89 protein-coding genes, 2 tRNA genes and 1 pseudogene are annotated in these 113,731 nt (G+C 71.2%); 45 read left to right on the top strand and 47 right to left on the bottom strand.

The genetic code is table 11. The annotated features are described in order from the left end of the window. Positions 1 to 23 precede the first annotated feature (23 nt). On the bottom strand, positions 24 to 1,199 hold the full coding sequence (locus ACZ6QO_RS28035; RefSeq protein WP_465854752.1) for a tetratricopeptide repeat protein: 1,176 nt from the start codon (positions 1,197 to 1,199) through the stop codon (positions 24 to 26). A 418-nt stretch (positions 1,200 to 1,617) separates the two neighbouring features. Between ACZ6QO_RS28035 and ACZ6QO_RS28030 the strand changes: the two genes are divergently transcribed. From ACZ6QO_RS28030 to ACZ6QO_RS28020, 3 genes are all read left to right on the top strand, one after another. Beyond that, positions 1,618 to 3,159, top strand: a complete 1,542-nt coding sequence (locus ACZ6QO_RS28030; protein ID WP_465854750.1) for an MFS transporter — start codon at positions 1,618 to 1,620, stop codon at positions 3,157 to 3,159. A 174-nt stretch (positions 3,160 to 3,333) separates the two neighbouring features. Next, the gene (locus tag ACZ6QO_RS28025) at positions 3,334 to 4,221 is read left to right on the top strand and encodes a DoxX family protein (RefSeq protein ID WP_465854748.1); all 888 of its coding nucleotides are present in this window, start codon (positions 3,334 to 3,336) and stop codon (positions 4,219 to 4,221) included. Between the two features lie 84 nt (positions 4,222 to 4,305). Next, a complete protein-coding gene (locus ACZ6QO_RS28020; protein WP_465854746.1) occupies positions 4,306 to 5,475 on the top strand; it encodes a low temperature requirement protein A in 1,170 nt (389 codons plus the stop codon). A 42-nt stretch (positions 5,476 to 5,517) separates the two neighbouring features. Here ACZ6QO_RS28020 and ACZ6QO_RS28015 read toward each other — a convergent pair whose 3' ends face one another. The 3 genes from ACZ6QO_RS28015 to ACZ6QO_RS28005 form a co-directional block, all read right to left on the bottom strand. Beyond that, positions 5,518 to 6,525, bottom strand: coding sequence for a LacI family DNA-binding transcriptional regulator (locus tag ACZ6QO_RS28015; RefSeq protein ID WP_465854744.1), 1,008 nt, complete (start codon positions 6,523 to 6,525; stop codon positions 5,518 to 5,520). Further along, positions 6,522 to 9,356 (bottom strand): glycoside hydrolase family 3 protein, encoded by a 2,835-nt coding sequence (locus ACZ6QO_RS28010; RefSeq protein WP_465854742.1) that lies wholly within the window; start codon positions 9,354 to 9,356, stop codon positions 6,522 to 6,524. The genes ACZ6QO_RS28015 and ACZ6QO_RS28010 overlap by 4 nt, the downstream gene beginning before the upstream one ends. 290 nt (positions 9,357 to 9,646) lie before the next feature. Then, a complete protein-coding gene (locus tag ACZ6QO_RS28005; RefSeq protein ID WP_465854741.1) occupies positions 9,647 to 10,858 on the bottom strand; it encodes an ROK family protein in 1,212 nt (403 codons plus the stop codon). A 328-nt stretch (positions 10,859 to 11,186) separates the two neighbouring features. Here ACZ6QO_RS28005 and ACZ6QO_RS28000 point away from each other — a divergent pair, with 328 nt between their 5' ends. From ACZ6QO_RS28000 to ACZ6QO_RS27985, 4 genes are all read left to right on the top strand, one after another. Further along, positions 11,187 to 12,893, top strand: coding sequence for an extracellular solute-binding protein (locus ACZ6QO_RS28000; RefSeq protein WP_465854739.1), 1,707 nt, complete (start codon positions 11,187 to 11,189; stop codon positions 12,891 to 12,893). A 150-nt stretch (positions 12,894 to 13,043) separates the two neighbouring features. Beyond that, positions 13,044 to 13,994, top strand: coding sequence for an ABC transporter permease (locus ACZ6QO_RS27995; protein WP_465854833.1), 951 nt, complete (start codon positions 13,044 to 13,046; stop codon positions 13,992 to 13,994). Beyond that, complete coding sequence (locus ACZ6QO_RS27990) at positions 13,991 to 14,896, top strand: carbohydrate ABC transporter permease (protein ID WP_465854737.1); 906 nt, start codon at positions 13,991 to 13,993, stop codon at positions 14,894 to 14,896. Before ACZ6QO_RS27995 ends, ACZ6QO_RS27990 begins: the two co-directional genes overlap by 4 nt. 10 nt (positions 14,897 to 14,906) lie before the next feature. Next, complete coding sequence (locus ACZ6QO_RS27985; protein WP_465854735.1) at positions 14,907 to 16,535, top strand: alkaline phosphatase family protein; 1,629 nt, start codon at positions 14,907 to 14,909, stop codon at positions 16,533 to 16,535. Between the two features lie 75 nt (positions 16,536 to 16,610). Here ACZ6QO_RS27985 and ACZ6QO_RS27980 read toward each other — a convergent pair whose 3' ends face one another. After that, positions 16,611 to 16,862 carry a hypothetical protein gene (locus ACZ6QO_RS27980; RefSeq protein ID WP_465854733.1) on the bottom strand — a complete coding sequence of 84 codons (252 nt, stop codon included), beginning with the start codon at positions 16,860 to 16,862 and terminating at the stop codon, positions 16,611 to 16,613. Positions 16,863 to 17,173: 311 nt separating this feature from the next. Between ACZ6QO_RS27980 and ACZ6QO_RS27975 the strand changes: the two genes are divergently transcribed. Then, positions 17,174 to 19,213: a serine/threonine protein kinase gene (locus ACZ6QO_RS27975; protein WP_465854731.1), complete on the top strand. Its 2,040-nt coding sequence runs from the start codon at positions 17,174 to 17,176 to the stop codon at positions 19,211 to 19,213. Positions 19,214 to 19,217: 4 nt separating this feature from the next. Continuing rightward, positions 19,218 to 21,329: a serine/threonine protein kinase gene (locus ACZ6QO_RS27970; protein WP_465854729.1), complete on the top strand. Its 2,112-nt coding sequence runs from the start codon at positions 19,218 to 19,220 to the stop codon at positions 21,327 to 21,329. A 66-nt stretch (positions 21,330 to 21,395) separates the two neighbouring features. Here ACZ6QO_RS27970 and ACZ6QO_RS27965 read toward each other — a convergent pair whose 3' ends face one another. Beyond that, positions 21,396 to 21,596 carry a DUF397 domain-containing protein gene (locus tag ACZ6QO_RS27965; protein ID WP_465854727.1) on the bottom strand — a complete coding sequence of 67 codons (201 nt, stop codon included), beginning with the start codon at positions 21,594 to 21,596 and terminating at the stop codon, positions 21,396 to 21,398. After that, a complete protein-coding gene (locus ACZ6QO_RS27960; RefSeq protein WP_465854725.1) occupies positions 21,587 to 22,417 on the bottom strand; it encodes a helix-turn-helix domain-containing protein in 831 nt (276 codons plus the stop codon). Before ACZ6QO_RS27960 ends, ACZ6QO_RS27965 begins: the two co-directional genes overlap by 10 nt. 236 nt (positions 22,418 to 22,653) lie before the next feature. Here ACZ6QO_RS27960 and ACZ6QO_RS27955 point away from each other — a divergent pair, with 236 nt between their 5' ends. The 4 genes and pseudogenes from ACZ6QO_RS27955 to ACZ6QO_RS27940 all read left to right on the top strand — a co-directional run bounded on the left by ACZ6QO_RS27955 (position 22,654) and on the right by ACZ6QO_RS27940 (position 23,883). After that, positions 22,654 to 23,109, top strand: coding sequence for an ATP-binding protein (locus tag ACZ6QO_RS27955; RefSeq protein ID WP_465854723.1), 456 nt, complete (start codon positions 22,654 to 22,656; stop codon positions 23,107 to 23,109). Positions 23,110 to 23,242: 133 nt separating this feature from the next. Further along, a pseudogene (locus ACZ6QO_RS27950) lies at positions 23,243 to 23,323 on the top strand (hypothetical protein); the annotation flags it as partial. 139 nt (positions 23,324 to 23,462) lie between these two features. Beyond that, complete coding sequence (locus ACZ6QO_RS27945; protein ID WP_465854845.1) at positions 23,463 to 23,648, top strand: hypothetical protein; 186 nt, start codon at positions 23,463 to 23,465, stop codon at positions 23,646 to 23,648. A 19-nt stretch (positions 23,649 to 23,667) separates the two neighbouring features. Next, complete coding sequence (locus tag ACZ6QO_RS27940) at positions 23,668 to 23,883, top strand: PIN domain-containing protein (RefSeq protein ID WP_465854831.1); 216 nt, start codon at positions 23,668 to 23,670, stop codon at positions 23,881 to 23,883. Positions 23,884 to 23,929: 46 nt separating this feature from the next. On the opposite strand, the gene ACZ6QO_RS27935 is transcribed toward ACZ6QO_RS27940, so the two are convergent. After that, complete coding sequence (locus tag ACZ6QO_RS27935; protein WP_465854721.1) at positions 23,930 to 24,373, bottom strand: MarR family winged helix-turn-helix transcriptional regulator; 444 nt, start codon at positions 24,371 to 24,373, stop codon at positions 23,930 to 23,932. A gap of 117 nt (positions 24,374 to 24,490) precedes the next feature. Between ACZ6QO_RS27935 and ACZ6QO_RS27930 the strand changes: the two genes are divergently transcribed. The 3 genes from ACZ6QO_RS27930 to ACZ6QO_RS27920 all read left to right on the top strand — a co-directional run bounded on the left by ACZ6QO_RS27930 (position 24,491) and on the right by ACZ6QO_RS27920 (position 26,426). Further along, on the top strand, positions 24,491 to 25,336 hold the full coding sequence (locus tag ACZ6QO_RS27930) for an NAD-dependent epimerase/dehydratase family protein (protein ID WP_465854719.1): 846 nt from the start codon (positions 24,491 to 24,493) through the stop codon (positions 25,334 to 25,336). A gap of 414 nt (positions 25,337 to 25,750) precedes the next feature. After that, a complete protein-coding gene (locus ACZ6QO_RS27925; RefSeq protein ID WP_465854717.1) occupies positions 25,751 to 26,050 on the top strand; it encodes a nucleotidyltransferase family protein in 300 nt (99 codons plus the stop codon). After that, the gene (locus ACZ6QO_RS27920; RefSeq protein WP_465854716.1) at positions 26,040 to 26,426 is read left to right on the top strand and encodes a HepT-like ribonuclease domain-containing protein; all 387 of its coding nucleotides are present in this window, start codon (positions 26,040 to 26,042) and stop codon (positions 26,424 to 26,426) included. The genes ACZ6QO_RS27925 and ACZ6QO_RS27920 overlap by 11 nt, the downstream gene beginning before the upstream one ends. Positions 26,427 to 26,676: 250 nt before the next feature. Here the strand turns inward: ACZ6QO_RS27920 and ACZ6QO_RS27915 are convergent, their stop codons facing one another. The 4 genes from ACZ6QO_RS27915 to ACZ6QO_RS27900 all read right to left on the bottom strand — a co-directional run bounded on the left by ACZ6QO_RS27915 (position 26,677) and on the right by ACZ6QO_RS27900 (position 29,386). Next, the gene (locus ACZ6QO_RS27915; protein ID WP_465854714.1) at positions 26,677 to 27,540 is read right to left on the bottom strand and encodes an alpha/beta hydrolase; all 864 of its coding nucleotides are present in this window, start codon (positions 27,538 to 27,540) and stop codon (positions 26,677 to 26,679) included. Between the two features lie 260 nt (positions 27,541 to 27,800). Then, complete coding sequence (locus ACZ6QO_RS27910; RefSeq protein ID WP_465854712.1) at positions 27,801 to 28,253, bottom strand: iron chaperone; 453 nt, start codon at positions 28,251 to 28,253, stop codon at positions 27,801 to 27,803. 80 nt (positions 28,254 to 28,333) lie between these two features. Next, positions 28,334 to 28,945 carry a VOC family protein gene (locus ACZ6QO_RS27905; RefSeq protein WP_465854710.1) on the bottom strand — a complete coding sequence of 204 codons (612 nt, stop codon included), beginning with the start codon at positions 28,943 to 28,945 and terminating at the stop codon, positions 28,334 to 28,336. A gap of 84 nt (positions 28,946 to 29,029) precedes the next feature. After that, complete coding sequence (locus ACZ6QO_RS27900; protein WP_465854708.1) at positions 29,030 to 29,386, bottom strand: VOC family protein; 357 nt, start codon at positions 29,384 to 29,386, stop codon at positions 29,030 to 29,032. A 180-nt stretch (positions 29,387 to 29,566) separates the two neighbouring features. Between ACZ6QO_RS27900 and ACZ6QO_RS27895 the strand changes: the two genes are divergently transcribed. Continuing rightward, a complete protein-coding gene (locus ACZ6QO_RS27895) occupies positions 29,567 to 32,353 on the top strand; it encodes an ATP-binding protein (RefSeq protein WP_465854707.1) in 2,787 nt (928 codons plus the stop codon). A gap of 390 nt (positions 32,354 to 32,743) precedes the next feature. Beyond that, complete coding sequence (locus ACZ6QO_RS27890; RefSeq protein ID WP_465854705.1) at positions 32,744 to 33,448, top strand: hypothetical protein; 705 nt, start codon at positions 32,744 to 32,746, stop codon at positions 33,446 to 33,448. On the opposite strand, the gene ACZ6QO_RS27885 is transcribed toward ACZ6QO_RS27890, so the two are convergent. The 7 genes from ACZ6QO_RS27885 to ACZ6QO_RS27855 all read right to left on the bottom strand — a co-directional run bounded on the left by ACZ6QO_RS27885 (position 33,435) and on the right by ACZ6QO_RS27855 (position 44,355). Further along, the gene (locus tag ACZ6QO_RS27885) at positions 33,435 to 34,580 is read right to left on the bottom strand and encodes a hypothetical protein (RefSeq protein WP_465854703.1); all 1,146 of its coding nucleotides are present in this window, start codon (positions 34,578 to 34,580) and stop codon (positions 33,435 to 33,437) included. The genes ACZ6QO_RS27890 and ACZ6QO_RS27885 overlap by 14 nt on opposite strands. Before the next feature lie 67 nt (positions 34,581 to 34,647). Continuing rightward, complete coding sequence (locus ACZ6QO_RS27880) at positions 34,648 to 35,115, bottom strand: hypothetical protein (protein ID WP_465854702.1); 468 nt, start codon at positions 35,113 to 35,115, stop codon at positions 34,648 to 34,650. A gap of 652 nt (positions 35,116 to 35,767) precedes the next feature. Then, complete coding sequence (locus tag ACZ6QO_RS27875; protein WP_465854700.1) at positions 35,768 to 38,728, bottom strand: glycoside hydrolase family 3 C-terminal domain-containing protein; 2,961 nt, start codon at positions 38,726 to 38,728, stop codon at positions 35,768 to 35,770. 61 nt (positions 38,729 to 38,789) lie between these two features. Further along, positions 38,790 to 39,680: a carbohydrate ABC transporter permease gene (locus ACZ6QO_RS27870; protein WP_465854698.1), complete on the bottom strand. Its 891-nt coding sequence runs from the start codon at positions 39,678 to 39,680 to the stop codon at positions 38,790 to 38,792. Further along, positions 39,677 to 40,618 (bottom strand): carbohydrate ABC transporter permease, encoded by a 942-nt coding sequence (locus ACZ6QO_RS27865; RefSeq protein WP_465854696.1) that lies wholly within the window; start codon positions 40,616 to 40,618, stop codon positions 39,677 to 39,679. The genes ACZ6QO_RS27870 and ACZ6QO_RS27865 overlap by 4 nt, the downstream gene beginning before the upstream one ends. Before the next feature lie 116 nt (positions 40,619 to 40,734). Next, positions 40,735 to 42,048 carry an ABC transporter substrate-binding protein gene (locus ACZ6QO_RS27860; protein WP_465854694.1) on the bottom strand — a complete coding sequence of 438 codons (1,314 nt, stop codon included), beginning with the start codon at positions 42,046 to 42,048 and terminating at the stop codon, positions 40,735 to 40,737. An 18-nt stretch (positions 42,049 to 42,066) separates the two neighbouring features. Next, entirely contained in the window at positions 42,067 to 44,355 is a 2,289-nt protein-coding gene (locus ACZ6QO_RS27855) for a TIM-barrel domain-containing protein (RefSeq protein WP_465854692.1), read from the bottom strand. A gap of 193 nt (positions 44,356 to 44,548) precedes the next feature. Here ACZ6QO_RS27855 and ACZ6QO_RS27850 point away from each other — a divergent pair, with 193 nt between their 5' ends. The 7 genes from ACZ6QO_RS27850 (at position 44,549) to ACZ6QO_RS27820 (ending at position 53,649) form a co-directional block, all read left to right on the top strand. Continuing rightward, a complete protein-coding gene (locus tag ACZ6QO_RS27850; protein ID WP_465854690.1) occupies positions 44,549 to 46,516 on the top strand; it encodes a beta-galactosidase in 1,968 nt (655 codons plus the stop codon). A gap of 389 nt (positions 46,517 to 46,905) precedes the next feature. Next, a complete protein-coding gene (locus ACZ6QO_RS27845) occupies positions 46,906 to 47,061 on the top strand; it encodes a hypothetical protein (protein ID WP_465854688.1) in 156 nt (51 codons plus the stop codon). Between the two features lie 158 nt (positions 47,062 to 47,219). After that, on the top strand, positions 47,220 to 49,193 hold the full coding sequence (locus ACZ6QO_RS27840; protein ID WP_465854687.1) for a B12-binding domain-containing radical SAM protein: 1,974 nt from the start codon (positions 47,220 to 47,222) through the stop codon (positions 49,191 to 49,193). Positions 49,194 to 49,253: 60 nt separating this feature from the next. Beyond that, positions 49,254 to 49,448: a hypothetical protein gene (locus ACZ6QO_RS27835; RefSeq protein WP_465854685.1), complete on the top strand. Its 195-nt coding sequence runs from the start codon at positions 49,254 to 49,256 to the stop codon at positions 49,446 to 49,448. Between the two features lie 182 nt (positions 49,449 to 49,630). Then, on the top strand, positions 49,631 to 51,070 hold the full coding sequence (locus ACZ6QO_RS27830) for a hypothetical protein (RefSeq protein ID WP_465854683.1): 1,440 nt from the start codon (positions 49,631 to 49,633) through the stop codon (positions 51,068 to 51,070). 13 nt (positions 51,071 to 51,083) lie between these two features. Beyond that, positions 51,084 to 53,363 (top strand): hypothetical protein, encoded by a 2,280-nt coding sequence (locus tag ACZ6QO_RS27825; protein WP_465854681.1) that lies wholly within the window; start codon positions 51,084 to 51,086, stop codon positions 53,361 to 53,363. Positions 53,364 to 53,376: 13 nt separating this feature from the next. Beyond that, positions 53,377 to 53,649, top strand: coding sequence for an ester cyclase (locus ACZ6QO_RS27820; protein WP_465854680.1), 273 nt, complete (start codon positions 53,377 to 53,379; stop codon positions 53,647 to 53,649). Positions 53,650 to 53,670: 21 nt separating this feature from the next. Here ACZ6QO_RS27820 and ACZ6QO_RS27815 read toward each other — a convergent pair whose 3' ends face one another. Continuing rightward, a complete protein-coding gene (locus ACZ6QO_RS27815) occupies positions 53,671 to 54,480 on the bottom strand; it encodes an MBL fold metallo-hydrolase (RefSeq protein ID WP_465854678.1) in 810 nt (269 codons plus the stop codon). 221 nt (positions 54,481 to 54,701) lie between these two features. Beyond that, positions 54,702 to 55,220: a winged helix-turn-helix transcriptional regulator gene (locus ACZ6QO_RS27810; RefSeq protein WP_465854676.1), complete on the bottom strand. Its 519-nt coding sequence runs from the start codon at positions 55,218 to 55,220 to the stop codon at positions 54,702 to 54,704. A 77-nt stretch (positions 55,221 to 55,297) separates the two neighbouring features. Between ACZ6QO_RS27810 and ACZ6QO_RS27805 the strand changes: the two genes are divergently transcribed. After that, positions 55,298 to 56,662, top strand: coding sequence for an MFS transporter (locus ACZ6QO_RS27805; RefSeq protein ID WP_465854674.1), 1,365 nt, complete (start codon positions 55,298 to 55,300; stop codon positions 56,660 to 56,662). A gap of 131 nt (positions 56,663 to 56,793) precedes the next feature. Here the strand turns inward: ACZ6QO_RS27805 and ACZ6QO_RS27800 are convergent, their stop codons facing one another. Next, positions 56,794 to 57,267, bottom strand: coding sequence for an Lrp/AsnC family transcriptional regulator (locus ACZ6QO_RS27800; protein WP_465854672.1), 474 nt, complete (start codon positions 57,265 to 57,267; stop codon positions 56,794 to 56,796). A 107-nt stretch (positions 57,268 to 57,374) separates the two neighbouring features. Between ACZ6QO_RS27800 and ACZ6QO_RS27795 the strand changes: the two genes are divergently transcribed. The 4 genes from ACZ6QO_RS27795 to ACZ6QO_RS27780 all read left to right on the top strand — a co-directional run bounded on the left by ACZ6QO_RS27795 (position 57,375) and on the right by ACZ6QO_RS27780 (position 61,974). After that, positions 57,375 to 58,634 carry an amino acid permease gene (locus tag ACZ6QO_RS27795; protein ID WP_465854670.1) on the top strand — a complete coding sequence of 420 codons (1,260 nt, stop codon included), beginning with the start codon at positions 57,375 to 57,377 and terminating at the stop codon, positions 58,632 to 58,634. A gap of 115 nt (positions 58,635 to 58,749) precedes the next feature. Then, positions 58,750 to 59,445, top strand: a complete 696-nt coding sequence (locus ACZ6QO_RS27790; RefSeq protein ID WP_465854668.1) for a TetR/AcrR family transcriptional regulator — start codon at positions 58,750 to 58,752, stop codon at positions 59,443 to 59,445. Beyond that, positions 59,438 to 60,361 (top strand): ABC transporter ATP-binding protein, encoded by a 924-nt coding sequence (locus ACZ6QO_RS27785; protein ID WP_465854666.1) that lies wholly within the window; start codon positions 59,438 to 59,440, stop codon positions 60,359 to 60,361. Before ACZ6QO_RS27790 ends, ACZ6QO_RS27785 begins: the two co-directional genes overlap by 8 nt. Further along, positions 60,358 to 61,974 (top strand): ABC transporter permease, encoded by a 1,617-nt coding sequence (locus ACZ6QO_RS27780; RefSeq protein ID WP_465854664.1) that lies wholly within the window; start codon positions 60,358 to 60,360, stop codon positions 61,972 to 61,974. Before ACZ6QO_RS27785 ends, ACZ6QO_RS27780 begins: the two co-directional genes overlap by 4 nt. 109 nt (positions 61,975 to 62,083) lie before the next feature. Here the strand turns inward: ACZ6QO_RS27780 and ACZ6QO_RS27775 are convergent, their stop codons facing one another. From ACZ6QO_RS27775 to nrdR, 3 genes are all read right to left on the bottom strand, one after another. Beyond that, positions 62,084 to 63,025, bottom strand: coding sequence for a diacylglycerol/lipid kinase family protein (locus ACZ6QO_RS27775; protein WP_465854662.1), 942 nt, complete (start codon positions 63,023 to 63,025; stop codon positions 62,084 to 62,086). Between the two features lie 137 nt (positions 63,026 to 63,162). Beyond that, positions 63,163 to 66,063: a vitamin B12-dependent ribonucleotide reductase gene (locus ACZ6QO_RS27770; RefSeq protein WP_465854660.1), complete on the bottom strand. Its 2,901-nt coding sequence runs from the start codon at positions 66,061 to 66,063 to the stop codon at positions 63,163 to 63,165. Positions 66,064 to 66,218: 155 nt separating this feature from the next. After that, complete coding sequence (gene nrdR / locus ACZ6QO_RS27765; RefSeq protein ID WP_465854658.1) at positions 66,219 to 66,680, bottom strand: transcriptional regulator NrdR; 462 nt, start codon at positions 66,678 to 66,680, stop codon at positions 66,219 to 66,221. 575 nt (positions 66,681 to 67,255) lie between these two features. Here nrdR and lexA point away from each other — a divergent pair. After that, the gene (lexA, locus tag ACZ6QO_RS27760; protein WP_465854656.1) at positions 67,256 to 68,035 is read left to right on the top strand and encodes a transcriptional repressor LexA; all 780 of its coding nucleotides are present in this window, start codon (positions 67,256 to 67,258) and stop codon (positions 68,033 to 68,035) included. A gap of 165 nt (positions 68,036 to 68,200) precedes the next feature. On the opposite strand, the gene leuS is transcribed toward lexA, so the two are convergent. Next, the gene (gene leuS / locus ACZ6QO_RS27755; protein ID WP_465854654.1) at positions 68,201 to 70,666 is read right to left on the bottom strand and encodes a leucine--tRNA ligase; all 2,466 of its coding nucleotides are present in this window, start codon (positions 70,664 to 70,666) and stop codon (positions 68,201 to 68,203) included. Positions 70,667 to 71,188: 522 nt separating this feature from the next. Here leuS and ACZ6QO_RS27750 point away from each other — a divergent pair. Continuing rightward, the gene (locus ACZ6QO_RS27750) at positions 71,189 to 72,841 is read left to right on the top strand and encodes a hypothetical protein (RefSeq protein WP_465854653.1); all 1,653 of its coding nucleotides are present in this window, start codon (positions 71,189 to 71,191) and stop codon (positions 72,839 to 72,841) included. Between the two features lie 63 nt (positions 72,842 to 72,904). Here ACZ6QO_RS27750 and ACZ6QO_RS27745 read toward each other — a convergent pair whose 3' ends face one another. Together ACZ6QO_RS27745 and ACZ6QO_RS27740 are read right to left on the bottom strand one after the other, a co-directional pair. After that, the gene (locus ACZ6QO_RS27745; protein ID WP_465854651.1) at positions 72,905 to 74,185 is read right to left on the bottom strand and encodes a cytochrome P450; all 1,281 of its coding nucleotides are present in this window, start codon (positions 74,183 to 74,185) and stop codon (positions 72,905 to 72,907) included. A 143-nt stretch (positions 74,186 to 74,328) separates the two neighbouring features. Continuing rightward, a complete protein-coding gene (locus ACZ6QO_RS27740; protein WP_465854649.1) occupies positions 74,329 to 75,873 on the bottom strand; it encodes a GMC family oxidoreductase in 1,545 nt (514 codons plus the stop codon). A 182-nt stretch (positions 75,874 to 76,055) separates the two neighbouring features. On the opposite strand from ACZ6QO_RS27740, the gene ACZ6QO_RS27735 reads away from it, so the two are divergent. Both ACZ6QO_RS27735 and ACZ6QO_RS27730 read left to right on the top strand, forming a co-directional pair. Then, the gene (locus tag ACZ6QO_RS27735) at positions 76,056 to 77,609 is read left to right on the top strand and encodes a long-chain-fatty-acid--CoA ligase (protein ID WP_465854647.1); all 1,554 of its coding nucleotides are present in this window, start codon (positions 76,056 to 76,058) and stop codon (positions 77,607 to 77,609) included. Between the two features lie 101 nt (positions 77,610 to 77,710). Next, on the top strand, positions 77,711 to 79,021 hold the full coding sequence (locus ACZ6QO_RS27730) for a M14 family zinc carboxypeptidase (protein ID WP_465854645.1): 1,311 nt from the start codon (positions 77,711 to 77,713) through the stop codon (positions 79,019 to 79,021). 222 nt (positions 79,022 to 79,243) lie between these two features. Here the strand turns inward: ACZ6QO_RS27730 and ACZ6QO_RS27725 are convergent, their stop codons facing one another. Continuing rightward, complete coding sequence (locus ACZ6QO_RS27725; RefSeq protein ID WP_465854643.1) at positions 79,244 to 80,503, bottom strand: class I SAM-dependent methyltransferase; 1,260 nt, start codon at positions 80,501 to 80,503, stop codon at positions 79,244 to 79,246. 13 nt (positions 80,504 to 80,516) lie between these two features. Further along, positions 80,517 to 81,866: an FAD-binding oxidoreductase gene (locus ACZ6QO_RS27720; RefSeq protein ID WP_465854641.1), complete on the bottom strand. Its 1,350-nt coding sequence runs from the start codon at positions 81,864 to 81,866 to the stop codon at positions 80,517 to 80,519. Between the two features lie 278 nt (positions 81,867 to 82,144). Here ACZ6QO_RS27720 and ACZ6QO_RS27715 point away from each other — a divergent pair, with 278 nt between their 5' ends. Next, on the top strand, positions 82,145 to 83,383 hold the full coding sequence (locus ACZ6QO_RS27715) for a CaiB/BaiF CoA transferase family protein (protein WP_465854639.1): 1,239 nt from the start codon (positions 82,145 to 82,147) through the stop codon (positions 83,381 to 83,383). Between the two features lie 108 nt (positions 83,384 to 83,491). On the opposite strand, the gene ACZ6QO_RS27710 is transcribed toward ACZ6QO_RS27715, so the two are convergent. Continuing rightward, on the bottom strand, positions 83,492 to 83,992 hold the full coding sequence (locus ACZ6QO_RS27710) for a GyrI-like domain-containing protein (RefSeq protein WP_465854637.1): 501 nt from the start codon (positions 83,990 to 83,992) through the stop codon (positions 83,492 to 83,494). Between the two features lie 193 nt (positions 83,993 to 84,185). On the opposite strand from ACZ6QO_RS27710, the gene ACZ6QO_RS27705 reads away from it, so the two are divergent. The 5 genes from ACZ6QO_RS27705 to ACZ6QO_RS27685 all read left to right on the top strand — a co-directional run bounded on the left by ACZ6QO_RS27705 (position 84,186) and on the right by ACZ6QO_RS27685 (position 91,270). Then, complete coding sequence (locus ACZ6QO_RS27705; protein WP_465854635.1) at positions 84,186 to 85,625, top strand: GuaB1 family IMP dehydrogenase-related protein; 1,440 nt, start codon at positions 84,186 to 84,188, stop codon at positions 85,623 to 85,625. 258 nt (positions 85,626 to 85,883) lie between these two features. Then, positions 85,884 to 87,269 (top strand): YflT domain-containing protein, encoded by a 1,386-nt coding sequence (locus ACZ6QO_RS27700; RefSeq protein ID WP_465854634.1) that lies wholly within the window; start codon positions 85,884 to 85,886, stop codon positions 87,267 to 87,269. Between the two features lie 194 nt (positions 87,270 to 87,463). Then, a complete protein-coding gene (locus ACZ6QO_RS27695; protein ID WP_465854632.1) occupies positions 87,464 to 87,838 on the top strand; it encodes an FKBP-type peptidyl-prolyl cis-trans isomerase in 375 nt (124 codons plus the stop codon). 447 nt (positions 87,839 to 88,285) lie between these two features. Further along, the gene (locus tag ACZ6QO_RS27690; RefSeq protein ID WP_465854630.1) at positions 88,286 to 89,821 is read left to right on the top strand and encodes an ATP-dependent DNA ligase; all 1,536 of its coding nucleotides are present in this window, start codon (positions 88,286 to 88,288) and stop codon (positions 89,819 to 89,821) included. Between the two features lie 723 nt (positions 89,822 to 90,544). Further along, positions 90,545 to 91,270 carry a septal ring lytic transglycosylase RlpA family protein gene (locus tag ACZ6QO_RS27685; RefSeq protein ID WP_465854628.1) on the top strand — a complete coding sequence of 242 codons (726 nt, stop codon included), beginning with the start codon at positions 90,545 to 90,547 and terminating at the stop codon, positions 91,268 to 91,270. A gap of 406 nt (positions 91,271 to 91,676) precedes the next feature. Here ACZ6QO_RS27685 and ACZ6QO_RS27680 read toward each other — a convergent pair whose 3' ends face one another. Further along, positions 91,677 to 92,285: a magnetosome magnetite crystal formation protein family gene (locus tag ACZ6QO_RS27680; protein ID WP_465854626.1), complete on the bottom strand. Its 609-nt coding sequence runs from the start codon at positions 92,283 to 92,285 to the stop codon at positions 91,677 to 91,679. 145 nt (positions 92,286 to 92,430) lie between these two features. Between ACZ6QO_RS27680 and ACZ6QO_RS27675 the strand changes: the two genes are divergently transcribed. Next, on the top strand, positions 92,431 to 92,775 hold the full coding sequence (locus ACZ6QO_RS27675; RefSeq protein WP_465854624.1) for a hypothetical protein: 345 nt from the start codon (positions 92,431 to 92,433) through the stop codon (positions 92,773 to 92,775). A 561-nt stretch (positions 92,776 to 93,336) separates the two neighbouring features. Here the strand turns inward: ACZ6QO_RS27675 and ACZ6QO_RS27670 are convergent. From ACZ6QO_RS27670 to ACZ6QO_RS27645, 6 genes are all read right to left on the bottom strand, one after another. Further along, complete coding sequence (locus tag ACZ6QO_RS27670) at positions 93,337 to 94,419, bottom strand: DUF4192 domain-containing protein (protein ID WP_465854622.1); 1,083 nt, start codon at positions 94,417 to 94,419, stop codon at positions 93,337 to 93,339. Positions 94,420 to 94,674: 255 nt separating this feature from the next. Further along, on the bottom strand, positions 94,675 to 95,463 hold the full coding sequence (locus ACZ6QO_RS27665) for an EI24 domain-containing protein (protein WP_465854621.1): 789 nt from the start codon (positions 95,461 to 95,463) through the stop codon (positions 94,675 to 94,677). A 52-nt stretch (positions 95,464 to 95,515) separates the two neighbouring features. Next, on the bottom strand, positions 95,516 to 96,133 hold the full coding sequence (locus ACZ6QO_RS27660) for a Maf family protein (protein WP_465854619.1): 618 nt from the start codon (positions 96,131 to 96,133) through the stop codon (positions 95,516 to 95,518). Between the two features lie 237 nt (positions 96,134 to 96,370). Further along, positions 96,371 to 97,498, bottom strand: a complete 1,128-nt coding sequence (locus tag ACZ6QO_RS27655) for a hypothetical protein (RefSeq protein WP_465854617.1) — start codon at positions 97,496 to 97,498, stop codon at positions 96,371 to 96,373. 189 nt (positions 97,499 to 97,687) lie between these two features. Beyond that, positions 97,688 to 98,413: a peptidyl-tRNA hydrolase gene (locus ACZ6QO_RS27650; RefSeq protein WP_465854616.1), complete on the bottom strand. Its 726-nt coding sequence runs from the start codon at positions 98,411 to 98,413 to the stop codon at positions 97,688 to 97,690. Positions 98,414 to 98,585: 172 nt separating this feature from the next. Then, a complete protein-coding gene (locus tag ACZ6QO_RS27645; RefSeq protein ID WP_465854614.1) occupies positions 98,586 to 99,989 on the bottom strand; it encodes an MFS transporter in 1,404 nt (467 codons plus the stop codon). Positions 99,990 to 100,060: 71 nt separating this feature from the next. On the opposite strand from ACZ6QO_RS27645, the gene ACZ6QO_RS27640 reads away from it, so the two are divergent. Both ACZ6QO_RS27640 and ACZ6QO_RS27635 read left to right on the top strand, forming a co-directional pair. Then, positions 100,061 to 101,056: a GlxA family transcriptional regulator gene (locus ACZ6QO_RS27640; protein ID WP_465854612.1), complete on the top strand. Its 996-nt coding sequence runs from the start codon at positions 100,061 to 100,063 to the stop codon at positions 101,054 to 101,056. A gap of 94 nt (positions 101,057 to 101,150) precedes the next feature. Further along, entirely contained in the window at positions 101,151 to 103,031 is a 1,881-nt protein-coding gene (locus tag ACZ6QO_RS27635) for a propionyl-CoA synthetase (RefSeq protein ID WP_465854610.1), read from the top strand. A gap of 472 nt (positions 103,032 to 103,503) precedes the next feature. On the opposite strand, the gene ACZ6QO_RS27630 is transcribed toward ACZ6QO_RS27635, so the two are convergent. Next, positions 103,504 to 103,579 (bottom strand) — tRNA-Ala (locus ACZ6QO_RS27630). Positions 103,580 to 103,897: 318 nt separating this feature from the next. Here ACZ6QO_RS27630 and ACZ6QO_RS27625 point away from each other — a divergent pair. Both ACZ6QO_RS27625 and ACZ6QO_RS27620 read left to right on the top strand, forming a co-directional pair. Further along, complete coding sequence (locus ACZ6QO_RS27625) at positions 103,898 to 104,599, top strand: tRNA-dependent cyclodipeptide synthase (RefSeq protein ID WP_465854609.1); 702 nt, start codon at positions 103,898 to 103,900, stop codon at positions 104,597 to 104,599. A gap of 39 nt (positions 104,600 to 104,638) precedes the next feature. Next, positions 104,639 to 105,187 (top strand): EF-hand domain-containing protein, encoded by a 549-nt coding sequence (locus ACZ6QO_RS27620; protein ID WP_465854608.1) that lies wholly within the window; start codon positions 104,639 to 104,641, stop codon positions 105,185 to 105,187. 37 nt (positions 105,188 to 105,224) lie between these two features. Here the strand turns inward: ACZ6QO_RS27620 and ACZ6QO_RS27615 are convergent, their stop codons facing one another. The 8 genes from ACZ6QO_RS27615 to ACZ6QO_RS27580 all read right to left on the bottom strand — a co-directional run bounded on the left by ACZ6QO_RS27615 (position 105,225) and on the right by ACZ6QO_RS27580 (position 113,536). Continuing rightward, complete coding sequence (locus ACZ6QO_RS27615; protein ID WP_465854606.1) at positions 105,225 to 106,724, bottom strand: vWA domain-containing protein; 1,500 nt, start codon at positions 106,722 to 106,724, stop codon at positions 105,225 to 105,227. A 194-nt stretch (positions 106,725 to 106,918) separates the two neighbouring features. Further along, on the bottom strand, positions 106,919 to 107,572 hold the full coding sequence (locus tag ACZ6QO_RS27610) for a class I SAM-dependent DNA methyltransferase (protein WP_465854604.1): 654 nt from the start codon (positions 107,570 to 107,572) through the stop codon (positions 106,919 to 106,921). 415 nt (positions 107,573 to 107,987) lie between these two features. Then, positions 107,988 to 108,809 (bottom strand): GNAT family N-acetyltransferase, encoded by an 822-nt coding sequence (locus ACZ6QO_RS27605; RefSeq protein WP_465854603.1) that lies wholly within the window; start codon positions 108,807 to 108,809, stop codon positions 107,988 to 107,990. Positions 108,810 to 108,879: 70 nt separating this feature from the next. Continuing rightward, complete coding sequence (locus ACZ6QO_RS27600) at positions 108,880 to 109,509, bottom strand: UTRA domain-containing protein (RefSeq protein ID WP_465854601.1); 630 nt, start codon at positions 109,507 to 109,509, stop codon at positions 108,880 to 108,882. Between the two features lie 74 nt (positions 109,510 to 109,583). Next, positions 109,584 to 109,656 (bottom strand) — tRNA-Ala (locus ACZ6QO_RS27595). 190 nt (positions 109,657 to 109,846) lie between these two features. Further along, on the bottom strand, positions 109,847 to 110,860 hold the full coding sequence (gene yjfF, locus ACZ6QO_RS27590; protein WP_465854599.1) for a galactofuranose ABC transporter, permease protein YjfF: 1,014 nt from the start codon (positions 110,858 to 110,860) through the stop codon (positions 109,847 to 109,849). Between the two features lie 91 nt (positions 110,861 to 110,951). Beyond that, positions 110,952 to 112,025 carry an ABC transporter permease gene (locus ACZ6QO_RS27585; protein ID WP_465854597.1) on the bottom strand — a complete coding sequence of 358 codons (1,074 nt, stop codon included), beginning with the start codon at positions 112,023 to 112,025 and terminating at the stop codon, positions 110,952 to 110,954. Continuing rightward, a complete protein-coding gene (locus ACZ6QO_RS27580) occupies positions 112,022 to 113,536 on the bottom strand; it encodes a sugar ABC transporter ATP-binding protein (protein ID WP_465854595.1) in 1,515 nt (504 codons plus the stop codon). Before ACZ6QO_RS27580 ends, ACZ6QO_RS27585 begins: the two co-directional genes overlap by 4 nt. Positions 113,537 to 113,731: the final 195 nt, after the last annotated feature.

Here is a 113,731-nt window from a genome sequence, read left to right as displayed (position 1 = left end):
CGGGGGGAGGGGGGGGGGGGGGGTTAGGAGGCGGCCTTCCCCCCCCACCCCCCCCCCCCCCCCCCCACCCACCCCCCCCCCCCCCCCCCCCCTTCCCCTCCCCCCCCCCCCCCCCCCCCCCCCCCGCCCCCCACCGCGGTGAACTCGGCCAGCGCCCGGACGGGCCTGCCCTGCCAGGTCTCGGCGAACGCCCGCAGGCTGGTCACCGCCACGCCGTTGAACAGCACGAGACCGAACAGCCCGGCCCAGAAGCCGCCGACAACGTCGTCCCAGCGGATCGGGCCGGACGCGCCGGCCACCGCGACCAGCGGGACGACCTCGTCCGCGAGCGTCCAGGCCGGCAGTGTGAGCAGCGCGGCCGCGTACGCCGCGACCGCCAGGAGCGTGACCGACACGGCCACGCAGAGCCAGAGGTCCCTGGCCAGCATCCCCGGCACGTACCGCCAGACCGTCACCTCGCGCGCCCGCCGCACCGTGACGGCGGCCACCAGGACGAGCGCCGCGGCGCCGCCGGCGCGCGCCGGGTCGCGCAGGTCGTACCAGAAGGCGAGGACGGCGACGGCCGCGAGGCAGAGCGCCAGGAGCAGGCGCACCTGCCGGGACCACACCTCCAGGGCGCGGCGGGCGCGGCCGGTCTCCCGGGGGTCGGCGGGCCACGCCGGGTCGTGATGGTCACGGAGCTTGCCCCACCGCAGATACGCCAGCCCGAGGTTGACCCGCGCGCCGGGGTGCTCCTCCTCTCTGCGCAGCGCGGCCCGGTACGCCGCGGCGGCCTGCCGATGGTCGCCGCGCAGCAGGGCGAGGTCGCCGATCAGGACGTGCGGGTCGGGCTGCTCGGGGGCGAAGCGCACGGCACGCTGCGCCTCGTTCCACGCGCCGCGCCAGCCTCCCGGGATCCTGCGCAGCGCCGAGCCGAGACGTAGCCGTGCGGCCCAGGAGCCGGGTGCGAGCCGGACGGCGTCCTGAGCCGCTACGACCGCCTCGGAGTCGCGGCCGAGGCGTTCTTGGGCGAGACTCACCAGCCGATGGCCCCACTCGCCCTCAGGGTCGCGCGCGACCGCCTCCCCGGCGGCCTCCAGCGCTCCCTCGGGCAGGTCGCGCGCCAGCCGGGCTACGGCGACGACGCACCAGGCGCGTGGATCGGAGCGATCTCGCGGGGAGGGCACCGGTGCGGGATCTGACTCGCTGGCGTTCCCCACGCCGTCATGGTCCGTTGCGGATCACTGATTGCCTAGATGCCGGACATATACCTATAGCTCTCTAGAGAGGTCGGCGTCGCCCCACCTTGATCACCCACCCCAGCGGCCCCGCCCTTCGCCGACACAGCCCATCGCGCCCCCGCGGCCGTCCGCCATGCGGCGCCTTCCCCCGCCCCCATCGAGCCGGGCCGGCGACCATGCGCCTTCGCCTCCGCCGCCGTCGGCGGCCGGGGGCCGGGGCCGGCGGCCGCTGGAGGCCGGAAGAAGCGGCGCGGCGGGTCGCGGCCTTTGTCACAACTTGCTGAACAATCAACCGACATGGCCTAAGCTGCCACGCATGTTCTGCGGGCTGAATCCGTTCGGCTAGCCGATGACCGTTCTGGGCACCCGGCCGGGGAGTCGTGCCAGGGGCACGACCATGGACCATCCGGCGAACCGGTGGTCGGTGCTCGCATTGCTCTGTTCCAGCCTGCTGCTGATCGCCGTGGACGCCACGGTGCTGCACATCGCCGTCCCGGCCCTGACCGCCGCCCTGGAGCCCTCCGCGGTCGAACTGCTGTGGATCATCGACGTGTACTCGCTGGTCGTCGCCCCGCTGCTGGTGACCTTCGGCACGCTCGGCGACAGGTACGGCAAGCGCCGGTTCGTGCTGGCGGGCTACGTCGTCTTCGGCGTGGCCTCGCTGTCGGCGGCCTTCTCGACCGGCCCGCTCGCCCTGATCTTCTCGCGCGCGCTGCTCGGCGTGGGCGGCGCCATGATCATGCCGGCCACTCTGTCGATCATCCGCCAGGTGTTCACCGACCGCCGCGAGCGCTCCATCGCGCTCGGCGTCTGGAGCGCGGTCGCCGCGGGCGGCGCCGCCGTCGGGCCGCTGGTCGGCGGCGTCCTGGTCGAGCACTTCTGGTGGGGCGCGGTCTTCCTGATCAACGTCCCCCTGCTCGTCGTGGCGCTGCCGCTGGCCGTCCGCCTGCTGCCCCGGTCGCACGGCGACCCCGGCCACCGCTGGGACGTGCCGAGCGCCGCGCTGTCCACGCTGGGCATCCTGTTCCTGGCCTTCGGGCTGAAGGAGGCCGGTCACGGCGGGACGGTCGGACCGGGCCCGGCGGCGTCGATCATGCTGGCCGGTCTCGGCCTGCTGGTGTGGTTCGCCGTCCGTCAGCGCCGTCTCGCCCGGCCGTTCCTCGACATCGGGCTGTTCGCCCAGCGCGGCTTCGGCGTCGGCGTGCTCTGCGTGCTGCTGTCGGTCTTCGCGCTGGTCGGGCTGGAGCTGATGCTGGCGCAGTACCTCCAGCTCGTGCTCGGCGACAGTCCCCTGCGCGCGGGCGCGCGCATGCTGCCCCTCATGATCGCCGCCATCGCGGGCGGCCTGAGCGCCGCCCACCTGCTGCGGCGTTTCGGGCTGCGGGCGACGATGACGGGCGGCCTGGCGCTGGCGGGGCTGTCGCTGGCGCCGACCCTCGCCTGGGCGACCGAGCAGCATCCCGTGATGCTCTGCGTGTGCTTCGCCGGCATCGGGTTCGGCGTGCAGGTGGCGCTGCTGGCCGCCTCCGACACGATCATGGCCTCCGCTCCCGAGTCGCGCGCCGGCGGCGCCGCGGCCATCGAAGAGACGGCCTACGAGCTCGGCGCCGGCCTCGGGGTGGCCGTGCTCGGCACCGTCACCACGATCGTGTACGCCCCCGCGCTGGCGGCCGTGCCGGGGGTCGCGCCGGTGGCCATGGGGCAGGCCAGGGAGTCGCTGGCCGCGGCGGCCCACGTCGCCCGGGAGGTCGGCGGCCCCGCCGGCGCCTCCTTGATGGAGGGGGCCCGCGCCGCCTTCGTCACGGCCCTGCACTCCACGGTGCTGGTGAGCGTCACCTTGCTCGCCATCACCGCGATCACCGCCGCCGTCCTGCTCCCCCGCCGGTCCGGACCCGTCGCGAGAGCTCCGGGCCCGGACCGCGAACGCATCTCCCTCTGACCAGGCCCCTCTATTCAGGCACCGCTGATCAGGCCCCTCTGATCAGCCCCGTCTCAGTCCCGTCCGATCAGACAGGGCCGCACTCCCGCCGGTCGCCCTGCCTGGGGCGCATGGCGCGGGCGATACAGGGCAATTGTCTGTGCAATGCGGACCGACCCCAGGAGAATGGCTACCGTGAGACGAACCTTCCAGGATCTCGCCGCGCTGGCCGCCCGGCTCGGCGTCGGCGGCATCTTCTTCGCCAACGGCTGGCACAAGCTCGAATTCGGGCTGACCGCCACGAGCGAGCAGTTCGCCAAGATGGACGCCCCGGGTCCGGGCGTGTGGGCCGCCGCCACCATGCTCATCGAGCTCATCGGAGGGGCCCTGCTGGTCGCGGGCCTGGCCGTCCCAGCCTGCGGCCTCATACTCTTCGCCGAGGCGCTGGCCGTGTTCGCGCTGGTCAGCGGGGATACCGGCCTGCCGCTGACCGGTGGGGACATCAACCTCATCGTCGCGCTCGGCTCGGCGTCGGTGCTCCTCGCCGTCGTGGGCGCGGGACGCCTGTCCGTCGACCACCTGGTCGTGATCCGCCGGCGCGAGGCCGAGGCCGCCGACGAGATGGCCGCCGACGCCGAGGCCGACGACGTCATCGCCTCCTGGCGCGACACCTCGCGCCCCACCACGGGCGACGCCCCCGCCCGCCCTTCCTCCGGCACGGGCGCCGGGACGCGCGGCCCCGGCTCCGCGGGCGGCGGCGACCGGGACTCCGGCCGCGCGGGCGCCGACGACCGCGGCTCAGGCCGCGCCGGGGGCGGACGGGACTCCGGGCCCGCGGTAGGCGATGCCGGCGCGGTCAAGGACGCCGCCGCCAAGGGCCCGGTGACCTTCCCTGAGAAGCGCGCCGGCTCCGGCGACACGGCGGAGGTCACCGCGCCGCGCAAGGCGCGGCCCCGCCGGCCCGCCAAGTCCTCCGCCGAGCCCGAGGACGCCGTTCCCGGCTCCGACGGCCCCTCCGGCCCCACCCGGGGCGACCGCCTCGTCGCCGGCGGCCGGAAGACCACCCCGTCCGACAACGACTAGGCAGGTTGTGAGGGTCGGCAGGAAAGTGATCAGCTAGCGGCGAACCGGGCGTCTGGGGAGGGGTTCGCCGGTGAAGATGGACACATGCGTCTGCCCGGCTGGTTCGCCGAACGCGTCGAGCCCACCTCCCCTGAGCAAGAGCTGCGCGTCTCGACGCTCGAGCTCTTCTTCGACCTCGTCTTCGTCTTCACGGTCACGCAGCTCACCATCCTGCTCGTCGGCGGTTTCGCCGAGCCGGCGCCCGGCGCCGCGCAGGGCGGTCCCTTCGAGGGCGCGCTGCGCGTGCTGCTCGTCTTCGGCGTCATCTGGTGGATGTACTCCGGGTACGCCTGGCTGACCAACACCGTGCCGCCCTCGCGCCCCGCCCGGCGCGTCCTCATCCTGTTCGGCATGGCCGGGTTCCTGATCATGGCACTGGCCATCCCGCGGGCCTTCGACGGCGGCGGTTGGGCCTTCGCGCTGGGCTACCTGATCATCGTGCTGGTCCACACGGGCCTCTACCTGCAGGCGACCTCCTCGTTCGTGCGCGTGGTGCCGTTCAACCTCGCGGCGACCGCGCTGCTGTTCGCGGCGGGCTTCGCCGAGGGCGTGCTGGTCTACCTCCTGTGGGTGGCGGCGATGGCGCTGCTGTGGGGCAGCCCGTACTTCATCGGGCAGAAGGGCTTCCCCCTGCATCCGGCGCACATCGTCGAGCGTCACGGCCTGCTGGTGATCGTGGCGCTCGGGGAGTCGGTGGTGGCCATCGGCATCGGCGCGCACGGCGAGGTGGGCCCCTCCCTGCTGGTGGCGGCCACCTTGGGGCTCGCCCTGGCCGCCTGCCTGTGGTGGACCTACTTCGGGGCCGATGACGAGGTGGCGGCGGAGCGCACACTGGCGGGCGCAGACCCGGTGCGCCGCACCCGGCTCATCCTGGGCGCCTACTTCTACGCCCACATCCCGATGCTGCTCGGCATCGTCGGCGTCGCGGCGGGCGTGAAGAACGCGATCGGCCACCCGCTCGACCACCTGCACGCCGGCCCGGCGATCGCCCTGGCCGCCGGCGTGACGCTCTATCTGGGGGGCGACGCCATGTACCGCCGGGTGCTGGGCCTGCCCGCGCGGCGGCCGCGCACGGTGGCGGCCGCCGTCGCCCTGGTGACCGTCCCGCTCGGCATGTGGTCGTCTCTCGCCCAGCTCGCCGCCCTGGTGGTGCTGCTGGCCGGCGTCCTGGCCGCCGAGCACTCCGCCGCCGCGCGTGAGGCCGCCGCCGGCTGACCGAGGGCGAGGGTCATGCCCTGGGGGTCACGCCCGGCGGGATCAGGCCTTCGTGGTGCTCTGCCGGATGGTCAGGCGGGGCGGGAGGAGGGTGGAGTCGGGGACGGCGCCGCCCTCCAGCTTGGCCATCAGCAGGGTGACCGCCTGGTGGCCGACGTCGGCCGCCGGGATGAGCACCGAGGTGAGCGGCGGGCTGGCCCGTTCTGCGACGTCGTCGGGGCAGATGGCGACGACCGAGACCTCCTCGGGCACGCGCCGGCCGAGCACCCGCAGCGCGCCGAGGACGTGGCCGACCGCCGCCTCGTTGTGCACCATGATGCCCGACAGCCCCGGATGCCCGTCCAGCAGGGCCTTCACGGTCGCGCACACCTCGTCGAAGCCCTCTTCGCACGGCCAGGCGCTCGTCGTCATGCCGTGCGCCTGCCCGGCCTCGACGAAACCCTCCATGGTGCGCTCGGCGTAGCCGGTGCCGCGCTTGTAGACGACGTTCGGGGCCCCGAGCAGCGCGATCTCGCGATGGCCGAGGGAGGCCAGGTGGTCGGCGCAGATGGCGCCCGCGCGCGCGAAGTCGAGGTCCACGCAGGTCAGCCCGGAGGCGTCGGCCGGGAAGCCGATGAGCACGCTCGGCTCCTCAAGCTCGCGCAGCAGCGGCACCCGGGGGTCGTGGATCTCGACGTCCATCAGCACCAGGCCGTCCACCAGGGCGCTGGCGGCGACGCGCCGCAGCCCGTCGGGCCCCTCGTCGGCGGTCATGAGCAGCACGTCGTGGTCGAACTGCCGGGCCGTGGTCACCACCGAGGTGGCGAACTGCATCAGGACGGGCAGGTGCATGCCGGCGCGCAGCGGCAGCACCAGGGCGATCACGTTGGACCGTTTGCTGGCCAGCGCCCGCGCCCCGGCGTTCGGGTGGTAGCCGAGCGCGCGGACGCTGCGCATGACGCGCTGGCTGGTCGTCGCCGAGATCGCGCGTTTGCCGCTGAGCACGTACGAGACGGTGCTGACGGCGACGCCGGCGTGCTTGGCGACGTCCGCGATGGTGACCGTTCTCAACGAGCGCTCCCCGTGGTTCGCCGCGTGAAGCGAAGCTCGCTCACCGTGACCCCCTCGTTCTCGAAGACGACGTACAGATCATGCACCCCGGCCGCCCCTGCAAGGGGACAGGTGACGGTGGCCAGGTCGTACCTGTCGCGCGACGGCGCCACCGACACCGCGCCGATGACCTCGCCGTACAGCGGGTCGTCCAGCCGCAGCGTCAGCACGCCGCCCTCGCTGCTCGCGACCGCCAGCAGGCAGTCCGCCGCGCCGCCGCCGAAGTCGACCTCCCGGAAGGCGATCCACCCGCCGGGGTCGGTCCCCCGTACCGCGTCGCCGCGGGAGCGCGCGGCGTCGCACAGTACGACTCCGTCGTACTCGTCATTGTCGGCCGCGTCCAGAGGGCGGGCGTACGGGTCACGGGCGGGGATCCGCTCGCCGGCCACGGTGAAGTGGGCACAGAGCCGGATGTCGCCGGCGGACGCGCCCACCTGCACCTTGTGCGGGGCGTCCTCGACGACGAACCGTCCGCGTGTGACGTCCCAGAAGGCGAGGTCGGCGACGTCGACCGCCATGGTGACGGTGCGGCTCTCCCCGGGTGCGAGCCGCACGCGCTCGAAGCCGCGCAGCTGGCGCAGCGGCTGCTTGACGCGGGAGCGCCGCTGGTGGGTGTAGAGCTGCACGACCTCGGTGCCGGGCCGCAGGCCGATGTTGGTCACCGTGACCCGCACCTGCAGCACGTCGTCCGGCTCCAGCGCGGCCGAGGAGAGCCGCAGGTCGGAGTAGGCGAACCTGGTGTAGCTGCGGCCGTGGCCGAACGGGTACAGCGGCGTGCCCCGGTAGTACAGGTACGTCGAGTCGGTGGCGATGATGTCGTAGTCGAACAGGTCGGGCAGTTCGCAGGCCGAGCGGTACCACGTCTGGGTGAGCCTGCCTCCCGGGTCCTCGTCGCCGAACAGCACGTCGGCGAGCGCGTTGCCGTACTCCTGGCCGCCGTGGGCCGACCACAGGATCGCGGGCACGTTCTCCTCGGCCCAGGTGACCGCGAACGGGTAGCCGCTGCTGATGACCAGCACCGTGCGGGGGTTGGCGGCGCGCACGGCGCGCAGCAGGGCCTCCTGCGCGGGCGGCAGGCCAAGGTCGGCGCGGTCCTCGGTCTCCCTGCCGTTGACCAGCGGGTGGTCGCCGAGCACGACGACGGCGACGTCGGCGGTGGCCGCCAGTTCGGCGGCGGCCTGGGCGCCGCTCTCGACCAGTTCCAGGGTGAGGACGGCGGCGGCGTCGGGGTCGTCGGTGAGCCGCAGCACGCCGTCCGGCGACAGCCCGACATGGCGGCCGGTGGAGATGTGGCGCAGGGCCAGGGTGCCGCGGGGCCGCTCGTCCAGCCGGAACGTCTCGCGCACCTCCCAGCCGTTCGGACCCGGCTGGTCGTTGACGAGGACGCCGTCGTCGTCCACCGAGACGTACCTGTCGTTGGCGCAGGCCCGCAGCGCGTACGCCCCGCCGCCCCAGTCGAACAGGTCGAACCAGCCGGCCCGCGCCTCGCCGGCCGCCGAGACGGTCAGCGGGCCGCCCGCGAAGTGCTCCACCGCCGTGACGTGGCCGCCGGCGGCGTTCAGCGCCACCCGGTCGACGCCCTCGGCGTACGCGGTGACGCACCGTTCTGCGAGGCCGGCGCGGGCGGTGACGGCGTAGGGCAGCGTGCCGCTGTACCAGTCCTCCATGAGCGTGTCGGCGAGCGGGCCGATCACCGCGACGCGCCCGGGGGCGCGCAGGGGCAGCACACCGTCGTTCTTGAGCAGGACGATCGACTGCGTGGCGGCCCGCCTGGCGAGGACCTGGTGCTCCGGGCTGTTGACGACCTCTTCGGTGATGCCGTCGTAGGGGGTGGCCGGGTCGAACTCGCCGAGCCGGAACCTGACGGCCAGCGCGCGCCGGGCGGCGGCGTCGACGTCGTCCTCGCCGAGCAGCCCGCGTTCCAGCGCCTCGGTGATGTGCCGCAGGGTGGCGGCGGGCCGGTCGTCGTCCTGGGTGAAGCTGTCGGTGCCCGCCTTGATCGCCGCCGCGTACGCCTCCGGCAGGTCGGCGTAGTAGGCCTGGACGCCGGTGAGGTTGGCCGGGGCGTGGGCGTCGCTGACCACCAGCAGGTCGTCCGGCGTCCAGGTGCGCACCTCGCCGATCAGCGGGCTGAGCATCGCGGGCCGGCCGTTGACCAGGTTGTAGGAGGGCATCACCGAGACGGCGGCGCCGGCCTCGATGGCGGGGCGGAAGGCGCGGAGCTCGTACTCGCGCAGCACCCGGGGCGGCAGGTTGCTGGAGCTGGCGCACCGGTCGGTCTCGTTGTTGTAGGCCAGGAAGTGCTTGAGCGTGGGAGCGGTCCTGAGCGTCGGGTGGTCGCCCCGCAGGCCGCGGGCGTAGGCCGTGCCCATCACGCCGGTCAGCCACGGGTCCTCCGAGTAGCCCTCCTCGTTGCGCCCCCACCGGGGGTCGCGCAGCGGGTTGACCACGGGCGCCCAGACGTTGAGGCCAGCGCCGGCCGGGTCCTTGTGATGCAGCGCCACCACCTCGTCGCCGGTGGCGGCGCCCACGCGGCGCACGAGGTCGGGGTCCCAGGTGCTGGCCAGGCCGACGGCCTGCGGGAAGACGGTCGCCGGGCCGAGCCAGGCGAGCCCGTGCAGCGCCTCGGTGCCGGTGCGGAAGGCGCCGAGACCGAGCCGGGGCACGGCCGCCTGGTACTGGTGCAGCAGGCCGATCTTCTCCTCCAGCGTGAGCCTGCCGAGGAGGTCGGCGACGCGCGCCTCCAGCGGCAGGGCGAGATCGCGGAAGGTGCCTGACACCGGTGCGTTCATCTGGGGGACCGTCCTTCGCTCACCGAGGTGCGTTTCGAAGCGCTTCGACGCCGAGCGTCTCTGGTGGTCGAAGCGCTTCGACATGATCGAAGTGAGCGGGAGTTTCGAAGCGCTTCGACGGTGTATACGAAGATTTCAACAGTGTTACATCCGGGGTTCTCCTGAAGAGTGCCGCTTTACGGCCTTCGGGTCAAGAGCCCTTTACTGACTTCCGCTGCACACCACCGCAAACCACCGCAAATGTCCGCAAGCCGGGTGCAACTGGTGCAGGCGTGCCGACACCGGCGCGGTCAGATCTGGGCGGGGAGGCGTCCGGAGTCGATGGAGTCGAGCAGGCGGGCGGCCGCGCCCAGCGCCGCCGCCCCGTGGCCGAGGGTGGAGGCGACCAGGGCGGTGCCGCCGGCGTCCGGGGCGAAGCTGCGGCGGGCGAACTCCTCGCGCGCGGCGGGCAGCACCCACGGCGCGAGGGCGATGTAGTACCCGCCGAGGACGACCACGTCGGGGTTGAGCACGTTGGCGATGATCGCCACGCCCTTGCCGAGCTCGCCGCCGATGGTGGCGAGCAGGTCGAGGATGCCGGGATCGTCGCGGCGGGCCAGCCGCACGACCTCCTCGATCTCGGGCTCCAGCTCGGCGGGCGCGGCGTCGGGAGCGGTGCGCTGGAGCACGGCCGCCATCCCCGCGACCGCCTCCAGGCAGCCCCTGCGGCCGCAGCGGCACTCGGCGCCCGACGGGTCGATCTGGATGTGGCCGATCTCCCCCGCGAAGCCCTGGCCGCCCCGGCGCGGCCGGCCGTCCATGATGACGCCCGCGCCGACGCCGGCCGCACCGGTCAGGTAGACCAGGTTGGCCGCGCCGCCGTGCGGGCCGAAGCGGTGCTCGGCGAGCGCGGCGAGGTTGGCGTCGTTGTCGACCAGCACGGGGAAGCCGGGGTCGCGCAGGGCCTTGGCCAGGTCGCCGGACAGGTCGACATCGCGCCAGCCCAGGTTGGGCGCGATGCGCACCGAGCCGTTCAGGTCGACCAGGCCCGGCACCGCCACGGTCAGGCCGAGCACCTGGCGGGCCTCCTTGCCCATGCGGCCGAGCACCCGCCGGGCGAGCGCGGCGACCGCCGCGACGGCCTGGTTGGGGGTGGCGGCGGCCCCGGGGAACGACCGGCGCCACGACAGCAGCTCGGTGCCCGCCAGGTCGACGGCGACGGCGGTCAGGTAGTCGACGTTCACCTCGATGCCGATGGCGGCGTAGGGGGAGCCGTCCAGCACGAGCATGGTCGCCGGCCTGCCGACGCGGTTCTCGGTGAGGCCGGTCTCGCGCAGCAGCCGCCGGTCGATGAGGTCGGCGACCAGGCTCGACACCGTGGCCTTGTTGAGCCCGGTGGAGGCGGCGATGTCGGCCCGGGAGCAGGGCGCGTTCTCCCGCACGAACCGCAGCACGACCGCGAGGTTGGTGGCCCTGACATCGGCGAAGTCCGCCGGTTGAGGCCCGGTGTGCGTGTTGATCAAAATCAGCCCCGTTCCCGCTGAGCCCCGGTGGGCCCATCATGCCGCATCGTCGAGCCGCCGGTCATACCTCGCCCTTGTGCTTCTCGCCGCACGCCCCGCCGCGCCGGTTCCGCCGATCCGTGACCGGCGTCGCGGGCCGCCGCGCGGACGGAGCCTTGTGGCCTCCGTGAGCCTGGACTAATTTGTTTGGTCATCAGCCGAACTAACTCTACCCCGGAGCCCGCCACTCCCGACACCCTTGACCGGCCGCACACCTGGCACGACCGAAGGAGCCCGCGATGACACCCCCCGCACCAACCGCCGCCCGTCCCTGCGAAGGGAGCACCCGGTGACACCTCCCCACGATGGCCCGGCCACCGGAGCCGACCCCAGCCGCCGGGGCTTCCTCGGCCTGGTCGGCCTCGGCGCCGCCTCGCTCGCCGGCGGCGGCCTGCTGGCCGGCTGCTCGACCCCTTCGGGGCGCAGGCCGGGCGGCGGCGGCGCCACCGCCGCCGCGGCCGACAAGCTGAAGACCCTCACCCCGTCCTACGTGCCGTTCCAGGGCGTGCAGCCGGACATCCCCGGCACCCGCTCGACGCTCCCCGGCGTGCCCGACATCGGCGGCGGCTTCCTGAACTACCCGGCCGGCCTGGCCGACGCGGTGCCCGGCACGGCCGGCAAGGGCGGCAGCTACAAGGCCATGACGCCGCTGTGGGGCCCTCCCCCGCCCGGCCTGTCGGAGAACGCCTACTTCCAGGCGTGCAACGCCGACATCGGCGCGACCGTCGAGTTCCAGATCGCCGACGGCAACACCTACGCCGACAAGGCGACCGCCCGGCTCGCCGCGGGCGACATCCCCGAGCTGATGGTCGTCCCCCAGTGGGAGATCGAGAAGATGGCCGACTTCAACGTGGCCGTCGACAAGGCGTTCGAGGACCTCACCCCCTACCTGCAGGGCGACAAGGTCAAGGCCTACCCGATGCTGGCCAACCTGCCCACCGCGGCGTGGGCCTTCTCGGTGTTCAACGGCAAGCTGATGGGCGTGCCGTTCCCGACCGAGCCGTTCCCCCTCGCCCTGCTGTACCGCAAGGACATCTTCGACCGGCACTCCGACTGGGCCCTGCCCAAGAGCGCCGACGAGCTGTTCGACCTGGGCAAGACCATCACCGACGCCAGGGCCAAGCGCTGGGCGTTCGGCGACGTCCACGAGATGGTGTGGCCCATCTTCAGGGTGCCGCAGGAGTGGCGGTACGAGGGCGGCAAGCTGATCTACAAGTACGAGACGCCCGAGTTCGAGGCGAGCCTCGCCTTCATGCGCAAGATGTTCGACGCCGAGCTCATCCACCCGACCCTCGCCAGCAGGGGCGCCAACGAGAAGGACCTGTTCGCCTCCGGCCAGATCGTCATCTACCGCGACGGCCTCGGCGCCTGGAAGGAACTGCTGGCGCAGCACCGGGGCAAGAACCCCGACTTCGCCATCGGCGCGGTGCCGGCGTTCTCCCACGACGGCGGCAGGCCGATCCTGTACCACAACAACCCCGCGGGGATCTTCACCTTCGTCAGGAAGGGCCTGGGCAAGGACAGGATCGCCGAGCTGCTGTCCATCCTGAACTGGTGCTCCGCGCCGTTCGGCAGCAAGGAGTACGAGCTGGCCACCTACGGCGTGGAGGGCAAGCACTACACCAGGGACGCCAAGGGCGTGCCGCAGCTCAACGACCTCGGGCGCAAGGAGGCCCAGCCGTCCTACGTCTTCCTCGGCGGACGGCCGATCGTCGCCGACTTCGTGGCCTATCCCGACGCGGTGCGGGCCAGCGTCGAATGGCAGAACCAGTCGTTCCAGTACATCGAGAAGACCCCGCTCGACGGCATCCGCCACCAGCGGCCGTCCCGCATGGCGGGCCTGCAGCTCCCCACCGAGGACAAGTTCACCGACATCATGCGCGGGCGGCGGCCGGTGAGCGACGTCAAGCAGATCGTCGCCGAGTGGCGGCGCGACGGCGGGGACGAGGCGCGCGAGTTCTACATGAAGGTCCTGCGGGACAACGGCCGTGCGTAGCCCTCGCGCACGCGGCCCGCGGCATGGCGCCCCACGGCGGCCAGAGTGCTGAGGAAGGCCACAAGGACCGGCCCGGCGGGTGACCTGACCTCACCCGCCGAGACCGGCATCACTAACAATGTCCGCAAAACCACCTTCAAGGCAAGCGGGATCAGCAGGAAAGCAGGCAAGTCCAGCGGAAATCCGGCCAGAAGACCCGTGCTGAGCCGGCTGCGGCGCGACTGGCCGCTGCTGCTGATGACGTTTCCCGCGGCGGGACTGCTGCTGCTGTTCCACTACGTGCCGCTGCTCGGGAACGTCATCGCCTTCCAGGACTACTCGCCCTACGTGGGCATCAAGGACAGCCCGTTCATCGGCCTGAGCAACTTCCAGTGGCTGCTGCAGGACGAGAGCTTCTGGGACGCGACGCTGAACACGTTGAGCATCACGACGTTCCAGCTGGTCTTCTACTTCCCCGTGCCGATCGCGCTGGCCATCCTGCTCGACAGCGTCGTGCGGCCCCGCCTGCGGCTGATCATCCAGAGCATCGTCTACATGCCGCACTTCTTCTCGTGGGTGCTGGTCGTGACGCTGTTCCAGCAGATGCTCGGCGGGGCCGGGCTGGTCTCGCAGATCCTGCGCGACCACGGCCACCAGGGCGTCGACCTGATGACCAATCCCGACACCTTCCTGGTGCTGGTCACCGCGCAGGCCGTCTGGAAGGACGCGGGGTGGGGCACGATCATCTTCCTCGCGGCGCTGGCGGCCATCGACCAGAACCTGTACGAGGCGGCGGCGGTGGACGGCGCGAGCCGCTGGAAGCGCGTCTGGCACATCACGCTGCCCGGCCTGCGCCCGGTGGTCATCCTGCTGCTCATCCTGCGGCTGGGCGACGCGCTCAACGTCGGGTTCGAGCAGTTCTTCCTCCAGCGCGACGCGGTGGGCAGGGACGCGGCCGAGGTGCTGGACACCTTCGTTTACTGGCGCACGCTCACCACCGGCGAATGGAGCTACGGAGCGGCGGCGGGGCTGGTCAAGGGCCTGGTCGGGCTGCTGCTCATCCTCGTGGCCAACAAGGTGGCCCACCGTTTCGGCGAGCAGGGGATCTACAAACGATCATGACGACGACCACTTCGCGCCCGGCCTGGGACGAGCCGCCCAGCCTCGCCGGACGTCTGACGAAGAACCTCGCGCTCACGCTGATCGCCGCCGCCGTCGTGTTCCCGGTCTACATGGTGGTGCTCACCAGCCTGTCCACCCAGGAGACGGTGACCAGGGCCGGCGGCCTGGTCTCCGTCCCCGGCGAGCTCTCACTGGCCGCCTACCGGGAGCTGTTCGCCGGCGGGGTGGTGACGCGGGCCGTGGTGATCAGCCTGGCGGTCACCGGCGTCGGCACGGCGATCAGCCTGACCGTGACCGTGCTCGCCGCGTACGGGCTGTCGCGCCCCGGCTCGCTGCTCCACCGGCCGCTGCTGTTCATGATCTTGCTGACGTTCCTGTTCGGGCCGGGGCTCATCCCGAACTATCTGCTGGTCAGTTCGCTCGGGCTCATCGACAGCTACTGGTCGCTGATCCTGCCGTCGGCGGTCACCGCGTTCAACCTGGTGGTCATGCGGGCGTTCTTCATGAACATCCCCGGCGAGATGACCGACAGCGCGCGGGTCGACGGCGCCGGCGAGTTCCGCATCCTGTGGCGCATCGTGCTGCCGGTCTCCAAGGGCGTCGTCGCGGTGATCGGCCTGTTCTACGCGGTCGGCTACTGGAACTCGTTCTTCAACGCCGTCCTGTACCTGAACGACAACGCCAAGTGGCCGCTCCAGGTGGTCCTGCGGCAGTACGTCCTGCAGGGCCAGTCGCTGGTGGTCGGCCAGACCAGCGACACCATCACCGGCCAGCCCCTGCCGCCCAGCCTGGCCATCCAGATGTCGATCGTGACGGTCGCGCTCGTCCCGGTGCTGTTCATTTACCCGTTCGTCCAACGCCACTTCACCAAGGGAGTCATCATCGGCGCGGTCAAGGGGTGATGATGGGCGGATGCGAGCGAGAAGCAGATCGGTGACGGCCCTCGGCGCGTGCGCACTGCTGGCGGCGGTGTCGCTGCCGGCCTGCGCGGACGTGGCCGGCGGCGGCCACGCGGGCGCCGCGCCGCACGTGATCGGCGGTCACCGCCACCTGGTGGTCATCTACGAGGAGAACCACAGCTTCGACAACCTCTACGGCGGCTGGGGCCCGGTGGGCGGCCGGCGGGTCGAGGGCCTCGACGCGGCCGGGGCCCGGGCACGGCAGGTCGCGCAGGACGGCACCCCCTACCGCTGCCTGGCCCAGAACGACGTCAACCTGACCGCCCCGCCGCTGGCGGCCACCTGCCGGGACGCCGCGCACGGCGTCCCGGCGGGCCACTTCGCCAACCGGCCGTTCACCATCGACGACTACATCCGCCCCGGCGACAGGACATGCCCGGCTCCGGGCGTCTCCGCCCCCGACGGCGTGCCGGAGGGCGGCCCGGGGGCCGAGCCCGGCGGCTGCACGCGCGACCTGGTCCACCGCTTCTACCAGGAGCAGTACCAGATCCACGGCGGCAGGCAGGACCGCTACGTGACCGGCAGCGACGCCGTCGGCCTCACCATGGGCGTCTACGACACCCGGCGGCTGCCGATCTGGAAGTACCTGCACTCGGCCGGCGCGCCCAAGTACGTGGTCGCCGACCACTTCTTCCAGGGCGCGTTCGGCGGCTCGTTCCTCAACCACCAGTGGCTGATCGCGGGCCGCGCGCCCGTCGACACCAGCGCGGGGCCCGGCGGCGCGAACCAGGCGCTGCACTCGGTGATCGACGCCGAGGGGTTCCCCAACGCCGGCTACCCGCTGTACAGGCCGAAGACGGCGGTCAAGGACGCTCAGCTCACCCAGGCGTGCGGGCCGTCGGCCAACCCCGCGTTCGCCTGCGGCGACTACGCGGTCAACACCATCCAGCCGGCCGTCGCGCCGCACGGCGACGGAGCGCGGCTGCCGCTCATCGACGACGCGAAGTATCCCAACATCGGCGACCGGCTGACCGCCAAGGGGGTGAGCTGGGCCTGGTACTCCGGCGGCTGGGACGCCGCCGAGGCGGGGCGCCCCGGCCCGCTGTTCCAGTACCACCACCAGCCGTTCAACTACTTCGCCGCGTACGCTCCCGGAAAGCCGGGGCGCGCGCACCTGAAGGACGAGACCGCGTTCCTGGCCGCGGCCAGGAACGGGACGCTCCCCACCGTCAGCTTCGTCAAGCCGTACGGCGCCGAGAACGAGCACCCTGGCTACGCCAGCGAACCGGACGGCAGCGACCATCTGGTCGACCTGCTCAAGACCGTCCTGAGCGGACCGCAGGCCAAGGACACGCTGGTGGTGGTCACCTACGACGAGAACGGCGGCCAGTGGGACCACCTGCCGCCGCCCGGCGAGGGCAGCGCCACGCGTGGCGCGTTCGACCGGTTCGGGCCGGGCACCCGCATCCCCGCGCTGGTCATCGGCCGGTCGCTGCGGCGCTCCGGCGTGGACCACACGGTCTACGACACCACCTCGATCCTGGCCACCATCGAACGGGGGCTGAGGCTCGCGCCGGTGGGCGTCCGGGACGCCAAGGCCAACGACCTGAGCGGAGCCCTCCGCGTGGCGGGCTCCCTCTGACGTGCGCTGACGGGCCCGCCGTCGCCGGAGGCGGGCCCGAGGGCGGCCGCGGGCGGCCGTCACCGGGTCACCGGGTCACCGGGAGGAGGCGGCTCCGATGTGGTCGACCAGGTCCGAGACGCCCTTCTCCCGCGCGCAGTGGGCGCAGCAGTACCAATGGCCGCTCGCCTCGACGCCGTGACCGATGATGCGGCAGCCGCAGTGCTCGCACATCGGCGCCATGCCTTGGATCGCGCACTCGAAGCAGTCATAGGTGTGCACACCGCCCATGGCGTGCACCTCGAAGCTCATCTCATAATCATTACCGCATACTTCGCATCTAGCCATGATCTTCCTTTCGAGTCGGCTTTATCCCGAAGTACCCAGAAAGTGCGACGAAGTCCGCAAAGCCGGTTGTTTCGGTACGCACCCTTGAAGAGTCCTGGGAGAGCCGGACACCCGCATAGATCATCGTCCGGGACGGTCGTCCGGCTCGCGTCTTCCGTCACCACAGCGCACATTCCGGCGCATCCCACTGGCCGCTCAAGCGTGAGAGGCTGTCGAAAGCCCGGCAAAAGCGATGAGAACCTCCCGGCCGTCGCTTGCCGTACGCATAATTGACGATCTACCGACGGACTTTTCCTAAGGAGAATCCCGACATGCCGGAGGCTTCGCCCCTCCTCACGGATGATCCAAGCGAGTTAGGCGGCTACCACATCGTCGGCCGGCTCGGCGAAGGGAGTAAGAGCACGGTCTACCTCGCGAAACGAGCGGGCGAGGAGCACGTCGCGGTCAAACTGCTGCACGACGACCTCACCGGCGCCGATCGGTTCCTCGCCAAGGTCGAGGAGTTGCGGCAGGTCTCGGCCTTCTGCACCGCGCAGGTCATCGAGACCGGCATGGCCGGCGACCGCCCGTACGTCGTCAGCGAGTACATCGACGGGCCCACCCTCAAGCAGGCCGTCGAGGACGACGGCCCGCTGCGCGGCCCGGCGCTGCACCGGCTCGCCATCGGCACGATGACCGCGCTCGTCGCCATCCACCAGGCCGGCATCGCCCACCGCGAGCTCAACCCGCGCAGCGTCCTGCTCGGCCCGGACGGGCCCAGAGTGATCGACTTCGGCATCGCCGAGGCCCTGGACGCCGGGGTGTCCAGCACCACGCGCTCGGTCGGCAGCCCGGCGTACCTCACGCCCGAGCAGCTCGACGGCGCCCCCGTCGGCCCCGCGTCCGACATGTTCGCCTGGGGCGCGACCATGCTCTTCGCCGCGTCCGGTCGCGACCCGTTCGACGCCGGCAGCATGTCGGCCACGATCAACAGGATCCTGCGCGACGAGCCCGACCTGAGCGTCCTGGAAGGCGATCTGCTCAGCCTGGTCGGCGAGTGCCTGTCCAAGGACCCCTCGCGCCGGCCCGCGGCCGGGGAGGCCCTGCTCCGCCTGGTCGGACACTCGCAGATCCTGGCCACCGCCGACGCCGGCCCCGCGGCCCCCGCCGCGCAGGACGCGGCCCCCTGGGCGCCCGGCGACCTGCGCGCGGCCCCGCCGCCCGACCCGGCGTCCCGCGTGACGCTGCCGCCGCCGGGACGGACCGGCCGCCGCGGCCGGACGGCGCTGCTCGTGGCCGGCGCCCTCGCCATCGCGCTCGCCTCCGGGGGCGCGGTGTACCTGCTGACGCCCAAGACCACGACGGTGGCTGCGCCCGTGGCCCAGCCGACCCCGACGCCCGTGCCCGCCCCGTCGGCCTCGATCATCGAGGCCTCCCCCAGCCCGCCGCCGCCGGCCACCAAGAAGATCGTCCTTCCCGACCTGAAGACCGCGCTGCACGAGAACCCGGCGGACCCCTTCCAGCTCAACGCCTATTTCCTCCAGGACATCAAGGGCAAGCGGCTGCGGAGCTACGTCCGCGACCCCGGCACCGACACCTTCCGCAAGATCGCCGAGAACGCCGACTTCGGCGACCCGGCCCTGTCACCGGACGGCAAGTGGACGGCGCTCAACCCGTGGCTGAAGTTCGCGGCGTCCAGCTACGACTACATCGTCTTCCAGAACCGCACGACCGGTGAGAAGTTCTCCATCGACACGCTCAAACAGCCACTGCGCGGGCTGTCGGGCGTCTGGAGCAGAGACAGCAAGCGCTTCCTGCTGACCTTCTACGACTTCGACCTGAAGAAGAAGACCCAGTACCCCGCCGGGTTCGTGGTGGTGGACGTCGCCGCCCGCAAGGCCACCATCGTCAAGACCGACGACCAGCGGGACGGGTACGGCAACTTCGACTGGAGCCCCGACGGCGCCTACGTCGTCGGCGCGTACGAGAAGGAGAAGCCGAGATTCGGCCTGCGCTTCCGCGACCTGAACGGCAACGTCGTGCGCACGCTGCCGTGGGTGGGCCAGATCCCCGGTCCGGGCATCTTCTCCCCCTCCGGCGCCTCCTTCTACACCTACTGCCCGTCCGTCAAGGGGCCCGCCACCATCTGCGTGTGGAACCTCGCCTCCGGCAACCGCACGGCCACCATCCCGGCGTGGGACGACCTCTCCGTGCACGGCTGGTGGGACGAGCACCACCTGGTCGTCTACGACCAGCGCAAGGACGACAAGAAGTACGTCGTCCTCGATTTCCACGGGAAGGTGAAGCGGACGCTGGTCGATGTCCCGAAGAAGGACACCAAGCTGGGTTCCTTCCGGTTCGGGTGGAAGTAGGACCGTGACCTTCACCGCTCCCCTGCGCCCCGGCGACCCGTCGCGCGTGGGCGACTACGAGCTCACCGGCCGCATCGGTGAAGGCGGCCAGGGCTCGGTCTTCCTCGGCACGGCCCCCTCCGGCGAACGGGTCGCCGTCAAGATGCTGCGCCACGGCCTGGCGGGCTCGACCGGAGAGGTGTCCGCGCCGGAACGGTTCCAGCGCGAGACCGAGATCCTGCGGCGGGTCGCGCCGTTCTGCACGGCCCAGGTCGTCGAGAGCGGCACCGCGGACGGCCGGCCGTACATCGTCAGCGAGTACATCGACGGTCCCACCCTCCAGCAGGTCGTCGACGGCGAAGGGCCGCTGCGCGACACCCGGCTGCGGCGGCTCGCCGTCGGCACCATGACCGCGCTCGCCGCCATCCACCGCGCCGGAGTGGTGCACCGCGACTTCAAGCCGAGCAACGTGCTGCTCGGGCGGGACGGCCCTCGGGTGATCGACTTCGGCATCGCGCGGGCGCTGGACACCTCCGCCACCGGCTCGGGCGTCGTCGGCACGCCACCGTACATGGCCCCCGAGCAGTTGGAGGACGCCTCGGTGGAGCCGCCGGCCGACCTGTTCGCCTGGGGCTCGACGATGGTGTTCGCCGCGACCGGGCGGCCGCCGTTCGGCATGGACTCCCTCCCGGCGGTCGTCAACCGCATCCTGCACCGCGAACCCGACCTCGGCGACCTCCATGGCGACCTGCGGGAGCTGATCGCCGACTGCCTGTCCAAGGACCCGGCGCGGCGTCCCACCGCCAGGGGCGCGCTGATGCGCCTGCTCGGCGCGCGGGAACGGCCCGCGGGCACCGACCTGCTCTCCGCCGGCTCGGCCGTCGCCGCGGGCGCCGGCGGACCCGGCACCGGCAACGGTTCCGGCACTGCCTCAGGCGCCGCGACGCCCGCCGCCGCCTCCGTGCCCGGCGCGGCACCCGCCTTCGGGCCTGGCGCGACACCCCCGTCCACGCCCACCCTCAACGACGTCACCACGGTGCCCGGCGGCGGCGCCGCCAGGCGCCTGCGGGCGCTCTGGGTGGCGGCGGGGGCAGTGGCGCTCGGGCTGACCTCGGCGGCCGTGGTGTACGGGCTGACCCGGCACGACGTCGCCGGCCCGGCCACCGCGTCGCCGCGGACGACCGCCGGACCGGCCAGGCCCGTCGCGGAGGTCACCGCCGCTCCGGCTGCGAAGACCGTCGACGTGCGGCTGCCTGGCGTCAAGACCACGCTGCACGAGAACGCCACGGACCCGGTGCGCCTGACGACGTACATGTACACCAGCCGCAAGGAGTCGAAGGTCTACCAGCGGGACCCGGAGTCCGGCCGTTTCGAGTCCGAGGCCCCCTTCCAGGAGCCCCTCACCTCCCCCGACGGCAGGTGGACCGCCGTGGTGCCCTGGCTGAAGGACTCCATCCCCGGGACGACCGACTTCGTCCGGCTGATCGAGCGGGGCACCGACCGGCAGTTCGTCGTCCAGTTGACCGAGAAGCGGCTGCAGAACTTCAACGCCTTCTGGTCGTCCGACGCCCGCAGGCTGCTGCTGACGACCTTCGAGCCGACTCCCGAGGGAAGGAAGCCCGTCGGCTTCGCCATCGTGGACGTCGCCGCCGCCAAGGCCACCCTCGTCACCGCCGACGCCCAAGGAGGCATCGGCGCGCCGTTCGTGTGGGCGCCGGGCGAGACCACCGTCGCGCAGTACTACGGAACCGGCCCGAAGGCCGGGCTACGCTTCTTCGACCTGCGCGGGAAGACCGTCCGCACCATCCCTGGAACCGGGGAGGCGTACGGAACCGAGAGCCCCATCTCTCCGGCCGGGAAGTCATTCCTCACTACCTGCCCGGACGTCTACGCGACCATGTGCGTGTGGGACCTCGCCACCGGCCGCCGTCGCGCGTCCTTCTCGGTGCCGAAGACCTTCACCACCATCGGCTGGTTCAACGACGCCCACGTCATGTACCACGACAAGACGAAGAACCCCCAGCAGATCGTGGTGGTCGACCTGAAGGGCAAGGTGAAGCGCGTCCTCGCCGACATCCCCGCGAGCGAGGTCAACGGCGAACCGGGCCGGACGACCCACCGCTTCACCCGCCGCTGACCCTCGCTACGCGCAGCCCCAGGTCACCCGCGCAGGCGCCTGGGGCTCGGACCATCCATCCCGGCGTCAGCGGCCGAACGTTTCGCCTCTCACGCCGCCGAGGAACGCCCGCCACTCGTCGGCGCCGCAGACCAGCACGGGCCCATGAGGATCCTTCGAGTCCCGGACCGCCACAACGCCGACCAACCCGCCGGCCACCTCGACACACTCACCGCCGTCCCCGCCCGACCATGTCGACTTCCGCCAACGCGCTCCGCTCAGGTCCATTTCTGCTTCACCACTTCCTCGATGATCTGGCAGGACAGGTGCTGCGGATAAGCGTCCGCCCGGACGGCGTCATAGCGATCGATGATCTCGGTGATCGTGCTTCTGTCGGTTATCGTCCGCCCTCGGGGTTGGGACTCCACTCGCACCGTATACGCGTTTCCCCGCATTTCGGCAATGGCGTAGGCACCGATCAGGCCGGATAGGGCCTCCGCGCTATAAGGGACGATCTGGATGGTGACCCTCGGGCGACGCGCCATCTCCACCAGGTATTCGAGTTGTTCGCGCATGATCTCAGGACCGCCGACGGGGCGGTGGAGAACGCCCTCGTCGATCAGGCACATGACAGCGGGAGGATCGGTGCGCGAGAAGATCGACCTGCGCTGCATACGGCCGGCGAGACGCTCCTCTATCTGCTCACCGGTGAGGCCGGGCTCCCGCTCGAAGATCCGCCGGGCGAAGGCCTCGGTCTGGAGAATGCCGGGAATGAGGAGAGGCGACCACAGCCGCAATGCGGTGGCTCTCTGCTCTTCTATCGCCCAGTCGCGGAAGTGGGCGGGGACGGGGGGTGGCGGCGGCCAGACCTCGGCGTAGAGGCGGGCCATGACGCCGTCCAGGCCGAAGACCTGGTCGCAGAGCTGGGCGAAGTGCTCCGACGGCCGGAACTTGGACGTCTCCACCATCGCGACGGCGCTGGTGGAGAACCCGATGCGCCGGGCCAGTTGCTTCTGGGTGAGGCGCGCCGCCAGCCGGTGGCGGCGCAGCTCGTACGCGAACCGCGCGCGCGGCGACTCCTCGGGGTCGATGTCGATCATCTTGGTCATGAGGTCCCCTCGCGACACCTGGCCAGACCGGACTCATCGACGTCAGAACAACTCTGAAGTCATTCCGTAGTCAATTTGCTACCAAGCGTAACGCGATGACTCCAGGCTGGGGGCGAGAAATGGCGACTCCGTGGACGCATCCGGAAAGCGGCACGTATCGCAATGTGCCACCCGACTCACGATGACCGTCCGAGCGACCGGAACGAGCCGGCACGCTCGGCGAATGCGAGGATTCCATGACCACCGGCACGACAAGACGACGGCAGTACCTGGAACTCCTGGCACACCCCACGGCGGTGTCCCAGGCGCGGCGTCACGTCCGTGGCGTGCTGTCGGATTGGCACAGGCGCGACCTGATCGACACGGCCGAACTGCTCATCTCCGAGCTGACCACCAACGCGATCAAGGCCAGTCAGGAGCTCACCCGGCACGGCGGACCGGCCCACGGCAGCGTCCAGATCATCTGGGTGGACCTCCACCGGCAGGACACCCGAGTGATTCTGGAAGTCTGGGACGCCGATCGCACGCCCCCCGTCATGAGATCGCCCGAGCCGGACGACGAAGGCGGCCGCGGCCTGCGCCTCGTGAACGCCCTCGCGACCACCTGGGGCCACCGGTACCCCCCAACCGGCGGCAAGATCACCTGGTGCACCCTCCACGGCGAGGCGCCGGCCACGGTTCGCCCTGCATGATTTCTTGAACCGCCATCACAGAGTGGATCTGATCAATTACCTTTCGTTGACATGATATTTACTACGGACGGTCACCGGATGGACGCGTATTGCTCGGTAGACTCCAGGCGATCCCCCGAGGCTCAGTAGCACGATGGCGAAGATAGCGATCAATGTGGACGATGCGGTCCTTGCCGCGGCCATGGAGATGTACCACACGTCAAGCCAGGAAGAAGCGGTCAACGCCCTCCTGCTGGAGGCGACCGCAGACCAGCGCCGAAGGGCGGACGCCTTCGACCGGTTCGCGGAGCCGGCGGAATCAGGTGCACTCGACCTGGAGTGGCTGATGGACAAGAGAAACTACCGAGGCGGCCATGCCCCGGTATCTGATCGACACCAGTGCGCTTGCGCGTCTGGAACGACAGAAGGATCTCCGGGAGAAGTGGCAGGAGACGCTGAGAAGCGGCCAGATCGGCCTGTGCCCGATCATCGAACTGGAACTGCTGCTTAGTGCCAGGTCCTTTCGCCGACAGAACGTCGGCGCTCGGCAAATCGCATGACGAGTACTACTGGATCCCGATGCCGGACCGCACCTTCCAGCGGGCGGCCGACATCCAGGAGTTGCTGACAAAACAAGGACAGCACCGGTGTGCCAGCCCGGTGGATCTGCTGGTGGCGGCGACCGCGGAGCTCAGCGGGCTGACCGTCCTGCACTACGACCGCGACTACGAGACCATCGCGAAGGTCACCGGGCAACCGGTGAAGTGGCTGGCGCCGCCAGGATCTTTGGTGTGACCGGCCGTTGGCAGAAGCTCGTTGGAGGCGCTACCCGGCCGGCCGTTCAGGTGGCTTCTGGGTGTAGCTGCGTGGACAGCTGATGGAGCGTCTTCAGGTCGGCGTGCGACAGCTTCGAAAGGACGGCGGGCGGCTGGTAGAAGCGGTCGAGAAGCTGCGTTCGCAGCTCCCTGCCACGACGACTCAGAACGACGACCTTCACGCGTCTGTCGCTCTCGTGGGCTTGGCGCTCGACCAGACCTTGCTTCTCCAGCCGGTCGACGATCCAGGTGACGGTCGAGGCGTCGCAACGCCACATGTCGGCCAGCGCGCGCATCGGCTCACGGCGGCCCGGGACCAGTCGCATGAGCGCCTTGAGGTCTCCGGGGCTTACGCCGAGGTCGGCGACAGACTCCAGGTGGCGCTCGTGTTCGTCCAGGAAGAACTTGTACAGCGCTTTCCAGATCTCGGACTTGAGCTGTTCGTCCTGATCAGGACCGCGTCGTTCCATGGCGGCCATGGTACGTCCCTCGCACGGATCAGAATATTGGATTGATCAAAAGGTTTGATACATCCAAGCTTCTGCTATCGTCGAGCCGACAGTGGATCCAGCTTCAGGAGTCCCGCCATGACCATCCTGGTGACCGGCGCGACCGGTCGAGTCGGCAGCCGGTTCGTCCCTCGCCTGCTCCAACAGGCAGAGTCCGTCCGCGTACTTGTCCGTGACCCGGTTCGGGCCGAGGTCCTAGGCCGGCTCGGCGCCCAGATCGTCGTCGGCGACCTGCGTGACACCGGCACGCCGGACAAGGCCCTCAAGGGCGTCGACGCGGTCGTTCACCTGGGTGCGGCGTTTCGCGGCGTCTCCGATGAGGAGGCGGTCACGGTCAACCACACCGCGACGGTCGAGTTGGCCGAGTCCGCCCTTCGAGCCGGCGTCACCCGGTTCGTCTATGCCAGTACCACCCTGGTCTACGGCCCTGGCCACGGTCGTCCGGCGTCAGAGGGGGACCAGCCTGCTCCGCCCGGACGGGCCTATCCGAGGAGCAAGGCGGCGGCCGAAAGGGCTCTCCTGCGACTTCACCAAGCCGAGGGGTTGCCGCTGCGCATCGCCCGTTTGGCGTTCGTCTACGGCGAGGGCGATCCACATCTGGCCGAATCGCTGTTGTGGGCACGTGACTGGCCACTGCACAAGCGCCTGCATCTGGTGCACCACGCCGACGTCGGCCAAGCCCTGCTACGAGCCGTCCAGGCGAACGGGGTGGACGGCGAGATGTTCAACGTCGCCGATGACGCGCCTGTCAGCGCCCTTGAACTACTCAACCTCAACCGTGAACCGATCGCCGAGGAGGCGGCGAGCCGGACACTCGACGATCCCTGGGAAGGCATCGCCGACACCGCCAAGATCCGCCGCGAGCTCGGCTTCCGGCCCATCTATCCCACCGTCTACACCGCCAAAGACGCCGGGGCCCTGTGAACCCGCCGCCCCACACGCACCGCGACTCCCGGCCGGCCCCAAGCACCGCTTGACCGCCAGAGGGCTCGGCGACGGCGGCGCCGCTTCGCCGTACCCCGTCACGCCCGCCGGCCAACACGGTCAGCCATGAATCCATTACTATGAGTTGACATCGGTTAGACGACCGAACCCGAGGGGTGAGTTGTGGAAGACATGGATTCACCGGCACATGGCGATGCTTTCGAAGCCGCTTGGCGGAAGCTGGGCAGGATCGCCGAATCAGGAGTCTGGGATCGGATGGCGGACAAGAGCGCGTATCGCGGAGGCAATCCTTTCGCCGACCGGCCGAGGCGCCACGGCGTTGGAGTCGTGGACTCACAGACACGCCAAGCTTGTGACCGCAGTCCGGAGAGTCCCCTTTGGCACAATGAGAGCATGACCCTGGAGGACCTTGAGAGGTTCCGCCCTGCCATCGCAGAGCTGTGCACCAAGTACGGCGTGGTCGAACTCACCGTGTTCGGATCTACCGCCCGAGGCGAAGCCGGCCCGGACAGTGACGTCGACCTGCTCTACGTGCGCGGTCCTCATACGGTGAGGGGGTTGGCTTTCTTCGGCCTTCAAGAGGAATTGGAGTCGCTGCTGGGCCACCCAGTGGATCTGGTGTCCAAGGACGGCCTGCACTGGGCCATCCGTGACCGGGTGCTCGGCGACGCCGAGGTTCTGTATGCCGCGTGATCCTCATCGCGACCCGCTGTATCTCGCGGACATCGTAGAGGCCGCCAGGACCGTGAAACGGTGGCTGGACGACAGGGGGCATGAGTGGGGCGACGACGAAATACTACGCAATGCCGTTCTCAGACAACTGATGGTCGTTGGAGAAGCGGCAGCGTGTCTAGGCGATGACGTCCGTGATCAGCTTCCGGAGATCCCCTGGCGGCAGATCCGCGGCTTCCGCAACCAGGCGGTTCATGCTTACTTCAGCTTGGACTGGCTGATCATTTGGGAGGTCGCGGACACCAACCTCCCTGACCTCGAACGACACGTGCTGGCATTGCTTCAGAAAGAATTCCCCGACGTGGCGGAGAGGTTTGGTACGGACTCCGAGCTGTAGCTTTTGCAGCACGCTCATGCGGCGAGAGGCTTCCAGAGGTTCGTCCGTATGATGGGGGCCCGCTGACAGTTCAGCAAGAGTGCCGACGCTGACGACCATCTCGTCCGGCAGTCCGGCGGCTGGAGTGTCCCGAAGTGGACAACGACGTTCGTGTCAATGAAGTGCTGCGTGACTGCGACTGCTCATGAGCCGGCCGCACGGCGTCCACGGACCGTCTGGTAAGAGGGGTGGATGGGCTTTGACCTGGGGGTTAGGGGAGGAGGATGGGGAGGGCTTCTTGGAGGGAGCGGGTCCAGTAGGGCCAGGTGTGGGTGCCGTTGCCGTAGAAGTCCTTGGTCATGGTGAGGCGTGCCTTCTCGGCGGCCTTGGCGAAGTTCTCGTTCTGGCGGAGGATGCCGGCCTCGATGCCGTCGTGGACGCCCTGGCCGGGGTCGAGGGGGCCGGGCTCGCCGTTGCCGCTGGAGAGGTACAAGCGGACGCCTTTGAGGCGGGCGGCCTGGTCGGCGGGGTTGTACGCGGGCCAGGCGCCCGGGTCGCCCCAGACGTCCTCGGTGCTCTGGCCGTACTGCTCGAAGAAGGCGCGGTAGCCGGGCACGTCCTCGCGGATGTCCAGCACGCCCGAGAGCGAGGCGGCGGCCTCGAACATGCCGGGGTGGCGGGCCGCGTAGCCGAACGCGCCGAAGCCGCCCATGGAGAACCCCACGATGGCCCGGCGCTTCCCGACGCCGTATCTCGGCTCGACCAGGGCGGGCACCTCTGAGGTGTGGAAGGTCTCCCAGGCGGGGCCGTTGCGCCAGTCGGTGTACCAGCCCATGATGCCGCCCTCCGGGACGATGACGACGGCGTCGAGGCCGGCGGTCATGGCCTTGACCTCGCCGCTCGCGAGCCAGTCCCATCCGCCGCCCGCGCAGCAGCCGTGCAGCATGTACAGCGCCCGCCAGCCGGTGGAGCCCTTCTTCCAGGCCGCCGGTCGCACCACCCACACCGAGCGCCGGCCGCCGGTGGCGGCGGACTCGATGGTGAGCTTGTCGGTCCGCTCGTCCACGACCTCGGTCGACACCACCGTGGCCGGCTTGCCGGGTTTCTTGGAGGCCGCTCCAGGCGGGGAGGCCATGGCCGTTTCCTGCGAGCCGGTCTGCTTCGTACCGCCCTGGCAGGCGGATAAGACGCCGCATAAGGCGAACGCGATGACAAGACGACTACGGTTCACATTGAGCTTCTTCGCACTCGCCCACCACGCTGTCAACCGTTGCGGGATTCGCAGGAGCTGACAGCGGCGCCCTTCCGGCCCGCTGAGCGGCCGAAGGGCGCCGCCGGTGGCCGGAGCAGGGGGGCATCCCGAGATTGACTCACTTCAGTGCGCATATTCGCACCTCAGCTGACCGCCTGCTTCACCAGCGCGCTGATCCGCGCCTCCACCTCGGCCGTCATCTCGGTCAGGGCGAAAGCGGTGGGCCACATCGTGCCGTCGTCGAGGTTCGCCTGGTCGCTGAACCCGAGCGTCGCGTAGCGCGTCTTGAACTTGGCCGCGCTCTGGAAGTGGCACACGATCTTGCCGTCCAGCGCGTAGGCGGGCATCCCATACCAGAGCTTCGGCGCGAGGCCCGGGGCGCCGGCGGTGATGACGGCATGGACGCGCTCGGCCAGGACGCGGTCCGATTCGTCCAACTCGGCGATCTTCGCGAGTACGTCCCGCTGTTCCTGCGCCGCCTTGTCGGCACGTGAGCTCCGGCGCGCCGCCTTCTTCTGCTCCTGGGCGTGGTCCTTCATCGCGGCCCGCTCCTCGGCCGTGAATCCCTGGTAGGCGCTGCTCTCGGTGCTGCTCATGGCGGTTCTCTCCTTGAGGATCTCAACTTCGGGGATCTTGGGAAGCGGACCTGGTGGTCCGCTCTTCGAGGCCGGCGCCCTCAGATGGACGCGGCCTCCCACAGGTACCCGTCCGGGTCGGTGAACGGCCCGGCGTCGCCGGCCATGACGATGCCGTGCGATCCGGTGCGCTCCTGGGGGACGCCGACGTCCTTGGCGAGGGCGCGGTGCGGGTAGAGCGCCAGCGTGACGGCCGACGACGGGGTGTCGAACTCGACGTACTTGCCGCCGAAGCTCTTCGCCACGGCCAGGCCGCGTTCCACGTAGAAGCGCTTGCTCGCCTTGACGTCCGCCACTCCCAGCAGCAGCGCGACCTGGTCGATGCGCCGGGCGGCGGGGCCGGTGTCCTTCTTCTTGGAGGTCGCGACCTTGCAGATGGTTCCGTCCGGAGCGAGCACGACGCCGCCGTAGCCCCAGAACCCCTTCGTGGCGGGCTTCAGCGTCGTGGCGCCGGCGTCGACGGCGGCGGCGATGAGGGCGTCGACGTCGCCCGGCTGGGACGCCACGAGTGACAGCGCGAACCCGCGGAAGCCGATCGCCGGCGCGTCCGAGGCGCGTACGTTCACGTAGGAGCCCAGGCCGAAGGCGTCGTAGAAGGCGTCAGCGGCCGCGGGGTCGGCGACTTCCAGGGTGATGGATGCGAAGGAGGTCATGGCAGGTCCTTTGTGCGAGGGGGGTTCGTCGTCTTGTCGGCGGCCGCTACGCGGCGGGCATGGCGTGGCAGGGCGGGCCGGCGCTCATCGGTCCTGGATGAGCCCGAGGACGTTGCCGTCGGGGTCGGTGACGGTGGCCACCAGGCGGCCACCGCCGACCTCGTGCGCGGCCTCCTTCATGGCGGCTCCCGCCGCGGACAGCTCGGCGAGCTTCGCCTCGATGTCGTTCACGTGCCAGTAGGCCACCGGCGAGGTCATGCCCTGCGGTCCGCCGTCCGGCACCAGTCCGATGTGCTGACCTTCGACCTCGAAGCCGACGTAGTACGGCGAGTCGGTCTGCGGCGGGACGCCGAGCAGAGCCGCGTACACCGCCTTGGCCTTGGCCAGGTCGGACACGGGGTGCAGCACGGTCTTGATCCCCTGGGTGGAAGAGCCGGTCATGGTCGCTCCTGCGGTCGTGGGTCACATCGACCCGCTGTTCACGTGCTCACAGCTTGTCTCGCGGCCCGGCGGGTCCACATCCGTGGTGATCACGGAACCGACCACGGATCGGCGGCACGGATCACGCACGATGGTCATCTCTGATGACATGGGGACAGGATGCGGGAAACTGTGACAGTGGTGACAGCAGTGGAGATCTCGCCTCGGGAAGCCGAGGTGCTGGAACTGGTCGGCGCCCATCTCAGCAACGCCGAGATCGCGGCGCGGCTGTGCATCTCGGTGCGTACCGTGGAGAGTCACGTCTCCTCGCTGCTGCGCAAGCTGGAGGTGCCTGATCGGCGGGCGCTCGCCCGGCGCCCGCCCGAGCCGGCCGGCGCCGGTCCGTCGCGTCCGGCGCCGGTTCTGCCGAGTCCGCTGACCTCGTTCGTCGGCCGGGTGAGCGAGCGCGTCGAGCTGACGGAGATGATCACGGCACACCGTCAGGTGACCGCGGTCGGTCCCGGCGGAGTGGGCAAGACCCGGTTGGCGTTGGCGGTGGCCGCGGAGGCGGCGGGCGCGTACTCCGACGGGGTGTGGTTCGCCGACCTGGTCCCGGTCACCGATCCGGACCTGGTCACCACCGCGGTCGCCGGGGCGCTCGGCCTCGGCGAGCAACCCGGCCGCGACATGACCGCGTCCGTGGTCGCCGCGCTGGCCGACCGTCATGCGCTGCTGGTGCTGGACAACTGCGAGCACGTGGCGGACGGGGTGGCGCTGTTCCTCGAACGGCTGCTGGCGACGTGCCCTCGGGTGACGGTGCTGGCGACCAGCCGGGCACGGCTGATGGTGCCGTTCGAACGGGTGTATCCGGTCCCGCCGCTGTCGCTGTCCGTCGCCGGCGAGTCGGACGCGGTCACCTTGTTCATGGAGCGGGCGGCGGCGGTGGGCCGGTCGCCGGACCCCGCGCTGCGCGACCAGATCGCCTCGGTGTGCGAGCGGCTGGACGGGATGGCGCTGGCGATCGAGCTGGCCGCCGCCCGGTGTGCCACGCTCGGGCTGGACGGCATCACCGCCGCCCTGTCCCACCCGCTGCGGATGCTGACCGGCGGCTCCCGTGCCGATGAGCGGCACCGTTCGGTGCGGGGGGCGCTGGACTGGAGCCACGCTCTGCTGGAGCCGGCCGACCGGGCGCTGCTCCGCCGGGTGTCGGTCTTCGTGGCGCCGTTCACCGCCGTGGCCGCGGCGGAGGTCACCGGCGGCGAGGAAGGCATCGTCGCCGAAGGACTGGCCCGGCTGGCCGAACAGAGTCTGCTGGTGGTGACGGCGTCCCCGGGCGGGACGGAGTACCGGGCGCTCGAGACCATCCGCCAGTACGGGATGGAGCGGTTGTCCGAGGCCGGTGAGCTGGTCGGCGCCCGGTCCCGCCACGTTCGCTGGTGCCTGGCAGAGGCCGCCGGGCCGGCGGCGGCGCGGGAGGACCGGCGGACCAGGTTCGACGCGGTGGCGGACGATCTGCGCGCGGCCCTGGCGTGGGCGGCCGGTCGGCCGGACCACCGCACGGACGCGTACGATCTCGCCCGGCACCTGGCGGAGCTGACCTTCGCTCGTGGCCTGATCGGCGAGTCCCAGGGGCGCTATGAGCAGGCCGCCGCGCTCGCCCACGACCCGGCCGCCGGCGCGTCGATGCTCCGGCATGCCGCGGCCGTGGCCGGCTGCCGGATGCATGGCGACGACATGTACCGCCTCCACCGCGCGGCCGCGGACACCGCCCGCGGGTCCGGCGACACCGCCGGCGCCGCCGCCGACCTGGCGACCGCCGCCTCCAACGCCTACCGGTTCTCCGGCAAGTTCACACGGCAGCCGCCGCGGGAAGAGGCGATCGCGCTCATCGCTCAGGCGCGGGAGCTGGGCGGCGACGACCCGGCCGCCCAGGCCGCGGTGGCCCTGGCCGAGGCCGGGCGGGCGCTCACCGAGGTCGGCGCCGCCGCGGGCCTGGACGACGACGCGGTTCCCCTGACGATCGCACGCGCCGAACGGGCGGTCGAACTCGCTCACCGCACGGGTGACCCGCTCGCCGAGTCCGCCGCGCTCGACACGCTCACCTGCGCCCAGAGCTGGGCCGGTGACACGTTCGCCGCCGCCGGCACGGCCCGGCGCCGGATCACGCTGCTTGCGTCCACACCGGACACCCCCGCCGGTACGCACGAGCTGATCGAGGCGCTCGGCGAGGCCGCCGAGGCCGGCCTCGGCACCGGCGACCTGCCGGGCGCCCGCCGGTGGGCACGGCGACTCTCGGAACATCCCCTGCTGGCGGAAGTCGGCGACCGCGCCACGGGCCGGCTCCTTGTGGCCGAGGCTCTGGCGGGCAACGTGGCGGAGACGCTCGCGGGCGGCGTCCGGTTCCTCGACGCGTGGCAGCGGGCCGGCACCCCCGCCAGGTCCGTCCTGGGTCCGCCGGCGGCCGCGGTGGCGATGATCCACGGGATGCGCGACGACCAGGACGCCTGGCGCGAATGGAGCGAGGTGCTGAGTCGGCTCGACCCCTCGCCGGGGAACACCCGCGGCTACGGGGCGGTCTTCGACGCGATGCTCCTGCTCCACCGTGGGCGGGCGCCGGAGGCATCGGAGCGGATGGCGCCCGAGCCCGGCGAGGTGTGGCAGTGGGTCACCTGGATCTGGCTGCACTGGTACGTGGCGCTGCGCGCCGAGGCCGCCGTGCTCGCCGGGAGCTCCGAAGCCGGCGACCGGCTGGCCGAGGCCCGGACCGTCGCGGCCGGCAACCCGGTCGCCGCCGCCATCGTGGAGCGAGCCCAGGCGCTGCTCGACAAGGACCAGGAGCGGTTGCTCGCCACGGCGGACGCGTTCGACATCGCCGGCTGCCGCTATCAGTCGGCGCGGACGCTGGTGCTCGCCGGCGGCGCCCACGCCGCCCGCGGCACGGCCGCGCTCGCCGATCTCGGCTTCGCCCCGATGGCCCCACAGGGGTAGCTCCCAACGCCGCCGGTCGTTCCGCCATCGGGAAATCTCAGCTGGGTTGCGGCCAACGAGCATTCCTGTGTCCCACGCAAGCCGGTCCACCTCAGGCCGGAGCCCTTCCCCGGATCGCTTCATATGGGAACCGACACGTGCGCCGCGTTCGGAGGTGCACGGCTCATGAACCGCCGCCGGCCATCAGTGGCTTGGCATATCTCGTTTCCACTGGCCGGCTCGGCTGACGTCGCACATCATGGAGGAAAAACGCCCGACCATCACTCCTGGACTCACCACTCCTCCGCTTCGATGGTCCGGATGTGGTCTGGGCTATCAGACGGGCCACCGTGATCATCGCTGCTGAATCGAAAAACTGGCAGACGTGCCATGATTGCGTTCGGAGATGACATGGCGACAAAACTGCTTATTTCAGCATTCTTTGTCATCGCGATCTCGGCCTGTTCCTCCGGAGGGGCCCAGCCGACCGCCACGCACAGGAGCAGCGCTTCCCCTTCGGCCACAACGAGCGCCGCTTCGCCCGTGAAGGCCGACCAAGAAGCGGCCAGGGCCGCGGTGCTGCGGTTGAAGGATCTCGGTGGCGGCTACCAGGGGTTGCCATACGTGATCAACCCGATGGCCGAACAGGACGAGAAGATTCTGAGCGCGTGCCTTGGCGGCCCACCGCCCAGACAGCATGAGACGGCGCGGGCCTTTTCCTCCCTGTTCATCCACGACGACGGCAGGCGCGTCCAGGCGAGCGTCACCTTCGTTGACACTCCGGAACGGGCTGCCGCCGACCTTCGTGACCTGCGGGGCGCAAAGGCGATGTCCTGCCTCAAAGATCTCCTGATAACGCAACTGCTTCGTTCCTCCCTCGAGTTGCGCGACGTCGACCTCGCACCCATCTCCCCTCTTCCCTCGCTGCCCGGCGTAGTGGCCTATCGCTTCACCGTCGTCGTCAACACCAAGGAACAGGACATCACGCAATTCATCGACCTCGTCTCCGTCATACGAGGCCGGGCCGAAGTGCAGGCGACTTTCCAGGACGTCAATGAGGCCGTGGAGCCGTCGCTGGAGAGCCGCGCCATGCTCGCCATGCTCAACCGGTTGTGACGGTCCACCGTAAGGCTTTGAGCAGGTTCTCCAGCGCGACGACCACCGATGACGCGCCCGCGCCGACGACGGCTCCAAGGAGGAAGTTGACGGTCTGCTGCCGGGCCTCCTCGTCCAGGTCCGTCCTGCGCAGCACCGCCCGTATGGATTCGCCGCTCTCCCAGGAGAGCTTGGTAGGGTCCGCCACATCGGGAGACGCCAGGTCGATACGTTGTCCGGCGGGGTTGCTCCCCGCGTCCACGTTGACCTGGAAGTGTTCGGGCCGCCGCCACTCACCGGGTATACCGATGTCGATGGCTCCCGGCTTCTTCGGGAAATCGAACAACGGCGACAGGTGGACCCGGCCGTACCGAGGCAGGGCCAGGGTGAATATCGCTCTGGATCGGGACACGACCACGACGGGCAGCCAACCGCTGATGGCCGCGGCACCCGCCCGGCCTTCGAGATTGGCCGGATACGTTGTGCCGGAGATGACCTGTACCCTCTTCCGCGGATTGGCGGCGAAAGGCGGATCTCCGGCCCACGCCGACACGATCTTCGCGCCTGGTGGTATGACCGTGCTTCCAGGCACATGAGGATCGGCGAACGCCGCATCGCCGTACAGCACGAGGGCCCACTTGACCGGCTTGGCCGCCCTCCGCTGCAAGAAGACGCTGTCGATATGCACGCGAGAGCGTCCTGCTTTCACGTCGGCGGGCGAGAACGTCACGGCTAACCTGGCGGCGACACCGGGCCGGTCAATGTAGAGCTCGCCCGCACCGTCCACTATCGGCGGCTTCGGCGGGCTCACGGTCGCGACGTACATGGAGTAGGACATGCCCGCCAGTACTCCGCCGAGCATCACCGAGGTGACGAAATACCTTGGCCTCTCCGAGCCGGACCAGACCAGCCGTCGTCGTCGGAGCGCTGCGATCGGCGCCCTCGCCCTTCTCCAGCCGCCGCGAAGACCGCGCCGCGCCCATGCCCCGATCGCGGCCGATCGTGCCGACACCCGCACGTTCCACGATGCGCATGCGCCTCGCATGGCATCAAGGTGGCGGAGCACCTGGCTCGACGTCCGGCTGAAGGCGTCACGAAGTCCGGAACGGATTCTCGGCACGGCGCGATCGGCCATGCGGGTGATCCAGGTCATCGCCCTGGCCGCCAGACGCCATATGGTCATGCACGTCCCGCGGAGATCCGGTGTTCGCAGCGGTGCGTCACCAGCGGCTGCGGACCTTCTTGTACGCCAGGGTGACGTACTTCTCAGTGATCTTCCTATTGACCGGCCGGCGTGTCACGTGCTCCAGGAATATCAACGTGCCGTTGTAGCGGACGAGCACGGAGTTCACGTAGATGGGATCGCTGTCACCGACATCGGCTTTGACGCGCATGGCAGCCGTTCCGGCGCCTAATCTGCGCATCTTCAAGGGACTTATGGTGACCGAGACGATGCCCATGAGACTGCTCTGGAACGAGAACGAGCGACACTGTGCGGCTATGCGGGAGAACTGCGTGAAGGTCTTACGCGCGACCGCGGGGCTCATCTGGGCGAGCGTCTCACCGACCACTTCCGGCTTCCGGGGATCGGCCAGGATTCGGTGGGCCTCACCGGTGACAAGACCGGCAGGCTCGGCTCCAAGAGGCGGGCACCCTTTCTCCATACCATCTATGGATCCGGAGTCCACCGCCACCTCCCTGAACCCACGTGGCAGGTCCGAGGTTCTGAGCAGTGCGGCCCTGAGTTGCTTTTGAGAGGGAGCCCGACCGGCCGAGTGCCGTGCCACGGGAATCCGCGCGCCGGCCTGGTGCGTACCGACCAGCGCGTCGGCACGCGCCATCACGACTTCGAAGGGCCCGGACAGGAGCACCATAACCAGGCCGACGAGGGCGACGGCAGAGCATCGTCGCATATGTGCCCCTCCCGTCGGATCAGAATCCTCAGCACATGCCAGGCGCCTGAGCCTGCGCGCCTCGATGGAGTAATGGCCTTTTCGCCGTTCTCCCCGGTGTCGTCGGCTCACACGGAGTCTCCCGGGTCAAGGCATACTGCCGCAAGTTACAAATCCATACCCGCCTGGCATGTATCTCCACATCACGATATTGCGCAGTTCGTGAACCTCAGACATGTGATACCTGCCACAGCTTCACATATCCGCTGATTTACCCCAATTAACCGAAGCGTCTCAATTCACCATTTTCCGCCCGATGCGAGTGATCGCAAGGTGATCACATGGAAGCATGCCGCTTCATTCGCCGGCGAAGCCCCTGAAGGTTGCATGTCGGTCGAGACCCGCATCCCCCAGGGGCTTCTGTCCGTCCGGCATCGCCGGCGGCGGATCACCTGGTCAGGCTGAAGTCCCTGACGCGGAGGTCGCCGGTGAAGACGAGGTAGAGGGTGTGGACGCCGCCCGCCTTCGTCAGGCGGGTCGTGGCGGTGGCGTAGGTGTAGACGCTTCCGGTGGACGGGGTCTGCAGGGTGCCGAGGAGCTTTCCTGTGGGTGAGTCGAGGCGCACCTCGATCTTCCCGGCGGCGGGGCCGGCCACTCCGGCGGTGAGCCCGGTGGCGCCGGAGCGCAGGTCCGCGTCCTTGAAGGCGATCCAGTCGCCGGCGTCGGTCCTGCCGACGGCGTCTCCGGACGCCTTGGTCTCGTCCACGAGCTCCACGCCCGAGTAGTCGTCGAAGTCGGCGGCGCGGGTGGTGGTGAACAGGTCGCGGCGCGGGATCTTCTCGCCCAGCGCGTCGAGCGTGGTGCGCTGGCGGACGGCGCTCGACGAACTTCCCACCATGACGTCGTGCGCGGCCTTCTCCACCGTCCACCTGTTCCGGGTGACGTCCCACAGCGCCAGGTCGGCGGCCTTGAAGGAGAGGGTCACCGTCTTGGTCTGGCCCGCGGCGAGGTGGACGCGCTGGAAGGCGCGCAGCTGTTTGACCGGCTGGGTCACCCGGGAGGCGCGCTGGTGGGTGTACAGCTGGACGACCTCGTCGCCCGCCCGCCCGCCGGTGTTGGTGACCTTGACGGTCGCGGTGACCGTGCCGTCCGGCCTGACCGAACCGGAGTTCAGCTTCAGTCCCTGGTAGCCGAAGGTCGTGTAGCTGAGCCCGTGGCCGAACGCGTACAGCGGGGAGCCCTTGTAGTACAGGTAGGTGTGTCCGGTCTTGGTGATGTCGTAGTCGAGGATGCTCGGCAGGCCGGCCTCCGACTTGTACCAGGTCTGGGTGAGCCGCCCGGCCGGGTTGACGTCGCCGAAGATCACATCGGCGAGGGCGTGGCCGGTCTCGGCGCCGGCGTGGGTGGTCCACAGCAGCGAGCCGACCTTGCCGGCGACCTTCGGCATGGTGGTGGGGTAGCTGTCGGTGAGGACGACCACGGTGTTGCGGTTGGCCTTGGTGACGGCCGCGATGAGGTCCTGCTGGCTTTCGCCGAGGGCCAGCCCGGTGCGGTCGTGGTTCTCCCGTCCCGCCACGAACGGGTCGCTGCCGACCACGACGACCGCCGCGTCGGCGGCCTTGGCCTGGGCGGCGGCGGTGTCCGCGCCGCTGGTGAGCACCTCCTTGGCGAAGCGGGCGGCGTCGGCCTTGGCGCCCATCCTCAGCGTGCCGTCGGCGTCGACGGTGACGTACGGGTCGGCGGGCGACCACCAGCTCTCGTTGATCTCGTAGCCGACGTACTTGATGAGGTAGGCGCCGTCGGCCTGCTTCTCCAGCTTGAACTGCTGCTGGACGAACCAGCCGCCGGGGTTGTCGGAGTTGGCGAGGAAGGTGCCCCAGTTTCCGGTGAGCATCTTGCCGTTGCCGGCGTTGCGCAGGGTGGTCACGCCGTCGGTCCAGTCGGTGAGGTCGAACTGCGAGGCGGCCGTCGGCGTCGTGTCGGACTCGGTGACCGCGGCGGAGTCCCCGGTCACGGTGATGTACTTGCCGGTCTCGACGTCCTTGAAGGCGACCCGGTCGAGCGCGTCGGCGCCGGTCACGGTCGCGCCGGAGCCGAGCCGCTCCTTGACGCCGGCCAGCGGGGTCACCTTGTACGGCATCTTGCCGCCGTACCAGTCGCTGAGCAGCGTGTCGTGCAGCGGCCCGATGACGGCGACCTTCTTGGTGCGGGCGGGGTCGAGCGGGAGGACCTTGGCGGAGTTCTCCAGCAGCACCATGGCCTTGCCCGCGGTCTCGCGGTTGAGTTTCCGGTTGGCCGGGCTGTTGACGACGTCCTTGGTGATCTTGGCGTACGGCCCGCCGTCCGGGTCGAACTGGCCGAGCCGGAACCTGACCGACAGCGCGTGGTGCACCGACCGGTCGACGTCGGCCTCGGTCAGCAGCCCCTTGGCGAGGGCGTCCTTGATGAGCCCGGTCATCACGGCCGGGTTGTTGTCGTCCACGGTGAAGCTGTCGATGCCCGCCTTGAGCGCGGCCGCGAACGCCTCGGTCTCGTTGTCGAAGTAGTGCTCGGGGTCGGTGAGCGCGTGCGGGGCCCAGGCGTCGCTGACGTTGTACAGCTCTTTGGAGGTCCAGCCGCGCACCAGGCCGCCGATGTCGGGATTGACGGTGTTGGGCCGCCCGTTGACCAGGTTGTAGGACCCCATGACGCCGGTGGCCGCGTCGGCGGAGATCGCCGGCTTGAACGCCGCCTCGTCGTACTCGTGCTTGACCCTCGGCGGCAGGTGGGAGGAGGTGAGGCTGCGCTGGTACTCGTTGTTGTTGGCCAGGTAGTGCTTGAGCACGGGAGCCGTCTTCAGGTAGAGCGGGTCGTCGCCGGAGAGCCCCTTGCCGTAGGCGACGGAGATCGCCCCGGTGAGCAGCGGATCCTCGGAGTAGCCCTCCTCGTTGCGGCCCCAGCGCGGGTCGCGCAGCAGGTTGACCACCGGCGCCCACACCTGGGTGCCCCAGGCCACCGGGTCGGCGGAGTTGTAGCCGCGCACCTCGTCGCCGACGGCCGAGCCGACCCTCTTGACCAGCTCTGGGTCCCAGGTGCTGGCCAGGCCGACGGCCTGCGGGAAGACCGTCCCGCTCGCGAAGGTCTGGCTCCAGTTGTCGTTCGCGTTGTTGGTCCAGGCCACGCCGTGCAGGACCTCGGTGCCGTTCTTGTGGTACGGCACGCCGAGGCGCGGGATGGCCGGCTGAGACTGGTGCAGCAGCGACACCTTCTCGTCGAGGGTGAGCCGGCCGAGCAGGTCCTCGACGCGCTGGTTCAGCGGCAGGGAGGGGTCGCGGAAGGGCAGGTCTTCGGCCGCGGCGGCGGGGGCCGCCAGCAGCGTCGTTAGCAGGCCGAAGACGGCGGCCAGTGACAACGGTCGCCGGGGGGACATGGCGCCTCCAGGTCAGGTGGTTGACGCGGTGTTGTGGGGATGCCGCCGGGGCGGCGGCGGGTCACTTGATGGCGCCCACCGTGACGCCTCGGGTCAGCGTGCGCTGGAAGATCAGGAAGAACGCGACGGCCGGGACGATGCCCAGCAGGGCCGAGGCGCTGGACATGGTGGCGTCCATCATCTTGTCGCCCTGGAGCACGCCGAGGGCGACCGGCACGGTCTGGTTGTCGTTGGAGATGAGGAAGATCAGCGGCAGGAAGAACTCGTTCCAGGTCCAGATGAAGAAGAAGATCATCAGTACGTTGAGCGTGGGACGGCTGATCGGCACGACGATGCCCCACAGGATCCGCCACCTGCTCGCGCCGTCGATGGCCGCCGCCTCGATGATCTCCTTGGGGAAGTCGCCGAGCACGGCCGACAGCAGGTAGGTGCCGAACGCGGCCTGGACGACGGTGAAGATGACGATGACGGCCAGCCGGCTGTCGTACAGGCCGGCGGCCTTGGCCAGGTAGTACAGCGGGTAGGCCAGCGCCTCCTGCGGCAGGGTGTTGGCTACCAGGAACAGCACGAGGATCCACAGCCTGCCCCGCACCCGGCCGATGCCCAGCGCGTAGGCGTTGAGCACCGACAGCACGACGGCCAGCACGGCGACGGCCGCGCTGATCAGCAGGCTGTTGAGCAGCTTGCGCCCGAAGTCCACCCGATTCCAGAACTCGACGATGCCGTCGAGGTGGACGCCGTGCGGCAGGCTCAGCGGCCCGCCCGAGGAGTACTCGGCCGGGGTCTTGACGGCGTTCAGCGTGACGATGACGAACGGCAGGAGCATCACCACGGCGAGGACGACCAGCGCGGCCAGCACCGCCCACCGGCCCGCGCCCGCGCCTGGTAGCCGCCCGCGCGCCTGGCCGGCCGACCGCGCCGACCGCGCGTGGCGTACCGAGAGGGAGGTCATGGCTTGCGCTCCTGGACGCGCAGGAACAGGAAGGTGACGACCACGATGATGACCGCGAGCACGGTGGCGATGGCGGAGCCGTAGCCGACGTTCGATTTCTCGAAGAAGTTCTGGTAGCTGAAATACGACGGCACGATCGTCGCCTTGCCGGGGCCGCCCCGGGTGAGCACGAAGATCGGGCCGAAGACCTTGAGCGCGGCGATGGTGCAGGTCAGCAGCACCACGAAGATCTCGGGCCTGATCTGCGGCACGGTGATGTGCCAGAAGCGCCGCCACCAGGACGCCCCGTCGATCTCCGCTGCCTCGTACAGCGCGGGGTCGACCCGCTGCAGCCCCGCCATGAAGATCACGACCGGGTAGCCGAGCTGGAACCAGACCATGATCGCCATGACCGAGGCGAGGGCGACGTCCGGGTCGCCGAGCCAGTTCTGCGCCAGCGAGCCGAGGCCGACGGCTTCGAGCACCTGGTTGAGCGCGCCGTAGGAGGGGTGCAGCATCCAGCCCCACACGACGCCGGCGACGGCCACGGGCAGCACCTGCGGCAGGTAGTACGCGGCCCGCAGCGCGCTCGCCGTCCGGGCGCCGAAGCGCTTGCCGATGTAGTCGAACAGCGCGGCGGCCAGGACCAGGCCGACGAAGGTGGGGACGATCGCCATGGCGACGATCAGCGCGACGTTGTGCTGGAAGGAGGCCCAGAAGGTCTCGTCCCGCAGCAGCCGCCGGTAGTTGTCGAGCCCGGCCCATCTCGGCGTGCCGACGCCGCTCCACCTGGTGAAGCTCGCGCCGACGTTCATCAGGAACGGCACGACGATGACCGCGAGGAAGAGCACCGCGCTGGGCGCCAGGTAGACCCAGTACCCGGCGCTCCTGCGGGGGCGTGGGACGGCCTCGGGCGCCCGGGCCCTCGCGGGCCGCGCCGCCGGAGCGTGTACTGCCATCTATAGCTCGGCCCCGGCCCCGCCGCCTGACGGCCGCGGGGCCTGCCGTCCCTCCTCTACGCGCACGATGTTCCGGTCTGATCCGGCTTTACCATGATTTATTCGGTGCGGACGGCTCAACCGCCGATGTCGGCGAGGTTGTCGTTGTACGGCTCCGCCAGCTCGTCCAGCACCTGGGCCGGCGTCTTGCGCCCGTTGATCAGCTCCTGCACCCCGGCGACCATCACGTCGTAGTAGCCGGGCGCTGGCCAGTCGGGGTAGAAGGCCAGCCCGTCCTGCGCGGACAGCTTGTTGAAGTTCTCGATCAGTTCCTTGTTCTTCTCGTCGGTGATCGTCGAGGGGTCGGCGGCCACCGGCACGCCGCCCGCGTTGCCGAGCTTGTTCTGGATGTCCTTCTGCATGGTGACGTCGATGAAGTCGTAGGCAAGGTCCTTGTTCTCCGACTTCTCCGGCACGACCCACAGGTTGCCGCTGGAACCGGCGCTCATCTGGTTGCCCGGCCACAGGAACGTGCCCCACTTGAAGTCCTTGACCTCGGCGCTCACCCGGCCGTACCACCAGCTCCCGGAGATCATGATCGGGTACTTGCCCGACATGAACGCCACGCCCATGTCCTCGGCCTTGATCCCCGCGGAGTCCTTGCCGATGTAGCCCTTCTTCACCCAGTCGGCGAAGGCGGTGGCGCCGTAGGTCCACTCAGGACCGTGGAAGTCGGCCTTGCCCTTGTACAACTGGAACGCGTCCACCCAGGGACGCTGCGCCTTGCTGAGGGCCAGCTGGTACATGATCTGCTGGGCGGGGTACTCGGCGCCGCCGACCGAGATCGGCGTGATGCCCGCCTTGACGAACTTGTCCAGGGCGGCGGTGAACTCGTCGAACGTCGTGGGCACCGCGACGCCCTGCTTCTCGAAAGCGTCCTTGTTGTAGTAGACCATGACGTACTCGGCGTAGTTCGGGATGCCGAACCACTTGCCCGAGCCCATGATGCCGCGGTCGTCATAGCGCGCCGTGGTCTGCAGGCTCGGGCTGAGCAGCTTGTCCCACCCGCGCTTGGCCGCCTGCTCGCTGAGGTCGGTGAGCAGACCCTGCTTGGACAGCAGGCCCGAGGTGGCGTTGCCCTTGTTGTACTCCATGATGTCGGGGGCCTGGTCGGATCCGAGGACCATGCTCGCGGTCTTCTGGATCTGCTCGAAGCCCTTCTCCTCGACCTTCACCTTCACGTTCGGATGGCTCGCCTCGAACTTCTTGACGGCGTCCGCCCAGGCGACGCCCATGGCGCTGGTGGCGCCCTCGTAGTGCCACAGCGTCAGCGTCCTGGCCTCCGTGGCCGAGCCGCCCCCGCCGCTCGTGTCCGTGGAACCCGATGAGCCGCAGGCGGCCAGTGCCAGCGCCGCCGCGGCGAGCGCGGCGGCGATCCCTATCTTGGACATGGTGTTTCTCCAGGTGTGCTAACCGACGACGACCGTGGCAGGGGCGCCGGCGACGGGAGCGATTTCGACGTTGGTGATCGGCAGGGGACCTGTGACGCCGACGCGCAGCACGTCGCCGTCCCTGATGGCGGTGACCGTCGTGTCACCGTCGACGTCCCGGATGATGGTGTGGCCCTCGCCGCCCCCGTAGGCGACGACGGAGACGTCGGTGAACGGGCCGTCGCCGACCGTCTCGCGCACCTCGGTCACCGGGATGAGCGCGCCGTGGCGCACGAACAGCGGGATCTGCTCCAGGGACTTGGCGACGGTGACGTAGCGGCCGCCTCGGTGCACCTCGTGGGTCCAGTAGTCGATCCACTCGCCCTGCGGCAGGTACACCTGCCGGACGCCGTCCGGGGAGGTCATCGGGGCGACGAGCAGGTCGCGCCCGAGAAGGTACTCAAGGTCGGCCTGCCAGGCCACCGGGTCGGCGGGGTGGTCCACGCACAGCGCGCGCATCATCGGGGCGCCGGTGCGCGCCGCCTCGACCGCGGCCGAGTAGATGTAGGGCATGAGCCGGTAGCGGAGCCTGATGGCCTCGACCACCAGTTGCTCGACCGCGGGGAACTCCCAAGGCTCGCGGCTGGTGGTGCCGTGGAAGCGGACCAGCGGCGACAGCGCGCCGAACTGCGCCCACCGCACGTACAGGTCGTCGGTCGGGGTGCCGGTGAAGCCTCCGGCGTCGTGGCTCCAGAACGGCACGCCGGACAGGCCGTGCGACAGGCCGCCGCGGATGGTGCTGCCCATGGCGGGATAGGAGGTGTAGGTGTCGCCGCTCCACTGCGCCGCGTGCCGCTGGCCGCCGAGGTAGGACGAGCGCGCCCACACCAGGCCGTGGCCGTTCACCTCGCGGGTGACCCCCGAGACGACGTCGTTGAACAGCAGCGAGTAGACGTTGTGCAGCTCGGTGCCCGTCATGCCGTTGTGCGCCAGGGCGTCGCTCGGTACCCCCTCGGCGAAGTCGGTCTTGAACAGCGCGACGCCCTGCCGCAGCAGCCCGCGCAGCAGGTCCTGGAACCACGCCACGGCCGCGGGGTTGGTGAGGTCGACGATGCCACAGGCCGGGTAGGAGCCGTGCCAGGAGTCGGCGATGTAGGTCTCGCCGTCCTGGTTCCTCAGGAAGTACCCCTTGCCGGCGGCGTCGGGGAAGGCCGGGCTGAGGTGGGAGACGTAGGGGTTCATCCACAGGCACGTCGCGAAGCCCTGTTCGCGCAGGGTGGCGAGCATGCCGGCCGGGTCGGGGAAGCCGTCCGCGTCCCAGCGCAGGTCCGACCAGTGGCCCTGGGCCTGCCAGTAGCAGTCCAGGTGCAGCACGTCGCAGGGGATGCCGCGCTCGCGGATCTTCCTGGCCCGCGCCAGCACCCGCTCCTGGCTGTCCTTGAAGAACCCCGAGGAGATCCAGCTGCCGAACGCCCACTTGGGCGGCAGCGCCGGTGAGCAGGTGAGCGTGTCGTAGCGGGCCAGGATCTCAGGGACGGACGGGCCGGCGATCAGGTAGTAGTCGATCAGGTCGTCCGGCACGACGATCTCGACGCAGCTGTGCGTCGAGCGGCAGACGTCGAACTCCACCGGCATGCCGCTGTCCACCAGCAGGCCGTACCCGCGGCTCGACACGAAGAATGGAATGTTCTTATACGAACGATCGGATTCTGCGCCAAATGCGTCAAAGTTCCACATGAGCGGACGCTGGCCGCGTTTGTCGAGCGGGGTGAACTTCTCCCCGAAGCCGCCGAAGTGCTCGTCCGGCTGGGCCACCAGGCTCTCCTGGTAGGCCACCGCCACGCCGTCCACCAGGGAGCGCCCGAACGGCAGCGTGCGCAGCCGGCCGCTGATGTCCACATGGCCGGGATCCTGCTCGGTCAGCAGCCGCCCGTCCGCGGCGGTGAACCGCAGGTGCCAGGGGTCAAGGGTGATCTCGGCGCGCACCGCGCCCGCGTCCACCACGACCCGCCCCTCGCCGGCCTCCACCCGCGCGCCCGTGTACCGGCCGGGATGCACCATCTCGACGGCGCGGGCCGAGCGGGTGCGCGCCGCCACGTCCTCGCCGAGCCGCACGCGGATCACGCCCTCGCCGGCCACGGTCACCTGGACGACGAGCACCTCCTCCGCCGAGGTGGAGACCTTGAAGGTCACCCCCTCGCCGCCCGCGGCCATCACCTCGGCCCGCACGAGCGCGGAAAGCCCCTGCTCCCCCCGTGCGCGTACCGGCAGCTCCGGCGGATCGGCGCTGAAGTACTCGTGCGCGACCAGTGGGGGACGGTACGGCATTTCGGCACTCCTGGCGGTCCGAGTGATGACGACGCGAATTAGTTTGCCGACTATACGAACAAACGTCAACGCCCGCGACCCCCGGCGCAGGCGCCGTTGACAGGCCCGTGGAGGCTACTTAGTTTGGGCATCGTACGAACACCGGCGCCCGCGACCGTGAAGCCGAGGAGAGGCCATCGACCGTCCCCAAGGCGTGCGCGGGCTGTGTTACGGCGGCGACTACAACCCCGAGCAGTGGCCCGAGGAGGTCTGGCGCGAAGACGTCGCCCTCATGCGGGAGGCCGGGGTCAACCTCGTCACCGTCGGCGTCTTCGCCTGGTCGCGGCTGGAACCCGAGCCCGGCCGGTACACCTTCGGCTGGCTGGACCGCGTGCTCGGCCTGCTGCACGAAGGCGGCGTCCAGGTCTGCCTGGCCACCCCCACCGCCTCTCCCCCGCCCTGGTTCGGCCTCGCCCATCCCGACGCGCTGCCGGTGACGGCCGACGGCACGCGGCTCACCCATGGCAGCCGCGACACCTACTGCGTCTGCGCCCCGGCGTACCGTGAGGCGTCCGTGCGCGTCGCCCGCGCCCTCGCCGAGCGCTACCGCGGCCACCCCGCGCTCGCGATGTGGCACGTCCACAACGAGTACGGCACCTGGTGCCACTGCGACCACGTGGCGGCCGCGTTCCGCGACTGGCTGCGGGCCCGGCACGGCTCGCTGGACGCCCTCAACGACGCGTGGACCACCGCGTTCTGGAGCCAGCACTACGGGCGGTGGGAGGAGATCGCCCCGCCCAGGGCAACCCAGTACCTCGCCAACCCCTCCCACGTCCTGGACTTCCGCCGTTTCCTGTCCGCGGCGATGCTCGGCCACTACCGCGCGCAGAGGGCCGTGCTGCGCGAGCTGACGCCGGGGGTGCCGGTGACCACGAACTTCGCCTTCGGCGGCTGGGTGCCGGTGAACCCCTGGGAGTGGGCGGGCGAGGTCGACCTGCTCGCCGTGGACCACTACCCCGACGACGCCGGCCGCGCCGCCGAGCAGAGCGCCTTCGCCGCCGACCTCGCCCGCGGCTGGGCCGGCGGGCGGCCGTGGCTGCTGATGGAGCAGGCCGCCGGCGTCGTGTACACGGGCCCGCGCATGCGCGCCAAGCGGCCGGGCGAGATCGCCCTGCACAGCCTCCAGCACATCGCGCGCGGCTCACGCGGCGCCATGTTCTTCCAGTGGCGCGCCTCGCGCGGCGGCGCGGAGCAGTGGCACGGCGGCATGGTGCCGCACGCGGGCCCCGGCGGCCGCGTCCACCGCGAGGTGCGCGACCTCGGCCGGCTGCTCCCCCTGATCGCCGAGTACGGCGACGGCGGCGACGTCCAGGCGGACGTGGCGATCGTGTGGGACCCGGAGTGCTGGTGGGCGCTGGACGCCTCCGCCCTTCCCTCCGCCGAGCCGCGCTATCCGGACGCCGTCCAGCAGGCCCACCGGGTGCTGTGGCGCGGCGGCGTCACGGCCGACTTCGCCCACCCGGCGGGCGACCTGCGGCGCTACCGCATGGTGCTCGTGCCCGCCCTCTACCTGGTCTCCGACGCCACCGCCCGCAACCTGGCCGCCTACGTCGAGCAGGGCGGAACGCTCGTCGTGTCCTTCTTCAGCGGCATCACCGACGAGCACGCGCGGGTGCGTCTCGGCGGCTACCCGGGCGCGTTCCGCGACCTGCTGGGCGTCCACGTCGAGGAGTTCCTGCCCCTTTCGGAGCCCGTGCGCGTCCGCCTCCTCGACGACGGCGGCCGGGACGTCGCGGGGACGGTGTGGAGCGAGCGGGTCGAGACGCGCGGGGCCGGCGTCCTGGCCCGTTACGAGGGAGGCGTGCTGGACGGCCTGCCCGCCGTCACCCGCAACGCCCACGGCGCCGGGCAGGCCGTGTACGTGTCCACCGGCCTTGACGACGCGGCCTACGCCGCCGTCCTGGCCGCGGCGGGCCTGCCGGTCTCGTCCGCCCCGCCGGGACTGGAGCTGGTGCGGCGCGCCGGCGAGGGGGTGAGCTGGCTGTTCGCCCTCAACCACACCTCCGGCCACCAGCGGGTGCCGGCGGGCGGAACCGATCTGCTCTCCGGCGCCGAGTCCACCGGCTCGCTCCACCTCGCGCCGGGCGGCTGCGCCGTCCTTCGCCTTGACGCGCCTTCCTGAGCGCCCACCACGGCTCCGCCGCCCGAACCGTGCCCACTACCCGGGCAGCACCCTGACCTCGGCGCTCGGCAGCCCGGTCCACCAGCGGTCGTGGCGGCGGTAGGCCGCCGGGTGCAAGCGTGCGGCAACAGAACGGCAAGCGGCCCGCGCAATAGTGTGCCCAGGCACTCCGTACCCGACCGGAGGAGGAACGCGATGAGACGCATCACGATCGCCCGGCCCCGGCCCGGCCACCGCCCCGAGACGGTGATTCCCCTCGATCTGCGGTCGCCTTCCGGGCGTCCGCTCCCATACTAGAGATCTTTACAATAGTCTTACGCCGACCTCTGTAGACATCTTTGGTAACGAGATCATCACGCCGGGGGGGCTCGATGAGAAGGCTTGCGGCAGTGCCCGCGTACGTTCCACGGCACAAGGTGCGCGACATCCGCTCCGCGCATCGCCGCAAGCCTCCACACGAGGGCAAGGTCGTCCATCTGCAGGCCTACACCGGCCGCAATGTGATCAGCTTTCCCCGTCCCGGTGGCGGCACACCCGCCGCCTGACCGGCCGCGGCCGCATTGAATATCACTTTCCGCCCAGCCATTTCGCAAATCCGCTCAATCCGCCCAAAACACAGTTGTGATCATAAAAAAAGAGTTCTGGACGGAAACAAGGGGCTTCTCTAGAATCGGAGGAATCTGCCCTTATAGCGGGGGTGCGCATGCGCATCGCGCTTGTGACCTGTTTCAATGCCGACTGGCACCACGGCAAGGTGCCCTCGCCTTATGTGCCCCTCAACCTGCTCACCTTGGCGGCGCACGTGCGCGCCGCCGGGCACGAACCCGTCATCGTGGACCAGACGCTCGCGCTTTTCGACGGCACGGCGACCGACGGTCCCGATTTCCACCGTGACGTCGCCGGCCACATCGCCGGGTTACACCCCGATGTCATCGGATTCACCACGATGTGCAATTCCTATCCGCAGACGCTGGCGCTGGCCGGCGAATGCCGCCGCCACGCCCCGGACGCGAAGATCGTCCTCGGCGGCCCGCAGGCGACGGTCGTGGACGTGGCCACGCTGACGGAGTTCACCTGGATCGACGCGGTCGTGCGCAACGAGGCCGACGTCTCCCTGAAGGCCATGCTCGACCGGCTGTCGGGCGACGGCGACCTGCGGCGCGTGCCCGGGGTGACCTGGCGGCGGCCCGACGGCGCGGTCGAGCGGAACCCCGACGCGCCACTGTTGCAGAACCTGGACGAACTGCCTTATCCGGCCTACGACCTCTACCCCCTGGACCAGATCAGAGTGGGTCTGGCGCCGGTAGAGGCGGGGCGGGGCTGCCCGTACGGCTGCACGTTCTGCTCCACCAACGTCTATTTCAACCGTCGTTATCGCATCAAGTCGCCTGAGCGGCTGGTCGCCGAGATGCGGTTCCTGCACCGGTCCTACGGGTTCTCCCGCTTCGACCTCGTACACGACATGCTGACCGTCGACCGCCGGTGGGTGCGGCGGTTCTGCGAGGTGCTCACCAGCGGCGGCGACGGCTTCTCGTGGGGATGCAGCGCCCGCACCGACAGGGTGGACGAGGCGCTGCTGTCGGAGATGGCGGCCGCCGGGTGCATGGGCGTCTTCTTCGGCGTGGAGACCGGCGCCCAGCCGTTGCAGCCCTCCATCAAGAAGCGGCTCGACGTCTCGCGGGTCCTTCCCGTCATCTCCTCCTGCGTCGAGAACGGCATCTCGCCCACGGCCTCGTTCATCACCGGGTTCCCCGACGAGACGGTGACCGACGCGCTCGACTCCTTCGGCCTCGCCCTGGATGTACTGCAGCTCTCGCAGAAGACCTCGGCGCAGATGCACCTGCTGGCCCCGCTCACCGGCAGCCCGTTGCACGCCGAGCACAAGGACGACCTGCGGTTCGACGGCCACAGCTCCGACATCTCGCTGTTCCTGCTGAACGAGGCCGAGATCTCGCTCGTCCGCCGCCACCCCGCCGTCTTCTCCAACTTCTACTTCATCCCCACCCCGCACCTCGACCGCGAGCTGGCCAAGGCCGTCTCCGCCGCCACCTACACCTGCCCGCTGCTGTTCATCGCGTTGCGGCACGCCGGCGCCGACCCGCGCCGCGTCCTGACCGGCTGGATCGCCTGGCAGCGCCGCAACCTCTCCGGGGAGCAACGCGCGCAGGACTATTTCCTGTACCGCTTCGTGCTCGACCTGTGCGCCTACGTCAGGGCCGAACTGCTGCCCGAGCTGACCGGCCGGGCGCCGTACCTGCCCGACCTCATCAAGTACTTCGAGGTGCGCTACGCCCTCCAGCGCGGCCTCATCCCGCACGCCACGGTCTTCCGGCCGTTCGACTGGGATGTGCAGGCGCTCAGCGCGTCGTTGCGCGGCGCCGACGGCCCGCCCGACGCCCTGCCCGGCCCGCACGACCTGCTCTTCATCGACCTGAAGCTCATGCGACAGCGCGGCTACGTCTTCCTGGAGGCGCGCGTGCCCCGCACGCGCAATCCCCTCGTCCGGGCCGGCGACATCCTGGAGATCCGCGACCTCGCCCGGCAGCTCGTCAGCCGGCCGCAGCTCGTCGTCCGCAACATCTCGCAGCAGAGGGGCTTCACGACCAGGCACCACCTGGAGGAACGGCACCTGAGGGCGATGGGGCTCATCCCGGCGCCGGCCGCCGGCCCCGCGTAGCCGAGGCGCCGACCAGCCGGGGACGCCGGGCGCGAACGGAACACCAGATCGGAGGAAACGGTGGACAACACTCCCGACACGACCACACCGTTCGACGAGCTGCCCTTCGAGCGGCTGCCGTTCGACGAGCTGCCGCTGGAGGAACTGCCGATAGAGGACCTCGGGCTGGTGGAGCTCGAATCCCGCGTGGAGGCGGAAGGCGAGGCCGGCGGGGTCGTCACCGTGGTCACGCAGATCGTCACCGCCCAGTGGTGACCGGCCGCCGCCCCGGGCCACCGGGCGCGGCGCCCGCCGACAAGCAGACGCACCTCGACCGGCAGACACACGCCGACCGGCAGACACACGCCGATGGGCGAACGCACGTCGATGGGCGGACGCACGTCGATGGGCAGACGCACGTCGACCGGCGGACGCACGTGGGCTGGCAGGGAGACGGCGTGCTGGTGCAGGACGCGCGCCGGCCGGTCGCGCGCCGGCTGCGGCGCGCCCTGAGCGTGGACGGTCTCCCCGCCATAGCCGGCCTGCCCTCCGAACGCCGCATCGCGGCCGGCATCGACACGCGCGGCTTCTACACCTACCCCCTGCTGTTCTACGGCGCCTTCCCCGGCGTCTCGCTGGCGCAGCTGCGCACGCTGTGCACCTGCGGGTCCCTGCTCTTCGACCACGTACTGTGCCTGGACCAGCTCTGCGACCGCCCATCGCCGGACGATTCCGGCACGGTGCTGCTCAGCACCGCGCTGTACCGCGAGGCGCTCGGCATGCTGCACACTCTGTTCCCGCCCGGCAGCCGCTTCTGGCCCCACTTCGACCGCCACTACCAGCACTTCAGCCAGGCCACGCTCGCCGAGGGCTGCCGCCATCGCGGCCTGGTCACCCCCTACCCGCCGGACGACCTGGAAATGATCTACTCGGGGAAGTCGGCGGTCGCCAAGAGCTGCCTGGCCGCTCTGGCCGTGCTCAACGGTGACGAGCACGCCATCGAGCCCCTGGAGTCCTCGCACGACCTGTTCTACATCGGTTTCCAACTGGCCGACGACCTGGCCGACTGGCGCGCGGACTACGAGCGCGGGATGTACACCTACCCGCTGACGCGGGCCTTCCTGTCCGCCGGCCGGCGCGGCCGCGTCGAGTCGGACGACCGGCCGAGCGCGCGGGAGGTCGGCGAGCTGCTCACGCGCTCGGGGGCGGCCGAGGAGACGCGGGCGCTCGCTCTGCGCTATCTGGCGCGGGCCGAGGCGGCGGCGTCCGGATTCGCGGTGGACGGCTGGTCGGCGATGATCCAGAGCACCCGCCGGCGAATCGCCGCGCCCACGCCCGGCGGGGAAAGCACAGCCGAGCCCGTGGCCGACGGGGAATGCGCAGCGGAGCCCGCGCCGGGCGGGGAGATCCGGATGCGCTGGAGCGGCGGGCGCGCCGCCGACGCCCCGATCGCCCGCGCCTGGTACGCCTGGCTCGCCCCCACCAGGGAGCCGCGCGTCCGCGACGAGGGAATCCTGCGCGAGCAGGCGGGCATCCTGTCCGAGGGGCGTGGCGCTCGTTCCATGCGCGAGGCGCTGTACGACGTCGGCCGCGCCGTCCACGCCTCGCTCCGCGCCTTCCCCGGGCAGGGCCTGGAGGCGCATCTCGGCGTGTCGGCGGGGGAACTTGCCTGGCTGCGGCGCCACGACGCCTGGCTCGACGGGGCGCTGACGGCCGCCCTCGACCAGCCGCCCGAGCTGTGGAGCGCCGCAGAGCCCGCTTCGGGGTGGGCACCGCCCGCGGTGGGCCGCTACCTGGGCCATCGGCTGATCGCCGACTGCGCCGGAGGGCCGGTGGCCGCCGTGACCCCCTCCATGGACGCCGTCTTCCAGCGCCACCGCGACCGGTCGGTCGCCTGAAGGGGGGCCGGGGATGACGTTGCTCATGGTCGAGACGCGACGCGCCGACGAGACGTTCGGCCGGCTCTGGTCGGCCTGGCGACGCGAGCACGGCCACACCGGCCCCTCCGGGCGGCACGCGGCCGACGCGCTGTTCGACCATTTCCCCTTCCTGCTCTGGGAGCACTTCCCCGCGGTCCCGCTGGGGGCGGCCCGCCGCATCGCCCTGGCCGCCCGAGCCCACGGCATGGCGTCCGCGCTTGAGGACGCCTGCGCGCGCGGCGAAGTCGAAACGCCCGGCACCATCCCCAACCCGCACACCGGCCCCCACACCGGCACGGACACCCACACCGGCGCGGCCCTCGCCTGGCTGTACGATTTCGCGTGCCGTCGGCTGGAGCCGCTCGTCCCGCCCGGCGCCCCGTACTGGCGGCTGGTCGCGCGAAGTCGCCGGCCGCCGACCCCCTCCCGCTGGAGCGACCTGCCGAACGCGACGGCGGCGGCCTTCGCGGCCTGCGGCGGCGACCGCGAGTTCGTGCCGCCGGTCCAGCGGTCGCAGACCCACCTCTACGCCGGCCTGGCGCTGTACCGCGACTGCGTGCGGTGGAAGCGGGACTTCCTCGGCGGGTACCGTTCGCAGGTCGTCGGCCCGGTCCTCGACGCGCTCGGGATCACGCCCGGAACAGCCGCGCCCCGGGGAAGATCCGAGGCCGGGGCGCCCGGCGGTCCCTCCGGAGCCGTGGCGTCCTGGAGCACGACCCGAGCGGACGCGCCCGGCGGCATGGCCGGCGCCGAAGAGCGCGCCGCGCTGCTGCCCGCCGCCGCCCGCGTCTTCCACTACGGCGGGGTCGCCGAGCGCGCGCTCGACGCGGCGGCCGAAAACCTCGCCCGTTCGATGGCCGCCGTCACCGACCTGCCGCCGGTCGCCTGGGCGGCCATGCTCGCCCGGTTGCACGGCGACGTGCTGCGGCTGCGCTCCGACCTCGCGGAGACGCGCGCCCGCCACCTGGCGCCGGCACGCGCCCGCGCCGTCGCTCGGCCGCGTCCCCCGGCCGCCGCGCGCCTCGGCGACATCGGCGACATCGGCGACATCGGCGACATCGGCGACATCGGCGACAAGGCGGTGGACGCCGCCGTCGCGCACCTGAGCCGGGAGCAGTACGCGGACGGCCACTGGGGCGACTTCCTGGTGCTGACCCAGCAGAGCACGTCATGGACCACCGGATATGTCGGCTGGAACCTCGCGCACGCGGGCGTCCGCGAGCCCGGCCTGGAAGCGGCCGCGCGGTGGCTCGTCGAGAACCGCTCCCCCGGCGGCGGCTGGGGTTACAACGGCCACTGGCCGGCCGACATCGACTCCACCGCGAACGCCCTGCTGTTCCTGGTCGACCGTCCCGGTGTCGACCTAGCGGCGCTGCGGCCGGAGCTGGACCATCTGATCGCGGCCCAGGCCCCTGACGGCGGCTTCACCACGGTCGGCGATCTGGACGCCTGGCTGGTCCGGTTCCGCGCGCCCACCGACGACGCCCCGGGCTGGACGGCCGCGCATCCGTGCGTCACCGCCATGGCCGCGCTGTTGCTCGGCCGTGTCGGCGGCGACCGCGCCTCGGCCGCGGCCGAGGCGGCGCTGACGTTCTTGACGCGATGCCAGCGTCCCGAAGGGTACTGGGACGCCTACTGGTGGGTGGGCCGGCTCTACACGACCTGCCGGGCGGTCCAGGCGCTGTGCGCCGCCGGGCGGGCGCTGCCCGGGACCGATCGGGCGCTGGCCCGCGCGGCAGGCTGGTTGCTGCGGAGCCGGCGGCCCGACGGCGGCTGGTCCGGCGGGCTCCAGGAGGCGAGCGGCGCGTTCCAGACCGCGCTCGCCGTGCAGGCCCTGTGCGAGCTGCGGGACGTCCACCACGACCGGCACACCGTCGACCGGCACGCCGTCGACCAGGACGCCATCGACCAAGACGCCGTCAACCAAGACGCCGTCAACCAAGACGCCGTCGACCAAGACGCCATCGACCGGGATGCCGTCGAGCGGGCTGTGGCGGGCGGGGTGCGCTGGCTCGCCGGCCACCAGCGGCCGGACGGGAGCTGGCCGGTCGAGCCCATCCTGCGCGTCCCCGGGCCGGCCGTCACCGAGCCATGGCGGGGCGTCGCGTGGACCGAGTCGATCCTCGGCCTCGACATCGTCGTGCCCGACTGGCGTCGCCTGTTCACCGGTGCGGCCGCCGTACACGCATTGCGCCGTGCCGCCGACCGGGAGAACCACCCCACGCGAGAGTCCGCGCTGAAGAGAACCGTCACACGCGAGAGCACGCGCTGAAAGGAGAGAGCCGATGTCAGAGCCACCGGCATCGAAGAACCGTCCGGTGCGCATCCGCGCGACCGGCCCTGAGGAGGTGCGGCGGCTGACCGCCATGATCCGCGCCGCGCTCCCCGACGCCACGTTCTCCGTCCAGGAGCGGGTGACGGACGACAAGGGAGCCGTCGCGGTCGTGGTGACGGCCCGGGGCACGCACACCGGCCAGGTGGGCGACTACGCGCCGACCGGCGAGCCGGCGACGATCGTCATCGTCTCAAGCGTCGCGGCGCGCACCAGCGCGGAGTAGCGTCCGGCGCGCCGGGAGCGGTCAGGACGAGACGGGACGGGCGAGGGCTTCGGAGGTGAAGGTCTCGGGGTACGGGGAGCGGGCGAGCGCCTCGGCGCGGGTCAGCTCTCCGGCGGCGACCGCCCGGCACAGCTCGGCGACCTCGGCCAGCTCGGCGCGCTGCGCGGCGACGAAGCCCGCGTCCACCGGTTCGCCGTGTCCGGGGACCACCGTGCGCGGCCCGGCCTCCGCGAGTGCCAGCAGCCGATGCAGCGCCGAGGGCCACGCCTGGGGGTAGGCGTCGCCGAACGACGGGGGCGCGCCCTGTTCGACCAGGTCGCCGGCGAAGATCAGGCCGCTGTCCGGCACGTGGACGACCAGGTCGTGGCCGGTGTGCCCGGGACCGGGGTGGGCCAGTCGCACCAGCCGGCCGCCGAGGTCGATCTCGGCGGCGGTCTCGACCGGCCGGTCGGGGAGCACGACGCGCGCCCGGGTAAGCCGCCCGGCCGCCTCATCGTCGCCCTGCCGGCGGTGATGCTCCGCCCAGACCGACCGTTGCGCCTCGCCGGTCGCGACCAGGTCGGCGCGGCAGCCCGCCTGTGCCCAGACCGGGCACTCACCGAACGCCGCCGTGCCGAAGCAGTGGTCGAAGTGGGCGTGGGTGAGGACCACCGACCACGGCAGGTCGGTCAGCTCGCGCACGGCCGCCGCGAAGGCCTCGCCCTGCTCCTCGTCGGCGCCGGTGTCGATCACCAGGCAGGCGCTGTCGCCCGCCACCAGGCCGAGGGTGAGGTCGAGTTCGGCGTGCCGCCGCGCCCAGGCCCGGTCACCGACCTCGATCCACCGGCCCACCGGCCACCTCCGCCCTCGACGACGGCCCAGTCTAACGAGCGGGCAGACCCCGCCCCGGCAGCCGCCGGCGTCTGGACGGGAGGGGTCAGGGCAGCGGGCCGGCGGGCGGCCCGGACCGGCTGTTCGGGCGCCTCAGCAGGGTCATCGAGGAGGTCGAGAAGCAGCGGCAGGCACCGGTTCGGGGCGGAATAGGCGACGCCGGCCTCCGAGTCGGTGTGGGGTCAGGGCAGGGGTTCCAGGAGGCGGTGGGGGACGCGCATGGCGACGCTGACCGGGTCCTCACGGCCGCCGGGCAGGCCGGGGCCGGGGCGGACCTCGACCTCCTCCGGCTCGGTGTGCCGGCCGCACGCGGTGCAGGCGGCGTACCGGTCGAGCGGGGCGTCGCACGGCACGTGGAAGTACTCGCGCCATGGCTTGCCCTCGGACACCCGCTCCTCACCCCAGCACGCCAGCGTGTAGATCGGCGTCCACAGTCCGCGGCCCTCGGCGGTCAGCACGTACTCGTCGCGCGCGGGCGACTCCTGGTAGCGGTGCCTGGCCAGCAGCCCGGCCTCCACGAGGGTTTGCAGCCGCTGCGACAGCACGGCCCTGGGGATGCCGAGGTGGGTGAGGAAGTCGCCGTAGCGGCGGACCCCGTAGAGGGCGTCGCGGATCACCAGGAACGTCCAGCGTTCGCCCACCAGTTCGAGGGCGCTCGCCAGAGCGCACTGCTGCCCTTCGTAGTTCTTGCCCAGTGCCATGCCTCCACCATAGTTCATTCAACGAACCGAGACGTGCTACCTTCGGTTCACTCATTGAACCAAGGAGGTCCCCCGCCGTGTCCGTCGCCACTTCCCTCGCCCCGCCGGCATCAGGGACGACACGAACGACCCTCGGGGTGGCCTGCGCCGCCCCTCTGCTCGCACTGGTGAACTACACGGTCCCGGTGGTCACCGTTCCCGAGACGGCGCGGTCCCTCGGCGCCGGCCCCACCGGTCCGGCCTGGATCATCAACGGCATCTCCCTCGGGCTGGCCGCCGCGCTGCTGGTGGCCGGCGCCATCGCCGACGACCACGGCCGCAGGCGTACCTTCGTCGTGGGCACGGCCGCCCTGGGCGCCGCCGCCGTCGTCGCCGCCCTCGCCCCGAACACACTGGTGTTCGTCCTGGCCCGCATCGTCCAGGGCGCGGCGAGCGCCGCGCTGCTCGCCGCGAGCCTCGGCATGCTCGGGCACGCCTTCCCCGCCGGTCACGAGCGCGTCCGGGCCACCGGCCTGTACGGGTCGATGCTCGGTCTCGGCATCGCCGTCGGCCCGCTGGTGTCCGGGGCGCTGGCCACAGCGGCCAGCTGGCGCGGCGTCTACTGGACGGTCGCGGCGGCGTCCGCCGTCCTGGCGGTGGTGGCCCACCGCTCGCTCCAGGAGTCGCGCGCGGCCGAGCCGCGGCGGGTGGACGTTCCCGGCGTGGTCACGCTCAGCCTCGGCCTCGCCGCCCTGGTGGCCGGGGTCGTGGAAGGACGGCTCGGATGGGAGCGGCCCGTCGTGCTCTGGGCCCTCGGCGCCGGAGCCGTGCTGCTGGCCGCCTTCGCCGTCATCGAGATCCGCCGCCGCGAGCCGCTGCTCGACATGGAACTGTTCGGCCGGCCCCTGTTCCTCGTGGCGACCGGCGGCGCGCTCATCACCGGGTTCGCCCTGCTCGGCCTGATGAGCCTCCTGCCCGCCATGCTCCAGCTCACCCGGGGCCTGACCCCGTTCGGCACCGCCGCGCTGTCCACCATCTGGTCGGGCCTGTCGTTCGTCACCGCGCTGTACGCCCGCCGGGTGCTCCCGCACGCCACGGCCCGGCTCGCGGGCGGCCTCGCACTGTCGGGAGTGGGCACCCTGGCGATGTTCGGCCTGTTCAGCGACTGGTCGTGGTGGAAGATCGTGACGGCCCTCGTCGTGTCCGGCATCGGCAGCGGGCTGGTGAACGCCTCCCTCACCCATCTGGCCATCGAGAGCGTGCCGCAGCACCGGGTCAGCATGGGGTCCGGGGCGAACAACACCGCGCGGTACGTCGGGTCGTCGCTGGGCGTCGCGGCGGTCGCCTCCGTCGTCGGCGTCTACGGGCCCGGCACGGGCATGGACATCGGCATCGTCGTCTGCGCCGCCCTGATGCTGATCACCGCGCTCGCCGTCCCCTTCGTCCGGGCCCGCCGGGCCTGACCCGCTCCCGCGCCCCCTTCTCCCGAGGCCGCGGACGGGCGCCGCGGCCTTCCCCGAGGCCGCGCGAGGGGGCGCCGTGGCTTGCCCGGAGGCCGCGCGGACGGTGCCACGGCCGGCCCGCGGGCCGCGCGTCATCCGGCGGGCGGCGGGTCGGGCAGCCTGGTCAGGACCGTGTTGTGCAGGCGCTGGAAGATCATCGAGGTGCGAAAGCCCACGATCTCCTTGCGTTTGCTCAGGCGGTCGAGCAGGAACGCGTGCAGGTGCTCAAGATCCTGGGCCGTCACGTGGAGCAGGAAGTCGTCGCCCCCGGAGAGCACGAAGACGCTGAGCACCTCGGGCAGCCGGCCGACGGACTCCTTGAACGTGGTGATGACCGTGCGGCTCAGCGGGCGCACCTGCACGGCCACCATGGCCTGGACGCCCCGGTTGAGCGCGCCGAAATCGATGTCGGCGTGGTAGCCGCGGATCACCCCGCGCCGGGTGAGCGAGCGCACCCGCTCGAGACAGGTCGACGGGGCCACGCCGAGCCGCCGGGCCAGCTCGCGGTTGGACTGCCGAGCATCTGTCTGGAGAAGGCGGATTATCTCCGCATCAAGTTCGTCCATATACGGCATTCTTCCTCCGTTCCGTTCATACGTTCGCCTAGAACGCCATCCCGACATACACATGACTAGCTTCGACGGTGTTCATCGGCCGTTCGAAGGGATCCGTCATGCGATCGCCGACCAGGGCCGTGCGCGCGGCGCACGCGTCGGGGCACACCTCCGGGCACAGGCTCGGCATCGGGCAGGGCACCGCGATGCTGGTGGGAGCCGTGCTCGGGCCCGGGGTCCTGGCGCTGCCCGGCCTCGCGGCCGCCTCGGCCGGCCCCTCCTCGATCGTCGCGTGGGCCGGCCTGCTGGCCTTCAGCGTGCCGGTCGCCGTCACCTTCGCCGCGCTCGGCGCCCGCCACCCCGGCGGCGGGGGCGCGGCCGCGTTCGCCGCGCGGGCCTTCGGCCGGGCCGCCTCCACCGCCGTGGGCTGGTGGTTCTACTTCTCCATCCCGATCGGCGTGCTCGCCGGCGCCCTCATCGGCGCACAGTACGTCGCCACCGCGCTCGGGTTGGGCTCCGGCGGCACGCTGGGCGTCGCGGTCATGCTGCTGACGTGCGCCTTCGCCGCCAACCACGCGGGGCTGCGGGTGTCCGGGCGGCTGCAACTGGTGCTCACCGCCCTGCTGGCGCTGCTGCTGGTCGCCACCGTGCTGGTCGCGGCCCCGCACATCCGCACGGGCGGCTTCGTGCCGTTCGCCCCGCACGGCTGGGGCGGGGTGGGGCACGCGGCGGGGGTGCTGTTCTTCGCCTTCGTCGGCTGGGAGGCGGCCAGCCACCTGTCCGGCGACTTCGCCGACCCGCGCCGCGACCTTCCCCGCGCCACCGTGCTGACGCTCGCCATCGCCGGCGCGCTGTACCTGGCCCTGGCCACCACCACGGTCGGCGTGCTGGGCGCGGAGGCGGCCTCCACTCCCGTGCCGCTGGCCGCCCTGCTCGAACGCGGGATCGGGCCCGCCGCCCACCCGGTCGCCGCGGCGGCGGCCGTCCTGCTGTCCTTCGGCGCCGTCAACACCTACATCGCGGGCGCGGCCCGGCTCGGGGTGACGCTCGCCCGCGAGGGCGCGCTGCCGGGGCCTCTGGCGGCGGGCGCGGCGGCCGGTCGCGGGCTGGCGCTGCCGGCCGCGCTGACCGCGCTGTCGGTGGCGGCGGTCACGGCCTGGGGACTGGATCTGGACACGCTCATGCGCGTCACCTCCGCCTGCCTGGCGGCGGTGACCTTCGCCGGCTGCGCCGCGGCGACCCGCCTGCTGACCGGCCGCGCGCGCTGGACGGCCGCCGTCGCCACGGCCTTCACCGTCGTCGTGCTGGCGTCCTGCGGCCCGTACCTCGTCGTCCCGGCCGTCCTGGCCGCCGCAGGCGTGCCGGTCCGCCGCCGTTGACGGGCTCGCGATCGCCTCGCGACCGGAGGAACGGGCCCTATGGACGACCGGCTATACATGTGTGTAGTCTCATATACGAGCGAATAGGAAGTTGCCCCCCGAGATAGGAGACCCTGTGACGGCGACCGGGCCGGACCCCGAGGACCTGACCGCGCGAGCCCGAATCCGGGAGGCCGCGTTGCGGCAGTTCGGCGAGCACGGGTTCGAGCGGGCGACCATCCGGGGCATCGCCGCCGACGCCGGCGTGTCACCCGGGCTCGTCCGCCATCACTTCGGCTCCAAGCAGGGGCTGCGCGAGGCCTGTGACGACCACCTGGTCAAACTGGTCCGCCGGTTCAACGACCAGGTCAAAGCGGACACCGACTTCCACGACCTGAGCTACGTGCCGGCCTCCCGCGCCGCGTTGAAGCCCTACCAGCGCTACATGGCCCGCGCGCTGGCCGAGGGAGCCGCCGCCCCTCTGTTCGACGAGATGGTCCAGATGACCGAAGAGTGGCTCGCCGCCATCGACGCCAGACGCACCGCTCCCCCGCTCGTCGACCTGCGGACGCGTGCCGCGCTCGGCACCGCGATGGCCCTGGCCGTCCCGGTGCTCTACGAGCACGTGTCCCGCGGGATGGGCGTCGACATCTTCAGCCCCGAAGGCGACCGGCTGCTCTCCCGGGCGATGCTCGACATCTATTCGCATCCCCTGATCAGCCCGGAGGAGGCCGCCGTGCTCAGCGACGCCCTCGACAAGACACCCCTCCGGGCCACCCCAGCCGAGCGCGAAGCCACGCTCGGCCGACACGAGGAGCACCACGATGACTGACGCCATCTCGGCGGCGGGGCTCGTCAAGACGTTCGGCCCCACCCGCGCGCTGGACGGCCTCGACCTGGTCGTCCGGACCGGAGAGGTGCACGGCTTCCTTGGGCCGAACGGCGCGGGGAAGAGCACGACGATCCGCGTCCTGCTCGGCATGATGCGAGCGGACGCCGGCACCGCCCGGCTGCTCGGCGGCGACCCGTGGGCCGACGCGACCGAGCTGCACCGCAGGCTGGCCTACGTCCCCGGGGACGTCACCCTGTGGCCCCAGCTCTCCGGCGGCGAGGTCATCGACCTGCTCGGCCGCATGCGCGGCGGGCTGGACAAACGGCGCCGCGCCGAGCTGCTGGAGCGCTTCGACCTCGACCCCCGCAAGAAGGGCCGCGCCTACTCCAAGGGCAACCGGCAGAAGGTCGCCCTGGTCGCCGCGCTGGCCTCCGACGTCGAGCTGCTGCTGCTCGACGAGCCGACCTCCGGGCTCGACCCGCTGATGGAGGAGGTCTTCCGCGACACGATCCGCGAGGAGAAGCGCCGCGGCGACCGCACCGTGCTGCTGTCCAGCCACATCCTCGCCGAGGTCGAGGCGCTGTGCGACCGGCTCACCATCATCCGCGACGGCCGCGCCGTCGAAACCGGCACCCTGAACGACCTGCGCCACCTCACGCGCACCTCCATCGACGCCGAACTGAGCTCGCCGGCCGCCGGGCTGGCCTCGATGCCCGGCGTGCACGACCTGCGCACCGACGACGGCCGGGTGCGCTTCGACGTCGAGGCCCCCGCGCTCGAACCGGTCCTGCGCGAGCTGGCGGCGGCGGGCGTCCGCCACCTCGTCAGCCGGCCCCCGACGCTGGAGGAGCTGTTCCTGCGGCACTACGACCGCTCGGGCGCGGCGGCCGCGAGCGAAGCGAAGGTGTCGCGATGAGGATGAGAGAGCTGACGGGCGCCGGCGGCCTCGTGCGCCTCATCCTGCGGCGCGACCGATGGCTGTTGCCGTCATGGGTGCTGGTGATCGGCCTCGTCCCCATCTCCTATGTGGCCTCCTTCGAGGAGCTGTTCCCCACGGCGGCGGCACGGCAGGCGTACGCCCAGGCCAGCGGGCACAACGGGGCCTTCGTCGTGCTCTACGGCCCGCTGTACGGTTCGAGCCTCGGCGAGCTGGTCGCCTGGCGGGCGGGCTTCATCCCCGTCATGATCGGGCTGTTCTCCATGCTGACCGTCATACGGCACACCCGCACCGAGGAGGACGCCGGCCGCCGCGAGCTGCTCGGCGCGACGGTGGTGGGCCGGCACGCCGGCCTCGCCGCCGCCCTCGCCACGGTCGCCGCCGCCGATCTTGTCCTGGGCGCGGTGCTCGCCACCGGTCTGACCGGCCAGGGCCTGCCCGCCGCCGGGTCATGGGCGCTCGGGCTCGGGTTCGCCGCCGCCGGGTGGGCGTACGCCGCGATCGCCGCCGTGGCCGCGCAGCTGACCAGCGGCGCGGGCGGCGCGCGCGGCATCGCGATCGGCGTGCTCGGCGCGACCTACGTCTTCCGGATCGCCGGCGACCTCAGCGGCCTGTCCGACGCGCGCACGCTCGAATGGGCGTCCTGGCTGTCGCCGATCGGCTGGGCGCACCGCACGCGCCCGTACGCCGGCGAGACCTGGTGGCCGCTCGCCCTGGCCGCCGCCGTCACCGTGCTGCTCGCCGCGGCGGCCGTCGCCCTGTCCGCGCGGCGCGACATCGGCGCCGGCCTGCTGCCGCCCCGCCTGGGCCCGGCCTCGGCGGCGTCCTTCCTGCGCTCGCCGGCGGCGCTGGCCTGGCGCCTGCACCGCGCCCTGCTGGCCGGCTGGGCCGGGGGGATCCTCGCGCTGTCCCTGGTGATGGGCTACCTCGGCGCCGGCATCGGTGACATGGTGCGCGACAACCGCGAGCTGCGCGACATCTTCCTGCGCCTGGGCGGCGTCAACGGGCTCGTCGACAGCTACTTCGCCGGGACGCTCGGCCTGTTCGGGCTGCTCGCCGCCGGATACTCCATCCAGGCCGCCCTCAGGCTGCGCGACGAGGAGGCCACCGGACGCGCCGAGCCGGTGCTGGGCACCGCGGTGGGCCGGACGCGCTGGGCGGCGAGCCATCTGGCGTTCTCGCTGCTGGGCCCGGCCGCCGTCCTGGCCGTCGCCGGACTGGGCATGGGGGTGACCCACGGCCTGAACACCGGGGACGTCGGCCGCGAGGCGCTCCGCCTGCTGGCGGGGGCGATGGTGCAGCTGCCGGCGGTGTGGGTGCTGGGCGCGGTCGCGGTGCTGCTGTTCGGCGTGCTGCCCCGTTTCGCGGCCGCGAGCTGGGGCGCTCTGGTGGTGTGCCTGCTGTTCGGGCTGGTCGGCCCGGCGCTGCGGCTGGACCGGCGGCTGCTGGACATCTCGCCCTTCACCCACCTGCCCAAGCTGCCCGGGGGCCAGATGAGCGCGGCGCCGCTGCTGTGGCTCGCGGCCATCGCCGCCGCGCTGACGGTCGCAGGCCTCGCCGCCCTGCGCCGCCGCGACCTGCCCCGCGTCTGACGCCACCGCGCGGACGCGTGAGGCGCCGATCAAGGACGGCGGGCCGGTACGTCCGGACCGGCCCGCCGGTCACCCGAACGGCCCGTCCGTCACTCGGCCGGCCCGTCCGTCAATTCTGGGCCGCGCCCTCGTCGCCGGCCGTCCCGGCGCCGACCGGTTCACGCACGGGGGGCACGCGGACGGTGAGGGCGCCGGGCGCTATGGAGGCCTTGAGCTTGGTGGTCTCCTCGCGGTCGCCGCCGTCCAGCTCGTACATCAGCGGGGCGCCGAACTTGGCGGACACCTTGCGCGCCCGGGTGACGCGGACGAAAGGCGACTCGTCGGAGCGGCCGGCGGTCATCCGGCTCAGCACCCGCGCCCACTGGATCGGCCCCTTGGCGGTGGAGACCCCGACCTCCAGCCATCCGTCGTCGGGGCGGGCGTCGTCGAACGCCTCGATGCCGCCGGTGATCGTGCCGACGTTGCCGAGCAGCAGGCAGCTCGCGTCGCCCTCGAACCACGTCGTGCCGTCGATCTTGACGGTCATCGGCACCGGCCGCCCGCCGACGTGCCGCACGGCCGCGCTGATGTACGCCAGCCGGCCGAGCCGCCCCTTGGCCTCCCGGTCGGCGTCGGCGATCATCTCGGCCTCGAACCCGGCGCCGGCCATGACCGCGAAGTGCTCCCCGTTGAGCACTCCCAGGTCCACTTTCCTGCGCTCGCCGTGGAAGCCGATGCGCACGGCCTCCTCCAGGTCGGCGGGCACGCCCATGTCCGCCGCGAACAGGTTGGCCGTCCCGGCCGGCAGGATGGCCATCGGCACCCCCGACCCGGCCAGCACGTCGGCGCAGCGCTGCACCATGCCGTCGCCGCCCCAGACGAACACCAGGTCGGCGCCCTGCTTGAGCGCCTTGCGGACCTTCTTGGGCGCCTTCTTGCTCTTGGGGACCTCGAACCAGAGCAACTCCCCGACATTTTGCTCGCTGACCAGCACGCGGAGCCGGTCCAGCCCCGCGCCGAGCGTCTTCTTGCGATGAGCGATGACCGCGACCGTGGCAGACGTGGCAGACATGGCTTTCGACTACCCACCAGCGGCGGCTTAAGCCTGCCGGAGATCGAACGGGGAGCCGGCGGCTGCCGGCTCCCCGTTGGCGGCCGATCGCCCGTGGCCCGCCCCGCGCGGCGGAAGCGGACCATCGGGGCGGCCGGTCAGCTGCAGCCGCTGGTGCTGCCGCAGCCTTCGCAGACGTAGCAGCTGCCCGCCGGGCGCATGTTGGTGCCGCAGGTGAGGCACAGCGGCGCGTCGGCCGTGCGGCCCTGGTGGCTCTCCAGCGCCGCCGTGCCGTTGGCCCGCGCCGGGGCGGCCGGCGCCTCCGGCGTCACCGCGGCCGTCCCGCCCGCGGGCCGGGTGTCCGCCTCGGGCCTGTCCTCGGGGACCTCCTCGATGGGCGCCGACTGGGCCAGCGCCGCGGTGTCGATGATGACCTCCTGGGCCGCGGCCGGGTCCTCGCCGCGCTGCTGCGCGGCCCGCTCGGCCGCCGAGAACACCCCGAGGGCCGCCCGCTCGTCGTAGGGCAGGTGGTCCAGCGCCAGGCGGCGGAAGATGTAGTCGACCACCGAGGCCGCGATGCGCACGTCCGGGTCGTCGGTCATGCCCGACGGCTCGAACCGCATGTTGACGAACTTGCTGACGAAGGTGTCCAGCGGCACGCCGTGCTGCAGGCCGACCGAGATGGCGACCGAGAAGGCGTCCATGACGCCCGCGAGCGTGGACCCCTGCTTGGACATCTTCAGGAAGACCTCGCCGAGGCCGTCGTCGGGGTAGGACGAGGCCGTCATGTAGCCCTTGGCGCCCCCGACCGTGAAGCGGGTCGTGGTGCTCGGCCGCTGATTGGGCAGGCGGCGGCGCTTGGGCCGCGGCACCTCGATGACCTGCACGACCGGCTCGGCGGCCTTCTCAGCGGCCTTCTCGGCCTTCTCGGCCTTCTCGTCGGACTTCTTGGCGATCGAGAGCGGCTGGCCGACCTTGCAGTTGTCGCGGTAGACCGCGAGGGCCTTCAGGCCGAGCTTCCAGCCCTCCAGGTAGACCTGCTCGATGTCCTCGACGGTCGCCGACTCGGGCAGGTTCACGGTCTTGGAGATGGCGCCGGACAGGAACGGCTGGGTGGCCGCCATCATGCGGACGTGGCCCATCGGGGCGATGGCCCGCTCGCCCATGGCGCAGTCGAACACCTCGTAGTGCTGCGGCTTGAGGCCGGGGGCGTCGATGACGTGACCGTGCTCGGCGATGTACTCGACGATCGCCTCTGCCTGCTCGGGCTGGTAGCCGAGCTGCTTGAGCGCGCGCGGGACGGTCTGGTTGACGATCTGCATCGAGCCGCCGCCGACGAGCTTCTTGAACTTCACCAGCGCCAGGTCGGGCTCGATGCCGGTGGTGTCGCAGTCCATCATCAGGCCGATGGTGCCGGTCGGCGCGAGCAGCGACGCCTGCGCGTTGCGGTAGCCGTTCTTCTCGCCCAGGCGCAGGCACTCCTGCCACTGCTTGGTCGCCTCGGCCAGGACCGGCCGGTCGAGGGCGTCCATCGCGCGCAGGCCGTCGTTGGCGGCGGCGTGCTTGCGCATGACCCTCTTGTGCGGCTCGGCGTTGCGCTTGTAGCCGGCGTAGGGCCCGACGATCGCGGCGAGCTCGGCGCTGCGGCGGTAGGACACGCCGGTCATCAGGCTGGTGATGGCCGCGGCGACCGAGCGGCCGCCCTCGGAGTCGTAGGCGTGCCCGGTGGCCATCAGCAGCGCGCCGAGGTTGGCGTACCCGATGCCGAGCTGGCGGTACGCGCGCGTGGTCTCGGCGATCTTCTCGGTCGGGAAGTCGGCGAAGGTGATCGAGATGTCCATCGCGGTGATGATCAGCTCGGTCAGCTTGACGAACCGGTCGACGTCGAAGGTGTCGTCGTCGCGCAGGAACTTCAGCAGGTTGATGCTGGCCAGGTTGCAGGAGGAGTTGTCCAGGTGGACGTACTCCGAGCAGGGGTTGGAGGCGGTGATGCGGCCCGTCTCGGGACAGGTGTGCCAGTCGTTGATGGTGTCGTCGTACTGCACGCCCGGGTCGGCGCACTCCCAGGCGGCCTGGGCCATCTTGCGGAACAGCCCCTTGGCGTCGACCTCCTCGATGACCTCGCCGCTCAGCCTGGCCCGCAGCCCGAAGCGGCCCCCCGCCTCGACCGAGCGCATGAACTCGTCGGAGACCCGGACCGAGTTGTTGGCGTTCTGGTACTGGACGGAGACGATGTCCTTGCCGCCGAGGTCCATGTCGAAACCGGCGTCGCGCAGCGCGCGGACCTTGTCCTCCTCGCGCGCCTTGGTCTCGATGAACTCCTCGATGTCGGGGTGGTCGACGTCCAGGACGACCATCTTGGCCGCCCGGCGGGTCGCGCCGCCCGACTTGATGGTGCCCGCGGAGGCGTCGGCGCCGCGCATGAACGACACCGGCCCGCTGGCGGTGCCGCCGCTGGACAGCAGCTCCTTGCTGGAGCGGATGCGGGAGAGGTTGACCCCCGAGCCGGAACCGCCCTTGAAGATCACACCCTCTTCCTTGTACCAGTCGAGGATGGACTCCATCTGGTCGTCCACGGCGAGGATGAAGCAGGCGCTGACCTGCTGCGGGGAGGCCGTGCCGACGTTGAACCAGACGGGGGAGTTGAAGCTGAACACCTGGTGGATCAGCGCGTGCTTCAGCTCGTGGTCGAAGATCTCGGCGTCCTCGTCGGAGGCGAAATAGCCGTTCTCGCGGCCGGTGCGGGTGTAGACCCCGACGACGCGGTCGACCAGCTGCTTCAGGCTGACCTCGCGCTGCGGGGTGCCGACGGCGCCGCGGAAGTACTTGGTGGTGACGATGTTGGCCGCGTTGACCGACCAGAACTCGGGGAACTCGACGCCACGCTGCTCGAAGTTCACCGAGCCGTCCCGCCAGTTCGTCATCACGACGTCACGGCGTTCCCAGCGCACCTGGTCGTACGGATGCACGCCGGGAGTGGTGTAGACACGCTTGATCTTCAGGCCCTTGTGCGGCCGCTTGCCCCCGCGCCCCACTGAGCCGCTCACCGTCTCCGTCATGCTCTCCCCCTTCCGGGGCCCCAAGGAGCCCTCGTCTCGGAAACACATCGTCACGCCGCTGGCATCCCCCGGCGCCGGGGCAACATCTGGTTGTCAAGCCCTGACGGGCCCGTCGGCGCCGCTGGCGGGCCCCGCGGCCCGCGCCGGCGGCGCGCTCAGTCTTGTCTGGCCGCTCGCGCCGACCTGAGCTGCTGGATCTCCTCTTCGAAGTCGGCGAGCGTCTCGAACCCCCGGTAGACGGAGGCGAAGCGCAGGTAGGCGACCTCGTCCAGCTCGCGCAGCGGCCCGAGGATGGCCAGGCCCACCTGGTGGGCCGGGATCTCGGCGGACCCGGTGCCCCTGATGCTCTCTTCGACGCGCTGGCCGAGCTGGGCCAGCGAGTCTTCGGTGACCGGGCGCCCCTGGCACGCGCGGCGCACTCCGGCGATCACCTTGTCGCGCGAGAAGGGCTCGGTCACGCCGCTGCGCTTGCTCACCATCAGCAACACAGTCTCCTGTGTGGTGAACCGGCGCCCGCACTCAGGGCAGGTGCGCCGCCGGCGGATCGCCGCGCCGTCCTCGGTGGAACGGCTGTCGATGACCCTCGTGTCCGGATGACGACAGAATGGACAATGCACGTGTCGCCTCCTTTTCTCGGCTCCCGCGGGTCACGCGGGCACCACTCCCGGAATGACGGGAGCCGAGGCGTCCGCCTCGGTAAAAACCGCCCTAAGTTTGCGCATTCGCGAGACGCTTGACGGTCGCGGCCGGCGCTGCGCGAATAGGCTCGCGCACGCCCTGCGGCTGCCCTCAGTGCGTTGGCGGAAACACAACCTATGGTGAACCACATCGGTGTAAGTACTAGATGTTGTGGTCTAACCGTAGGAGTGACGCACCATGAACGCAAGTCGGCGCCACGGCCGGGCGCGAACCGGCCTCCCATCAGGGCGAACGGCGCCGTGCCCGGCGTGTCGCCCGCGAGCCCGCCTCCCCCGTCACCGCGGCACCACAGGTCACGGGCGGCGCCGTCCGATCGCGTGATCGACTTTCCACTCCGATTCGGCATAAGATCGTGAAGTCGAACACGGTATCGATCGAACTCCCGTACGATGGCGTGCACCGGACGGTCCACCGAATAGGCGACTCTCGAACAACTGTTTGATGACGATCTTGAACAGGGTTATTGTCGCTGTGTGCGACACGGGGAATACGGATGGGGAGCCGGCCGGGCGGTTTGGCGGCAGAGGGCGTCCCAGAGGCGTCCGGCGAGGAGGGCATTGTGAGCGAGCAGCAAGAGATCGGCACGGTCGTCAGCGATCTGGCGGTGCGCAGGCGTGACTCCCTTGGGCTCACACCACGGCAACGCAAGATCCTCGAAGTGATCCGTGATTCGGTCCAGCAGCGCGGCTATCCGCCCTCCATGCGCGAGATCGGCGAGGCCGTCCAGCTCACCAGCACCTCCAGTGTCTCCCACCAGTTGACCGCTCTGCAGCGCAAGGGCTATCTCCGCCGTGACCCCCACCGTCCCCGCGCGCTGGAGGTCCGCCTGCCCGGCGAGCCGGCGCTCTGGGTCGACCCGGTCGCCCCCGGCGAGGACGAGCAGCCACTGAGCCGTCCGACGGCCGCGTTCGTCCCCCTGGTCGGCCGCATCGCCGCCGGTGGCCCCATCCTCGCCGAAGAGCGCGTGGAGGACGTCTTCGCCCTGCCCAAGCAGCTCGTGGGCGAGGGCACGCTGTTCCTGCTCCAGGTCGCCGGCGACTCGATGATCGACGCCGCGATCGCCGACGGCGACTGGGTGGTCGTGCGCCAGCAGCCGGTGGCCGACAACGGCGACATCGTGGCCGCCATGATCGACGGCGAGGCCACCGTGAAGACCTTCAAGCGCAAGGACGGCCACGTCTGGCTGGTGCCGCACAACGCCAACTACGACCCGATCCCCGGTGACGAGGCGACCGTCCTCGGCAAGGTCGTCGCGGTCCTGCGTAAGCTCTGACCGCCCCGCCGCTCCACGGCCACGCGCCGCCCGCACGCCTGGGCGCCCATCTCACCGATGAGCGCCCAGGCGTTTCGGCGTGCTCATGCCCACAGAGCCGCCTCCCGAGGGCCCGCCGGGGCGCGCACGCGCGCGCCCCGCGGTGCCCCTCGGGCCGGGGGTGGCTCAGGGGACGATGTTGACCAGCTTGGGCGCCCGCACGATGACCTTGCGCGGCTCGCCGTCCAGGTACGCCCGCACCTTCTCGGAGGCCAGCGCCAGCCGTTCGAGCTCGTCGCCGGAGACCGTCGGCGGCACCTCAAGGCGGTCCCTGACCTTGCCCGCCACCTGTACGACGCAGGTGACCGACTCTTGCACCAGCAGGGCGGGGTCGGCGACCGGCCAGCCGCCACGCACGATCGTCGGGCCGTGGCCGAGCCGCTCCCAGCCTTCCTCCGCCACGTACGGCGTGACCAGCGACAGCATGACGGCCAGCGCCTCGGCGGCCTCGCGCACCGCCGGGTCGGCGGCGCCGGGGCCTGCGTCAATGGCCCTGCGCGCGGCCGTGGTGAGCTCCATCAGGCGGGCGATGGCCACGTTGAAGTGGTAGGACTCGACCAGCCTGGTGACCTCGTCGATGGTGCGGTGGGTGACCTTGCGCAGCTCCAGGTCGCCGGCGGCGGCGTCCATGCCGGGCGCGGAGGCGGCGCCGGCCTCCACCATGACGCGGAACGCCCGGGCCAGGAACTTCTGCGAGGCGGCCGGCGAGACGTTCGCCCAGTCGATGTCGTCCTCGGGCGGCCCGGCGAACAGCATCGTCAGGCGGACGGCGTCGACGCCGAAGTGGTCGATCTGCTCGCCGAGGTCGACGCCGTTGCCCAGCGACTTGGACATGCCCTTGCCCTGGTTGATCACCTCGCCCTGGTTCAGCAGGCGGACGAACGGCTCGGTGAAGTCGACCATGCCCATGTCGTGCAGGACCTTGGTGAAGAACCGGGAGTACAGCAGGTGCAGGACGGCGTGCTCGGAGCCGCCGACGTACTGGTCGATCGGCCCCCAGCGCCGCACCTGCTCGACGTCGAAGGGGCCCTCCTCGTACTGCGGCGAGCAGTAGCGCAGGTAGTACCAGGAGGAGTCGACGAAGGTGTCCATGGTGTCGGTGTCGCGCTGCGCGCGCCCGCCGCACTTGGGGCAGTCGACGTTGACCCAGTCGGTCGCGCTCGCCAGGGGTGAGACGCCCTTGGGGGCCAGCGCCTCGCCGCGCAGGTCGGGCAGCGTGACCGGCAGCTGCTCGTCGGGGACGGGCACCTCGCCGCAGTCGGGGCAGTGGATGATCGGGATGGGCGTGCCCCAGAAGCGCTGACGGGACAGCAGCCAGTCGCGCAGGCGGTAGTTGACGGCCGCCCGCCCCGAGCCGCGCTCCTCCAGCACCTCGATGATGCGCGAGATGGCCTCGGTCTTGGTCAGGCCGTCCAGCGGCCCGGAGTTGACCAGCGTGCCCTCGCCGGAGGTGGCCACGCCGGTCTCGACGGGGTCGGCCAGGCCGGTGTGCACGACGACCTGCACGGGCAGGTCGAACTTCAGCGCGAAGTCCAGGTCGCGCTGGTCGTGCGCGGGCACCGCCATGATCGCGCCGTGCCCGTAGCCCGACAGCACGTAGTCGGCCGCCCACACCGGCAGCCGCTCGCCGTTGACCGGGTTGACGGCGTAGCGGCCCAGGAAGACGCCGGTCTTCTCCTTGTCGGAGGCCAGCCGCTCGATGTCGGTCAGCTTGGCGACCTGGGAGCGGTAGGCCTCCAGCTCGGGCAGCCGCTCGGGGTCGCACAGCTCCTCGGCCAGCGGCGCGTCGGCGGCGACCACGAAGAACGTCGCGCCGTACAGGGTGTCGGGGCGGGTGGTGTAGACGGTGACCGGCTCGTCGCGGCCCTCGATCTCGAACCGGACGTCGGCGCCCTCGGAGCGGCCGATCCAGTTGCGCTGCATGGTGAGGATGCGCTCGGGCCAGCCGCCCAGTTGGTCCATGTCGTGCAGCAGCCGGTCGGCGTAGTCGGTGATCTTGAAGTACCACTGGGTCAGCTCGCGGCGCACGACCTCGGCCCCGCAGCGCTCGCAGCGCCCGGCGACGACCTGCTCGTTCGCCAGCACCGTCTGGTCCTGCGGGCACCAGTTGACCAGGCCGCCCTTGCGGTAGGCCAGGCCGCGCTCGAAGAACCGGTTGAACAGCCACTGGTTCCAGCGGTAGTACTCGGGGTCGCTGGTGTGCAGGCGCCGGGACCAGTCGAAGGAGATGGCGTACCTCTTGAACGAGGTGGCCTGGGTCTCGATGTTGGCGTAGGTCCACTCGGCGGGGTGGGCGTTGCGCTTGATCGCGGCGTTCTCGGCCGGCAGGCCGAAGGAGTCCCAGCCGATGGGGTGCAGCACGTTGTGGCCGCGCTGGAACCAGTAGCGGGCCAGGACGTCGGCGATGGCGAAGACCTCGCCGTGCCCCATGTGCAGGTCGCCCGAGGGGTAGGGGAACATGTCGAGCAGATACTTGCGGGGACGCGCGTCATCGGGGTCCTCGCTCGCGCGGAAGGGGTCCAGCTCCTCCCACCGGGCCTGCCACTTGGTCTGCAGCGCCTGCGGTTCGTACTGCTCGTCACTCACGGCCATGTCCCTCGGGTTCGACTCATCGCGGATGGCTCGACCAATAAAGAAACCCCTCGTGGGCACGAGGGGCAGCCGCATCGACCGGTGTCTCAGCTCGGTCGACGCGGCCCGCTAAGAAGCAGGGTCCTGCCACGCATAGCTCAAGGGTAGCGCAGCGGGCAATCGGTCCTCATGGCCTTGGGCCGCCACCCCTGATTACCACTGGGAAAACCGGCGGATACCCCCAAAGGTGATAGATCCGTTGTGACCTCATATGTCCCTTTAGTTTACCCTTTTCGCGTGGCGAACTCCTATGAACCGGCGCGTGGCCCCGATGTCGTGGAAGAGGGACTGCCGATGCAGGACCCTCCGACCGACCCGACGGGCCTGCAGTTCCGGGGAGCTTTCTCGGATTCTCCTGCGGAGACCCCCGCTTCGCATGAGATCATGCCGAGCACCCCCAATCCGGGCATGATGTCGGGAGGTTCGCCAGCAATGGCCCCTGAGCAGTCCAGCCGGTCCACGCGACCCCCAGCGTGGCCGGAGATGCCGCCTCCTCCCCCACCGCCCGCACCATCGGTGTTCGACCCGGCGCCCTACGGCGCCCACCCCGCAGACCCCCGTCCGCCCGGGGACGGGCAGCAGCACTACGGCGCCCAGCCCGGCCGGGACGCGGCCGCCCAGACGTCCTTCCCGCCGCCTCCCCCGCTCGCCGACCAGCCGTTCTCCCCGCAGCCCACCGGGCCGCAGCACTACACCCCGCAGCCGACCGGCCCGCAGCAGTACACACCGCAGCCTTCAGGGCCGCAGTACACCCCCCAGCCCTCAGGGCCGCAGTACACCCCTCAGCCGTCCGGGGAGCGCCAGTACGCCCCCTCCTCCACCGGCTCCCCCACCGGGCCGCAGGCCTACGCCCCCTCGGCCACCGGGCCGCAGTACGCCCCTTCCTCCACCGGCCCCCAGCAGTACTCCGCCGCGGCGCAGGCGCACGCTCCCTCGCCGGCCGGGGAGCGGCAGTACGCGCCGTCGCCGACGGGCCCTCAGGGGTACTCCCCTTCGCCGTCCGGACCTTCCGGGCCTTCTCCTTCCGGGCATTCCACGCCGCTGCAGGCGCCGACGGGTGCCTACGCGCCCCCGGTGACCGGGCCGCAGCAGGCGCCCGCGGCCGGCGCCGCGTACGTCCCGGCGGGCACCGAGACCACCATGCGCGTGCCGAGCCCCGCCGCGCCCGAGCGGACGGCGCCGGGGCGGCGCCACGCGGCGGCGCCCGGCAACCCGGCCGATCCCGCGGACCCGTACAAGCCCTTCGTCACCGCCGGGCAGATCAGCGGGCCCAAGACCCCTCCTCCCGAGCGCCAGCAGGAGCTGTGGAACACCGTCTTCGGTGAGAACTACGAGGCGATGGACGAGGGGGCCGACGACGCCGGCAACGGCGGGCGCGTCTGGCTGTTCGCGCTGATCGCCTCGGTCGTCGTCGCCCTGGTGGCGGCCCTGCTGTGGGCGTTCCTGGTGGGGCCGCTCAGCAGCGCGGGCGGGGGCTCCACCGCCGCCTCGGGCGAGGCCACGCCCAAGAGCACGGCCAAGGCGTCGTCCTCCGGCAAGGGGGGCACCGGCACCGCCAAGCCGCAGTCGATCGGCCGGCTGCCCAAGTACCGCGGCCAGGCCTCGCCGCGCACGGGCATCCTCACCGACAAGGCGGCGGGCGTCAGCATCGCGCGCCTGGGCGGCCCCTGGCGGCTCGACCTGCGCTCCCAGCACGTCCAGGCGATTTACGGCTACACGACGCGCCAGTATGTGGCCGCGGGCGTCGACTCGGCGGGCAAGCCGCAGTTCGCCCAGATCATGACCGGGCCGCTGCCGAAGGCCCTCGCCTCCAAGTACTCCGCGGCCGAGCCCGACGACCTGGCCCCGGTGATCAGCTCGGTGGCCTTCGCCGCGCGCAACAAGTTCTTCCCCGAGGGCAACAAGGTCGTCAAGACGGCCGAGCAGAAGGTCGCGGCGGGCGGCCACCCCGCGCGCCTGGTCGCCTACCAGGTGATGGCGGGCGACACCAAGACGACGCTGGTCGTGGCCGCGGTGAGCACCGGCGCCGACCTGCCGGTGATCGTCTACATGTCGGTGCCGGACGGCAAGAAGGAACTGCTGCCCGACATCAACACGGTGTTCTCCTCGATCAGGCCGACGACCCCCGCCTCCTGACCGCGCGGACGCGTCCCTCGGCGAGGGACCGCCGGCCGCCCGCGAGGGCGGCCGGCGGTCCGGTCAGAAGTCGCAGGGCAGGTGCTTGACGCCGTTGATGAAGCTGGAGAACAGCCGTTGCGGCCGGCCCGCCTCGATCTGCGGCACCCGGTGGAGCAGTTCGCGGAACATCAGGGTGATCTCGCGGCGGGCCAGGTGGGCGCCCAGGCAGAAGTGCGGGCCGGGGCCGCCGAACCCGACGTGGGGGTTCGGGTCGCGGGTGATGTCGAACCGGTAGGGGTCGGCGAAGACGGCGCTGTCGCGGTTGGCCGACCAGTAGTACAGGACGGCCTTGTCGCCCTTCTTGTACAGGGTGCCGTTCAGCTCGTGGTCACGGGTGACCTTGCGCCGCATGTAGTTGACCGGCGAGGCGAGCCGGACGATCTCCTCGACCGCCTTGGGCGCGTGGCCGTCGATGTCGGTCAGCCAGCGCGCCTTCTCCTCGGGGTGGCGGGTGAGCAGGAGCAGACCCTGGGAGATGGCGTTGCGGGTGGTCTCGTTGCCCGCGACGACCAGCAGGATGAAGAACGACCCGAGCTCCTGCATGGTGAGCCGCTCGCCGTCGACGTTCGCATTGACCAGCGACGAGGTGAGGTCCCCCGTGGGGTTCTCCGCGCGGAACGCGGCGAGGTCCTGCACCAGTTGCTGCAGCTCCAGCCCGGCGTTGAGCAGGGCGGTGACGATCTGGTCCTGCTCGCCGGAGGGCACGTACTCGGGGTCGGAGGCGCCGAGAATGATGTTGGACCGGTCGAAGACGTACCCGTAGTCCTTCTCCGGGATGCCCATCATGTCGCAGATGATCTTCAGGGGCAGCCGGGCGGCCACCTCGGTGACGAAGTCGCAGCCGGGCCCCTTCTCCAGCAGCTCGTCGACGATGCGGGCCGCCGCGATCCGCACGTCGTCCTCGAACTTCTGGATCATCCTCGGCGTGAAGGCCCGCGAGACGATGCGCCGGAGCCGGGCGTGCCGGGGGTCGTCCATGTTGATCATCGAGCCGAAGTACTCGGCGAACTCGGCGGGCATGTCGACGATGTTGGTGGCGCCGCCGTCCCCCGAGCAGAAGACGTCCGGGTTGCGGCTGATCTCCAGCACGTCCGCGTGCCGGACGATCGCGTGGTAGCCGTTGCCCCGCGGCGCAAACGACAGCTCGGGCTCGGCGAAGAACACCGGGGCGCCGCGCTCGCGCAGCAGCTCGAAGGCGTGCTCCCGCTCGGCCATGGGCCGCGCCCAGAAGTCCCAGTCGGAAAGGTCGATCTGCTCCCAGGAGGTGATGGGCCTGCGGTCGGGGGGTGTCTCCACGCTCATACTTCCATGATTGAGAGAAGTACTCACTTACGTCAAACGGCGGCCGGTTCAAGCGGCCCCCGGCGGGCGAGGTCGGCCGGCGCGGCGCGACATGTGGGCCGGCGCGGCACGAATGTGCTCGCGCCGAACGGCCGCCACGCCCCTCACGCCTCCCGGATCAGGTCGGCCGCCTTCTCGGCGATCATGATGGTGGGGGCGTGGGTGTGGCCGCGGTTCAGCGCCGGCATGACCGAGGCGTCGGCCACGCGCAGCCCCGGCACCCCGATGACGCGCAGCGAGGGGTCCACGACGGCGTCGTCCTCCACGCCCATCCTGCAGGTGCCCACCGGGTGGTAGAGCGTCTCGGAGCGCTCGCGGACGTACCGGGCGAGCTCCTCGTCGGTCTCCGCGCCGTCGTAGGGCTTCATCGGCGCGCCCGCGTACGGCGTGAGCGCCGTCGTGGCGAACGCCTCCCTGGCCTTCTTCAGCCCGGCCACCAGCCGCCGCACGTCGGCCTCCGCGGTCAGATAGCGCGGGTCGATCACGACGTCACGGCCGTCCAAGGTGATCCGCCCGCGGCTCTCGGGCTGGAGCAGGATGACGCCGATGGTGATCCCGTGCCCGGACGGCGGGGTGAGCCCGTGGTCGGCGAACGGCACCGGGGCGAAGACGAGCTCGATGTCGGGGGCCGGCTCCCCCGGCGAGGTCCTGATGAAGGCCACCGCCTCGCCGACGTTGGAGGTGAGCATGCCGTCGCGCCGGAGCAGGTAGCGGGCCAGGTTGCCGACCGACTCCGCGGCGGCCAGGGTGACCGGCGCGGGGCACTCCAGCATGACCGCCGACGCCAGGTGGTCCATGAGGTTGTGCCCGACGCCGGGCAGCTCGTGCCGCGGCTCCACCCCCGCGGCCCGCAGCGCGTCCGGGTCGCCGATGCCCGAGAGCATGAGCAGGTGCGGCGAGCCGATCGCGCCGGCCGACACGATGACCTCCTTGGCCGCCGTCACCCGCCGGCCCCCGCCGTACTCGACGCCCGTCGCGCGGCCGTCCTCGTCCAGCACGACGCGCTCGGCCTGCGCGGCGGTGAGCACGGTCAGGTTCGGCCGGCGCATCGCGGGCCGCAGGTAGGCGTCGGCGGCGCTCCACCTGCGCCCGCGGTTCTGGGTGACCGGCGTCGGCGAGAAGCCCTCGTTGGAGTCGCCGTTGAGCTCCTCCAGCCGGCTCAGTCCCATCTCCTCGCAGGCGCGCAGGAACGCCTGGGTGGTCACGTTGGGGGCGCGCAGCTCGGAGATGTAGATCGGGCCCTCGGTGCCGTACACGCCGCCCCGGTTGGAGCCGACCCGCCGCTCCGAGCGCCGGAAGTACGGCAGGACCTCCTCATAGGACCAGCCGGGCAGGCCCCAGCCGTCGTAGTCGGCGCGGTGCCCCCTGACCCACATCTGGGCGTTCATGGACGACGAGCCGCCCAGGGTCTTGCCGCGCGGCCAGTACAGCCGGCGGCCGGACATCTCCTTCTGCTCGGCGGTGGTGAAGTCCCAGTCGTAGGGCGTCTTGAACAGCTTGGGGAAGGCCGCCGGCACGCGGATCTCGAACTTGCGGTCCGCCCCGCCGGCCTCCAGCAGCGCCACCCGCACGGAGGGGTCGGCCGAGAGCCGGTTGGCCAGGACGCAGCCGGCCGAGCCCGCTCCGACGATGACGTAGTCGTATTGCATGAAGGCCTCCGGGGGAAGGTGAGCGGCTCCTCCCCGTACTTACGCCCGCTCGCCGCCCCGCGTCCACGCTCGTTACCGATTAGTAGCTATCGGCTGGAAGGATGGCGCCACTCCGGCGGGTCCGGCGGCCTCCCGGCCACGGGCCCGGGTGAGGCCATCGGCACCACGAGGAAGGTCCCCCCATGCTCAACCTGTCGGTCGTCCTTGAGGACAGCGCCCGCGAACATCCCGACCGCGCGGCCGTGGTGCTCGGAGACCTGCGGATGTCATACGCCCTGGTGAACACCCTGGCCAACCAGGTTGCCGGCCTGCTCGCCTCCCGCGGCATCGGCAAGGGGGACAAGGTGGCGCTCGCCTGCCCGAACCTGCCGTACTTCCCGATCGTCTACTTCGGCATCCTCAAGGCCGGCGCGACCGTCGTGCCGCTCAACGTGCTGCTCCAGGCCCGCGAGATCGCCTACCACCTGCGCGACTCGCAGGCCAAGGCGCTGTTCTGCTTCGAGGGCACCCCTGACCTGCCGCTCGGCCGCCGGGGCCATGAGGGGTTCCGCGAGGCCGTCCCCGAGGGGTCGCCGCACGCGGACGGCTTCTTCATGCTGCCCGCCACCCCCCTCGGCACCGAGTCGGGCATCGAGGGCGTGCCGACCATCTGGACCGCGCTGCGGGGCCTGCCCGAGCGGTTCGAGACCGCGGCGACCGCGCCGGACGACACCGCCGTGATCCTCTACACCAGCGGCACCACCGGGCAGCCGAAGGGCGCCGAGCTGAGCCACCAGAACATGCTGATGAACGCCGTCATCTCCGACGAGCTGTTCGAGCTGACCGGCGACGACGTCTTCCTGGCCGCCCTGCCGCTGTTCCACTCCTTCGGCCAGACCGTCGTCATGAACGCGGGCTTCCGCCGCCGGGCCACCCTCGTGCTCGTCCCGCGCTTCGAGCCGGCCGCGGCGCTGGAGCTGATGCGCCAGGAGCGCGTGACGATGTTCGCCGGCGTGCCGACGATGTACTGGTCGATGCTCACCGCGATCCACACCGGCGGCGCCGAGGCGCCCACCACACTGCGCACGGCGGCCTCGGGCGGCGCGTCGCTGCCGGTCGAGGTGCTCAAGGACTTCGAGAAGACCTTCGGCCTGCCGGTCCTCGAGGGCTACGGCCTGTCGGAGACCTCGCCGGTGGCGAGCTTCAACCAGCGCGGCAGGCCCACCAAGCCGGGGTCGATCGGCACCCCGGTCTGGGGCGTGGAGATGAAGCTGGTCGGCGCCGGGTGGGAGACCGTCGAGGGCGAGGGACCGGGGGAGATCGCGATCCGCGGCCACAACGTCATGAAGGGCTATCTCGGCCGGCCGGAGGCCACCGCCGAGGTGACGAAGGACGGCTGGTTCCGCACCGGCGACATCGCCACCCGCGACTCCGACGGCTACTACTTCATCGTCGACCGGGCCAAGGACATGATCATCCGCGGCGGGTTCAACGTCTATCCGCGCGAGCTGGAAGAGGTGCTGATGACCCACGAGGCGGTCTCGCTGGCCGCCGTCGTCGGCGTCCCGCACGAGGCGCACGGCGAGGAGATCAAGGCGCACGTCATCCTCAACGCGGGGGCGACGCTCACGGAGGACGAGCTTGTCGCCTGGTGCAAGGAGAACATGGCGGCCTACAAGTACCCGCGGCTGGTGGAGTTCCGCGAGTCGTTCCCGATGACGGCCAGCGGCAAGATCCTCAAGCGCGAGCTGCGCTGACGGCGCACAACAGGGACTCCAGGCATTCGACTCCCCTTCAAATCAGGGCAAAACAACAAGGAGGCGGGTCAAAGGATCTCCACTGAACTGGAGGCGATGCCATGGACGTCCGCGAGCACATGCGGCGGGTCCCGGAACTGGACAGGTTCCCCGGCGTGGACGAGATGCATGCCGAACTCGACGAAACGGCGGCCCGCTACCCCGGTCTCGTACGGGTCCGCCGCATCGGCACCTCCCGCCTGGGCGACCCGCTGCGGGTGCTCACCGTGGGCGACGGGGACCGGGACGCGCTGATCATCGGCGGACCGCATCCGAACGAGCCGATCGGCTCGCTCACCGTGAGCCTGCTGACCCGCCTGCTCTGCGAGGACGCCGGCCTGCGGGAGGGGCTCGGCTACCGCTGGCACCTGATCCCGTGCGTCGACCCGGACGGCGCCCGCCTCAACGAGGGCTGGTACGCCCGCCCCGGCGACCGGCGGCACTACGCCAGGCACTTCTACCGGCCCGCCTGGCGCGACCAGGTCGAGTGGACGTTCCCGGTCTCCGGCGACGGCTACGTCTTCGACGCCGGCCTGCCGGAGACCGAGGCGCTGATGCGGCTCATGGACCAGGTGCGGCCGTCGTTCGTCTACTCCCTGCACAACGGGGAGTACAGCGGCGCCTACTTCTACCTCAACCGCCACGACCGCCGCCTCGCGGAGCGGCTCACCGACCTGCCCCGCCTGGAGGGCATCCCGCTGCACCACGCCGGTCCCGAGCTGCCCGACGCCGTCGAGATCACCCCGTCGGTCTACCTCACCCCCGGCGGGGCGCGGCAGGCCCGGGCCTTCGGCTCCGGCGGCGGCAGCGCCGACTACGCGGCCAGGTTCGGCGCGCTGCACCTGATCACCGAGCTGCCGTACTGGGCCGACGACCGGGTCTGCGACCTCACCCCCACGACGACCTCCTACGGCGACGTCATCAAGGCCGGGCTGGCCGCCCAGCGGGAGATGATCGACACGCTGGGGCGGATCATGGCGGTGGTGCGCGCCGACCTCACCGTCCGGTCGCCGTTCCGCCGCTCTACCGAGGACATGCTCGACACCTACCGCAGGTTCGCCGACCTGTGGGAGGGCCTGCCCGGCGTCGAGCGCCCGGCGACCGTCGCCGAGCAGTTCGGCGACCGGCAGACCCTGCACATGCGCCGGCTGCGCTTCTGCGGCACCTTCCGCCGCATGCTGGACGCCGAGGCCGCGGCGGGCAACCTCACCCCGGCCATCCGGGCGCAGCGCGCTCGGCTGCGCGAGCTGTTCGACGCCTGGTGCGAGGAGGCCGACGCCGAGTCCGGCGGCCGGCCGATCGCCATCCGCAAACTGGTCGCCGTCCAGCTCGCCGCCGCTCTGGTGGCCGCCGCACACCCCACGCCAGGCTGACGCCACGCCGTCCGTCCCATGCCGGGCGGTTCACGCCGTCCCACCTACGCCGTCCAGGCCATGCCGGGCGGCGGGCGGGACGCGTGCCCGCCGGACGGACGGCGGCCCGTCCGGTCTCCTCTCGGGGAGGCCGGACGGGCCGCGGTCGGACGTTCGATCGCGCCGAGCGGCGATCAGGTCGATCGAGGGCGCTTCGGGTCGATCGGGGGCCGCTCGGAGGGATCAGGGCCAGTCGAGGGAGGGCCTCAGCGCGACGCCGGCCTCGCCCCGGTCGCCGAGCTTCACCCCGAGCACCTGGTGGAGCTGCACCTTGTTGCGCTCGAAGCCGACGACGCAGCCGGCCATGTACAGCCGCCACACCCGGGCCGTGCCCTGGCCGACCTCCTCGACCGCCTCGTCCCAGTGGTCGTCGAGGTTCGCGCACCACTTCTCGAGGGTCTTGGCGTAGTGCTCGCGGAGGTTCTCCTCGTGCCGGACCTCGAACCCGGTGTCCTCCATCTCACGGATGAGGTGGCCGACGGACTCGAGCTCGCCGTCAGGGAAGACGTACCGGTTGATGAAGCCGCCCTTGTTGATGGTGCGCTCTTTGCCGGTGGGCCGGGTGATGCAGTGGTTGAGCAGCCGGCCGCCCGCCCTGAGCCTGCCGTACAGGAACCCGAAGTACCCCGGGAGCTGGTCTTTGCCGATGTGCTCGGTCAGGCCGATCGAGCTGACCGCGTCGAACCCGGTCTCGGTGACGTCGCGGTAGTCGAGGTGGCGCACCTCGGCGAGCTCGGAGAGCCCCGCCTCGGCGATGGCCTTCTGTGCCCACTCGGCCTGCTGGCGCGACAGCGTCACCCCGAGGCCCTTGACCCCGTAGTGCTTGGCGGCGTGCATGACCATGCCGCCCCAGCCGCAGCCGACGTCGAGCAGGCGCATGCCCGGCTTGAGGTCGAGCTTCTTGGCGACCAGGTCGAACTTGGCGAACTGCGCCTCCTCCAGCGTGGAACCGTCTTCGGGGAAGACCGCGCAGGTGTAGGCCATCGAGGGGCCGAGCACCCACTCGTAGAACTTGTTGGAGACGTCGTAGTGATGATGGATCGCCTCGGCGTCGCGCTGCTTGGCGTGCCGGCTGCCGAGCCGCGCCATGGTGCTGCGGCGCACCTCCTGCGGCGGCGGCGGCACCCGCATGAGCAGCGGTTTGACGCCCAGCGACCGCGCGACGGAGAGCTTCTCCTTCATCGGCATGTCGTTGAGCGTGATCTGCGCCATCTCCGACAGCAAGGTGTACATGTCGCCTTGCACGTCGATGTGCCCGGCGATGTAGGCCCTGGCCAGCCCCATCTCTCCTGGAGACTGCGCCAGGTAGGCCACCGCTATGGGTGACTTCACCTCGATGCGGACCGAAGCCCCCGACGGCCCGGCCTTGCTGCCGTCGTACGCGGCGAACTCCACGTTCGCCTCCGGCCCGACGATCTTCTCGAAGATCTGGGCGAGTGTCATGCGACCAACCTCCTCAACGCCCCCGCACGCATTTCTCATAGAGGTCGAGCAGCCGGGCGCCCGGGTCGTAGGCCCGTTTGACCGGCCAGTAGGCGTCACCGTTGTAAAGACGCCAGAACTCCTCGCGGGGGTAGAACGATGTCGAGTACAGGGACTTGTGGCCGCCCAGCTCGTGCACGGAGTTCTCGATCAACCTGTTGTGATAGCCGTCGAACTGTCCGCGCGGCAGGGCGACCATGCCCCAGAACCCGAAGTTCACATAGAGCTTTCCCGGCTCCAGCGGGTACAGCGGCCACTGCCCCGTGGCCTTCAGCGGGCACATCCACACGGGCGTCATGCCCACCTTGTCGTGGAAGAACTCGAGGAAGTCGGCGCCTTTCTCGACCGGGATCTCCACGTCCTGGATGACCGACTCCTGCACCGGGTTGCCGCGCCACCGGTCGACGCGGGACGTCACGCCGTACTTCTGGTCGAGGCCGACCAGCTTGCGGTAGACGTCCGAGCGCAGCCAGCGCCGCGGCATCAGCGAGCGCACCAGCGGCTGCTGCACGCCGAAGGCGCGCGAGCACCAGAACCAGTCGGTGTCCCAGCGCCACAGATAGTCGCGGACGGTCAGCCAGTCGCGGGTGCGGGTGCGGATCGACTGGTAGTAGATGCGCATACCGGTGTAGTCGGAGGCGTACGGCGCCCGGTCGGCGAACTGGCCGACGGTGATGTACATCTCGCCGGGCTCGAAGAACGTGCCGTCGACGAAGTCGACCTTCTCGCCCTCGTAGTGGCCGCTGTCGCAGATCTCCTGCATGGCCAGCATGCACTTGCCGGCGTCGGAGAACGGGATGTGCGTGAGCCGCACGTACGGCTTGACCGGCAGGAGCTTGATGCGCAGCCTCAGCGCGTAGCCGAGCGTGCCGTAGGAGTTGGGGAACGACCTGAACAGATCGCGGTGCTCGTTGTCGTCCCTGGCCACGATGACGCGGCCGTCGCCGGTGAGGATCTCCATCTCCTCGACGGCCTCGTGCGGCAGCCCGTGGCGGAAGCTGGAGGACTCGATGCCGAGCCCGGTGACCGCGCCGCCCAGCGTGATCGTCTTGAGCTGCGGAACCACGGACGGCATGAGGCCGGCGGGCAGCGTGGCGTCCACCAGGCGCTCGTAGGTCGTCATGCCCTGGACCTCGGCGGTGCGGGTCTCGGGGTCCACCTGGATCACCTTGTCCAGGTCACGCGCCGAGAGCTTGGCCGACTTGCCCGCTTCGCGGAACCGGAAGAGGTTCGTGGTGGGCTTCGACAGCCGCGGGGAGGCTCCTTCAGGGAGGGCGGTGTAGGACTCCCTGATCTGCTCCACAGCCTTCTGATGGGCTGTCATCTGGGCGGTCGTCCTCACCGTGCGATCTGGCATGCCACCACCCCCTAAAACTAAGCGTGGAGATCGACGCTATGACGCTATCTCCTGTCTTGACCATCGACCAGAGTAGACACGTTAAACGCGCGCAAACTCGCGGCCCCCCTTCAAAGCGCTGTGGCACAGGGGTTAGCGTCATGTTCGCAGGTAGGTGGCGGGGGCGCGCGGACCGCTTCCACCAAGCGTTTGCTTGCTATGGCGATGCGGTCTATCGTCGGTGATCGCACCCGAGGAGAACAGCGATGAGTCGGAACGGCGGCGCGGCCCCCGAAGACCCCACCACGCGGCGCGACGGCGACCGCCCGACCCCACCCTCGAACGGGACGACCGAACCATCAAGGACGAACGGCGCGGACCGGACATCCGCCGGGCCGCTGGCCGGGGTGCGGGTGCTGGAGCTCGCCGGTCTCGCGCCGGGCCCCTTCGCCGGCATGATGCTGGCCGACCACGGCGCCGAGGTGCTCAGGGTCGACCGCGTCTCCACCGTCGCCAGGCACGGCGACCGTCCCCGCCCGGATGTCGTGGACCGCGGCAAGCGCACCATCGGCCTTGACCTGAAGTCCCCCGACGGCGTCGCCGCGTTCAAGGAGATGGCCGCGACCGCCGACGTGGTCATCGACGTCTTCCGCCCCGGCGTGGCCGAGCGCCTCGGCATCGGGCCTGCCGACCTGCACGCCGTCAACGAACGCCTCGTCTACGGCCGCATGACCGGCTGGGGACAGGACGGCCCGCTCGCCGCCACCGCAGGGCACGACATCGACTACATCGCCATCGCCGGCGCGCTGTCGATGCTCGGCCGCGAAGGCGACAAGCCCACTCCCCCGATCAACATCCTCGGCGACTTCGCCGGAGGCGGGCTCATGCTGGCGTACGGGGTGGTGCTCGCCCTGTTCGAACGCGAACGCACCGGCCGCGGCAAGGTCATCGACGCCGCGATGGTCGACGGGGCCGCCACCCTGTTCGCGATGTTCTACCACTTCGCCCAGAGCGGGCTCTGGGGCCCTCGCGGCACCAACCTGCTCGACACCGGCGCCCCGATGTACGACACCTACGAGACCGCCGACGGCGGCCACCTCGCGGTCGGATCGCTGGAACCGGCCTTCTGGAACGAGATGGTCGCCCGCATGGGTCTGACCGGCCTGCCCGACCGCGACGACCGCGCCAACTGGCCGGAGATCCGCGAACGGCTCGCCACCGCGTTCAGGTCGAGGACGCGCGCGGAATGGGAGGCCGTCTTCGAAGGCTCGGACGCGTGCGTCTCCCCCGTCCTGGACATGGGCGAGGCGGCCCGGCACCCGCACAACGTCGCCCGGGGCTCGTTCGTCGAGGTCCACGGGGTGACCCAGCCGGTGCCCGCGCCCCGCCTGCTCGGCAGCGGGCGCGGCGACCTCGCGCAGGCGACCCGGCTGCACGACCTGTCGGCCTGGGGCCTCCCCGACGAGCGCGCCAAGGCCCTGCGTGAGGCCGGAGTCCTCGCCTGACCTACCCTGCGACCTCCCGCCGGCGCCCCCACCGAACGACGCCGAGGCGACGCGCACGCCACCCGGCGCGGCCGCCACCCGGCGCGGGCGGCCCGCCCCGGACCTCGATCACGCCTGGACGCGGTCGTGGCCGGCCGGGACGGGGGCGTGCCCGGGCAGGACCGCCAGATAGAGATCGACCCCGGCCCGGTGGTGGACCTCCAGATCGGTGGTGAAGGCCCTCGGCGGCATCCCGCCGCCCTCGGTGTGCCGCCACACCTGCTGCCACGCCTCGATCAGCGACTGCGGCATCGGGCCGTGAGCCTCGACCTTCAGCGCCTGCACCCCCGGCACCCGGACCGCCACCATTCCCTCGGGAAGACCGGCCGCCGTGCGCACGGCCACCCCGACGACCTGGGTGTAGGCACCTTGGTGGTCACTCTCGTAGTCGAGCATCACCGCGTAGAGGTTCTCGTCGACGCGCCCTGGGACGTGCGCGAACGCACCGGGAGCACCGGCACGCGCCCACATGGCCGGCAGTTGCGCCCGCGACGGATCGGCCTCCGCCGCGTTGCTGGTGCGCACGGCGTACCCGACGACGAGCACCTCCGGCCGCTCAACGATGATCATAGCGCCTCCCCACTCGATGGCCCCCGCCTGGCCTGCGCGATCGCGGTCAATGTATCCGGACCGGACGACAACCGTCTCGATGATCGCGCACAGTGGAATCGGCAGGGGCGCCCGGTCAGATCATCTCGCACGTAGCACCCAGCTGACCTGGGAAGTCCCATTGTTTACCACGAATCGCATAGGCTGGACCAACGTGCGATTCCTCAACGATCAGGCGCCGATCTACGACCTGACCTACAGTGACGTCTTCATGGTCCCGTCACGCTCGGCCGTCGGCTCGCGGCTCGCCGTGGATCTCTCGACCCACGACGGCACGGGCACCACGATCCCCATCGTGGTGGCGAACATGACAGCGGTGGCCGGCCGGCGCATGGCCGAGACCATCGCCCGGCGGGGCGGCATCACCGTCATCCCCCAGGACATTCCGATCGACGTCGTCGCCGATGTGGTCGACTGGGTCAAGAAACGCGACCTGGTCCACGACACCCCCATCACCCTCACCCCGCACGAGACCGTCGGCGAGGCGCTCAACCTGCTCCCCAAACGGGCGCACGGCGCGGTGATCGTCGTCGACTGGGAGAACCGGCCGATCGGCGTCGTCACCGAGGCCGACTGCCACGGGGTCGACATGTTCACCCAGCTCTCACAGGTGATGTCCGGCTCGCCGCTCACCATCCCGGCCGGCACCGACCCGCGGGCGGCCTTCGAGCTCCTGCACGCCGGACGTCACCGCCTGGCTCCCGTCGTGGACGAGGAGGGCCGGCTGGTCGGCGTCCTCACCCGCACCGGCGCGCTGCGCGCCACGCTGTACGAGCCCGCCGTGGACGCCGGCGGGCGCCTGCGCGTCGCCGCCGCCGTCGGCATCAACGGCGATGTCGCCGCCAAGGCCAAGGAACTGCTGGACGCGGGCGTCGACTGCCTGGTCGTCGACACCGCGCACGGCCACCAGGAGAAGATGCTCTCCGCGCTGGCGGCCGTGCGCGCCCTGGACCCGCCGGTCCCCCTGGCCGCCGGCAACGTCGTCACCGCGGCGGGCGTGCGCGACCTGGTGCGCGCCGGCGCCGACATCGTCAAGGTGGGCGTCGGGCCGGGCGCCATGTGCACCACGAGGATGATGACCGGCGTCGGCCGGCCGCAGTTCTCGGCCGTCCTCGAATGCGCCGCCGAGGCCCGCGGGCTGGGCAGGCACGTGTGGGCCGACGGCGGCGTGCGCCACCCGCGCGACGTGGCCCTCGCCCTCGCGGCGGGCGCGTCCAACGTGATGATCGGCTCCTGGTTCGCGGGCACGTACGAGTCGCCGGGCGACGCGCACACCGACGCCGACGGCCGCCGGTACAAGGAGAACTTCGGCATGGCCTCGGCCCGCGCCGTCCGCCTGCGCACCGCCGAGGACACGCCCTTCGACCGCGCCCGCAAGGCCCTGTTCGAGGAGGGCATCTCCACCTCCCGCATGTACCTCGACCCGGCCAGGCCCAGCGTCGAGGACCAGATCGACGCCATCGTGGCCGGCCTGCGCTCCTCCCTCACCTACGCCGGCGCCACCACCCTGGAGGAGTTCCACGAACGCGCCGTGGTCGGCATCCAAAGCTCCTCCGGCTACTCCGAAGGCAAACCCCTCCACCAAAGCTGGTAACCCCCACCCGGCCCCCACTCCGCTCACCCAGCCCCAAGCGAGCGGAGTGGGGGACAGCGTGAACGACCCGCCCCACACAGACAAACCAGAGGACGGCCAGGACAACCCGCCCCCGCACAGGCGACCGGGGTGACGACCTGTGCGGTGACCGCTCGCCTTCGCCGGCGGTGCCTCCTCTCGTCCCTCCGAGCGTGATAAGTCCCTTCCGCCGGGTAGTCCGGAGCGTCAGGTACCCCCTAGCCGCGGAGGCGAGATCTCATGATCGGTTCGTCACCCGAGCTGGCCGCGCCGTCCGCCATCGACCGGCGACTTCTGGTCAGCTATGACAACTACCCTGCGGCGCAGCGCGCCGTGGACACCCTTTCCGATGCCGGATATCCCGTGCAGAACGTGGCCATCGTCGGCAACGACCTGCGTCTGGAAGAGCTGGTCACCGGCCGTCTGACCAACTCTCGCGCCGCTCTCTCGGGCGCCATCAGCGGTGCCGTCTTCGGTCTGGTCGTGGGCCTGTTCCTCGGGCTGTTCACGACGACGACCGCGTCGTTCTTCGCCCTGGTGGTGTGGGCGATCTTGTGGGGCGCCGTGATGGGCGCCGCCTTCGGGTTCGCGAGTCACGCGTTCAAGGGCGGCACCCGGGACTTCACCTCGCGCAGCGCCATCGTGGCCGGCCGGTACGACGTCCTGGTGCCCGCCGCCGCACTGGAGGAGGCGCTGGCCGTGCTGGAGGGCGGGACCAAGCCCGCGGACACGGTCGTCGTCGCGCGCCCGCCGTCCAGGGGACCCCTGCCCACCACCGGCGCGCCGCTCCCCGACACGACAACCGGCGCCTCCCACCCCGGGACCGCCGCCAACGCCTCGCACCCCCACTCGGCCCCAAACGCCTCGTATCCCCACTCGGCCCCTAGCGCCTCGCATCCCCAGTCGGTCCCCGGCGCCCCCGACGCCCAGTCAGTGCCTGGCGTCTCCGACCCCCAGTCAGTTCCTGGCAGCTCCAATCTCCGGCCGGTTCCTGGCGCCTCCCACGACGGGACGACTGACGCGTCCCGTCCCGAGACGGTTTCTCCGGCCTCGGGGACGAACGCTTCCGTCGGCGAGGCTGTACCGCCCACCGGCGGGGCCGGGCCTGCCGAGCCCGCCGTCGAGTCCCCCGCCGGACGGCCGGCCCCGGCTCCGCGGCCGGTGCCCCAGGCCGGGCCGGGCGAGGCCGACCACGCCGAGTCCCCGGACCCGGCGCACGCCGACCCCTCCCAGGCGGACCCGGACTCGCCCGACGTGATCTTCCTGGACTCCGCCCGGTCGGGGACGGCGGAGTCGGCCCTCGTGCGACCGGCCACGAGCCGTGCGGAGGCGATGGAGGAGGCCACCATCGCCATCCCGCTGTCCTCCGTACCCCTCAAGTCCTCCCCGGCGCCCGAACCCGCGGCTTCCCCCGCCTCCTCGGCGACGGTCTGGTCGCAGGACGCCGCAGCCGCCGGCTCGGATCGCGAGCGCGACTCCACCGAGAGCGACTCCGCGGACGGTCACTCCACCGGCAGCGGGTCCGAGACGGAGCCCACCGACTCGAAGATCTCCAACTCCTCCAACTCCTCCAACTCCTCCAAGTCCGCCAAGTCGGCCGTCGGGAGGACGACCGACGACCGGTGACCCACGCGGGTCGTCCCTTCCTGCCGGCCGGGACGGCGGGGCGGATTCAGGTGCGCGACGCACCAAGGGATGCGCCCTCGCCGCTCGCCTGCGCCCGGGACCCCGTAGAGTCGTCCGGTCGGCCGGACAGCGGCCGGCGATCGGTCCAGGCGCCCGTCCTGACAGGCGGGGCGCAACCTAAACAAGGAGAACACGTGGCACTCGAGAAGCCCGAGATCGACTTCCCGGAGGGCGACGCGCCGGCGGATCTCGAGATCGTAGACATCACCGTGGGCGACGGTGAGGAGGCCAAGCCGGGGCACATGGTGACCGTGCACTACGTCGGTGTCGCGTTCTCCACCGGCGAGGAGTTCGACGCGTCCTGGAACCGCGGCGACTCCTTCAAGTTCCCGCTCGGCGCCGGCCACGTCATCGCCGGATGGGACCAGGGCGTGGCGGGCATGCGCGTCGGCGGCCGCCGCAAGCTGGTCATCCCGCCGCACCTCGGTTACGGCAACCGCGGCGCGGGCAACGCCATCAAGCCGGGCGAGACGCTGATCTTCGTCGTCGACCTGCTCGGCGTCAGCTGACCTCGTCCGCGATATCGACCGTCCCGGCGAACGCGCTCACCGCGGCGGACGCGCTCCTCGAAACGGATGCGCTTGTCCAGACGGACTCACGATCAAGACACCGGTTTTGATCGACACACCCATCTCGGCAAGCGTGTCCGCCTCGGTGGCGACTCCGCTGCGGGCGCGCGTGGCCTCGGCGGCAAGCCCCGCCTCGGTGGGCGCGTCGCCTCGGCGGCTTCCAGGAGTCCCAAGCCGCGGTGAGCCGGCGACCACCGGCCCGCCGACACAGACGGCGGAAGCCGGCTCCGCACCCTCAGGCGCCAGACGACGATGACGTTACTCGGCGGCCGGACACCGGATGACAACGGCTACCGGCTCAGTGTCGCACCGGGGCACCGGCTCCGTTCGTGCGTTCTGGTGGACGGCCGTCACCTGGGGCAGCGAGTCCCGCGGTCAACTGGCACGATGAGACGTGTGTTGCTCATCGACCTCGCGCGCACCTCAGCGGCCGTGGCGGCAGACTCCGCCCGCCTCGCAAAAATCGGACATCTCGCCGAACTGCTGAGCAGGGTGCAGCCCGGAGAGGCCGAGATAGCCATCGCGTACCTGTCCGGTGAGCTGCCCCAACGGCAGATCGGCGTAGGGTGGCGCACCCTGCAGGACCTGCCGGAACCACGCCAGATCGCCAGCGCCACCCTGAGTGAGATCGACGACCTGCTCAGCCGGATCAAGGCGCAGACCGGGCCGGGCTCGCAGGCGGCACGCAAGAACCTGGTCGCCGGCCTGTTCCGCTCGGTTACCCGCCAGGAGCAGTCCTTCCTGCTGCGCCTCCTGAGCGGCGAGCTGCGGCAGGGAGCTTTGAACGGGGTGATGGTGGAGGCCGTCGCGAAGGCGTCAGGGACGCCCGCGGCGGAGGTCAGGCGTGCCCTCACACTCCGGGGGTGGCTGCCTGCCGTAGGGGCCGCCGCGCTGACCGGCGGCGTCGAAGCCCTGCGCGCCTTCCACCTGGAGGTCGGCCGTCCGGTGTCCCCGATGCTCGCACAGAGCGCGCCCAACGTCCCCGCCGCCCTGGAGAAGCTCGGCGGGCTGGCCGCGCTGGAGTGGAAGCTCGACGGCATACGGGTGCAGGCGCATCGCTCCGGCTCGGACGTCAAGGTGTTCACCCGGACTCTCGACGAGATCACCGCTCAGGTGCCCGAGCTGGTGGAGGCCGTGCTCGATCTGCCCGTCGACGACATCGTGCTGGACGGCGAGGTGATCGCCCTGCGCTCCGACGGCCGTCCCGAGCCCTTCCAGGTGACCGCGTCCCGGGTCACCAGCAAGATCGACACGGCCCGTCTGCGCGAGACCACGCCGCTGAGCGTGTTCTTCTTCGACGCTCTGCGCGTGGGCGGAGTGGATCTGCTGGACCTGCCCGACAGCGAACGGCACGCGGCGCTCGCGCGGTCCGTACCCGCCGAGCTGATCACTCCGCGTCTGGTCACCGCCGATCCCGAAGAAGGCATGGCGTTCTTCGTGGAGGTCGTCCGGCGGGGGCACGAGGGTGTCGTGGCGAAGTCTCCGAGCACGCCGTACGCCGCCGGGCGGCGCGGTGCGGGCTGGGTGAAGGTCAAACCCCGCCACACCCTCGACTTGGTCGTGCTGGCCGCCGAATGGGGGCACGGGCGGCGCCAGGGCAAGCTCTCCAACCTGCACCTCGGCGCGAGAGACCCGAGTTCGGGCGATTTCGTGATGCTGGGCAAGACGTTCAAGGGCCTGACAGACGAACTGCTGGCCTGGCAGACCGAACGCTTCCTGGCCCTGGCCGACGGCCCGAGCGACGAGTGGGTGGTCAAGGTGCGGCCCGAGATGGTGGTCGAGGTCGCCTTCGACGGAGTACAGCGATCGCCGCGGTACCCGGGCGGCATGGCCCTGCGGTTCGCACGCGTGCTCCGCTACCGGCCGGACAAACGCGCGGAAGACGCCGACACCGTCGACTCCGTCCGCGAACTCCTCTTCTAGCCGTATTGCCGGCGAGCATCTTCCCGTCGTCGTAGGACAGTTCAAGGGCGATCGGGCCGATCCGCCCGGCCCCGGCCGCGCCCGCCATGGACGCGGCGGAGACGGCCGAGAAGGCCGGCCCCGATCACCCGCCTCAACAACCCTGCGGGTCAATACATCCAGCCCCCACGCCCCAGCCCAACCCACTTCCGAAACCCAGCCGAGAGCCCGAACTTCAGCCCCGGCTCCGCAAGGGATCCAGCCCGGCCTAGCCCGCGTTCCAGGGCTCTCTCTTCGCCATCTGACTTCACCGCTGAGTCATGCCGCCCCCCCTGGTCACACCAGCAACAGTGACCTCCTGAAGCACATAGGCCGCAGGAGCCACCCCTGCCACGCTGATCACAGAGCGAGTTCGAATGATCACTCTCTGAGTGACTTATGTCACTTTGCGCGTGCTTTATCTCCCTTTACTGCCCGTTTATCCCATATGGTGCTGCGAATTACGCAGTGGGCGGTTCCGCTCGCTGCGTACGGGACGTCGGCATGCCTCCCCGTGCCACGTGCGCTCCCCCCGCGCCAGGCGTCCCGAGTCCTGTCCCCTACCTAGGACCGTGGTTCCCCTTGGGTCTGCATTCCTCCCCCAGCCGCTGGCACGAGAAGATCCGCCCCCGGTCGCGAAGCGGCACCGCCCGGCGCGAGACCTCCTTGGCCGTCCCCCTCACCACCACCATCGCCGTCACCGTCGTGGTGACCGCCGCCTCGATGAGCGCCTGGGCCACGCTGAACGGCCGCGATCTCTCATCCGTGACCATGAGCGCCGGTCTGCGCCCGGCAGCACGAACCACCACCCCCACCCCTGCGGCGACCCTGCCACGCGGCGCCACCGCATTCTCCGCCGCATTCGGGCCGGCGCTCCTCCTCGGGAAACGCGCCTCTCACGACTCGGCGCCGAACCTCCTCGGGCCTTCAGGTCCCGGCGATGTGTCCCCGTCCCCCTCTGCTTCGCCGGACGACCCGGCCGGCTCGCAAGCCGCGAGTGCGACAGGAGACGAGCGCGCGGCGGACTCCGGTGCCACGACGCAGGCCGCCGCGCCGGCCGATGACACCGCGAGCGCCCCCAAGAAGACCCCCGCACCGAGCAAGACCGTCAAGAAGCGATCCGCCGCGAAGATGGCCAAGGTGATCGCGTCAGGCCGGTGCGTGGCCTCGTACTACGACGAAGGCCAGATGACGGCCAGCGGCGAGCGGTTCAACCCGAACGCGATGACCGCCGCCCACAAGACCCTGCCCATGGGCAGCCGGGTGCGCGTCACCAACCCGGGCAACGGCAAGACCGTGACGGTGCGCATCAACGATCGCGGCCCCTTTATCGGAGGCCGTTGCCTGGACCTGTCGCGTGCCGCCTTCGACGCCATCGGCAGCCTCGGCACCGGCGCGATGAGCGTGAAGTACGCGGTCCTCGCGCGCTGACACCCCACCATCCGGTCCAACTAGACCAGACCCGTGGTGATACCCCCATTCCGCACATCACCCGAGGTGTGACCCCCACTCCGCGTCCAGACCCGTGGTGATGCTTCCGGGGTGTGGCTCCCACTCCGGCCCCGGACCGCCGCAGACACCTTCGAGCCGGAAGCCCCAGTGGGCACGCCCCCAATCCGTAACCACCGGTGGCCACGCCTCCAATCCGGAACCCCGTGTGGCTTGACCACCAGTTCGGAAACAGTCCGGTAGTGCGTGCGGTCCGGGACCACCGGGAGGGTGGTCCCGCTCCAGAAACAGATTTGTAAGACGCCTCCGCCGCGGAAACCACCCGGGGCCGCGCGGAGCCGACGATCACCATCGTGTCGCCCCGGTGCGGATGACGACCGTTTGATCGTTACTTGATCAGGCGGAGGGTCAGGGGATAGCGGAACTGATTGTCATTGAGCGCGGAGGCCGCGCCGACGATGCCCAGCACGAATGCCGCGACCCAGATGACCGGGATCAGCACGATGCCGATCACGGTGAACGGCAGCACTATGGTGGCGCCGAGCATCGTGAGGTGGAAGTTCAGCGACTCCACCGCGTGTTGCCGGATGTGCGGGGAGGTGCGCCCGCCGGCCAGCAGCATGATCAGCGGGCCGATCACCGAAAGCCCCAGGATCGGAAGCAGGTGCGCGGCCGCCGCCCCCAGGCGGTCGCTTCCCGTCAGCGGCACCGCGTACTGAGTCGGCGTCCGCAGCGGCGGTGCCGGGGTGCGCGGCAGGCTCCATGGCGGATACAGGTCGTGCATGACGGGGGCGAGGTCGGCGTGGGTGCGAGCGGTCATCGCACGGTGCAGCCGGTCGTCGAACTCGTCCTTGTCGAGCCTGCCTTCCGCATATGCGCTGGTGACGTGCTCGACCACTTGATCGCGGTCCTGGTCGGTGACCCGAAGCCGAGGGTGCGGAACTGGCCCCCACCCTCCAGTGGACGGTGTCGCCGGAGGTCTCACTACCCCTGCCATTAGCGGCCGTGCCTTTCCCGTAGAACGCGTCGTCCGTGTCATTCTTCGTGACCGCCCGAACCCGGTCTATCCGGAACAACCCCGACACGACCCCGATGTGGCCCCGAGGCACGCATTTGACGCCTGGGCCAGGTATACAAGGGATATGGGATGGCGAGATCGCTACGGGATTCGTCGGCTGCGCGGCACGAGGATCGCAAAGTTCGACCGCGAGGCCAACGACGGCGACATCGAGGCGTTGATCGCCTTCGCGAAGTCCCGCCAAGGCGTGGAGTTCTACGTCGAGCCGGAGACCTTCGCCACCGACACCACCGCGGTCGCCGTCGCCCATGACGGCGAATGGACGCGCCGCAGGGTCGGCTCCCCCGCCGTCATCATCAAGGTGGCCAGAAACCTCGCCCTTCCTGTCTATGACGTCCAGCTCACCGGATATCCGAAGAGGATGCGGGCCTACAACGAGCGACGCCGGACCGACACCGCGCAGGAGTAACGACCACCGGCCGACCGTGTGACACTGCGACTTAGGCCTTCGCGAGTCACCCCTGACCACGACGGCCAGCGCGAAGACCGGAAAGGCCCACCAAGTCCCCACCGTAGGACGGCGCCGACACTCGCCGCCCACCATCCCGCCGACCCGGCGCCGATGGGGACCTCGTCGGAGGGAGCGGGGACGACGACCCAGGCCTCCGAGAGTCACCACCGGCCACGGCGGCCAGTACGCATACGCAGACCCGAGCGGTGCGCCAAGTCCCCGCCGTAGGACGGCGCCGACACTCGCCGCCCACCGTCCCACCGACCCGGCGCCGATGGGGACCTCATCGGAGGGACGGGGGAAGCACTGCCGGCCCGTCGGCGATGGGGGAACCTGCTCGGAAGGACGGGGGGAAGCACCGTGGGCGAAGGTGAGCGGTCACCGCACAGGGGTGTCAGGGGAAGCACTGGCGGCGCGGCGCCGATGGAGAACCTGCGAAGGGGAGCGGTCGTCGTGTCGGGGAGTCAGTCGGTGGTTGTGGCGAGGGTGGGGGCGTGCACTGTGGAGGGGGGTGGGTGATCATGATGTGTGGAGGGTGTGGTCGTCCAGGAGGCCCAGCATGGGGTGGAGCCATTCCATGCGGGGTGGTCCCATGCTCACGTCGAGTTCCTCAGGGGTGGGCATGCGCTGCCGGAGGATCTCGGGGCTGACCAGTTGCTGGAGCCCCTGCGCCAGCAGGATCGCCATCGAGTAAGACGGATCGGCGGCGAGGGCCCGTTCGACGGCGATGCCGGCCAGAGCCGAGTCGCCACGCCGCCACGCGGCGGCGGCCAGCAGGGAGGCGACCGGAGGGACGAACGGCGGCTCCAGCCGGCGAGTGAGGTCGCCCCACAGCGCGACATGGGTGTCCTGAGTGTCGTCGTTCATGAGCGTCCACGCCTCGTCACGGACGCGGATCACGGAGAGGTCGATGCCGAGCCGGGCGGCCTCGTCATCGGGCAGTCGGCCGAGCCCGCGGAAGGCGTCGAGGGATCGGCGCACCCTGGCCAGCCCTTCGGCGACGAACGCACCGGGGACCTCGCACGGTTGTGCCATGCTGACGAGCCTCGCGCGCACCTCTGCGGCCGCGGAGCGGGTGGCCTCGCGCATCTTGGTGCGCGCCGCCCCGTGGGTGGGAGCCAGCGAACTTCGCAGGCTTTCGCGATCGGGCAGGGCGACCAGCCCGCCGAAGGTGGCCTGAGCCGCCACCTCGCCGGCCAGCGGGTCGTAAGGCCGCCCTTCCGGAGGACAGCACTCGACGCGCGTGCAGACATAGGACCAGTAGCGAGCCCCCTCGGCGCGCAGGGCCTCGATGACCTGGATGCCGGCGTCGGCGAGGAGCCGCCTGACCTCGTCCATGGCGGGTGTCACGAGTGCGCCGCCGCCGAACCCCGCCAAGATCGTGTGCGTGACCTCCTCTCGACGGAGGAGGGGAACGAGGCGGTCGAGGGCGCCCGGCGGGAGCGGAAGATCCCAGCGTGTGGTGACGCGCAGCCGGCCGCGCACCCCTCGGCCCGCGAAGGCGATGACCACCAGGCTGTCGGCCGGGTGGAACCCCAGGATGTAGGGCACGGCCCCGAGAATGTCGTCGGGAGAGGTGAGGAGGATCGGTGATGGCGTCATGTATGGGAGAATCGCCGATCCGCGTTTCGGCCGTCACGGCCGACGCCATTCTGTGGACGATGAACAGAACGGCGTTCGTGGAGGAACGGTTGAGCGCAACGCGCCACTGACGAAATGCGTCGGTTATATCGGCATATTCATCTGACTATTGGGTCGACATCAATGCCGCTATATCTCTTATGTGAAATATGCTGGACATGTGGGGTGGACTTGCCGGTGTCCACAGGCGAGGACAAGCAAGGTCGCCGTGCGGCGTCACCGGGTGGGCGGGATGGCCGGTGCCAGGCGGGAGCGGACCATGATGGTGGCTCCGGCCACGGCGGCCGGCATGGCGACGACCGCGCCCAACGGGATGAGGAAGATCAGGAACACCAGCACCCCGAACCCCAGAGCGGGCGCGCGGTCACCCCGCAGCACCGCGAAACGCTGCTTGCGCGCGAGCCCCCTGCGCTCCATGGCCAGCGCGGTCAACTCCACCGTGAGGAAGAATCCGGACACCGCCGCGCCCAGCACGGGAACCACCGTCTGCCCGATCACCGGCACGAAGCCCAGGACGAACAGCGGGATCGTGAACATCAGCACGTACATCAGCGTGATCAGACTGTCGCGTACGGATCGCGCGATCGACCGCCAGAGCGGGACGTCGGCGGCCTTGTCGACGCCGCCCATCTCTTCCTCCACGCGTTCGGAGAGCTTCTCATAGAACGGCTCGCCGATCGCCAGCGTGGCGGCGGTGAAGGTGATGACGGCCAGCACCAGCCCGAGGGCGAAGATCACCAGGCCGAGCGGGAACCGCAGGGTCTGCCGGAGCGCGGGCTCCCAGTCGGCGGCGAACGGCGTCGCCCACGCCGCGAGGTCCCCGGCGTAGTTGCCGAGAAGCACCAGAGCGACGATGTAGAGCACCAGCGCGATGAGCGCCGGGATGAGCCCGAAGATCCACTGCCCCGGATGCCGCGCGACCCAGCCGAGCCCCTGGAAGAAGTATCTGATGCCGTCGGCGAAGCCACCGATCCCGCGGCGGATGGGCTGCCCGATGCTGTTCATGCCCGGCAGGCTAACGCCTCACGCCTGAACGGTCGCAAGATCGGCGGAAAGATCACGGTTTCCAGACAGATGTCACCTCTACCCCGAGCTCCGCGAAGAGGCGGCGGAGCAAGGGCAGCGAGATGCCGAGCACGTTGCCGTGGTCGCCGTCGATGCCGTCCACGAACCAGCCGCCGAGACCGTCCAGCGTGAAGGCGCCCGCCACCCGCACGGGCTCACCGCTGCGGGCATAAGCGGCGATCTCGTCGTCGGTGGGCGTGCCGAAGCGCACGACCGTGGAGCCGACCTCGGCCGCCTCGGCCCCCGTCGCGACGTCGATCACACAGTGCCCGGTGAGCAGCCTGCCGACGCGTCCGCGCATCGACCGCCACCGGGCGACGGCGTCCTCGGCGGACACCGGCTTGCCGTACGCGCGCCCGTCGAGTTCGAGCACGGAGTCGCAGCCGATCACCAGGCCGGAGGACAGCCCCTTCGCGACCACCGACGCCTTGGCGCGGGCCAGGGTGAGGCTGAGCTCGGCGGGCGAGGCGGCGGTGACGGCCTCTTCGTCCACGCCGCTGACGATCACCTTGGGATCGAGCCCGGCGCTGCGCAGCAACGCGAGCCGGGCAGGCGACGAGGAGGCGAGAACGATCTCTGTCATGGCTTCCGCGCCCACGATCTCAGTCATCTCTTCCGATCTTACGAGCCCGCCATCTGCGATACGACTCCCGAGCCTATAGGCCGCCAGAGCCCGTCCAGAGCCGGTACAGACCCGGCCGCGGGCCGTCCGCTCGGCAGCCGACCGGGACGGCCGCGCCGCATGCCTCCTCCGCTGGAGCGGCGGCCTGCGGACGCGGGCGCGCCCGGCGTGACGGCCGCAGAGGCCGGCAGACGGTGGCGGAACGTGGCGGTGCGGCGGCAGGTGTCAGAGGGGGCGGATGCTGGTGAGGAGGGTGTTGATGTCGGCCCAGCGCTTCTTCTGGGCGTCGGGGATGGAGATGAAGACCATGGCCGGCTTGGCGTCCGGAAGGTCGACCAGGGCGACGGCCGCGGTGGCCACGTGCTTCTTGCCGCCGACCTTGTAGTGCACCCAGTAGCCGAGCAGCCAGCCCTCGCGCTTGCCGGCCTTGAAGCCCTGCGAGGCGGTCCAGGTGATCGTGGAGCCGGCCGGATGGTGGTTCAGCGTCCAGCGTGCCGCGAGGTAGGCGGTCTCCTTGAGCTCGTCCTGCACCGCGATCGGGACCGGGCAGGTCGCCAGCAGCCCGCGGTGCCCGGCTCCCTTCACCCTGGGGAGAAGTCTCCGCGTGGCGAACGGCGAGGACTTGGCGAGCTTCCATGCCTTGACGAAGCGCGTGAAGGAGATGCCGGACCTGTCGTCCTTCACCCTGCCCTTCGTCGGCGCGCCACGCCCGGGGTAGTTGGCGAGCTTGCGGTCGGCGGGCGGCGCGGGGACGCGCGGGTCGGCCTCGGCCGCGGCGAGGGCGCTTCCGCCGGGCAGCGGGGTGGGCGCCGGCGTGGCTCCCACCTGCGCGGGGGCCGCCGAGACGCTCGGCGCGGCGGAGACACCGGGGTCCGTGGACGCTCCCGGCCCAGCGGGCGCCGCGGCCGTCGCGGAGGCCTCGGGCGCCGCCGAGGAACCGGGGACGGCGGCAGCGGGATCCGAAGGCCCGGCCTGGGTCGCCGCCGGCGTCACGGGGACGCCGGACGGCGGCGCGGCATCCGTACCGGGGGCGGTGCTCTGTGCCGCCGATACGGGCGGCGGCCCCGCCGCGTCGGGACCGGCAGCCGTCGGCCTGCCCTTCCCCGAGTCGTTGACATAGAAGAGGACGCCGGCCACGGCGACGGCCACAGCGGCGGTGACGCCGATCACTATGCGGTAGATGACGCGCATCGGCAGGTCGCCCAGCCGGGAGATCGGCGAGCGGCGCTTGGCGGGCGCAGGCGGCGGAGGCTCCTCGATTGTGATCTTCGGCAGCGGCGCGGTCTCCGCGTCCGCCATTACGTACGTTGGGACGGCCTTGGTCCCGTAGTTCCCACCTACCCCATTTGGCACGTTGGGGAGCGTACGGCAAATCGCCCATTCGCGCCCCAGTTCCCGATCACACTTCGGGAACGAGTCCCTACCGCATCGAGGTTTTCGTGGGCTCTGACCTTTACTTTCGTCCTCTGGTCAACGCAGGCGCCATCGGACGGGGGCGGCGCGGGCAGGGCGTCCACCAGCCGGTATGATCATGAAGCGCGGCTAGCGCGACGGGTCGCGCAGCGGGCCCCAACCGGCCGGCCGCAGACCTCCGGCCCTCAGCCATGGCGCGTCCGCGACGACCGTGCGAGAGCCGGGCTCGATCTCGGTGAAACCGGCGTCGCGCACGACGGGGAGCCCACTGTCGACCAGCGCGGCCCACCGCCACGGCTCGGCCGTGCGGACGGTGACCGGCAGGCCGCCCGCGTGCCAGGCGGCACGGGCCGCCTCGCCGGTGCCCCACCAGGCGAGCTGCGCCGCGTGGCCGGCCTGGGCCATCGCCTTGCCCGCCGACATGTCGAGGGACGGGTTGGACCACAGCACGACCCCGCCGGGCGGCGGCGGCGCGGGAGGCGCGGAGTCCACCAGGCCGGTGCCGGAGACCTGCAGGCGGGACAGGTCTTTGGGCCAGGCGTCGAGCGGGATCGGCGGGTGCACCCGCACCTCGGCCGAGCGCAGTGTGACCGTGATGCCGGGAAGCTCCAGCACGCGGCGCCACTCGGCCCCTCTGGCCCGCCGCACGACCTTCCTGATGCCGATGGTCTCCCACGCCCGCACGGCCTCGGCCCACTCGCCGTGCAGGGCACGCTCGTCGGTCAGCAGAGTGAGCACGGCGAGCGCCGCCGCCTCGAGAGCGTCGGTGCGCTCGGGCGGCGTGGCGCGCTCGATGCGGACGACCAGGGGGAGCACTCTCTGGTCTGACCGGTCTGGCTGGTCTGGCGCGTTCACGCCCCCAAGGATCTCACCGCTCACCGACAGACGCGGCGCCCGGGACGTCCCGCGAAGCAGCGGGGTCCCGGCGGCCCGCCGTGTCAGCCCTGGACAGGCCGGTCGCCGTGCCCCCGCGCTCGCCGCGGCCCGGTCCACTATGCCGCCGTGGCCCGGCCGGTCCGTCCGCGGTTCAGGCGGTGGCCGCGGGCACCTGTCCGGGGCTCGGGGTCGCGCCGGGAGAGGAGCCGTTCTTCGAGGCGATGCGCAGCGACATGGCCGCGGCCAGGGCGCAGAGCAGGCCGGCGCCATACCAGGCCGCGTCGTAGTGGCCGAGGTGGTCGCGGGTCAGGCCCGCGGCGACCGCCGCGATGGCGGCGCCGATCTGGTGTGAGGCGAACACCCAGCCGAACACGACGCCGCCGTCCCGCCCGTACAGCCTGCGGCACAGCGCCACGGTCGGCGGCACGGTGGCCACCCAGTCCAGGCCGTAGAAGACGATGAACACCAGCATGCTCGGCCCGGCCGTCGCGGCGAACAGCGGCGGCAGCACCAGCAGCGACGCGCCGCGCAACGCGTAGTAGACCGCGAGCAGCAGCCTGGGGTCGACACGGTCGCTGAGCCAGCCGGAGAAGATCGTGCCCGCGATGTCGAAGACGCCGATGAGCGCGAGCAGCCCGGCGGCGGTGGTCTCGGGCATGCCGTGGTCGTGGGCGGCCGGGATGAAGTGCGTGCCGACCAGGCCGTTGGTGCTCGCACCGCAGATGGCGAAGCCGACGGCGAGGTACCAGAACGACCGGGTCCGCGCGGCCGACCGCAGCACGGCGATGGCCCGCAGCGCCGCGCCGCCGGAACCCGTTCCGCCGGCGGCGGAGGCGCCCGTGGAAGCGGCGGGCGCGCCGTCCCGGTGACCGCCCGCGGACGTGTCCTGCGGACCGGCGGACGAGGCGTCGGCGAGAGCGGCCGGAGGCGGCGCGCCGTAGGCGGTCAGGCCGACCTCCTCGGGGTGGTCGCGAAGCAGCAGCCAGATCAGCGGGACGACGGCGAGCGCCGACGCGGCCACCACCAGGGCGGCCGTGCGCCAGCCCGGACCCTCGGCGACCCAGGCGAGCACGGGAAGGAAGACGAGCTGGCCGGTGGCGCTGCCCGCGGTCAGCACGCCGGTGACCATGCCCCGGTGCCGTACGAACCACCGGTCGGTGACCGTGGCGACGAAGACCAGCGCCATCGACCCGGTGCCGAGCCCGGTGAGCACGCCCCAGCACAGGATCAGCTGCCAACTCGCCGTCATGAAGACGGTGAGCCCGCTGCCGAGGGCCACCAGCAGCAGCGCGCACGACACGACGCGGCGCATGCCGAACCGGTCCATCAGAGCGGCGGCGAACGGCGCGGTGAGGCCGAACAGCATCAGGTTCACCGAGACTGCGGAGGAGATCGTCCCTCGCGACCAGCCGAACTCGGCCTCCAGCGGGGTGATCAGCACCCCCGGCGTGGCCCGGAAGCCGGCCGCCCCAATGATGGCGACGAAGGCGACGGCCGCCACCGCCCAGGCCCGATGCGGCCACCGCCGGCGTTTCACGTCATGCGTCATCATCATGCGGACAATAGTCATCGTCCGATTCGCCGGCGACGAGTGGCTTGATAGCCAATATCTGAAAGAATCCGGCCATGATGCACCGCATCGCGGTCCTCGCGCTGGACGACTTCGCCACGCTGGACCTCGGCACCCCGGGGCAGGTGTTCTGGGTCGCCGAGGACGCCGAAGGCCGCCGGCTGTACGACATCGTCACCTGCACCCCCGGCGGGCGTCCCGTGCGCGGGTCGGCGGGGTTCACCGTGCTCCCCGACCACGATCTGTCGGCCCTCGCCACGGCGGACACCGTCATCATCCCCGGCGTCCACAGCGGGTCGATGTTCGAAGACGGGACGATCGACGGCGAGCTGCGCGACGCCCTGCGCGAGGCGGCCACCCGGTCGCGGCTGATGTCCATCTGCACGGGTGCGTTCGTGCTCGCCGCCGCGGGGTTGCTCGACGGACGGCCGGCCACGACCCACTGGAGGAGCGCCGACCTGTTCCGCTCGCTGTTCCCCCGCGTCCTGCTCGACCCCGACGTGCTGTTCATCGACGACGGCGACCTGCTGACCTCCGCCGGCGTCGCCGCGGGCATCGACCTGTGCCTGCACGTGATCCGCCGGGACCATGGGAGCGAGACCGCCAACCGGGTGGCGCGGCGCTGCGTCACCCCGCCGTGGCGGGAGGGCGGCCAGGCGCAGTACATCGAACGCCCGCTGCCCGCTCCCGGGGACGCCACCACCGCTCCCACCAGGGCGTGGATGCTCGAACGGCTGCAAGAGCCGCTGGACCTCGCCACCTTGGCCAGGCACGCGCGCATGAGCGTGCGCACCTTCACCCGCCGTTTCCGGGAGGAGACCGGGCTCAGCCCCGCACGGTGGCTCGTACGGCAGCGGGTCGAGCGGGCGCGCCACCTGCTCGAGACCACCGACCTGCCCGTCGACCAGGTGGCGGCCCGGGCGGGCTTCGGCACGGCCGTCTCACTGCGGCAGCATCTGCACGCCACGGTGGGGGTGGCTCCGCTGACCTACCGGCACACCTTCCGGGCGGACGTACCCGCCGGCGCCCGCGCCGCCATCCGTTCCGCCTGACCTCGCCCGCCGTCACGGGTCTTCGTGCCCTGTCCCACGGCGGACCGCTGAGTCATGATGGCGGTCGGACCGATTGGCAGGTGAGCAGGGAGCCATGTCGTACGCGGACGCCTTCACCAAGAGCATCGACGATCCCGACGCGTTCTGGGGCCAGGCCGCGACGGCCGTGACCTGGAATCGCGTCCCTGACAGGACACTGGACGCCGACGCGGCGCCGTTCTACCGGTGGTTCACCGGCGGTGAGCTGAACACCTGCCGCAACGCCCTGGACCGGCACGTGGCCGGCGGGCGGGGCGGGCAGGCGGCGCTGATCTACGACAGCCCGGTCACCGGCGCGGCCCGCACCTACACCTACGCCGAACTGCTGGAGCAGGTGGCGCTGTTCGCCGGGGCGCTGCGCGACCTCGGCGTGAGCAGGGGCGACCGGGTGATCATCTACATGCCGATGGTGCCCGAGGCCGTCGTGGCCATGCTCGCCTGCGCCCGTCTCGGCGCCGTGCATTCGGTGGTGTTCGGCGGCTTCGCCCCCCGCGAGCTCGCGGTGCGCATCGACGACGCCCGGCCGGTGGTGGTCGTGTCGGCCTCTTGCGGCATCGAGCCGTCCCGGGTCGTCCCGTACAAGCCGATGCTCGACAGCGCGCTGGAGATGGCTGAGCACCGGCCGGAGCACTGCGTGATCCTCCAGCGCGAGCAGGCGCCCGCGACTCTGACGCCCGGCCGTGACGTCGACTGGCGCGAGGCCATGGCCGCGGCCGAGCCCGCCGAGTGCGTCCCGGTGGCGGCCACCGACCCGCTCTACATCCTCTACACCAGCGGCACGACGGGGAGGCCGAAGGGCGTGGTGCGCGACAACGGCGGCCACGCGGTCGCGCTGCTGTGGAGCATGCGCAACGTGTACGACATCGCGCCGGGCGACGTGTTCTGGGCGGCCTCGGACGTGGGCTGGGTGGTCGGCCACTCCTACATCGTGTACGCGCCGCTGCTGCTCGGCGCGACGACGGTCCTGTACGAGGGCAAACCGGTGGGCACTCCGGACGCGGGGGCGTTCTGGCGGGTGATCTCCGATTACAGGGTGAACGCGCTGTTCACCGCGCCGACGGCGTTCCGCGCGATCAAGAGGCTCGACCCGGACGCCGCATATCTGGCCAAGTACGACATCTCATCGCTGAGGACGCTGTTCCTCGCGGGCGAGCGGCTCGACCCCGACACCTACCACTGGGCCGCCGAGAAGCTCCGCGTCCCCGTGGTGGACCACTGGTGGCAGACAGAGACCGGCTGGCCCGTCGCCGCCAACCTGCGCGGGCTCGATCCCATGCCCGTCAAGCCGGGCTCGCCCACGGTGCCGGTGCCGGGGTACGACGTGCGCGTCCTGGACCCCGACGGCCGGCCGTGCCCGGCGGGCGTGGACGGGGCGATCTGCGTACGGCTGCCGCTGCCGCCGGGCACGCTGCCCACGCTCTGGCAGGACGACGAGCGTTTCCTCGCCTCCTACCTTTCGGCCTACGAAGGGCACTACCTGACCGGCGACGGCGGGCACGTCGACGAGGACGGCTACCTGTTCGTCATGGGACGCACCGACGACGTCATCAACGTGGCCGGGCACCGCCTGTCCACCGGTTCGATGGAAGCGGTGCTGGCCGGGCACCCGGCCGTCGCCGAGTGCGCGGTGATCGGCGTCGCCGACGAGCTGAAGGGTCAGGTGCCGCGCGGGCTGGTCGTGCTCAAGAGCGGCGTCGACGCCGACCACGCCGAGCTGCGCGATGAGCTGGTGCGCCTGGTCCGCGACCAGGTGGGGGCCGTCGCGGCGCTGAGACGCGTGGACATCGTGCCGGGGCTGCCCAAGACCCGGTCGGGGAAGATCCTGCGCAAGACCATGCGCGGCATCGCCGACGGCGTCGACGAACCGGTCCCCTCCACCATCGAGGACGCCGCGGTCCTGGACGCGCTCCGCCCAGTACTGCGAAGCAACCCCTGAACAACCCCCTGCGACATCCTCGACGGCGGCCCATCCAGTGCGATGACCGGAGTGGATCGCCGGGTCCCCGCAGTAGGACGGCGCCGGCATCCGCCGTCCACCATCCCGCCGACGCGGCGCCGGCGGAAGGAGCCCACCGGACGGACGGGAGGAAGCACCCTCGCCGAGGGTGAGCGGTCACGGCACTGGCGCCGGCCATGCGTGCCGAACCCGCTCACCCGGCGGAACGGCTCCGCCACGCCGCCGCGACATCCTCGCTGTTCGCCTGACGCGGCGGAGCGGCTCCGGCACGGTGCCGGGACGTCGTCGTTCTGCGCCTTGTGCGGCGGAACGGGCTGCGGCGCGGTGCCGCGGTGTCTTCGTTTTCTGTCGTGGAATGCGACAAGGCCACCCCGGAGGGTGGCCTTGTGCTGGGGACCTTCGAGCGCCTGCTCAGCGGCGGTCGTTCGCCGGTGGGCGGGCAGGCGTCCGGTGGTGGAGCTATGGGGATTCGAACCCCAGACCTCCTCCATGCCATGGAGGCGCGCTACCAGCTGCGCCATAGCCCCTGGTCGCCTGGCTAACGGCCTTGCGGCCGCGCCGTGCCCCGCCAGTGTATCGGAATTCGCCCCCCGCGCCGAACCGCCGTAGCCGCCGCCCACCGACGCCGCGGAGCACGTGCCGGCCGGGCGGCCGGCGTCGGAGCGGCCGGGCGGTCAGCGCCCGATCGGCTGGGCGGGCGGACCCGATCAGCCGGGCGGGCGGCATCCGATCGGCTGGGCGGTCATACGCCTTCTGGCCTGCGGCGATGCGCCGGATAAAGAGGTGCAACTACTGTTTGCAGCCAATCGACTACCAATGGTGGCGGAGTTTGCTAGTTTCACGGCATGAGGAACGTCATGATCCGGCCGCTGACGAGTGCCTGCTCGCGCATCGTGGTCAAGCGCGAGCACGCCCTCATCGGCGTGAGCGCGCTCAACGGCTACTTCTCCCAGGCGACGATCACCGAGCTGCTGCGCTGGGCCCTGACGACCTTCGCCCGGGTCGACGTGCTGCTTCCCGGCACCGAGCTCGAAGGCACCCTGCGCGGGCGGGGGCACGCCGCGGGCCGGGTGCGGCGCAAGGCGAAGATGGCCATCAACAACACCCACAACCGGGTCAGGCGGGCTCTCGGCGAGCTCGGGGCCCCCGGTTCTGTCGCCGTCTTCAGCTGGTCCGACCTGGCCGCCAACCGGCCGTACGCCGCCATGCGCGCCACCGCCGAGCGGCTGTACGCGACCGACCCGGGCTTCCGCGCCGCCTGTCTGGACGCCGTCGTCCCGGTGATCGCCAATGGCGCGAACGGCGCCGAGGAGCCGGTGACCCGCGAGCGGGCCGAGATCGCGGTGCCTTTCCTGCTCGGCGAGTTGCCGCTCGTGGTCGACACCCCGGCGATCCTCGGCACCCGCTCGTCGGTGTTCTGCTACCCGCGGCCGATGCCGCTCGTGACCCACCTGTACGGGGGCCTTCTACCCATCTCGCGCGCCCCGGGGCAAGGTTTCCTGGTCACCGAGCTGACTCGCGTTGACAGCGCGCCTTACCGAGGGTAACGATTAGTCGCCCCGCGTAACCGCCCGCTAGGAGCCGACATGCATCGGAGCCCCCACGCGCTCAACGCCGGATCCGCATTCGACACGAGCGACGTCGATCAGGACGGCTACCTCGACAAGGAGGACATGCGCCTTGTCGGTCTTCATCTGGCCGACCGCCTCGGCCTGCCCGCCGACTCCCCCGCCCGCGCCGGCCTGCTGGCCGCCTACGCGCACGTCTGGGCCAACGTCGTGGCCGCCGTCGGCACCGACGACAACGGCCGCATCAGCCGGCAGAGGTACATCGAGTACGCCGTCTCCCCCACCCTCGACCGCACGCGGTTCATCGTGGCGATCGTCTGGCCCATCACCGACGCCCTGTGGGACGCGCTGGACGCCGACGGCGATCAGAAGCTCGGCATGCACGAGTACCTCCGCCTGTGGTCGGCCTACGACGTCGAGACGGCCGAGGCGCGCGAGGCGTTCATCCTGCTGGACACCGACGGCGACGGCCGTCTCGGCAAGGACGAGTTCGCCCAGGCCATGTACGACTTCTACTTCAGCGACGACCCTCAGAAGGCCGCCATCCCCATCCTGGGGCGATCCTGACCCGCGCATGGCCGGGCGGCGGGCGAGCCGGGCGGGCTCATTCCAGCGAGCCCGCCCTGCGGATCAGCTCGGCCAGCTCGGTCACCATGGGGTCCTCCGTCGCCGCCGCCAGCCGCTCCGCGTGGCCGGCCAGGGCGCCGAGGTCCTCGGTGAACATCTCGTCCTCCGCGTGCCTGAGCCGCTGGGCGAAGGCCGCGACCACCGCGTCCACCTGCAGCCGGGGCGGCGCGGCCTCCCACAGGCGGTCCGACAGCGCGGCCACCTCCAGCGCGCCGCTGGTCTCGGCCGGCTCGCGGGTGTCGGGGTCCTGCCAGCGCACCGTCGCCATGGCGAGCTGCCCTGAGGTTCCCGGGCGCAGGCGCACCGAGTAGAGCGCGGTGACCGCGTGGCCGGGTCCCACCTCGCCGCCGTCCTTGGCGTCGTCGCGGAAGTCCCGCGCGGCCAGCGCGCGGTTGTCGTAGCCGACCAGCCGGTAGGACGCGACGGTGGCCGGGTTGAACGCGACCTGCGCCTTGGCGTCACGCGCCCGCAGGTCGAGGTTCGCCGGCAGCCGCTCGACGAAGACCTCGCGCGCCTGCTCCGGCGAGGCGACGTACACCGCGGCGCCGTCGCCGTGGTCGGCGAGCTGTTCCATCAGCGTGTCGCCGTACTCGCGGCCGACGCCGACGCACAGCAGCGTGATCCGGCGTCCGGCGGACTCCTCGACCCGGTCGAGGATGCCCTGCCAGGCGGTGTCGCCGGTGTTGGCCAGGCCGTCCGACAGCAGGATCACCCGGTTGGTCGCGACCGGCCGGTAGGCCCGCGCCGCCTCGGCGTACCCGGCGACCAGTCCGGCCTCAAGGTTGGTCGACCCCTCGGTGGCCAGCCTGTCGACGGCGGCGTGCAGTTCGTGGCGCTCACCGGCCGGGGTCATCGACAGCAGCAGCCGGGCCTGGTCGCTGAAGGAGACGATCGAGACCTGGTCGCCCGGCCCGAGCTGGTCCACGAGCGTGTGCAGTGCGTCGCGCACCAGGTCCAGCCGCCCGGGATCCCTCATGGAGCCCGAGACGTCGACCACGAACGTCAGGTTGGCGGGCCGGCGCGCGGCCGCGTCGGCGGTGCGGGTCTGCAGACCGACCCGCAGCAGCGCGGTGCCCTCGACCGGCCCCTTGGCCCCGTCGAGCCGTATCGCGAAGCCGTCCCCCGGCGGCTCCGGATACCCCTGCCCGAAGGCGTTGACGAACTCCTCCGGCCTGACCTGCGCCGGGTCGGGCCGCCGGTCGGCCTGCAGGCTGGCGCGCGCGTACCCGTAGGAGGCGGTGTCGACGTCCAGCGCGAAGGTGGAGATCTCGTGCGCGGGTTCGGCGGGAGCGGTGGGCACGGGCCGGCCGGTGGCACCGGCCGCGGGCGCCTCGTCACCCGGCCGCCCTTGGCCGGCCGTGTCGCCGGCGGGTCTGGACGGTTCGCGCGCCCCTGAAGTTTCGTTGGAACTCGCGCCGCAGGCCGAGGCGAGCAAGGCGAGCACCGCCAGAACGCAGATGAGGATTCGTGACTTCACAGGAGGCCCCTCTCGGTGTCACCTCCTACGACGACTCCGCGGGCACGGCCGCCGGACCCGTCATCCAAGCGACGGTGAACCGTGCCCGGAGCGTGACCGGCCGCGGCGCGCCCGTCCGGGGCCGGTCACGCCGACCGCCGGACGCGCACCCGTCCGGCGGCAGGTCAGCGGACGCGCGCCCGTCCGGCGGCGGGTCAGAACGTGTTCCTGCGGCAGTTGAGGAACAGCTGCATCTCCAGCGGCTCGTCCTCTGTCGCCGGGACGTACGCCAGGTCCATCTGCTCACGCACGCTGAACCCGGCCTCCTCGACGACGGCGCGCAGCGCGTATCTGGCATAGCCGGTCATCCGCAGCCACGTGTCCAGGACGCGGACCGGGGCGTCGTCGATGTCCATCTCCACCATGCCGACGGCCAGCCAGCCGCCGGGCACGAGCACCTCGTGCAGGCGGAGCAGCGTCGCCATGATCTCGTCACGCCGGAGCATCGACAGCGAGAAGTAGGCCACGACGGCGTCGAACCGGCCGAGGCCGGCGTCGATGTCGACGACGTCCATCCTGTGCAGGTCGGCCTCGGGGACGTTCGCGGCGGACAGCGCGAGCATGACGGGCGAGATGTCGATGCCCGTCACCTCGCACCCCGCGTCCACCAGTTGCCTGGCCGTCGGCAGGCCGGTGCCGCATCCGACGTCGAGCACCCGCGCGCCCGGGCGGAGCTTGCGCAGGACCCATTCGGCCGAGGCGATCTGGCCGCCCTTGTAGGGGAACGCCTCGTCGTACCTGGCGCCGATGCGGTCGAACGCATCAGCCTGGGCGGCCCGGTGCGCCGGGCGCGAGCGTCTCGCTGTCATCCATTCCACCCAACACTGAGCCGTCATCTTCGCTCTCATTAGATAGAGCGATACCACGACACAAGTCAAGCCCAGTCAGGATATGAGTTGATGCAATTAATGAGAAATATGCCAATCAAGTGGTATTCGCGGGTGTCAATGAGCCATCGGGATGTTTTCCGGATGTGTCAAAGCTCCGGTTCACGTACGGTCCCCATACCGCGCCCAGGCCCGCCCAGGCCCGCCGCCGGGACGGCGGTGCGCGCGGCGCCGGCCGGTGGAAGTTTCAAGCGCGACGTCGCCGCCCTCGGGGCGGCGACCCTCGCGGCGCCCACCGCCGGACGCCGCCGGACGCCGGCACCGCCGCCGGTCTCCCGGCCGGCTCAGGTTCGACCCGCCCCCCGTGGGAAGCCGGGCCGGGCCGCCGGGCCGGGTGTCACGCCCGGCGGGCCAGCGTGATGGACGCGTAGTCGGCCACCGGCTGGTAGCCGAGCGCCTGGTAGATGGAGTTCGACGTCGGATTCGCCAGGTCGGTGAACAGCAGCAGAAGATCGGCTCCGGCGTCCTGGGCGGCGCGGGTCGCTCCATGGGTGACCACCGCGCCGTATCCGCGACGGCGGAACTCCGGCGGGGTGTACACCGGCCCGATGCGCGACATCCCGATGATCGGCAGCGAGAAGGCCGCCATGGCGACCGGCCGCCCGCCGTCCTCGAGCAGGACGAACTCGCCCCGGCCGACGCGGTGCTTGATCTGCGGCGAGGGATCGTCGTCGCCGATCTCGGGCTCGGCCTCGGCGAAGAAGGCCCGCATCCACTGGACGAGCAGTTCGACGTCGTGCTCGCCGGCGACGCGGGGGGCGCCCTCGCGGGACGGCGGACGCAGGGCGCCCAGCCGGTAGAGCCGCAACGACATGCGCGACTCCTCCGCGCGGCCGGACGCGGCGGCGAAGGCCTCCACCTGGCGCAGCGGCCCGTTCACCCCGGTGCTCTCGCGGTCGCGCAGCGCCTCGGCGAGGGAGGGCACCGTGTCGAGCGGGATGTCGCCCAACAGCAGCGGATTGGGCGGCGTGTGCAGCATCACCGCGCGCACCTCCCCTCCGGCGGTGTACCAGCCGAGCAGCCGGCCGTCCTGCCACAGGCCGTGCCGCATGCGGCCGAGCACGGTCAGCGGAACCGTGTTGCGCACCGGATCACGGCGCAGCCACGCCTCGGCCGCGTCGGGAAAGTCATCGAATGTCGCCGTGAACCTCCACACCATGCGGGACAGTGTGCCAACAAGCGGCCCGCGCGGGCGATCTGTTTTGCCGCGACCGGAGCGCTAGAACGCGCTAGAACTCGTCGGCGCCGGCGACCTGCCGGATGGGGAACACGTGGCGGGAGGCGGCGCAGATGGTCGCAAGGACGTGGACGGGCGTGCCGTCGGTGGCGTACCCGGCCCGCACGATCTGCACCACCCACTCCCCCTGCGACAGCCGCAGCGTCTCGTCCTCGAACGCGGTGGGCCTGCGCGCGAGCAGTTCCTCCTCGGCGTGGCCGAAGCGGTGGCCGAGGGCCTCGATGCCGGCCTGCAGGCTGGGCAGGACGAACCCCGGGGCGGCGAGCGGGGTGCCGCCGAACAGGTCGAGGCGGAGGTAACTGGTGGCGATGCGCACCGGGACCCCGTCGGCCAGCAGGAGCTTGCGCCGCGCCAGCACCTCGGCGCCGGGCTGGACGCGCAGCGCCTCGGCGATGCGCTCGCTCGCGGGCTCGGGGCCGACGTAGAGCATGCGGCGGTCGGCGCGGACCCCCTGGCGCTCGGCCTCGGCGGCGAACAGCGACGCCGACGCGCGGATCGCGGGCTCGGTGGGCAGCGCGCGGCGCACCACCACATGAGGGAGGTCGGGCGTCTCGCGGCCCGCACGCGCCGCCGCGTCGAGTTCCACGCGCAGTAGCCCTTCCAGATCTCGGCCGTGGCGCATCGGGGGCCGTCTTGGAACTCGACGGCCGTCCACCACGTCTCGGGCGCGAGAACCCGCGCCCGTGTCACGCCGGGTGGAGCTATGGGGATTCGAACCCCAGACCTCCTCCATGCCATGGAGGCGCGCTACCAGCTGCGCCATAGCCCCTTGCGATGCGCGGACAGTCTATCGGAACCGCGCCACCGCGCGGTACCGGGAAACCGCGGCCCCGCCGCAGCTGCGCCGGGCGACCGCGTGTCACGACACGGGCGACGCCAGGGCCACCGGCGGCCGGGGAGAGGGACGCGCGTCGCGCCCCTCTCCCCGGCGAGGTCCCGCGGTCGAAGCGGGAGCCCGCTCATCGCCTCCCGCGGGCGCCGATCACCCTTTGCAGCAGGATGAAGGCGCACAGCAGGATGCCGATCACGATCTTGGTCCACCAGGAGCTCAGCGTGCCCTGGAAGCTGATGATGGTCTGCATCAGGCCGAGCACCAGCACGCCGAGGAGGGTGCCGAGCACGTAGCCGGACCCGCCGGTCAGCAGGGTGCCGCCGATCACCACGGCGGCGATCGCGTCGAGCTCCATGCCGACGGCGTGCAGGGCGTAGCCGGAGAGCATGTAGAAGGTGAGCAGCACCCCGGCCAGCGCCGAGCAGACGCCGCTGACGGTGTACACCATGATCTTCGTGCGGGCCACCTTCAAGCCCATCAGCAGCGCCGACTGCTCGCTGCCGCCGATGGCGTAGACCGACCGCCCGAACCGCGTGTAGTGCAGCACATAGAAGGCGACCGCCACGACGATCAGCGCGATGACGACGCTGGGCGGGACGAACGTGTCCCCGGGCAGCGGGATGCGCGTCTGCGCCACCTCGGTGAAGACCGGGTCCGTGATCGAGATGGAGTTGATGCTGATCACGTAGCACAGCCCTCGGGCGAGGAACATGCCCGCGAGCGTGGCGATGAACGGCTGGATCTCGAAGTGGTGGATGACGAAGCCCATGACGAACCCCGACGTCGCGCCGACGATCAGCACCAGGGGGATGACCGCGTACATGGGCCAGCCGTGCTGCTCCACCAGCGACGCGCAGATCATCGTGGACAGCGCGACCATGGCGCCCACCGACAAATCGATGCCGCCGGTGAGGATCACGAACGTGGCTCCGACGGCGGCGACCAGCAGGAACGCGTTGTCGATGAGCAGGTTGAGCACGACCTGGCCCGACGCGAAACTCTCGTACTGGACCGCGCCGGCCGCGAACATCACCAGCAGCAGGCCCGCGGTCACGACGACCGGCAGCTTGCCGTTCAGAAGCGCCGCGGCGGCTCCCGCCCCGCGCTCCGTGACCGTCTGGGCTTCTCGCACCGTCACCATGCCGCGCCTCCCATCTGCCGGCGCCGCACCGGGCCGGTGCCGCGCCGCCGCGCGGAGCCGGGGCCCCGCCGGCGTGCCGTGGCGAACTCGTTCATGCCGTCACCTCGACCTTCGGTGGCGGCGCCGACGCGTCGCCCCCGCTTCGTCGCCGGCCGCGGCGGAACACCTTCGCCCGGAAGGCCGGGGACTGGAGCAGGCAGACGCCGGTCACGACGATCGCCTTGAAGACCAGCGTGGTCTCCGGTGGGATCCCGGTGCTGTAAACGGTGGTGGACAGCGTCTGGATGATCAGCGCGCCCGCCACGGTGCCGGTCAGGTAGAACCGGCCGCCGCTGAGGGAGGTGCCGCCGATCACCACGGCGAGGATCGCGTCCAGCTCGATCCACAGGCCGGCGTTGTTGCCGTCCGCGCTGGACACGTTCGAGCTGATCATCAGCCCGGCGATGCCCGCGCACAGGGCGCAGAAGGTGTAGACGACCACGGTGAGGCCGCGGGAGCGGATGCCGACGAGCCTGCTCGCCTCGGCGTTGCCGCCGACCGACTCCACCAGCAGTCCGAGCGCCGTCCGCCGGGTGAGCACCCCGGTCAGCGTCAGGAAGACGGCCACTATCAGCAGCGAGAACGGCAGCGTGAGCCAGTACCCGCCGCCGATCAGCTTGTACGGCGGGCTGGAGATCGTGATGATCTGCCCGTCGGTGATGAGCTGGGCGATGCCCCGCCCGGCGACCATGAGCACGAGGGTGGCGACGATCGGCTGCACTCCGGCTCGCGCCACCAGCAGGCCGTTCCACACGCCGAGCACCACCGAGGCGGCCAGCGCGATGCCCACGGCGGTCAGCACGCCTGGGACGGCCCCCTGGTTCTCCTGCCCGCTGATCCACAGGCAGGCCAGCGCTCCGGAGATCGCCACGACGGAACCGACGGACAGGTCGATGCCGCCGGTGGCGATCACGAGGGTGAGGCCGAGCGACACCAGGATCAGCGGGGCGCCGAAGTGGACGATGTCGATGAGGCTGCCGTAGAGGTGGCCGTCCTTCAGCCGGATCGCCAGGAAGTCGTGGTTGAACACCACGTTGCCCAGCAGCAGGGCGGCCAGGACGAGCAGCGGCCAGAACAGGCGGTGCCGGGCCACCGTCTTCCACTGCGGGATCGTTTGGACGCTCATCGGTCGCCTCCGCCCGCGATGGCCGCCATGACGCGCCCGGCGGTCTCGTCTCCACCGGCGGGTAACTCGGCGACCACGTGCCGGTCGCGCAGCACGACGATCTTGTGGCTCAGCCGGAGCACCTCCTCGATCTCGGCGGAGATGAAGAGCACCGACATCCCCTGCTCCGACAATGACACCACCAGCTTCTGGATCTCCGCCTTGGCTCCGATGTCGATGCCCCGTGTGGGCTCGTCAAGGATGAGCAGGCGGGGCTCGGTGATCAGCCACCGGGCGAGCAGCACCTTCTGCTGGTTGCCGCCGCTGAGGTCGCGCACCCGTATGTTCGGGTCGCCCGGACGGATGCCGAGGGTCTTGATGTACTTGGCCACGAGTTCCTCGCGACGCGCGGCCGGCAGCGGGCGCGCCCAGCCCCGGGCCGCCTGCAGTGCCAGGATGATGTTGTCCCGCACGGACAGGTCGGGGACCAGCCCCTCGGCCGCGCGGTTCTCCGAGCAGAACGCGATGCCGCGCCCGATGGCCGCGCGGGGCGTGCGCAGCGACGCGGGCTGTCCGTCGACGACCACGCTGCCGCTGTCGGCCGCGTCGGCGCCGAACATCAGACGGGCGATCTCGGTGCGCCCGGAGCCGAGCAGGCCCGCCAGGCCCACCACCTCGCCCTCGTCGATGGTGAGGTCGAACGGCTCGATGGCCCCCTTGCGTCCCACGCCGTCGGCACGCAGCAGGGGTTTGCCCCCTTCGGCCTTGCCGTGCTCGTGCAGCGCGTCCAGCTCGACGAGTTCCTTGCCGATCATGAGCTGGACCAGCGCCATGCGGCCCAGCTCGGCGGTGGGGTACTCCCCGACGAGGGCGCCGTTGCGCAGTACGGTCATCCGGTCGCTGATCTCGTAGACCTGCTCCAGGAAGTGCGACACGAACAGGATGGCGACGCCCTCGGACTTGAGCCGCCGCATCACCGAGAACAGCCGCTCCACCTCGTCGCGGTCGAGGCTGGAGGTGGGCTCGTCCAGGATGAGCACCTTGGCCGAGACGTCCAGGGCCCGCACGATGGCGACGAGCTGCTGGACCGCCAGCGAGCAGGAGCCGAGCGGCATGGTGACGTCGAGCGACTCGAGCCCGACCCTGGCCAGCAGCTCGGTCGCCCTGCGTCTGGTCTCCTTCCAGCGGATGCGGCCCCGCCGGTAGGGCTCACGGCCGATCGAGATGTTCTCGGCGACCGAGAGGTTCGGGCAGAGGTCCACCTCCTGGTAGACGGTGCTGATGCCCGCCTCGCGGGCCTGCGGGGTGCTGGTGATGCGCACCGGCTGACCCTCGATCGTGACGGTTCCGGCGTCCGGGCGGTGGACGCCGGTCAGCACCTTGATCAGAGTGGACTTGCCCGCGCCGTTCTCGCCCATCAGCGCGTGGATCTCACCGGGGAACAGGCGCAGGTCGACGTCCGAAAGCGCATGAACACCGGGGAACCGCTTGTGGATTCCCCTCATCTCCAGAACGGGTCGCGGTTCCGCCATGCGCACGTTCCTCCCGCGGCGCCTCCGGCGCCAGACGCTTGTCCATAGTCGGTCCTTGGGGACCGGGGGGGGGGGGGGGGGGGGGGGGGGGGGGGGGGGGTGTGGTGTGTGGGGGGGGGGCTTGGGCCGGCCGAAGTAGGTGCCCATGGACGGCACCGTCCAGCCGAGGCCGCGCCTGCGCAGCTCGGAGACGGT

Source organism: Sphaerisporangium sp. NPDC049457 (genome assembly GCF_055586705.1).
The sequence above is the reverse complement of the archived record's forward strand: the minus strand, read 5'-3'. Positions and strand labels throughout refer to the sequence as shown.

Excerpts from the sequence above, each read along its gene's own strand:
- ACZ6QO_RS27975 (WP_465854731.1), top strand. The coding sequence starts at position 17,174 with ATGCCGGAGGCTTCGCCCCTCCTCACGGATGATCCAAGCGAGTTAGGC.
- ACZ6QO_RS27870 (WP_465854698.1), bottom strand. The coding sequence starts at position 39,680 with ATGACCTCCCTCTCGGTACGCCACGCGCGGTCGGCGCGGTCGGCCGGC.
- ACZ6QO_RS27930 (WP_465854719.1), top strand. The coding sequence starts at position 24,491 with ATGACCATCCTGGTGACCGGCGCGACCGGTCGAGTCGGCAGCCGGTTC.
- ACZ6QO_RS27780 (WP_465854664.1), top strand. The coding sequence starts at position 60,358 with ATGAGGATGAGAGAGCTGACGGGCGCCGGCGGCCTCGTGCGCCTCATC.
- ACZ6QO_RS27680 (WP_465854626.1), bottom strand. The coding sequence starts at position 92,285 with ATGGCAGGGGTAGTGAGACCTCCGGCGACACCGTCCACTGGAGGGTGG.
- ACZ6QO_RS27820 (WP_465854680.1), top strand. The coding sequence starts at position 53,377 with ATGTCAGAGCCACCGGCATCGAAGAACCGTCCGGTGCGCATCCGCGCG.
- ACZ6QO_RS28020 (WP_465854746.1), top strand. The coding sequence starts at position 4,306 with ATGCGTCTGCCCGGCTGGTTCGCCGAACGCGTCGAGCCCACCTCCCCT.
- ACZ6QO_RS27905 (WP_465854710.1), bottom strand. The coding sequence starts at position 28,945 with ATGACCTCCTTCGCATCCATCACCCTGGAAGTCGCCGACCCCGCGGCC.
- ACZ6QO_RS27730 (WP_465854645.1), top strand. The coding sequence starts at position 77,711 with ATGGACGTCCGCGAGCACATGCGGCGGGTCCCGGAACTGGACAGGTTC.
- ACZ6QO_RS27785 (WP_465854666.1), top strand. The coding sequence starts at position 59,438 with ATGACTGACGCCATCTCGGCGGCGGGGCTCGTCAAGACGTTCGGCCCC.
- ACZ6QO_RS27855 (WP_465854692.1), bottom strand. The coding sequence starts at position 44,355 with ATGCCGTACCGTCCCCCACTGGTCGCGCACGAGTACTTCAGCGCCGAT.
- ACZ6QO_RS27645 (WP_465854614.1), bottom strand. The coding sequence starts at position 99,989 with ATGATGATGACGCATGACGTGAAACGCCGGCGGTGGCCGCATCGGGCC.
- ACZ6QO_RS27775 (WP_465854662.1), bottom strand. The coding sequence starts at position 63,025 with ATGTCTGCCACGTCTGCCACGGTCGCGGTCATCGCTCATCGCAAGAAG.
- ACZ6QO_RS27660 (WP_465854619.1), bottom strand. The coding sequence starts at position 96,133 with ATGACTGAGATCGTGGGCGCGGAAGCCATGACAGAGATCGTTCTCGCC.
- ACZ6QO_RS27585 (WP_465854597.1), bottom strand. The coding sequence starts at position 112,025 with ATGAGCGTCCAAACGATCCCGCAGTGGAAGACGGTGGCCCGGCACCGC.
- ACZ6QO_RS27665 (WP_465854621.1), bottom strand. The coding sequence starts at position 95,463 with ATGAACAGCATCGGGCAGCCCATCCGCCGCGGGATCGGTGGCTTCGCC.
- ACZ6QO_RS27985 (WP_465854735.1), top strand. The coding sequence starts at position 14,907 with ATGCGAGCGAGAAGCAGATCGGTGACGGCCCTCGGCGCGTGCGCACTG.
- ACZ6QO_RS27885 (WP_465854703.1), bottom strand. The coding sequence starts at position 34,580 with ATGACCTGGATCACCCGCATGGCCGATCGCGCCGTGCCGAGAATCCGT.
- ACZ6QO_RS27625 (WP_465854609.1), top strand. The coding sequence starts at position 103,898 with ATGAGGAACGTCATGATCCGGCCGCTGACGAGTGCCTGCTCGCGCATC.
- ACZ6QO_RS27580 (WP_465854595.1), bottom strand. The coding sequence starts at position 113,536 with ATGGCGGAACCGCGACCCGTTCTGGAGATGAGGGGAATCCACAAGCGG.
- ACZ6QO_RS27980 (WP_465854733.1), bottom strand. The coding sequence starts at position 16,862 with ATGGCTAGATGCGAAGTATGCGGTAATGATTATGAGATGAGCTTCGAG.
- ACZ6QO_RS27840 (WP_465854687.1), top strand. The coding sequence starts at position 47,220 with ATGCGCATCGCGCTTGTGACCTGTTTCAATGCCGACTGGCACCACGGC.
- ACZ6QO_RS27865 (WP_465854696.1), bottom strand. The coding sequence starts at position 40,618 with ATGGCAGTACACGCTCCGGCGGCGCGGCCCGCGAGGGCCCGGGCGCCC.
- ACZ6QO_RS27600 (WP_465854601.1), bottom strand. The coding sequence starts at position 109,509 with ATGCGCCACGGCCGAGATCTGGAAGGGCTACTGCGCGTGGAACTCGAC.
- ACZ6QO_RS27700 (WP_465854634.1), top strand. The coding sequence starts at position 85,884 with ATGATCGGTTCGTCACCCGAGCTGGCCGCGCCGTCCGCCATCGACCGG.
- ACZ6QO_RS28030 (WP_465854750.1), top strand. The coding sequence starts at position 1,618 with ATGGACCATCCGGCGAACCGGTGGTCGGTGCTCGCATTGCTCTGTTCC.
- yjfF (WP_465854599.1), bottom strand. The coding sequence starts at position 110,860 with ATGGTGACGGTGCGAGAAGCCCAGACGGTCACGGAGCGCGGGGCGGGA.
- ACZ6QO_RS27770 (WP_465854660.1), bottom strand. The coding sequence starts at position 66,063 with ATGACGGAGACGGTGAGCGGCTCAGTGGGGCGCGGGGGCAAGCGGCCG.
- ACZ6QO_RS27715 (WP_465854639.1), top strand. The coding sequence starts at position 82,145 with ATGAGTCGGAACGGCGGCGCGGCCCCCGAAGACCCCACCACGCGGCGC.
- ACZ6QO_RS27860 (WP_465854694.1), bottom strand. The coding sequence starts at position 42,048 with ATGTCCAAGATAGGGATCGCCGCCGCGCTCGCCGCGGCGGCGCTGGCA.
- ACZ6QO_RS27875 (WP_465854700.1), bottom strand. The coding sequence starts at position 38,728 with ATGTCCCCCCGGCGACCGTTGTCACTGGCCGCCGTCTTCGGCCTGCTA.
- ACZ6QO_RS27725 (WP_465854643.1), bottom strand. The coding sequence starts at position 80,503 with ATGACACTCGCCCAGATCTTCGAGAAGATCGTCGGGCCGGAGGCGAAC.
- ACZ6QO_RS27900 (WP_465854708.1), bottom strand. The coding sequence starts at position 29,386 with ATGACCGGCTCTTCCACCCAGGGGATCAAGACCGTGCTGCACCCCGTG.
- ACZ6QO_RS27720 (WP_465854641.1), bottom strand. The coding sequence starts at position 81,866 with ATGACAGCCCATCAGAAGGCTGTGGAGCAGATCAGGGAGTCCTACACC.
- ACZ6QO_RS27800 (WP_465854672.1), bottom strand. The coding sequence starts at position 57,267 with ATGGACGAACTTGATGCGGAGATAATCCGCCTTCTCCAGACAGATGCT.
- ACZ6QO_RS27675 (WP_465854624.1), top strand. The coding sequence starts at position 92,431 with ATGGGATGGCGAGATCGCTACGGGATTCGTCGGCTGCGCGGCACGAGG.
- ACZ6QO_RS27915 (WP_465854714.1), bottom strand. The coding sequence starts at position 27,540 with ATGGCCTCCCCGCCTGGAGCGGCCTCCAAGAAACCCGGCAAGCCGGCC.
- ACZ6QO_RS27935 (WP_465854721.1), bottom strand. The coding sequence starts at position 24,373 with ATGGAACGACGCGGTCCTGATCAGGACGAACAGCTCAAGTCCGAGATC.
- ACZ6QO_RS27670 (WP_465854622.1), bottom strand. The coding sequence starts at position 94,419 with ATGACGCCATCACCGATCCTCCTCACCTCTCCCGACGACATTCTCGGG.
- leuS (WP_465854654.1), bottom strand. The coding sequence starts at position 70,666 with ATGGCCGTGAGTGACGAGCAGTACGAACCGCAGGCGCTGCAGACCAAG.
- ACZ6QO_RS27965 (WP_465854727.1), bottom strand. The coding sequence starts at position 21,596 with ATGGACCTGAGCGGAGCGCGTTGGCGGAAGTCGACATGGTCGGGCGGG.
- ACZ6QO_RS27990 (WP_465854737.1), top strand. The coding sequence starts at position 13,991 with ATGACGACGACCACTTCGCGCCCGGCCTGGGACGAGCCGCCCAGCCTC.
- ACZ6QO_RS27890 (WP_465854705.1), top strand. The coding sequence starts at position 32,744 with ATGGCGACAAAACTGCTTATTTCAGCATTCTTTGTCATCGCGATCTCG.
- ACZ6QO_RS27795 (WP_465854670.1), top strand. The coding sequence starts at position 57,375 with ATGCGATCGCCGACCAGGGCCGTGCGCGCGGCGCACGCGTCGGGGCAC.
- ACZ6QO_RS27610 (WP_465854604.1), bottom strand. The coding sequence starts at position 107,572 with ATGACAGCGAGACGCTCGCGCCCGGCGCACCGGGCCGCCCAGGCTGAT.
- ACZ6QO_RS27620 (WP_465854608.1), top strand. The coding sequence starts at position 104,639 with ATGCATCGGAGCCCCCACGCGCTCAACGCCGGATCCGCATTCGACACG.
- ACZ6QO_RS27825 (WP_465854681.1), top strand. The coding sequence starts at position 51,084 with ATGACGTTGCTCATGGTCGAGACGCGACGCGCCGACGAGACGTTCGGC.
- lexA (WP_465854656.1), top strand. The coding sequence starts at position 67,256 with ATGGGGAGCCGGCCGGGCGGTTTGGCGGCAGAGGGCGTCCCAGAGGCG.
- ACZ6QO_RS27635 (WP_465854610.1), top strand. The coding sequence starts at position 101,151 with ATGTCGTACGCGGACGCCTTCACCAAGAGCATCGACGATCCCGACGCG.
- ACZ6QO_RS27750 (WP_465854653.1), top strand. The coding sequence starts at position 71,189 with ATGCCGCCTCCTCCCCCACCGCCCGCACCATCGGTGTTCGACCCGGCG.
- ACZ6QO_RS27960 (WP_465854725.1), bottom strand. The coding sequence starts at position 22,417 with ATGACCAAGATGATCGACATCGACCCCGAGGAGTCGCCGCGCGCGCGG.
- ACZ6QO_RS27910 (WP_465854712.1), bottom strand. The coding sequence starts at position 28,253 with ATGAGCAGCACCGAGAGCAGCGCCTACCAGGGATTCACGGCCGAGGAG.
- ACZ6QO_RS27810 (WP_465854676.1), bottom strand. The coding sequence starts at position 55,220 with ATGGCACTGGGCAAGAACTACGAAGGGCAGCAGTGCGCTCTGGCGAGC.
- ACZ6QO_RS27605 (WP_465854603.1), bottom strand. The coding sequence starts at position 108,809 with ATGGTGTGGAGGTTCACGGCGACATTCGATGACTTTCCCGACGCGGCC.
- ACZ6QO_RS27690 (WP_465854630.1), top strand. The coding sequence starts at position 88,286 with ATGAGACGTGTGTTGCTCATCGACCTCGCGCGCACCTCAGCGGCCGTG.
- ACZ6QO_RS27745 (WP_465854651.1), bottom strand. The coding sequence starts at position 74,185 with ATGAGCGTGGAGACACCCCCCGACCGCAGGCCCATCACCTCCTGGGAG.
- ACZ6QO_RS28010 (WP_465854742.1), bottom strand. The coding sequence starts at position 9,356 with ATGAACGCACCGGTGTCAGGCACCTTCCGCGATCTCGCCCTGCCGCTG.
- ACZ6QO_RS27740 (WP_465854649.1), bottom strand. The coding sequence starts at position 75,873 with ATGCAATACGACTACGTCATCGTCGGAGCGGGCTCGGCCGGCTGCGTC.
- ACZ6QO_RS27945 (WP_465854845.1), top strand. The coding sequence starts at position 23,463 with ATGCCCCGGTATCTGATCGACACCAGTGCGCTTGCGCGTCTGGAACGA.
- ACZ6QO_RS27640 (WP_465854612.1), top strand. The coding sequence starts at position 100,061 with ATGATGCACCGCATCGCGGTCCTCGCGCTGGACGACTTCGCCACGCTG.
- ACZ6QO_RS27920 (WP_465854716.1), top strand. The coding sequence starts at position 26,040 with ATGCCGCGTGATCCTCATCGCGACCCGCTGTATCTCGCGGACATCGTA.
- ACZ6QO_RS27940 (WP_465854831.1), top strand. The coding sequence starts at position 23,668 with ATGCCGGACCGCACCTTCCAGCGGGCGGCCGACATCCAGGAGTTGCTG.
- ACZ6QO_RS27925 (WP_465854717.1), top strand. The coding sequence starts at position 25,751 with ATGACCCTGGAGGACCTTGAGAGGTTCCGCCCTGCCATCGCAGAGCTG.
- ACZ6QO_RS27735 (WP_465854647.1), top strand. The coding sequence starts at position 76,056 with ATGCTCAACCTGTCGGTCGTCCTTGAGGACAGCGCCCGCGAACATCCC.
- ACZ6QO_RS27955 (WP_465854723.1), top strand. The coding sequence starts at position 22,654 with ATGACCACCGGCACGACAAGACGACGGCAGTACCTGGAACTCCTGGCA.
- ACZ6QO_RS27710 (WP_465854637.1), bottom strand. The coding sequence starts at position 83,992 with ATGATCATCGTTGAGCGGCCGGAGGTGCTCGTCGTCGGGTACGCCGTG.